Below are 111841 nucleotides of genomic sequence, written 5' to 3'. Positions count from 1 at the left end.
CAATTTCTACAACCAGGTCTACACCCTGCACGGCACGGTGATGATGTTCCTGTTCGCCGTGCCGATCTTCGAGGCGATGGCGATCATCCTCCTGCCGGAGATGCTGGGCGCGCGCGACCTGCCCTTCCCGCGCCTGTCGGCCTTCGGCTACTGGTGCTTCCTCATCGGCGGCGTCTTCGTCTGCGGCTCGATCTTCTTCTCCTCGGCGCCCGCGAGCGGCTGGTTCATGTATCCGCCGTTGACGACGCAGGAGCGCTTCACCCCCGGCTACGGCGCCGATATCTGGCTGCTCGGCCTCTCCTTCATCGAAGTCGCCTCGATCGCGGCCGCCGTCGAGCTCATCGTCGGCTCCCTGAAATGCCGCCCGCCGGGCATGCGGCTCAACATGATGCCGCTCTATACCTGGTACGTGCTCGTCGTCGCGGGCATGATCCTCTTCGCCTTCCCGCCGCTGATCGCCGGCGACATCCTGTTCGAGATGGAACGCCTGTTCAACTGGCCGTTCTTCGATCCCGAGCGCGGCGGCGATCCGATGCTCTGGCAGCACCTGTTCTGGATCTTCGGCCATCCGGAGGTCTACATCGTCTTCCTGCCGGCGATCGCGCTGCTCGCGATGATCGTTCCGACCTTCGCGCGCCGGCCGATCGTCGGCTATTCCTGGATCGTGCTCGCGGCGGTCGGAACCGGGTTCCTCTCCTTCGGCCTGTGGGTCCACCACATGTTCGCGACGGGCCTTCCCGCGATCTCGCTGGGCTTCTTCTCGGCCGCCTCCGAGGCGGTGGCGATCCCGACCGGCGTCCAGATCTTCGTCTTCCTCGCAACGCTTCTCGTCGGCCGGGTGATCTTCTCGGTGCCGATGCTCTTCGTGTCCGGCGCGCTCGCGATCTTCGTCATCGGCGGCCTCACCGGCGTCATGGTCGCCCTCGCCCCCTTCGACTGGCAGGCCCACGACACCTATTTCGTCGTCGGCCATCTCCATTACGTGCTGATCGGCGGCATGCTGTTCCCGATCGTCGCCGGCCTCTACTACTGGTGGCCGATCCTCGCCGGCCGCACATTGTCCGACAGGCTGGGGAAGATCGCCTTCTGGATGATGTTCGTGGGCTTCAATGTCGGCTTCTTCCCCATGCATTTCTCCGGCATGATGGGGATGCCCCGGCGGGTCTGGACCTATCCGGCCGGTCTCGGCCTCGACCTGCCGAACCTCGTCTCCACCATCGGTGCCTTCGTCTTCGCCGCCGGCTTCCTCGTCGTCGTCGCCGACATCCTGCGCCCGCGCGGCCATCTGCCCTTGGCCAAGCGCAATCACTGGAACGCGGGAACCCTCGAATGGCTGTCGGAGCCCGAGGACAAGGGCTGGGGCGTGCGCTCCATTCCCATCATCACTTCGCGCTACCCGATCTGGGACCAGCCGAACTTCATCGACGACGTGGACAATGGCCGCTTCTACCTGCCCGATGCGGAGGAACTGAAGCGCGAGACCATCGTCACCAGCGTGCTCGACGCCAAGCCGCTGCAGGTGCTGCGCGTTCCCGGCCCCACCTTCATGACCATGTGGGCCGCGGGCTTCCTCGGCGCGGTCTTCATCTTCGCGACCTTCCACTGGTGGTATCTCACCATCGCCGCCATGGTTCTGGCGACCGGCGCGATCCTCACCTGGGTCTGGCGCGGAACCGCCGTCATCCCGGAAAAGCACGAGAAGGATGTCGGGCGCGGCCTGTCCCTTCCCCTCTACGTTTCCGGTCCCCAGGCGGTGGGCTGGTGGGCGATGTTCATCACCATGGTGGGCGACGGCACGGCCTTCCTCTCCCTCGTCTTCGGCTATTTCTTCTACGTCACGATCCACGCCGAATTCCCGCCGCCGGGCATCGAGGGGCCCGGGCTGTTCTGGCCGCTCGCCGCCCTCGCCGTCTTCGCCCTCGCCTGGGGCCTCGCCTTCGCCGCGCGCTCCCTCAACAAGGCGGGAAGCGTCACGAGCGCGCGCCTTGCGATGGCCGCCGGCGGGCTCGCAGCGCTCCTTGCCGGCGCCTTCGTCCTCCTCGGGCCCCATACGACGGGCCTCGATCCGGTCACCCACGTCTATCCGGCGACCGTCTGGATCCTCGCCATCTGGGCCGCGGTCCATGCGGCGGTCGGCGCCCTGATGCTGTTCTACTGCCTCGCGCGCTCGCTCTTCGGCCATCTGACGCCGCTTTACGACGCCGACATCCAGAACGTGGCGCTCTACTGGCACTTCATGCTGGGGACCGCCTTCGTGACGGTGGCGACCATCGCATTCACCCCGCTGGCGACCTGAGGAGGCAGACGCGACCATGTTCGGCTCATCCCGCCAGACCGCGGACAATCTGTGGACGCTCATCGCGCCGCCGACGATCTGGGCGTTTCACTTCGTCATCTGCTATGTCGTGGCAGCGGTGCGGTGCGCGCCCAATACCGGGCCGTTCGAGGCTATTCTCGCGACCCGCTGGTTCATCCTCGCCTTCACCCTCGTCTGTCTTCTCGCCATTGCCCTCATCTTCCGGCGCTCGGTCGTCGAGTGGCGCGGCCACGGATCGGGCACGGTGAACGACGAGGACAATCCGACGGCCCGCGAGCGCTTCCTCGAATTCTCGACCATTCTCCTCGCCGGTCTCTCCTTCCTCGCGGTCGTCTTCACCGCGCTGCCCGCCGCCTTCATCACGGATTGCCGCTGATGAGCGAGGTGACGGCGCCCCGACGGACGCAGACCGCAGGACAAGCAGACGCCATGCGCCTCTGGCCGCTGGCGGCAAGCGGCCTCGTTCTCGCACTCGTCTGGCTCGGGCCGCTGGTGGAGCGGGCGGGCGGCTCCTTCGCCGCCCATATGGTCATGCATATGGGGGTCGTCGCGCTCGCAGCGCCCCTTCTCGCCATCGGCCTCTCCCGCGCGCTGCCGAGCCTTGCGGAGACCATCTCGCCGGCGGTGGCGATCGCCGCCTCCTTCGCCGAATTCGCCGTCGTCTGGGGCTGGCATGCGCCTGGCCCGCACGATGCCGCGCGCACCGATATGGGCATCTTCGCCCTCGAACAGCTCTCTTTCCTTCTCGCCGGCACCCTCGTCTGGCTCGCGGCCTTCGGCCCGTCCGGCGAGGGCCGGCTGAAGGCGCGGGCGGCCGGCGTCGTCGGCCTTCTCCTCACCTCCATGCACATGACGCTGCTCGGCGCCCTCCTGCTCCTCAGCCCGCGCACCCTCTATGCCTGCGCCGATCTCTGCAGCCCGGCTGCGACGATGACGCCCCTTGGCGACCAGCAGGCCGGCGGTGTCATCATGCTCATCGTGGGCGGTGCGGCCTATCTTGCCGGCGGGCTCGTCTGCCTCGCCTCGATCCTCAACGACCCGACCCCGAGGCGGACCCCATGAAGAAGCGGATCGCCATCGATTTCGTCCTGACCTGGACGAAGCTCGCGGGCCTCGCCCTCGCGGGCCTCGCCCTCGCCTTCGCCGTCTCCTTCTCCGGCATGGTCTCGATCGCCGCCTCCTCGGGCCATTTCGCGCCCGTCGGCTGGTTCCTGCACTGGACCATGCAGAACGCCGTCGATCGCCAGTCGCTCGGCACCGAGGTGCCGGAGGACGTGGATCTGTCCGATCCTTCGCTGGTCCAGCGGGCGGCGGGCCATTTCGCCACCGGCTGCGCGCCCTGCCACGGTGCGCCGGGCGTCGCCCAGTCGCCGGTCGTCCTCTCCATGATGCCCCCGCCGCCGCGCCTCGAGGAGAAGGTGGGCGAGTGGAAGGATCGCGAGCTCCACTGGATCGGGCTCCACGGCATCAAGTATTCCGGCATGCCCGCCTGGCCGACCCAGGACCGCCCGAACGAGATCTGGCCGGTCGTCGCCTTTCTGAGGGCGCTGCCGCAGATGGATGCCGCGACCTATGCCGAGCTCGCCCTCGGCGCGGGCGCTGAAGGCATGGAACGCGAGGCGGGCGGAGATCAGACAGCAGGTCTCGATGGGATCGCGGAGGTCGCCCTCACCGATTGCGCCCGCTGCCATGGACGCGATGGCCTCGGACGAGGCGAAGGCGACAGCGCCGGGGCGTTCCCCGTCATCGCCGGCCAGCCGGAGGCCTATCTGCGCGAGACCCTCCTTGCCTACAAGAGCGGCACGCGCGAGTCCGGCTACATGCAGCCCCCCGCCTCGCGCTATTCCGACGAGGTTCTCGCCGAGCTCGCCGCCTGGTATGCCGCACAGCCGCTGCCGGGCCGTCCGGCCGGATCCTCGGGCGGTCCGGCGACCGCGTCCGCTCCTGCTCCTGCAGCGAACGGGCCGATCGGCCTTGTCGGCGGGGATGGCGATGAAAGCGGCATCCCGGCCCAGATCTTTCCGGCGGACAACCGGTCCAAGGCCTATATCTCGGTCGCGGCGGCCGCTGGCGGAGAGCCGGCCGAAGGCACGGCTGACTTCCTCGCCCTCGGCCGCCTTCTGGCGCAGCAGGGCATCGCCGCACGCAAGCTGCCGGCCTGCGACAGCTGCCACGCCCAGGAAGGCCGGGCCAAGAACGCCCACTACCCCTATCTGGCCGGCCAGCCGGAATGGTATGTCGCAGACCATCTGAAACTGTGGCGCGACCATGACATCACCCGCGGCGGCACGCCCTATGCCCATCTGATGGAGCCGATCGCGGTGAATCTCACCGACGAGCAGATCGATGCGGTGGCCGCCTGGTATGCGAGCCGGCCGGTGGGGGAATGAGGACGAAAATGACCGAGGCAGACGAGACCTGGTTCGACAGGCAGCCCCCCTCCCTCGACGCCTTCGAGACGATGGCGGTGGAGGCCTATCGGGATCTGCCCGATGGCTTCCGAAAGCTCTGCGGCGAGATCCGCTTCCTCGTCGCCGATTTTCCGGACGACGACGTCGTGAAGGAGATGGAGCTGGAGAGCCCGTTCGATATTCTGGGCCTGTTCGAGGGGCGCGGGATCGGCGAATTGGACAGTCCGGCGACGGGCGAGATGCCGAACCGCATCCTGATCTATCGCCGCCCGATCCTCGACTACTGGGCCGAGCACGAGGAACGCCTGGGCGATATCGTGCGCCATGTGGTGATCCACGAGATCGGCCATCATTTCGGCCTGTCGGACGACGACATGGAGGCGATCGAGGCGCGAGCCTGATCTTCTCCTCGGCTCTTCGTCCAAAGGCTCGCCCCTGAGCGGTGCCTCTCCGATCGCGGCTCCTGTTTCCTGCTGACGCATCGGATCGCCCGAAAACCGGGTCCACGGTTCGGTCCGATGCTGGAGCCGGCCGGCCGGCGACCGTCGGACCCGGCCGGCATTCCAGCATCGCCCTGAAGGCCGGCAACGAAAAATGCGAGAGCCGTTTCGGCCCCCCGCATCGGTGATTCCGCAGCATTCACTCCCCAGCCTCATAGGCCCGGGAACACCGGCCCTCTCACGTCACAGGAACGCGAGTGCCGGCGATCGGATCGCGTCAGTCGCGATGATCGCTCACGATCGCGCCGCCGGCGGCCGAGGCCGCGCGGTAGAGAGCGGCGACGTCGTCCAGCTTGGTATAGGGACCCCGGCGCCAGATCTCCGTCTCGACCGGCGGCTGGATCGCCAGCGGCATCTTGACGGCGTCTTCGAAACCGGCGGTTTTACTGCGACTGCGAAGAAAAGATAAGGTCATCACCACACACCATGCCATCGAACTGGAAGACTGGGGAGAAACGCGATGATGAACGCCGCGTTCCTCCGTCGTGAAAAGTTTACGAGAGGTTGACCGACCCGGCAGGGATCGATCGGGATCCGGCCCGGACTCCCCGTTGCCGGCCGGCCCGGAGGGTCTGATCTCGAGCGCCTCAACCATCGAGATCGAGGCAGTTGGCGAAGAAAGTCGTCGTCGCCGGCCAGTCGGAGAAGACGCCCTTCACCTCGATTGTCGAGGCAAGGACATCGAGAAGCTTCAGCACGTCGCCATTGGACGACGTGATGTCGGCGATCGACTGGTAGTACCAGCCGCCACCATCCACGAGCGGGCCTGACCGCTCCAGCGACCATGCGATGATGTCGAGGCCGGCCTTCTTCGCCTCCAGCGCATAGTGCGAGGGAACGATCTCTGCGTTCTCGGCCGTCACCAGCATCCAGAGCGGCGGCGCGATGATCCTGACGCCGTCGTCTGCGAGTTCCTGCATGGAGGGCTCGAAGGTCGAGGGGTCCATCGGATCGAAACCCTCGAGGGTCTCGTCGCGGCCGTCCAGATAGACGGCCTGCTCGCCATATTCGGGGAACTCGGCGATCCAGAACTTCACGTCGTCGAGATTGAAGGACTGGGGAAAGACGTCGCTCGGGGGCACGCCCGCATCGATATAGTCCTGGATCAGGGCGCGGGCGTAATCGTCCTGGCTGTACTGCCCCTCATAGGGCATCTCGACCTCGGGGCTCTTCAGTTCAGGCGTGAACTTCCGGCCCAGCGACTTGATGAGGTCGATCGATTCGGCATGGCTCATCACCGTTCCGGGCGAATAGAGGGTCGTGCGCCAGGGGGCGAGCCCGCCCTTCGACGCCTCGGCCGTCTCGGCCTCCGCATCGAAGCTGTCCATCTTCGCGTTCAGCGTCTTGAACTCGGCGAGCGTGATGTCCGAGGTGCAGCACTTGGCCTCGGCCTCGCCGTCCTCGCCGGCCGGCTTGAAAGGCACCGTGCATTTGGCGGCGAGGTCCGGGCGGGTGAGGATGTCGGTCGTGGTGTGCAGGTCGCATTGGGCATGGCGGCAGACGAGTTCGCGATCGGCCGTGAAGGCGACGTCGCATTCGATCACGCCGGCGCCCTGCCGGGCCGCGGCTCTGTAGGACTGCGCGCTGTGCTCGGGAAACTGCAGGGGCGCGCCGCGATGGCCGATCGACCAGTCGCTCGCCGCCATGGGCCGGCCGAGACAGGCCGAAAGCTTCGTCTTGAGGGCGCCGTCATCGAGCTGGTCGACGAGATAGGCCGGACGGACGCCGATCTCCGCCGTCTCGGGCGCCTCGCGGGTATCGCTCCCAGCCTCGGTATCGGCGGCAGGAGGCGTCTCGCTCTGCTGGGCGAAGGCGGCCGGAGCGCCGGCGAGACAACAGATCGCCGCGACGGCGGCCAGATGCCGATCGAACCTCATGGAGAAACCTCCCGTTCCGTCGTCCTCGAAAGACGAGCACCGGCCGGCCGGCGCCCCTCCCTGCCTGTTCCCATAGTGGCGATTTGCGACATCCATGCAACAGACAGATTCCCGGGAGAGCGGATCGCGCGCGGTTTCGATGACGGGCCGGTCAGTTTTTTGCGAGAATCGCGCGAGGCGTGCCGTTTCCTGTAGGTTGTCGCGACGAATCGGACGGAGGCGAAACGGCATGGGCATTGGCGGACAGGCAGGCACGACGACAGAGGCGGACAGCGGGGAGCACGGCTCCCTGAAACCGATTCAGGCAGCGCTCGGCATTCTCGTCTTCATCGTGCTCCTCCTCCTTCCGCCTCCCGAGGGCCTGTCGATCGAAGGCTGGCGCGTGGTCGCGGTCGCCACATTGATGATCGTCTGGTGGATCACCGAAGCCGTCCCGGTGCCGGCGACGGCCCTCGTTCCCCTCGCCCTCTTTCCCCTCACCGGCGCAACGACCATGGGCGCCGCCGCCGCCCCTTACGCCGATCCGACGATCTTCCTGTTCATGGGCGGCTTCATGCTGGCCGGCGCCATGGAGCGCTGGAACCTGCATCGCCGCATCGCCCTCAACATCGTCTCGCGCACGGGATCGCGCCGCCATCACATCGTGGGCGGCTTCATGGTGGCGACGGCGTTCCTCTCCATGTGGGTCTCCAACACCGCGACCACGGTGATGATGCTGCCGATCGCCATCTCGATCGTCGGGCTCGTGGAGGACGAGGTCACGGACCAGAAGGCTAATCACGCCTTCGCGCTCGCCTTGCTTCTGGGCGTCGCCTATGCGGCCTCGATCGGCGGCGTGGCGACGCTCATCGGAACGCCGCCCAATGCGCTTCTCGCCGGCACGCTGAGCCAGGCCTACGGCTACGATCTGGGCTTCGGCCGCTGGATGCTGATCGGCATGCCGGTCTCCATCGTGATGCTGTTGATCTCCTGGCTCATCCTGACGCGGTTCGCGATCCGCCTCTCGACCGAGGAGATCGACGGCGTCCAGTCGGTCATCAAGGAAAGGCTCAGGGGTCTCGGCTCGATGTCGCGGGACGAGATGCTGGTCGGCATCGTCTTCGCCGCCGCCGCCATCCTGTGGGTCGGACGATCCTGGCTGCAGAATTTCGTGCCCGGCCTCAACGATGCCGGCATCGCCATCGGCATGGCACTGCTTCTCTTCCTCATCCCCTCGACCAAGGGGCGCGGCGAGGCGCTTCTCGACTGGCGCACCGCGTCGAACCTTCCCTGGGGCGTCCTGATCCTCTTCGGCGGCGGCCTCAGCCTTGCGGCGGCGGTCGTGGCGACCGGGCTCGACGAATGGATCGGCGATGCGATCGGCGGCTTTGCCGGGGCGCTCGCGCTCATCGTCCTCGTCCTCGTGGTCTCGGCGATCATTCTCCTCCTCACCGAGTTCACCTCGAACACGGCGACGGCGGCGACCTTCCTGCCGCTGCTCGCGGCCCTCTCCCTCAATCTCGGGGAAAACCCGCTGATGCTCGCGGTGCCGGCCGCGCTCGCCGCGTCCATGGCCTTCATGATGCCGGTCGCAACGCCGCCCAACGCTCTCGTGTTCTCGTCGGGGCGCATCAGCATCCCGGAGATGATCCGCTACGGGATCTGGCACAACATCGCCGCCCTCGTCGTCATTTCGAGCTTCGGCTACCTGATCCTGACGACGCTCTTCGGCGTCCAGATCGGCCAGCTTCCGGACTGGGCGATGCCCGCCCGCTGAGCCGAACGGGCACCGGCATGGCAGCGACGAGGATCGTCTATCCGACGATCCTCGAGCGCTCGCACAGGATGTCCTCCACCTGGACATCGACCTCGCCGAGCCCGATGCCGGCCGTCTTCAGGAGCTTGCCGAGCAGGAGATCGAGGGGCTGGACGAGGCTCGTCAGGCCGTTGCGCACGGCGCTGGTGACGAGCCCGGTGGACAGTCCGAGCCCGCCGAGCCTCACACGCAGGTCGGTCTGCCCGAACAGGCTCGAGATCGGGCTTGCGAGAAAGTTCGAGGTGCGGGCCGTCTTCACGGTTCCCTTGGCCACGTCGGTCCCCGTGAAGGTCACGCGCACCGGCTGCATGGATTCGATCGCGAGATTGGCCCGTGCCTCGACGGCGAGGAGGAGCAAGGACAGGATCGGCGCATGCCCGACCCTGTCGCCGACGCCGATCTGCGCGAGCGGCTTCGATGAGGCGCCGAGGGAGAGGCGCAGGAGCCCGGGAGTGACGGCGAGGGTCACGGATCGCTCGAGGGGGTCTGCGGCGCAGGAGATCTCCGCCACGTCGACCCGCCCGCCCGCGACCACGCTCTCCACGGGAAGATTGAGGCCTTCCCCGATGCCGAGACTGCCGAGGAGCGGCAGCGTGCGCACGTGAAGTCTCTGGCGCAGCTGGCCGAGTTCGATCCTCTCACCCATGCTGGCGACCGCGAGCGGCGACTTGAACGCTCCGGGCTCGCCGAGAAGAAGCCCGAGATCCACGCTTCCGACCAGGGGCACGTCGAGACCGATATCGGCTGTGAGCCCGTTGATGCTTCGCTTCAGGGCGACGTCGAGAATGTTGAGGACCGAAACCTCGGCGGACAAAAGCTGCGAGAGCGAGGTCCGGCTGGTCGCGAACCCTCCCGCATCGACGTCCAAGAGATCGTCGAGGCTGAGCTTCATGACGCTTGCAAGGGGGCTGTTCGCCGCCTTGCGCAGGGCGACCGCCCCGATCGTCGCGTTCTGCTTCTCGAGGCTGTCCGCCATGCGCGTGAGGAGGGTCCGCATGCCGGTCGGCTCGTGCAGCTGCGCCACGATCGAAGCGGTGTTCGTCGCATCGAGCGAGATGCCCCCGAGGAGGTCGCCGAGCCGGATATCGGCGTTGACGAGGCCGTGATAGTCGAGAAAGGTCAGGGAGAGCTCGGCGCCGAGGAGATCGCGGGCGATCTTGTTGACGATCGGCATGTCGAGATCGAGCAGGCGGCTGCCGGCATGGAAGACCACCGCCCGGCTGATCGCCGCGTCGGCCCTTGCGACCATATCCACGTCTTCGACCCCGAGCACCCTTGCAAGACCGAATTTGTGATTGCGCGTCGCGATGACCCTGAGCACCGAGGCCGAGCCTTCGTCGCTCGCCTCGAACCGTTGGTCCGGCGGCCGTTTCGGATCATAGGTGCCGAACACGATGTCGATACGCACATCGCCCTGGGCCGAGGCGTCGAAGACCTGAGCCGCGATGGCGCCGGCCTCGTCCGGGCTTCGAACCGCTGCGAGAGCGGCCGCATCGGTCGCCGCCTGCAGCGCCCGGTGGTCGAGATAGACCGAGCCGAAATCGGTCGCGAGCGCACCGAAACCGATGATGACGCTCATTCCGAGGCCGAAGAAGACGGCCACATTGCCGGAGCGCTCGCCCCGGAGCCGGCGAAGTTCACGAAGGATCATGGCAGCAGCACCGTGGCGGAGCGCTCGATCGAGCCGAGAGAACCGAGGGAGTTCGACAGGAGCGAGGGAAGCGGCGAATTGGACAGGTCGTAGCCGACGCTCACCGTCAGCCAGTCGCCGCTTTCCGTCACGGCGATCATCAGCTGTTCGGGCCGGATCAGCGGATCGTCGCGGGCGGCCATGCGCACCGCATCCCCCGCGAGCGCCTGCCGTTCGACGCTGTCGAGCCCGACGAGAGCATAACGGCTTCCATTGGCGCTCAATTGCTGGAGCGAATGGGCGGTGGCGAGATAGATGCCGAGATAGGCCGCGCCGAAGACGATCAGCACGATCACCGGCAGGATGAGGGCGAATTCGACCGCCGCGGCACCCGATCGCGCCTGGAACAGTCGCCGCGCGCTCTCGAAGGCCGCGATCACAGGGGGAAATTCGAACCGGCTTCGTGCGCCGGATAGAGCTTGACGATACGTCATCCAAGTGCCCTTATTGCGCTTACATTCGCAACGTCAGGATCAGTCCCAGCCCCTTAAAAAGTTCTTATTACTTACTATCAATCAGACATATGTTTTGCGCTGTTACCGTCTCGTCAGGTCCGCGGTCGGCAGCGGCGAAGCCCCTCGAAACCCTTGGTTTTCCGGCTTATTGGAACTGCAGCGTGCCGTAGGCGACGACCGCATAACGGGCAAATTTCCCTATCCCGACCACGAAAAGAAAGATCGGCATCGGCACTTTCAGAACGCCTGCCGCCAGCGTGAGTGCATCACCGCCGATCGGCCACCAGGCAAAGAAGAGTGTCCAGATGCCGTAGCGGCGGAAAAGGTTCTCCGCCCGATCGAGACCGGCCTTCGAGACGGGAAACCAGCGACGATCGCGATAGGTGGCGGCATAGCAGCCCATCACCCAGTTGACGAGCGAGCCCAGCGTATTGCCGGTTCCGGCAACGAGAACCGCGACGACCGGATCGACACCCGCTTCGGCAATCACCGCGATGAGGAGAAGCTCGGAGGCACCCGGCAGGATCGTCGCGGCAAGAAACGCGCTCCAGAAAAGCCCGGCGAGAAGAGACAGGAGGGTCAGCACGGGCGAGCGATCCGATCGGGAAGACTGCGGGAATGGAGCCGCCAAGGCCGGATCCCGGGCCCCGATGTCTCACGCAGAAACCGAGGGCGCAATCGGCGCTTCTCGCGCACCGGCATGCGCGCGGGTTTTCGGCGGACCGGAATTGAAGCGACGTCTCGCCGTCACCACATCGAGGAGCGGAACAGGGTCCATGTCACAACGCATCCCGCAATGTCCGACATCGCGGGTCTTGATCGAAAGGAACGGGAAATCGATGTCTTCACGCGCCCTCATTCGTCCAGCCTGGACGCCGGCCACCATCGCGCTCATGGTCGGCGGGTTCTTCGTCTTCTGGCCGTTGGGCCTCGCAGTCCTTGCCTACATCCTCTGGGGTGAGCGGCTGGACGCCTTCAAGCGCGACGTCAACACCGCGACCGACCGCGTCTTCGGCGGCTTTCGCCGCAGCGGTTTCACCGCCCCCGGCTTCGGCGCCCCGCGCACCGGCAATGTCGCCTTCGACGACTGGCGCGATGCCGAACTGCGCCGTCTCGACGAGGAGCGCCGCCGCCTGAACGAAGCCTCCGCCGAATTCGAGGCCTATGCGCGCGAACTGCGCCGCGCCAAGGACCAGGAGGAGTTCGATCGCTTCATGAAGGAGCGCCGCAAGTCCGGCTCCGAGCGCAATGACGGCCCGGTCGTCGACGGCCACCCGGCCTGAGAGGATCGAGCCGGTCGTTTCGGTGACGAGGCGAAGGCTTGACGACGAAAGGGCGGCGTCTTCGGATGCCGCCTTCTTCATGGGCGACGCTCAGTCTGCCGGCGCATGGAAGCGGCGCTGCGGCGGGACGCGTCAGCCTTCCCGGCCGCTGGTATGATAGGAACGGACACGAATCGAAACCGACCACCTGTGCATCGATGGCCCCGAACCTGCGAAGCCTCTTCTCCAAAGGCCGGAACCCGGCGAGTGTCGCCGAGCCCGCGCCGCCGCGCTTCATCGAAGCGGGCGGACGGCAGATCCTGCTCACCATCCGCGAGAATGCGCGGGCCAAACGCCTGATCCTGAGGATCGCGCCGGACGGAGGGGCTGTGGTCACGGTTCCGAGGCGCACCCCCAAGCGCACGCTCGAAGCCTTTCTCGGCAGACATCGCGGCTGGATCGAAGAGCGGGCGGGCGGCGAACGGGCGCCGGTCGTGGTCGCGGACGGCTCCTCGATCATGCTGCGCGGCGAGCCGGTCGTTTTAAGGCATATGGGCGGACGGCGCGTCTCGCGGCTCGAAAGCGGGACGGGCGCGCTCCTTGTCGGCGGCCTTCCCGATCATTTCGCCCGACGGGTCGGCGACTTCCTGAAAAAGGAGGCGCGGGCCGATCTCGCAATGGCGGTCGCGAAACATTCGGAGCAGGTCGGCCTGCAGCCGAGGACCATGGCGCTGAAGGATACGGTGAGCCGCTGGGGCTCCTGCACGGCGGACCGGCGCCTGTCCTTTTCCTGGCGCATCGTGATGGCGCCGCCCTTCGTCCTCGACTATCTGGCGGCGCACGAAGTCGCCCACTTCGTCGAGATGAACCACTCGCCCGCCTTCTGGGCCGTCTGCCGCTCGCTCTGCCCGCGGATGGAGGAGGGCCGGGCCTGGCTGAAGGCGAACGGCGCCGCCCTTCACCGGGTGCGCTTCGAGTAGAACGGCCCGCCTGTCCCCGAGCCCGCTAGCCCGCGAGCCCGCGAGCCTTACGGTTCAGGCCGCCGGATCGTCCCGCGCCCCGAAGATCGCCGAACCGACGCGGACGCTCGTCGCCCCGAAGGCGATTGCGGTCTCGTAGTCGCCGCTCATGCCCATGGAGAGGTGGTCGAGGCCGGCCTCCTTCGCGAGCTTTGCGAGGAGAGCGAAATAGGGGCCCGGATTCTCGTCCACCGGAGGAATGCACATCAGGCCCTCGATCGTGAGCCCATGCTCCGAGCGGCAGCGCTCCACGAAGGCCACCGCCTCTTTCGGCATGATCCCCGACTTCTGCTCCTCCTCGCCGATATTGACCTGCACGTAGAGGCGGGGCCTTCGATCCTGCTTCGCCATCTCCTTGGCGATCTCCCGGGCGATCTTTTCCCGGTCGACGCTCTCGATCACGTCGAAGAGCGCGACCGCATCGGCGGTCTTGTTGGATTGCAGCGGCCCTACGAGGCGCAGTTCGATATCGGCGAAGCGCTCCTTGAGGGGCGGCCATTTCGCCTGGGACTCCTGCACCTTGTTCTCGCCGAAGATGCGCTGACCGGCTTGAAGAACGGGCACGATCTCGTCCTCGCCCTTGGTCTTCGAAATCGCGACGAGAGCGACGCTGCCGGGCGCACGTCCGGCCTCCCGCGCCGCATTCTCGATGGCGGTGGTGACGGCATGATACTGGTCGGCGGATGACACTGAGTTCCTCGCAGAAGCCTCTCTGTTCGGCCTCCCTTATCGCAAATGGCGGTTGCGACCTCCAGCCCCGGACGGTGATCGTGAGGGCTCGTCGGCGAACATGACGATGATCGCGCTCGATCGTCGCTGTTCGCCAGGGCTATGGTCTGCCGACTCACGGCAGGCCGTGAAAATAGATCGACCCTTCCGAACCCGCCATTTGTTCATACATTGTCAGTACAGACCTTCCGCGATATCCTGTCGGGGTCGAATGCACATGAAGCCGAACAACCTCGGCGCCGAGTGCGGCCCATTGGGTTTGGAGGATAGGGGCATGTCTACCGCGAAGAAGGATGAGACTTTCACAGCCCGAATCGCGCCCGCCGATCTCGAACTGATCCGCCGGGCGGCGGCCGTCAGCGGAAAGAGCCTGTCCAATTTCGTCATGGAGTCGGCTCTGTACAGCGCTCAGAAGTCGCTGATGGATCAGCGCTTCCTCCACCTCGATGCGGCTTTGTTCGACGCCGTGTCCGAAACCCTCTCCCGGCCTGCGACGGCTCATCCGGCACTGGTCGATCTGTTCGCGGAAGAGAACGTGTGGGCGACTTCAAGCGACTAGGACTATCCGCACCCGAACCCCTGAGCGAGGCTCACGACCCCGCCGGCTTTTCGAGCGGGAAGCCGGCCATGGACTCATGGCTTCGTGAACTCGCCTTCCATAATCAAGCCTATGATTTTTCGCGAACCTTCGTCATCTGCGACCAAAACGGGAAGGTCCGTGCCTTCTATGCCCTGTGCGCGGGGATGATTCTGCGCAAGGACGCGACAAAGAAGATCGCGCCCCACGGCTCTCCGTCTGAAATTCCCGTCGCCCTTCTGGCCCGGCTCGCCGTCGCGGAGGACTTGCAGGGCAAAGGTGTCGGCAAGGCACTCCTGTCGAATGCTCTTCGCAATGCCGCATCGGCGTCTCAGGTCGTGGCGTTCCGGGCGGTCATGGTCGACGCGATCGACGACGAGGCGTCCGCTTTCTACAGGCGCTTCGGTTTTGCCTCCACCAGGATCAGCCCGATGAAGCTCATTCTGCCGATGCAGGATATCGTCGCATCTCTCAACGCGGCCGTGGCACGTTGAGCCTCAGCGCCGGCCACCCCTCGTCGGTATCAGGTTGAATTCGGCATCGCGAAAGGGATAAGTCAGCGCTGACTTATCCCCGAAGGCCATCCGACCTGGCCCAACGATCGCGACACTCCGCTTCATGACCACCGAACGATACAATCCGCGCGCCGTCGAACCCCGCTGGCAGAAACAATGGGACGAGGCCGGGCTCTACGAGACGAAGACCGACGCGCCGGGCGAGAAATACTACGTCCTCGAGATGTTCCCCTATCCGTCCGGGCGCATCCATATGGGCCATGTGCGCAATTACGCGATGGGCGACGTGGTCGCGCGCTACAAGCGGGCGAAGGGCTTCAACGTTCTCCACCCCATGGGCTGGGACGCTTTCGGCATGCCGGCCGAGAACGCGGCCATGCAGAACAAGGTCCATCCCGCCAAGTGGACCTACGAGAACATCGCCTCCATGCGCGCGCAGTTGAAGTCGATGGGCCTGTCGCTCGACTGGTCGCGCGAATTTGCGACCTGCGACGTCGACTACTATCACCGCCAGCAGATGCTGTTCCTCGACTTCCTTGATTCTGGCCTTGCCTATCGCAAGAAGTCGAAGGTCAATTGGGATCCGGTCGACATGACCGTGCTCGCCAACGAGCAGGTGGAGGACGGGCGAGGCTGGCGCTCGGGCGCGCTCGTCGAGCAGCGCGAATTGACCCAGTGGTTCCTGAAGATCACGGATTACGCCGACGACCTCCTCTCGGCCCTCGACGAATTGCCGAACTGGCCGGACAAGGTCCGGCTCATGCAGAAGAACTGGATCGGCAAGTCCGAAGGGCTGATGCTGCGCTGGGCACTCGCCCCGCAGACCCGCCCCGAGGGCCACGAGGATCTGGCCATCTTCACGACGCGCCCCGATACGCTTTACGGCGCAAGCTTCCTCGCCGTTGCGCCCGACCATCCGCTGGCGCAGACGATCGCCGGGACCGATCCCGCGCTCGCCGAGTTCATCGCCGAATGTCGGCGCGCGGGCACGAGTGCGGAAGCTCTGGAAACCGCCGAGAAGAAGGGTTACCGCACCGGCGTCGAGGCGGTCCATCCCCTCGACCCGGACTGGACGGTGCCGGTTTACGTCGCGAACTTCGTCCTCATGGACTACGGCACCGGCGCGGTCTTCGGCTGCCCGGCGCACGACCAGCGCGATCTCGATTTCGCGCTGAAATACGAACTGCCCGTGCGGCCGGTGGTGCTGCCCCCGAAGGAGGATCCGACCGCCTTCACGATCTATTCCGACGCCTATGACGGCGACGGCGTCCTGTTCAATTCGGACTTTCTCGACGGCCTGTCGCCGGAAGACGGCTTCGAGGCGGTCGCGGCGAAGCTCGAAGCCGCCACCCTCGGCGGCGAGGCGGTCGCGGAGCGCAAGGTGAACTTCCGCCTGCGCGACTGGGGCATCTCGCGCCAGCGTTACTGGGGCTGCCCGATCCCGGTCCTTCACTGCGAGACCTGCGGCGTCGTGCCGGAGGCGCGCGAGAACCTGCCGGTGACCCTGCCCGAGGACATCGATTTCGAAAAGCCGGGCAATCCGCTCGACCGCCATCCCACATGGCGCAAGACCTCCTGCCCGAAATGCGGGGGCGAGGCCCTGCGCGAGACGGACACGATGGACACCTTCGTCGATTCGTCCTGGTATTTCGCCCGCTTCACCGCGCCGCGCGCCGAAACGCCGACGGAACCGGCCATCGCCAATGCCTGGCTCGCCGTCGACCAATATATCGGCGGCATCGAGCACGCGATCCTGCATCTCCTCTATTCGCGCTTCTTCGTGCGCGCCATGAAGAAGACCGGCCATCTCGACCTCGACGAGCCGTTCAAGGGTCTCTTCACCCAGGGCATGGTGGTCCACGAGACCTACAAGGACGGGCGCGAATGGGTGCCGCCGGCCGACGTCGTCATCCGCGAGGAAAACGGCGAGCGCTCCGCCACGCGGCTTTCCACGGGCACGCCGATCACCATCGGCGGCATCGAGAAGATGTCGAAGTCCAAGAAGAACGTGGTCGATCCCGAGGACATCATCGGCTCCTACGGCGCCGATACGGCCCGCTGGTTCATGCTGTCCGATTCGCCCCCCGATCGCGACGTGATCTGGACCGAGGCGGGCGCGGAAGGCGCGTTCCGCTTCGTCCAGCGCGTCTGGCGTCTCGTGCAGGAGGCTGCGCCCCATCTGCCGGCCCCCTCGAAGGCTTCGCTGGCCGAGATCTCGGGCGAGACGGCGCTCGCCATCCGCAAGGCCGCCCACCGCACCGCGCACGGGGTGACCGGCGATATCGAGCGGCTGGGCTTCAACAAGGCGGTCGCCCGGGTCCACGAACTCGTGAACATCCTCGCCGGCTCGCTCGCCGGACTTTCGGCCAGTTCCGAGACCGAGACGAGGGCTGCGGCCCGCGAGGCCCTGGAAGTCCTGGTCAAGCTGATCGCCCCGATGATGCCGCATCTGGCGCAGGAATGCTGGACGGTGCTCGGGCGCGACGGCTTCGTTGCGAGCGAGGCGTGGCCTCAGGTGGAGGACGGCCTCCTCAGGGACGACAGCGTCACACTCCCCTTGCAAATTAACGGCAAGAAGCGTGGCGACTTGACCGTTCCGGCCGAGGCCAGCAAAGCTGAGATCGAAGAGGCAGCGCTGGCCACACAGGTGGTTCGCGATGCGCTGAATGGTGGCCAGCCCAAGCGGCTCGTCGTGGTGCCGGGGAGAATCGTCAATGTGGTCGTCTGATCTCTCGCGGCGGGGTCGCGTCGCGGCCGGTCTCGCCCTCGCTCTCGCCGCCCTCTCGGCCTGCACGGCGGGGCCCCTCTATGGCGGACGCTCCGTCGGCGGCGCCGAGGTCTCGGCCTCGACCCTCCAGCCGCTTCGCGGCCGCATCGCGATCGTCGAGGCCAATACGCGCACGGACCAGATCGTGCGCAACGAACTTCTGTCGCGGCTGAATGCCGGCGCGCGGGTGCGCGATCCGCTCTATTCGGTCCAGCTCGTGACGACCGGCATCGAGCGCGGCATCACCATCGAGCCGGGCGGCATCGCGAGTTCGGCGATCTACGATCTCTCGGTCGCCTATACCGTGACCCGCCTGTCCGACAATCAGGTGATCGATACCGGACGCCGTCAGGTCATCACCCCCTTCGATCGCACGGCCCAGCTGTTCCAGTCCCAGCGCGCGCTCCTCGACGCACGGCGCCAGTCCGGCCGCTCGATCGCCGCCGAACTCGAGATCGCCATCGCCACCGCCCTCGTCGAGGAGGGCCGTTGACGCCCTCCTTGCGCTCTCCCCTCGGAACCTGAGCGACAGATGGCCCAGAAGAAAGCCGGCGAGGTCGACGCCTTCCTGTCGCGGCCGGACTTCTCCTATCCGGTGATCCTCCTCTACGGGCCGGATCCCGGCCTCGTTTCCGAGCGCGCGGCCCGCATCGCCGACCAGTCCGGCGTCGATCCCGCCGATCCCTTTGCCAGCATCACCCTCGGCGCCGACGAGGTGGAGAAGGATGTGGGCCGCCTCTACGACGAGGCGCTCACCGTCTCGCTCTTCGGCGGCCGCCGTCTCATTCGTGTGCGCGGCGCGGGCGCCGGCAAGAACCTGTCGGAAGCGGTGACGGACCTGTCCGCGCGCAAGCTCGAAGGCGCGCTGCTCATCGTCGAGGCGGGCGATCTGAAGAAGAACGCGGCCTTGCGTCAGGGCGTGGAGCGGGCGAAGTTCGCCCTCGCCCTTCCCTGCTATCAGGACGAGGCGCGCGCGCTCGACCGGATGATCGACGAGGAACTCGCCAAGGCCGGCCTCGGCATCGACAAGGAGGCCCGCGAAGAGCTGAAGAGCCGGCTCGGGGCCAATCGCCTCGCCTCGCGCGGCGAGGTGGAGAAGCTCTGCGTCTATGCCTACGGCACCGAGCGGATCGGCGTGGACGCGGTCGCCGCGATCGTCGGCGACGTCTCGGCCGATGCGGTGGACGAGGCGATCGACGCGGCCATCACGGGCGCGGTCAAGAAGCTGCCCGCCCTCATCGACCGTCTGGTCGATGCCGGAACCCCGGTCTACCAGCTCCAGCAGTCGCTGCTGCGCATGGTCCAGCAGCTCGTCGCCATGCGCGAACGCGTCGAGCGGGCGGGCGAGCCGGTCTCCCGGGTCGTGGAGAGCCGCCGGCCGCATTTCCGCCGGAAGCCGGCGCTGGAGACCGCCCTCACCTCCCTGCCCCTCGAAGCGCTGGTGCGCACGGCCGGCCGCATCGAGGCCGATATCCTGAAGAGCCGGAAGGAAGGCCAGATGGCGCTCACCATCACCCGGCAGATGATGCTCTCGATCGCGGTCGAGGTCGCCCTCCACCGCAAGCGGTAGAAATGGGCTCACGAGTTTGGTTCGGACGGAGGCCGCGATCGACACGGCGCGTCGGCCGATGCGTCAGGATGGGGTGAACCGATCCGCCCCTCGCCCCGTTCTCTTCCCGGACAGGAGACGCCTCCGCCCCTCATGCGGGCCCGCACCGGAGGCGCAGGCGCATCGAACAGGGACAGGGACGTTTTCAAATGGGCTATACCAATTTCAGCGCGCTCGGCGTTCTCGTCGCCGCGCTCGCAGCGTTCGGCTTCGGCTTTCTCTGGCACCGGTTCCTCGAAAAGCCCTGGATGACGGCGACGGGTTATGCCGCCAAGCCGGCGCTGAAGGCCGGGCCGCTCGCCATCGTCTTCCTTGCCTATCTGGTCATCGCAGGCATGCTCGCCGGCCTCACCGCCCATATCGGCAATGTCGGCGTTTCCGACACATTCGTCACCGGCATCCTCGTCTGGGCGGGCTTCGTTCTGGCCGCGATGGTGGTCGACCATTCCTACGAGGCGCGGTCCCGCAAGCTGACCTACATGAATGCCGGCCACTGGCTGGGAGCCTTCGTCATCATGAGCCTGATCATCGGGTTCGTCGGAAGCTGACGCGCCGTCGCCGTCCGCCCAGAGGTGCAACGAGAGATCGACCGATGTCGCAGACGCCCCGCACGAAAAAGATATCGCGTGCCGAATGGGCCGAGGACGCGGATGCCTGGAAGGGGCACGTCCTCGGCGACAGGCTCGATTCCGATGTCTGCATCCTGTTCTATGCCACCGACGAGACGGGCAAGGGCCCGAGCCTTCACGTCCATCCCTATGACGAGATCTTCATCATCCGTCGGGGGCGGGCCCGGTTCACGGTCGGCGACAGGGTGATCGAGGCCGGAGAGGGCGACGTCGTCCTCGGACCGGCGAACATCCCGCACAAATACGAGAATATCGGCGACGGACCCCTGGAGTCGACGGACATCCATCTCAGCCGGACATGGATCCAGACGGATCTTGAAGACCCGGACGCTCAATAAGGCCCGGGGCGCGTGCCGGGAACCGGGTCCGGGGCTCGGGTTTCGTGCCGGTCCAACGGATGGTCCGAAAGCAGGGCACGGGCCGGTTCGGTGCTTCAAGCCCGAGGGCGACCGGTGCCGGCGCAGGGGGAACAACAACCAAAGTTCACCCCGCCGGTGCTGGCCGTAAGGGGGTGAGTAGCCTAGTATTTCGAAGCGAAAGGGTCGGAAGGATCCGAAGGACAGTTCGCAGACCGGGAGGAACGAGCCATATGACGATGATCGAGGTCAAGGACGCGTGGAAGTCGCGCTCGAAGATCGACGCAGCGACCTATGAGGAATGGTACAAGCGTTCGGTCGAGGATCCCGAAGGCTTCTGGAAGGAGCATGCCAAGCGCATCGACTGGATCGAGGAACCCACCAAGATCAAGTCGATCGACTTCACCTATCCGGACGTCTCGATCAAGTGGTTCGAGGACGGCACGCTCAACGCCTGCTACAACTGCGTCGACCGTCACCTGAAGGACCGGGGCGACCAGACGGCGATCCTCTGGGAAGCCGACGAGCCGGGCAATGCCCAGCATATCAGCTACAAGCAGTTGCACGAGCACGTCTCCAAATTCGCCAACGTCCTCAAGGAACTCGGCGTCGGAAAGGGCGACCGCGTCGTCATCTACCTGCCGATGATCCCCCAGGCGGTCTATGCCATGCTCGCCTGCGCACGCATCGGCGCGATCCATTCGGTGGTCTTTGCGGGCTTCTCGCCCCAGGCCCTGCGCGACCGGGTGAACGATTCGGACGCCAAGCTCGTCATCACCGCCGACCATGCGCCGCGCGGCGGCAAGGCGACGCCTCTCAAGAAGAACGCCGACAAGGCCTTCGAGGGGATCGAGGGCGACGTGAAGTGCCTCGTGGTCAAGCGCACCGGCGACGAGACGCCGATCACCGAGGGCCGCGACTTCTGGCTGCACGAGATGGAAGACAAGGTCTCCGACGAGTGCGAGTGCGAGCCGATGAACGCGGAGGATCCGCTGTTCATCCTCTACACCTCGGGCTCCACCGGCAAGCCGAAGGGCGTCGTCCACACGACCGGCGGCTATCTCGTCTACACCTCGATGACGCACGAATACGTCTTCGACTATCACAAGGGCGACATCTACTGGTGCACGGCCGATGTGGGCTGGATCACCGGCCACAGCTACATCGTCTACGGGCCGCTCGCCAACGGCGCGACCACCCTCGTCTTCGAATCGACCCCCACCTATCCCGATGCCTCGCGCTGCTGGAAGGTTTGCGAGGAACACAAGGTCAACCAGTTCTACACGGCGCCGACGGCGATCCGCGCGCTGATGGGCAAGGGCCGCGAACATGTGAGCGGGCACGACCTGTCGGCCCTGAAGCTTCTCGGCACGGTGGGCGAGCCGATCAATCCGGAAGCCTGGCAGTGGTATTTCAAGGAGGTCGGCCAGTCGGAGGTGCCGATCGTCGACACCTACTGGCAGACCGAGACCGGCGGCATCCTGATCACGCCGCTGCCCGGCGCCACGGCCCTGAAGCCCGGCTCGGCCTGCAAGCCCTTCTTCGGCATCCGGCCGGTCATCCTCGAGCCGCAATCGGGCGAGGTGCTGGAAGGCAACGGCGTGGAAGGCGTCATCGCCATCGCCGATTCCTGGCCGAGCCAGATGCGCACGGTCTACAAGAACCACGAGCGCTTCGCGAACACCTATTTTCAGCAATACAAGGGCTATTACTTCACCGAGGACGGCGCCAAGCGCGACGAGGACGGCTATATCTGGATCACGGGCCGCGTCGACGACGTGATCAACGTCTCCGGACACCGCATGGGCACCGCCGAGGTGGAGAGCGCCCTCGTCGCCCACGAGGCGGTGTCGGAGGCCGCGGTCGTCGGCTATCCGCACGAGGTGAAGGGCCAGGGCATCTACTGCTACGTGACCCTGATGGACGGCACCGAGCCCTCCGACAAGCTGCGCGACGAACTCGTCGCCCATGTGCGCTCGGAGATCGGGCCGATCGCCAAGCCGGACGCGATCCAGTTCGCGCCCGACATGCCGAAGACCCGCTCGGGCAAGATCATGCGCCGCGTCTTGCGCAAGATCGCCGAGGACAAGCTCGACGAGCTGGGCGACACCTCAACCCTCGCCGACCCGTCGGTGGTCGATCACCTGATCGAGAACCGCCAGAACAAGAACGGCAAGGCGGCCGGCTGACGAACCACCACCGGGCCGGGGCGCGTCATGCGGTCCCCGGCCCGGCGGCAAGACGGGCGTCAAGCTTCGGAATGGGCGACGGGCGACCGCCTGATCCGGCTCCCTCGTCCGAACCCGGCTCTCAGACGCCGCGCTGGTTGCCCCAGACGATGACGTGAAGCTGCGGCAGGATGCGCGGGCGCAGCCAGCCCTTGCCCACCGTCTGCGCGACGAGCCAGGACAGGCGCCCGGCCAGGGCGTCGAGATCGACGGGAATGGCGGGATCGGTTTCGCCGTTTCCGGGCTGCAGAAACAGCGGCAGGTCCGGATAGCGTTCGGCGGCAAGGCGCGCAAAGGCGAGATCGGCCTCGTCGAAGATCACGATCTTCATGGCGGCGGGGACCGCACCCTTCGCCGCGATACAGGCCTCGAACGCGCTCCAGTCCGTCTCCATGCCGCTCGACGGCGGTTTGGGGGAGAGAACCAGCATATCGAGATCGGCGAACCAGAGGGGCGCGATCGTCCCCTGCGTCTCGCAGGCGAACCGGTAGCCCTTCTGCCGCCCAAGGGCGATCAGCGGCCCGAAGTCCTGGATGGCCGGATTGCCGCCCGAGATCGAGACGAGCAGCGGACGTCCGCCGGACAGCGCCTCGATCCGCTCCATGATCGCGTCCGCCTCCATGGGCAGCCATTCGTGCCGATACCGGCTCTCGACCGCATGCAGGCTGTCGCACCAGAGGCAGCGATAGTCGCAGCCGCCCGCGCGCACGAAGACCGTGGGCTCACCGATCAGCGGCCCCTCGCCCTGGATGGTCGGGCCGAAGATCTCGGCGATGCGCAGGCTCACGGCCGGTACTCGGCCCAGGTCTTGGGCGTTTCCGAGACCCTCACGGCGCGTGTTTCGGGCCAGCGGGCCGCGCACCAGTCGTAGAGGTGCCTCGCCAGCCTCTCGGCCGTCGTCGGTCCCTCGATGACGTCGTTGAGGTGACGATGATCGAGGTGGTCGTCGATATAGGTCTTCAGGTCCTTCAGTTCGCGGTAGTCGCGAACGAAGCCGTGCGCGTCGAGGCTTTCGGCGGCAAGCTCGACCATGGCGACGTAATTGTGGCCGTGGAGGCGCGCACATGGATGGTCGCCGGGCAGCGTATCCAGCACGTGGGAGGCGGAGAAATGGAACTCCTTGGTGATGCGGAACATCAGATCCCTCCCCCGGGAAGCGGGCCCCGACAGGGCCGGAGGCGCGAACTGGACGGCAGGAAGCGAAGCCCGCGCGAGCGGGCGGATGGGAACGTCATCGATAAACCCTTGTTTTGATGACCGGGTAGGCTGCGACCGGTATCCCCGCACCTAATCGGTCCACTCGGTCTTTGCAACGAGGCGGCGGGCGGCACGAGACGTCTCGTGCGCGAACGGAGGATAGATGGCGGGAAAGCGATATCCCGAGACGCCGGACGGGCGGTATTTCGTCGCGAAGGATCGCCTGTGGCGAAAGTCCGATCCGAGCCTTTCCGAAGACGAGAGGCAGGAGGCGGTGAACGCGCTGATGACGGCGCGCCGCGCCGTCAGGGACGCAGGAGGCGAGGCCGAGGTGAAGGCTGCGCGCGAAAAGGTCGATGCGGCCAAGCGCCGGCTCGGCGAGCGCGGCCCCGTCTGGTGGCGGGACGGCGCGCCCGACGAGACCCGAAAGGCGCCCTGGAATTCCTCCTATGCCGCGTGGTGGGCGGGCCTTGGCGCAGGTGCGGGCGGGGATGACGAAGCGTCATGAGGTGCGGCATCGCGGCACCTGATACCGATCCGCAACGCCGATGAAAGGTTTGGGCGCTAGACAGCGCAGTTGTCACCGTTTTGCCGTTGTCTTCGGCTGTTAGGCGGAGGCCGTGGGAGTTGCGAGTCTCCCGACGAACCGGATGACCGGCTCGAAGGCGACGAACCGCCAAGACGACGAGCGCATGTCCCGTATTCGAGGGCGTGGCGGTCGAAGCCCGAGCCAAGAATTTCGACCGCGCCCATACCGGGCCAGCCGACAAGGACCTGTTGATGACCTCCTACAAGACCATGCTCAAGGGTTTCGGCGCGGCCGCGGCCTTCGCCCTGACCCTGGGCGCAACCTCCGCCCATGCCCAGTCCTGCGGCAACAGTGCAGCCGGCTTCGACCAGTGGAAGCAGCAGTTCGCGGGCGTCGCCCAGCAGAACGGCGTCGGCAGCCGGGGCATCCAGGCGCTGATGAACGCCCGCTACAACGACAAGACCATCCGCATCGACCGCGCCGCCCAGAAGGGTGGCTCGGCCTTCACGATGAGCCTCGACACCTTCCTCAACAAGCGTGGCGGCGCCTCGATCGTGCGCACCGGCAAGCAGAAGCTCGCCCAGAACAAGGCGATGTTCGACGACATCCAGAACCGCTACGGCGTGACGCCCGGCCCGATCCTCGCCATCTGGGGCATGGAGACCGGTTTCGGCGGCTTCATGGGTTCGGAAAACGTCGTCTCCTCGGCCGCGACCATCGCCTATGACTGCCGCCGCTCGGACTTCTTCAAGCCGCACCTCATCGCCGCGCTTCGCCTCGTCGATACGGGCGGCCTTTCGCCGAATTCGCGCGGCGCGGGCCATGGCGAATACGGCCACACCCAGTTCCTGGCCGGCAACATCCTGCGCTACGGCGTCGACGTGAACGGCGACGGCCATGTGGACCTGTCCAACATGCGCGAGGCGATGTACTCCACCGCCAACTTCCTGCGCCAGCACGGCATGACCGCCAACTACCAGCAGGGTCAGGCCGGTTATCGCGGCATCCAGGGCTGGAATGCGGCTCCCGTCTACCAGCAGGCGATCGCCCAGCTCGGCGCCCAGATCGAAGGCCGCTGAGGCCTTCACACGGGCGGGCTCTTCGCCCGCCGCCGAACCTTGCGACCCCGACCGCCTCGCGGCCGGGGTTTTTTCGTGCCCGCCTTTTGTCGGGGCGCCAAATGGAGGACGCCGGCTGGAGTGTCAGCGCCTCGCCTGGGCTTCGAGGATCGCCTCGGCGACGGTCTCGGCGTGGTGCGTCACCTCCGGAATGCCCATCAGTTCGCCCACGGTTCCGCGCGCGAGCGGCCCCGCGACCCAGACCCCCGGCACGGGGGACCCCGAGGCATCGAGCGCCTGCCCGTTCTGCGCCACCGAAAGGCCGAGCTTCAGGCGATCGTTCGCGACGAGACCGGCCCGCGCGGCCGAGGCGAGGAATGTGCTAGTCGCAAGGATCGAGCCATGGCCGGGTCCGGTGGTGAGGATCACGCGGTCGAAAAGGTCGCGCCGCATCTCATCGCCGCGCGGCGACCAGGAGACGGCGAGCCCGTCCGGCTCGGCCGTTACGCCGGCGATGCGCCCGGCCCGAACGCCGAGCCGCCCTTCGGCGACGAGGCGATCGAGAACCGCCTCGACCTGTGGCGCGACGCGGAACCGGTGCACGTCCCACCACGGCCGCAGATGGCGCAGGAAGCGCCGCCGTTCCGCCTCGGGGAGCGCCGCCCAGATCGCCGGCGCATCGGTGCGGACCCGGTCGAGCGCCGCCTGCCAGGGCAGGCCGTTCGCGCCATCCGCCCTCACGGCGGCCCGCACGCGCACGAGAAGGTCGAGGACCGTGCGGGACGGGTCCTCAGCGAAATCGGCGGTCGTCGCCTCGTAGCCAGAGGCATGGCCGCGCGAGCGTTGGCCGCGCCGCGAGATCGCTGTGAGCTGGCCGGCAAAGCCATGGCGGTCGAGGCTCGCGATCACGTCGGCCGAGGTCAGCCCGGTGCCCAGAACCAGGACGTTTCCCGCCGTTCGGGCCACCGCCTCGATCGCCCCTGCGTCGGACGGGTCGGCGACGAGCCGAGGATCGTCCGCAAGGTCCGCGAAGGCCGCGGGGAGTTCGGGCGGCGGATGGCTGGTCGCGACGACGAGGTGATCGGCCTCGATCATGTCGCCGTCGTCGAGGGTGAGCCGCAGGGTCCCGGCACGCGTCAGCGCCGTGGCGCGGGCCCGCCGGTGGACGATGCGGCCGCTTTCGAGATCGCCGGCGAGCGCGTCCGCGATATAGTCGGCGACGAGCCCGCGCTGGGGATAGAGGGCGCCGTCGCCCGCTTCGCTTTCGGCGTCGAGCGGCACGTCCTTCTCCTCGATCCAGCGCTGGAAACCGTCGCTCACATCGGTGCGCATGGTGATGCGGCTCGCCGGCACGTTGATGCGATGGCTCGGCTCGCCGGTGGAATAGGCAAGGCCCGCGCCGAGCGTCTCGCGCGGTTCGACGACGAGGATGCGCGGCCCCGCCGGCCCGCTCGATCGGGCGAGATGAAAGGCAAGGACCGCACCCGTATAGCCGCCGCCGACGATGACGACGCGCAGCCTCTCGCCCCCCGCCCGGCCCGTGTCGGCCGGAGCCTCGTCCCTGGTGTCTCCACGGCTCATGATCGCTCTCCTCCCCGTCCCGGCCCGCAGACCGGGCGACGAGGTGCCCGGGCGAGCCATGGACAGGTTTACAGCATCCAACGCGCCGACGTCAGACCGTAAGGTTCGAGAGCGATCGAAACGGAGCCCGGGATGCCGCGACACCGTTCCGATCAGAGGCTTCGCGCGGGAGGCGACGTGAGCGCCGTCATGTCGGGGGCGCGTTCCTCCATGTTTCGATCCACGCCTCCGCGAAGGAGGCGACCCGCGGATCAGCCCCTTATCCGGCCAGATCGCGTCGTTTCGATCCACGCCTCCGCGAAGGAGGCGACCCCAGCGGTCGCCCAGCGTCCCCGGCCCGGCGTTGTTTCGATCCACGCCTCCGCGAAGGAGGCGACACACCCTGCATAAGCCCTTGGTCCCAGTCGCGGAAGTGGACGCGCAGTGCGAACCCTCCAGCAAACGGCGTCACGCTTCGGGTTCGCGCGCGGGCCGATCTGAGCGCAGGGCGGGGCTCCGTCGCAACAGCGGTGCGGCCTCAAGGCGTTCCGGCGTCCCCGCGTCAGGCGGCGCTCGGCGGATCGAGCTCGTCATAATGCCGGAAGATGCCGTCGGTGAAGGGCAGCGCCCGGGGGCTTTCCCGGTAGGCGGCGATCGCGGGGTGGGCTGCGACCGCGCGGCAGAGCGCGCCCACCTGCGGCGCCTCGCCCATCGCCCGGTCGAAGGCGTTCGGGAAGGCGTGGGCGAGGCCGCGGCAGGTCTGGTAGAGGCCGAGATCCACATAGGTCATGCGCGGCCCGACGAGCCAGCCGGCCGCGTCCTCGTTGTTCTCGATCAGGTTTTCGTACCAGATAAGAAACTTCGGCAGGCGGTTGTCGCGGAAATCACTGGCGCGCCGGGCGGCCTCCGGCCTCTGGTTTTCATAGGTGAGCGAGACCGCGATCGGATGGTGGGTGTCGTGGATCTCGCGCACGAAATCCTCGCCCGTCAGGGCGATCGAGAGCGCGAATGTGCGATCGGCCTCCCTCTCCGGCAGAAGTCCGCCCTTCGCCGCCGCATGGGCGCAGCAGAGGGCTGTCTGGGAGACGACGAGATCGCCGTCCACGAGAAAGGGCGGTGCGAAGGGCACCGGCGCGCCCCTGCGCCCCTGAAGGAAAGCGAACATCGCCTCCAAGCCGCCGCCCTCGTCCTCGCCGAGGCGCGCGACATCCCGGTAGGCGAGCCCGCCCGCTTCCAGAACGAGCCGCACATATTCACCCCGCCCCGGGATCGACGGCCAGTAATAGAGATCGATCATCGCCGGCTCTCCTTCCCTGCGGACCTCACTCGAAGCGCATCGTCCGCGATCGCCGGACGGGCCCGCCGAAGCGTGGCGAGGCAGGCTCCGGCCGCCATCCTCAATCGCCGAGATAGGTCTTCAGAACGGCTTCCGCGCCCTCCTCGTGCAGCATTTTCAGCCAGCGGGCGAAGGGCTCGGCAAAGCGCGGCTCGTCCTTCAGCGGGCCGTAGATGTCGGCCATCGCGAGCCAGGCGGAGGGATCCTCCCTGGCCGCCTTCGCCCTCTCAGTCAGCCGGTCCCAGTTCGGATCGTTCGGCTCGATCTCGCGTCCCGAATCGCTGACGCCGAAGCAGTAGCGGCACCACAGCGCGCTTTCGAGGGCGAGCCCCTCCACGTCGCGTCCCTTGGCGATGTTGTCGCGGATCGAGGGGATGATGAACTTCGGCTGGCGGTTGGAACCGTCGAGGCAGAGCCGGCGGATCGTATCGGCGATCTTCGGATTGGCGAAGCGGGTCTTGATGAGGGCGAAATAGTCGTCGAGGCTGGTATCGGGAACCGGCGGGACGATCGGGATGATCTCTTCGCGTTCCACCTTTTCCAGGAAGCGCGCCACGAGATCGGTCTCCATCGCCTCATGGGCGAATTCGATATCCATCAGCCCCGACGGATAGGCGATGATCGCATGGCCGCCGTTGAGGATGCGGATCTTCATCGTCTCATAGGGGCTGACATCCGGAACGAACTGGACGCCGACCTCCTCGAGCGCCGGCCGCCCGGCGGTGAACTTGTCCTCCAGAACCCACTGGATGTAGTCCTCGCAGAACACCGGCCATTCGTCGGCGATGCCGAAATCCTCGGCGACGATCCGCCGTTCGCGGTCCCCCGTCGCCGGCGTGATGCGGTCGACCATGCCGTTCGGGAAGGCGACGGTCTCGCCGACCCATGTCGCAAGGTCCGGATCGGCCTGCCGCGCAAGCCCCATCACCGCGTCCCGCGCCACCTTTCCGTTGTGGGGAAGATTGTCGCAGCTCATCACCGTGAACGGCGTCTCGCCGCGCTCGCGCCGCCCCTTCAGCGCCTTCAGGATGACGCCGAAGACGGTCTGGGGATGGTCGGGATCGGCGGCATCGGCCTGGATCTTCGGGTTGGAGGGATCGAACTCACCCGTCGAGGGGTCGACGAAATAGCCGCCCTCGGTCACCGTCAGGGACACGATGCGGATCGCAGGATCGGCGAGGCGATCGACGATCTTCTGGGGATCGCCCGGCTCCACGAATTCGGTCATCGGGCCGGTGACGCGCGCGGTCGAGCTGCCGGCCTCCTGGGCGACGACGGTCGCCAGATAGTCCTGGGCCGCGAGCGCCGACTTCACCTTGGTGTCGAAGGGCATGAGCCCCGCGCCGACGAGAGCCCAGTCGTGGTCCCGGCCGGTCGAGAACAGGCGGTCGAGATAGACCTGCTGATGGGCGCGGTGGAAGTTTCCGACGCCGATATGGAGGATGCCCGGCTTGAGATCGGAGCGCTCGTAAGAGGGCCTGGCGACGGTCTCGGGAAGCTCTGCGAGGGTCTCCAGCGAAAGCCTGACGGTCATGATCGTTTCTCCTTCCAGCCGGTGGCGCCGCGCCCGGCTCTCCCTGTTCGCTCTGGCTTGCGAAGATAGGGCATGGATCGCCCCGGCAAGCCGTTTCGTTCGTTTCGCTTCGCATCTCCGCCGCCGGGCGCGCTCCCGCGCATCCGCCGGCACCGAACACGTCAGAGCCTGCGCGGCATGCCCACTTCGAGGGTGCGCGAGGGCGGCAGCAGGAACCGGTCCGTGGGCCTTAAGGCAAGGCGGGCCATGAAAGCGTAGACCGCCAGCACCGGGGCGAGCCAGTCGGACAGGATCGCCGGCGCGACCGGCCGCTCCAGCCCGACGATATAGGTCGCGGTTTCCGGCTTCACGCCGAGTTCGTTGAGGGTTTCGCCGAGAAGCGCCGGCAGGTTGATGCGCTGGAGATAGCCGACGCCGATCAACACCCGCACGAGATTGCGGTCGGCGATGCGCTCCACCTTGATGCGGTCCTCGCCCTTGAGGCGCGGCACCGAGAAGGTGCGCACCGACACGATGACGACGCGCTCGAAGCGAACGCCGACGAGGGCGGTCATCTCGGCGAGCGCCCTCGGCACCTCGATGCCCGGCCGGGCAAGGAAGATCGCCGTGCGCTCGCAGGTCACGGTGGGCGCGGGCCGGCCGCGCAGATAGTCGCGGATCGTCACCTGCTCGCCCATGCGCAGCCCGTCAAGGCGCGCCTGGCCGATGCGCCAGCACTGGATGAGGCCGAAGACGGCGAGCGCCAGAAGCAGCGGCAGCGCGCCGCCGCTCGGGATCTTGCCGGCATTGGCGAGAATGAAGACGAGGTCGATGAGAAGGAAGGCGAAGGGCACGGCCGCCCACGCCCTCGAGCGCGCGCCGCGCCGCGGACGGCTGCGTTCGTAGGCGATGAACAGCACGGTCGTCGTGATCATCGCGCCGGCGACCGCGATCCCGTAGGCATCGGCAAGGGCGGCGGAGGACCCGAAGCCCGCAACGACGGCGATGGTCAGCGCGCCGACGAGGAGGTTCACCACCGGGACATAGACATCGTGCGGATTGGCCGCCGACAGATAGGAGACGCTCATCGGGGGCAGGAAGCCGAGGCGGATCGCCTGGCTGGTCAGGCTTGCAAGACCGGTGATCACCGCCTGGGAGGCGATGACCGAGGCGATCGCCGCCAGAAGCACGACCGCCGGCAGGAGAAAGGCGGGAAACAGGGAATAGAACGTGCTTTCGGAGAAGCGATGATCGGCGATGACCATCGCCCCCTGGCCGAAATAGTTGAGAAGAAGGGCCGGCAGGACGATGACGAGCCAGGCCCGCGTGATCGCCGGGCGCCCGAACTGGCCGAGATCGGCATAGAGCGCCTCGCCGCCCGTGACCGCAAGAAACACCGCGCCCAGAAAGGCCGTCGCGTAATAGGGGTAATCGAGGAAGAGCGCGATCGCGTAATGCGGCGAGAGCGCCGCCAGAACCTCAGGATAGGCGAAGATCGCCGCGATGCCGCTGATGGCGAGGGTCGCGAACCAGACCAGCATCACCGGTCCGAAGACGATGCCGATGCGCGCCACCCCGAAGGCCTGGGCGACGAAGAGACCGGCGACGATCGCGATCGCGATCGGCACCGTCCAGTCGGCATAGGAGGGCGCGATATCCTTGAGGCCCTCGATCGCCGAGAGAACCGAAATCGCGGGCGTCAGGACCGCATCGCCGAAGAGCAGCGCGCCGCCGAAGATCGCGACGAGAAGCAGGATGCGCCGGTTGCGGGTCTCCTGCCGCCGATGCAGCTTCATCAGCGCGACGAGGGAGAGGATGCCGCCCTCCCCCTCGTTGTCGGCGCGCAGGATGAAGGCGACATATTTGATCGTGACGACAAGGATCAGCGACCAGGTGATGAGGGAAAGGATGCCGAGGACGGTTCCCGCATCGCTGGCATCGGCGATGCCGACCGCCACGCGGAAGGCGTAGAGCGGGCTCGTCCCGATATCGCCGAACACGACGCCGAGGGCGCCGACCATCAAGAGCGAGGCGGAGCGTCCATGGCTGCCTTCGACGGGACCGCCCCGCCCGGCGGAGAGTTTCGCATCAGTGCCGGATGCGGCGGACCGGGAGCCGTCCACGGACCTGTCCATCCTCGCCCCTCAGCCGGTATAGAAATAGTAGCCCGCGAGAAACAGGCCGAAGGCGATGACGAAGATCCTGACGGCGACCTGCGGCACCCGCTTGGCGATCCACACGCCGCTATAGCCGCCGAGCGCGACGCCGGGAGCCATGGCCAGCGCCCCCGCCCAGTTCACGACGCCCCCCGAAACGAAGACGACGATCGCGACCACCGCGATGATGTTGGACAGGACGTTCTTGATCGCGTTGAGGCGGTGATAGTCGCCGCTTTCGGTGAGGCCCAGGGTCGCCAGCATCATGATGCCCATGCCGGCCCCGAAGAAGCCGCCATAGATCGAGGTGAGGAACTGGACGATCGGGCTCGAATAGTTCCGCCCCTTCGCCGCCGTCGCCTCGTGCTCGCGGCGCGGCTTCAGCCAGGGTCCGGCGGCAAAGAGGGCCGTCGCCGCGATGAGCAGCCAGGGCACCATCGCGCGGAACCGGTCGTTGTCGAGCCACAGGAGAACGAGCGCGCCGATCACCGATCCGGCGATGGAGGCGATCGCCAGCAGAAGCAGCCCGCGCCACAGGGTGCGGATGTCCTTCAGATAAGGCAGCGTCGAGGTGAAGTAGCCCGGCAGCTGCGCGATGGAGGACGAGGCGTTGGCGCTGATCGGCGGCACGCCGATCAGCGAGAAGGCGCCGAAGGAGATGAAGGTGCCGCCGCCCGCAACGGCATTCACCGAACCCGACATGAAGCCGGCGACGAAGAGAAGGGTGATCGTGAGAAGGGTCATGGAGAGGCCTTGCGGTGTCGTCTGTTCCGCCCATGCACCCGCATCGTGCGCCTTTGCAAGTCACAATGGCGGATCAAACACCTGCGCACGAACCGGCAAGGAGCGCCAGGCCCGAAGACGAACCGGACATCCTTCCCCGCCCGGCCCGCTTTCGACGTCATGTGGAAGACACGGACGGTATCGAAGCCCGCGAGGCGAAAGACCGGGCGGCCTCAGGCGGCGCGCCGGCTCATCGGGGTCGCCCGCACCAGCTGGAAATGGGTGACGAAACTGGACAGGCGCTCGGCACAGTCGCCCATGGTCGCGATCGAGCCGTCGGTTTCCCGGACGATGGCGGAGTTTTCCTGGGTCAGCCGGTCGATGCCCGATACGTCGTCGTTCACGCCGTTCACCGCATCGCTCTGGGCTCGCACGATCTCGCTCACCGCATCGATCCGCTGATCGATGGTCATCACGTCCGTGCGCAACCGGGCCAGCGCATCGCCGGTCTCGTTGACGATGGCCGCGCCCCTCTTGATATCGCCGAGCGTATCCTCGATCAGATCCTTGACGTCGCTCGCGGCCGTCGAAGATCGCTTGGCGAGTTCGCGGACCTCCTTGGCGACGACGGCGAAGCCCTTGCCGGCATCCCCGACGCGGGCGGCCTCGACGCCGGCATTGAGGGCGAGCAGATTGGTCTGGAACGCGATCTGGTCGATGACGTCGACGATGTTGCCGATCCGGCCCGAGGCCTCCTCCATCCGGGTCATGGCCGCGATCGCGTCATCGACGATCTCGCCCGAGCGTTCGGTCGCCCGCCGGGCGTCGGCCACCATGGATCGGGTCTCCCGCGCTTCCATCGCGGCGGACGCCAGCGTCTCCGTGACCTGGCCGAGGGCCGTCACCGTCGCGTCGACCGAACGGGACTGGGATTTCGCGCGGGCGAGCATCTGGCGCGAGCCGCCCTTCAACTGATCGGCGACGACGGCGACGGCCTGGCTCGATTCCTGGATGGAGACGATGAGATCGGAAAGACGGTCGAGCGAGCCGTTCGTCGCCTCGCGAAGACGGCCGAAGGCGCCGCCGGCATCGCCGCCGACGCGCTCGAACAGCATCCCACGGTCGAGCCCGTCCATGACGCGCAGAACGTCGGACAGGTTGTCGTCGATCGTTGCGAGAAGATTGTCGGCGAGACCGGCAAGGGTCTTCAGATCGCGCGCCTCAAAGTCGCCGCCGATCCGCTTCGACAGATCGCCGGCGAGCGCCGCCTCGATGCTGGCGGTCATGCCGGCGACGAGCGCCTTCATTTCCATGGCGTAACGGCGGCGTTCGCTGTCGTTCGCCGCGTTGGTTTCGGCGATCAGCCGGTCGCGCTCGATGGCATTGGTGCGGAACACGTCGAGGGCCCCCACCATCGAGCGGATTTCGCGGGTGCGCCCGGTCTTGGGCAGGGAGATGTCCGTGTCGCCGTCCGCGAGCCGGCGCATGGCTTCGGTGACCTGTTTCAAGCGGCCCGTCAGGAGATGGGTGAGCCCGAGACCGAGGCAAAGCAGCACGCCGGCGACGACCGCCGTCAGGATGTTGGCGTCGCGAATGGCGGCGACGGTTTCCTGGTTGGTCGTCGCGATGCCGGTCGCGGCCGCGGCGTCGAGCGCATTGCTATAGGCCTCGAGCGAGGTTTCCGTCTCGGCCCGCTGGCGGCGGAGCAGCTCGGGTGAAGGGACCTCGAGCGACGGAGCAAGGCCGACGGCGATCCCGAGGCTGGCCCGCCAAGCGGTGTAGGCTTCGACGAAGGCCACGCGCTCCGCGTCGACCCTGCGCACGAGTTCGTTCTCATCCAGAGCGCGCAGCACCGTCTCCATGGCGGCGTCGAGTTCGCCGAAGCGCGCTTCGATCGTCCGGTGCGGAACGAAGGTCGTCATTGCGAGGACCTGGTCGGCAAATCCCCTCATCGCCGCAAGATGGCTCGCGGCCTCCTCGGCGAGACGGCTGCCGGCGAAGGCGTCGGTCGCGAAATGTTCGGCGCGCTCCTGCGCCTCTGTCGCCTGGTGGGCGATGAAGAAGGACATGAAGACACCGCCCAGGACGGCGACGATCAGCGGAATGATGATCTGCGAGCGCAGCGACATGTCAGTGGCCGTCAGTTGGGAAGGATAGGAAGGGAGGCTTCCTGCTTCTCGGCAGTCAGCGTGTGCATGAAGGCTATGAGATCGGCGCGCTCCTCGGCCGTCAAACGGAGCGGAACGAGCTTCGGAGATAGCGAGGGCCGGTCGCCGAAGCCGTTCTCGTAATGGATGATGACGGCCTCCAGATCGGCCAGCGACCCGTCATGCATGTAGGGCGCGCGGTAGCCGGTATTGCGCAGGCCTGGCGTCTTGAAGGCATAGAGCGCCTTCGGATTGTCGGGCTCGAGGGCGGCCCGGCCGATATCGCCGGAGTGAAGGCCGATATCGTGGAACTCGTTGTCGGTGAAGTTCCAGCCGGAATGGCATTGGGAGCAGCGAGCCTTGCCGGCGAACAGGTCGAAGCCGCGCTTGGCCGAGTCCGAGACCGCCGCCTCGTCGCCCTCCACCCAGCGATCGAAGGGCGACCAGCCGGAGACGATCGTGCGTTCGTAGGTCGCGATGGCGGTCAGGATGGTCTCGCGGGTGATCCCCTTGTCCGGGAAGACTTCCGAAAACCAGGACACGTAATCCGGAACGGCGTTGAGATCGGTCACGATCGTATCGAAATGTCCGTTCATCTCGACCGGCGCGGTGATCGGCCCGGCCGCCTGCTCCTCGAGCGTCGCGGCTCGCCCGTCCCAGAAATTCGGCGACACGAACGCCATGTTCAGAACGGTCGGCGCCTGACGGCCGAGCGGCGTATTGGCGGCTCCGATGGCGAGCGGCACGGGCGTCTCATACCCGAAGGACGGATTGTGGCACGTCGCGCAATTCATGTTCTTCGCGCCCGAAAGGCGTGGATCGAAGAACAGCATCTTCCCCAAGGTCGCGCTCTGGGGGGAATATTCGGCCACCCCCTCGAACGGGATCGTCATGGGGCGGCGGTAATCGTCGAGGTCGCGAGCGCCTGCCGGTGAGGCGAGGAACACGGCGGCAATCAAAGAAAAAATGGTACGGCTTTTGAAAGAAGAATCCATGATGATGGCGATCGATCAACCGGATGGAGAAACGGGAAGAACCTTCTTGCGAGAATAGACAAACAACGATGAAGAAACGCTGAACTGCTTGCAGATGTTGTAAATTTCCGAATTCCGATCCGTCGAACCGGGTGCCGGCTTCGCAAGGCCCGTACGATCGGCCTCTCGACCCTGACCACCGGGCATGCGGAGCCGATATCGGGCACGTCATGCGATCGCCGGTAATCGTAATCTTTACATAATATATTCTTTGAATACCGTCGTCTTTACATAGCTCTCATGCGGCTCGTCTGCACGATGGCCCGACGCTCGATTGATGCTCCGGCGACTTGGCCGCGCGCCGGCAAGGACCGGCAAATGTGCGGTCCCTGCCGGGCGTGCATGACGTGCGGCCTCGTTTCTCGCGGGCGCGCCAGAAGGCGCGGCCCCGATTGTCTTGTCCGGGTCGTCAGGTCTTCGCGTCTTCGAGTGGCCGGGAAAGCGCCGTTTCGCGGGTCGTCCCGGCGATGGGAGGGGAACACAGCGTTCTCGCTCCCCGGCTCGATCGGCCGGATAGGGTTTCAGACCCTTTCGAGCGCGCCCTCGATATCCTCCAGGAGGTCCTCCACGTCCTCGATGCCTACCGACAGGCGCATCAGGCCGTCGGAAATGCCGAGCTGGTCGCGCGCCTCCTGGCTGAGATTCTTGTGCGTGGTCGTCGCCGGATGGGTGGTGAGGGTGCGCGTATCGCCGAGATTGTTGGTCAGAAGCACGAGTTCGAGACCGTTGGCGAAGGCGAAGGCCTCATTCTTGCCGCCCTTCAGCTCGAAGGCGATGAGCGTCGATCCGCCGCTCATCTGCTTTCTCGCCACCGCCGCGTCCGGATGGTCGTCGCGCCCCGGATAGAGGACGCGGGCGATCTTCGGATGATCGGCGAGCCGGTCGGCGATCTGCCCGGCCGAACGCGTCGCCTGGGTCACGCGAAGGGGCATGGTCTCGAGGCCTTTCAGGAGCGCCCAGGCGTTGAAGGGCGAGAGCGCCGGCCCCGTATGGCGGTAATAGTCGTGCATGAACTCCTCGATCCAGTCCTTGGAGGACAGGACGATTCCGCCCAGGCACCGACCCTGGCCGTCGATATGCTTGGTCGCCGAATAGACGACGACATCGGCGCCGAGTTCGAGGGGATGCTGGAAAAGCGGCGTCGCGAAGACGTTGTCGATCACGAGGCGCGCGCCTGCCGCATGGGCGATCTCGGCCACCGCCGCGATATCGACGATCTCCAAAGTCGGATTGGTCGGCGTCTCCATGAAGAAGACGCGGGTGTTGGGCCGCACCGCCGCCTGCCACTCGTCGGGATTTCGCCCGTCGACGAAGGTCGCCTCGACGCCCATGCGCGAGAGCACCGTCTCCACCACATAGCGGCAGGAGCCGAAGAGCGCGCGGGCCGAGACGATATGGTCGCCGGCGCGAAGCTGGCACTGGAGCGCGGTCGAGACGGCGGCCATCCCCGAGGCGGTGGAGCGGGCGTCCTCGGCCCCTTCCAGCGCCATCATGCGCTCCTCGAACATGCGCGTCGTCGGGTTGGAATAGCGCGAATAGATGAAGCCCGGATCCTCGCCCTTGAAGCGGGCCTCGGCCTGCTCGGCGCTGTCGTAGACATAGCCCTGGGTGAGGAAGATCGCTTCCGAAACCTCGCCGAAATTGGAGCGGAGCGTGCCCGCATGCACGAGGGTCGTCGCGGGCCCGAGGCCCCGTTTGGTCTCTTTGCGCTTCAGCATGGTCGTTCGAACTCCCGACACGAAAAAACCGGCCCGGCGGAAAGCGCCGAAAAGCCGGTTCCAGACGGGCCACACGGTTTGGCCCACAATCGGATCGGCCCTTTAGCGACTTGTTTAACGTGGCTGCAAGCCGGCCGGCCAAATCACCACTTCGCTTTGCGGATACGCCGAATTCGTCTAAGCGTCAATTCACAAGGGGAGCGGCCGCGCGCTTGTGCGAGAGAGCCCGAAACACGAAGCAGCGAACGGGATCAGCGGTGGCGGACGAGCAGGCACAACCTCAGGGCGGCGGCATTCTGCCCGATCGCGACATCGCCTCCCTGTTCGAGAGTGGCGCGATCACCTCCGGCCATGCCCGCGACGAAGACCAGATCCAGCCCGCCTCCCTCGACCTTAGGCTCGGGGAGCGGGCCTACCGGGTGCGCGCGAGTTTCCTGCCCGGCCTCGAGCGCACGGTCGAGGAGAAACTGGAGCGCTTCGCCCTTCATGAATTCTCGCTTGCCGAAGGCGCGGTGCTGGAAACGGGCTGCGTCTATATCGTGCCCCTCCAGGAACGGCTGGCCCTGCCCCTGGACGTGCGCGCGACGGCCAATCCCAAATCATCCACCGGCCGCCTCGACATCTTCACCCGCGTCCTCACCGATCGCGGCCGGGAGTTCGACAAGGTGGCGCCGGGCTATGACGGACCGCTCTATCTGGAGATCTCGCCGCGCACCTTCCCCGTTCTCGTGCGGCGCGGCTCGCGCCTCAGCCAGATCCGGTTCCGGCGGGGCGAAGCCGAACTGTCGGGCCGCGAAATGGAAGACCTGCACGGCGCCCACCGCCTGACCTCAGACGAGGGAGCGAACATCACCGGCTCGGGCATCGCGCTCTCGATCGACCTTGCGGGCGACGAGACGGGCCTCGTCGGCTATCGGGGCAAGCGCCATACGGGCGTCGTCGACGTCGACCGGCGCGGGGCCAATGCGGTCGCCGATTTCTGGGAACCGATTCATCGCTCCGGAGCGGGCGAGCTCGTCCTCGATCCCGACGAGTTCTACATCCTCGTCTCCAAGGAGAGCGTCCACGTTCCCCCGGCCTATGCCGCCGAGATGACCCCGTTCGACCCGCTCGTCGGCGAATTCCGCGTCCATTATGCCGGTTTCTTCGATCCCGGCTTCGGCCACGAAGCGGCCGGCGGCACGGGAGCGCGGGCGGTGCTGGAAGTGCGCAGCCACGAGGTGCCGTTCATCCTGGAAGACGGACAGATCGTCGGCCGCCTCGTCTACGAGCGCATGGCCTCGCTCCCCGACCGCCTCTACGGCGCCGATCTCAAGAGCAATTATCAGGCGCAGGGCCTGAAGCTCTCCAAGCATTTCGCCTGAGCGGGCGCCTTAAGACGGGTTCCGCACCGAGACGGGGACGTTCTTGCTGAAACCGCGCGACTCATTTCGGACCGGGCTCTTGGACTTGCCCTCAAAGCGGATAGCGCGCTTGAGAGCTTGATATGAAGATGATCGAAGCAAACTCCACCAAGCGACCGCGAATTCGCAATGCGCGAGGGCTTTACGCACGTTGTCGCGAGTGGAAGGCGCACGGGCGGCCTTTCAGGGATCTGATCGGCCTTACGGCGCTGGTGTGCGTGACCGGCATGCTCTTCTATCGAGCAACCGAGGGCGTCGATCTTTCCGACGAATCCTACTACGCCCTGTTTCTCCATGATTGGATCTTCGGAGGCATCGCAGAAAGCCAGTTACGATCGCTGCATCAGACAGCCGCCTTCGTGATCTATCCTGTCGTCATCGTGTACGAGGAAATTGTCGGCAGCTTCGACGGTTTATTCCTCTTCCTGCGGTTTTTGTATGTAACGGGCGCTGTCTTATCGGCCATCTCGATCACGGCAGCCCTGATCTACAATCGCTTCGGCGCAAGGAGCTGGCTGGCGGGACTGATCATTCTCGCTTTCATTCCGTATGGACTTCCTGCCCCGTCATACAACACGCTTGGATTGCAGGGTTTCGCAATCGGAATCAGTGGCTACGCCATTTGGGCGACGTCCCGACGACACCGCTGGACTCTCATGTCCGCAGTCGGATGGGCGATTGCGATCGTTTCCTATCCGCCCCTTGCGGCAGCACTGGTGAGCTTCCTGGGAATGATCGTCATTGCCGAGCGTCATAGTCCTCGATCCTCGATCATTCATATCCTCACGATCTGCAGTGTCGTTTTCAGCGCCGCCGCTTTGTGCGCTTACGTTCTGACACCTGGAAGACTCATCGAGAGCTACGCCTACCTTTCGCTCATCAACGACTCCACAGGCATCAGCGCGCGTCTCCAGTCTATCCAGTCCATAATTTCAAACAGCACGCATTTTTATATTTTCGCTCTAATTTCATTCGCTATTGGAGCTATCAGGCGGATCGTTCCGCCGATCGTGTTCTTCGGTTACGTTGCTGCGACAGTGGCAGCGACGTTCTTCTACGGCCCGGCGCTCTTCGTCGGGTCTCACGACCTCATCCTGTTCACCTGCATCGCCGGAATGGCGATCGTCGCAGACCTCTGGTCGGATGATCGCTGCAGACGGAGCGTCGCCATGGCGTACGTCACCTCCATCGTTGCCGGCTGTTTGACGTCCGCGTTTGCGACACACACGCTTTACAGCTTCCCGATCGGAGGAGCGGTAGCCGCCGCAATCTCCGCAACATGGTCTCCCCGACGTTATGAGGACCAGATCAGCGCACTGGCTCCCGGCGCCGCTTTGATGGTGGCACTCGTCGTGACGTCTCTCTCGTTTCGCTATGGAGAAACGCCGATCACCAAGGCGGAAGCCCGCGAACCGATCGAGACGGGAATATTCGCAGGACTTTCCGTTGCGCAAAGCGATGCAGAAATCATTCGAGCGACAGAGGAATCGCTGAAGGAGATCATGGCACCCGGGGAAACGATTGCCGCCATCGGTCGATTGCCGGGCCTCATGCTGCTGAGCGAGGCGCCGATCTCTATGCTGACGCCGTTCCCCCTCATGCCGAATGTGAGCTCGGAAGGCCTACGATTCACGAAATCGCATTATCGACAGGAAGACAACCTGCCGACTGTCCTGCTGATTTTCAACGATGTGTATTTCGCGCCAGTCAACTTTCTCGACGACCAGATGCATCGATACGAGATCTTACGCGATCTCTCCTTCTCATCTGAGAGGAAACTGCGGATCTATCGCCTTCGCCAACCTGGAATGGATGGGACGCAGGAAGGCTGACATCCGCCCATCTCAGCCGTGAACCGCGCTCCTGCCGGAGCGAGGCCGAAGGGCTAGGCCGTAAGAACGACGGTCGCGGAGGCGCCGCCCGAAACGGGTGTCGTCAGAGATAGACCTGGCCTGCGCTTCGGCGCCCGCCGCGCTCCAGTGCCGGAGCCGACGCGCTTGGCCGGTTGTCATCGCCAAAGGCCCCGCCGGCGGGCATGCCCCGCCGGTCGCCACCGGTGCGCCCCTGGCCCTGGCCCTGGCCCTCGCCGGTGCCCGTCTGGCCCTGGCTCTGGCCTTGGCCCGTGGCGCCCTGATCGGACCGGCCGGAGGCCGGATCGCCCATGGCGGTCGACCCCGGCCGCGCCTGCGGGCCACCCTCGCGCAGGGTGATCGTCACATTGGCGTCGTCGAGATCGAACCCGGCCGAGGCCATCGCCGCCTTCAGGCCTTCCCGGTCGTCCTGAAGGCGCAGCATCGTCTCGGCCTCGCTGACCGAGAGTTCGAGAACCATCTGGCCGCCGACCACCTTCATCAACACGTCGAGCTGGCCGAAATGGGCGGGCTTCAGCTGGATCTGCAGCGTCTTCATGGCCGCGCCACCCGCCTGATAGCGCACGCGCTCTGAGGCCGGCGCATAATGGGGCTCGGAAGCAGACGCGCCCTGCGGCGCGGGGGAGAGAGCGGTCCGCGCGCCGGACTGGGCGAGGCCATCGGCGATGGCCGCTCCCACATCGCGGCTGAAGCCCGAGCCGGTGTCGACCGATTTTTCGAGAAGGCGCGTCTCGCCGCGCTCGGTCCTCGCATCGGTCCTCGCATACGATGAACGCTCCGCTTCGATCCTCGCGCCCTGCGGCTCGGGAGGTCCCGGGCTGCCGGCGTCCGGGGCCTTATCACCGCCGGCCTTGAGGTCCGGTGCGCCATTCGCGGGCCCGGCCATCTGCTCGGCCCTTCCGGCCGCCGCACGCTCCGATGCGGGTCTTTGCATGGCCGGCTCCGCCGAACGAAGCGTGGCGGGATCCTGCGTCCTGCCATCCGCCTCGCCGGTCCCCGGCAAGGCCGATTTCGTGGTCCCGTCGCCGGCCTCGATCGCGGTCCCAGCCTTGAGGGCGCCTTCCAGGCGCCGGGCGGCGAGCGGCCCTGCAGCATGGGCCGATTTCGCACCGCTCTCGGCCATGCCGACCGGCTGGAAGTCGGTCCGCATGGAGACGAGATCGGCACGCCCGAACTGGCCGGGCCGGTTCGCCTCCGTCGATACGCCCGCAGCCATCCGGTTCGAAAGCTGCAGGACGGAATCGCTCGAAACGGGCAGGTCACGCCCGCCGGCATCGATCCGCGCGCCCGCCCTAAGGCGGCCTTCGCCCGGCTCGGATCGGTCTTGCGCCGAGGTCGTCTGGTTCGCGACAAAAGCCGGATTGCTCCCTTGAAGCGCGCCCGACTGATGTTGTGTCTGAGACTCCGCCCCGGCCTTGGCGCCGTCGATCTCGCCGTCCTCGCCCGTCGGGCGTTCATCGCTCGACGCAGTCTCGCGCGAGCGCGAGTCGAGAAGGGCGCGCTCGAAGCCGAGCCTGCCGCCGCTCCGGCGCGGCCCCTCGGCCCGCGTCTCGGCGGTCTCGCTCTCGCCCGTGCGCCCCGCGTCCTCTTCGCCGCCGCGCGCCCGCGATCCCTCCTCCCGGCTTCGGCCGAGAAGGAGATCGAAGCCGGCGCCATCGGCTTCCTGACTGCCCTTGCCGCCGGCCCCGCGCGGCGAATAGTTCGTGCCTTCGGAAAGAAGGGAGATGATGGGGGCAGTCATTGGTTGAGGCTCCTGAGATCCTCGTCGACGGCGTCGAGAAGGGAGGCCGCGCGAGCGAAGGTCGGGTTTTCGGAGGCATCGCCTTCGATGCCTGCGGAGGATGCGAGGGTCGCCGGCTCGCCGATCGCCTTCACCACGTCGAGGGCCGCGGCCTTCAGCGCCTGGTCGGCCGGATGCAGCTTGGCGTCGTCGATCGCCGACAGGGTCACCATCACCTCGTCCTCGTCGCGCGAGGACAGGGTGGAGGCCACCTGGTAGAGAAGCGCGCGCTGGCGGTCCTCGGGCGAGGCATCGGTTATCTCGAGGGCCTTGCCCGCCGCATCGGCGGCAAGGGCGAGATTGCCGCCGACGAGCGCTCGCCGCGAGACGGACAGATACATTGCGAGCTTCTGGTCTTCGGGAAGAAGCCGCAGGGTGTCGGCCAGGATCTCCAGCGTCTCGGGCTCGCTGCCCTTCGGGCGCCCCGAATAGACGGCCGAGAAGCGGGCCCGGAAGTTTCCGGCATAGACCGAGGCCGCGTAGCGGTCGAAATATTGCCGCGCATAGCGGTCGGCCTTGTCCGTTTCGCCGATGTTTTCGGCAAGGAGCACGCCAAGGCGCAGCGCCGCCTCGTCGAGAAGGGTGCCGGGTGCCGCCAGCATGACCTCTTCGAGAAGACGCAGGGATTCGACCGGATCGCTCGCCTCGCGCAACTGGGCGAGCGTCAGCCGAATCTGGGCCGCGAACGTCGTCTCCTCGAAAGCGAGATCGATGCCGGAGAGCTTCGCACTCGCCTCCTTGAGCCGGTTGCGCGCATAGGCGACCACGCCCTCGATGACGGGGACATCCTCGCGCGCGAAGACCTGCTTGGCCAGAAGCGCTTCCACAGGCTCGACCGGACCGCCGGACAGGACGTAGAGCGCGACGGCGCGCACATTGCGCCGGTCCGCCCAGACGTCCGCCGGCCGGTTGGCGAGCGACGGACCGAACCAGGCGAGCAGCCGGCGCTGGACGTTGAGGGCCGACTTGTTGCCCCTCGCCGCCTGATCCTGGAGATATTGCAGCGAGCGCACCACCTCGAAGGGCATCGGGGCCCGTTCGGTCCGCCAGGCCTCACCGCCGTGCTCTTCGCCGCCATGCTCGTCGGTGCCGTGTTCTTCGGTGCCGTGCTCTTCGGTGCCCTCCGCATGGGCCGCATCGGCCTCTGCATGGTCCGCGCTGCCGCCCTCGGCCTCGCCCTCGGCCGATGCGCCATGCTCCTCGCCGACGTGAGCGTCCTCGCTCTGCGCGGGGGCCGCATGGTCCGGCTCGGCCTTGGGCGCGGCGCCTTCATGGGCGGGCGCGGGCGCGTGGCTGTCCGCCTCCTGCCCTCCGGCCGCATGGGCGAGAGGAACACCGGCGAACGCCATGCAGGCGCCGGCCAGAAGCGTCCTCGCGATCTGCATGCCGCCCATTTCAGGCATCCTCGACGAGAAGGATCTCGATCCGGCGATTGACGTCCGAATCGGGGTTCTGCGGATCCTTCGGCTGGCGATCGGCAAAGCCCTCGATCGCCTGCACCCGGTCGCCGGCAAGGCCGCCACGCGTCAGCATGTAATAGGCCATGTGCGCGCGGGCGGTGGACAGGCGCCAGTTGTCGTAGGTCTCGCTGGTGAACGGGCGCGCATCGGTGTGGCCGCGGATCACGATCTTGCCCTTGCGCGTCTTCAGGACGTTGGCGATCTTCTCCATCATCGCGACGCTCTCGGCGTTCGGCCGGGCCGATCCGACGGCGAACATGCCGGAATCGAAGTTGTCGGAGAGGGAGATCATCACGCCGCCATCGCCCTGGCTCACCTCGACCTTGGAGGGCGAGTTCTTGCCGAGGTCACCGAGTTCGGCATCGATGTCCTGCTTGAGCTCGGCGACTTCCTTGCTCTCGGCGGTCTCGCTGGGGGCAGCTTCGTCCTTCGGCTTCTCGGTATTGGAGGCGATCGCGCCGCCGGCGGCCTCCGCAGCGTTCTTGTCGGCCGCGTCCTCGCTCTTGGCGCCCTCGGGCGGAAGGACGGCCGTCTTGAATTCGGCGGGCGGCAGATTGTCGATCTCGCCACCGGCCTCACGCATATTGGGTGAGAGCTGCCAGGAATCGGGATCGAAGGGATCGCGGTAAGCTTCGCCGCCGTTGAGACCCGGCAGTCCCGACCCGTCCGGCTTGCCTTCCTGGTCCCCGGCCCCGCTCGAGACGCTCGTCGCGGCGATCTCGGCCAGAACGGCATAGGGATCGCGGAACAGGGCCTGTTCCTCGCCGCCGCTCTCATTGCCGGCGATCGGCTTGCCGCCGGGCTTTCCGACGAGGTCCTCTTCGGTGGGAACCTGCTCGACCTTCTCGACCGGGGCATTCTCGATCTCGTCGGACGCCCCACGCAGCGCGGGCGACTGCTGGGTGAGCTCGATCGGATTGAAATACTGGGCCACCTGCTTGCGCGTGGCATCGTCCGACGAGTTCGTGAGCCACATCACGAGGAAGAACGCCATCATCGCCGTCATGAAGTCGGCGAAGGCGATCTTCCAGACACCACCATGGTGTTCGTCGTGGCCGCCGCCGCGGCGCTTGACGACGATGATCTCCTCGTGATGCTCCCGGTGGCCGGCATCGCTCATGACAGGGCGGTCTCCAGCGCGGCGCGCCATTCGCCGAGGCGCGACTGGAGAACGGTCTGGCCGATCTCGATGCGCGCGTCGGCCTCGCCCTCGACGGGCTCGAAGGTCACATGGGAGGCCTGCGCGCCGAGGGCGAGCTCGAGGCCTTCGAGAAGATCGGCCGAACCGGTCGCCCTGACCGACATGGCCTGCCCGTCGAAGGCGGCGACGGCGATCGCGGTGACGAGATCGTCGATGCTCTGGCGCTGGCGGGCATTGATGGCGATGGGGCGCAGGACGCTCGAATAGGTCATGCGCATGGCTCCGGCCAGCCGCTCGGTCTGCTCGGTGAGACGCTTGCCGATCTCCTGGCCCTCGGAAAGGGCCCATTCGGCACGGGCAGCCTCGATCGCCTCGGCCTGACGGGCGGCAGCAGCCTCACGCTCCTCCTCGCGCGCGGCCTCGACGGCGGCTTCGAGGACGGCCTCGGCCTCGGCGGCAGCTTCCGCCCGGCCCTGGTCGTAGGCCTCGCGGCGCGCCTTTTCGAGGGCCTCGGCGGGATTGGCCCGCTCGGTCTTCTCGCGCAATTCGCTCTGGAGCGCGCGGGCATCCCTCGTCGGGGCGGACGGCGCCGCCCGCTGGATCAGCTCGTTCTCCATCTCGGCAAAAAGCGCGTCCGTATCGACCTCGAAGGCGCCGTCCTGGGTTTCGGGCGCCTTGAAGGAGGGGCTGCGATCCTGCTTCTTCTTCAGCGTCTCGAACTCCTCGGCCGGGGCGCGGGAGGCCGGGCGTTCGCCGATCGAGCGGAATTCGGGCTTGTCGCCACCGCGCCGCTGGGGCCGCGCGGAAGCCGGGGCGAAGCTCTGGAAGGAGGCGTCGCCGTCGCGATCGTTCAGATACTGCGCGAGAGGGATCATGACTTAGGCGGCCTCTTTCTCTTTGAGCCACTGCTTCAGAACGTTCGCGGCCTGGTTCTCGTCGGCCTCGACGAGAGCTTCGAGCCTTGCCTGGGGCGATGAGGGCGCCTCGGCGATCTCCCCGAACATCATCGGATCGGGGCCGCTATAGCCGAGCATAGTCTCCGAACCTGTCTCGGCGCCTTCGCCGCCGCGCAGCAGTGCCTCGATCGAGTTGTCGTTGTCGGCCTCTTCCTCCTCGCGGCCCTCCGGCGCGGCAAGCGCCCGGATGGCGGGCTTCAGGCCGAACCAGATCACGAGAACCGCGACGACGAGGATGGTGAGCGCGTTGATGAGCGTGCCGGACTGGCGCATGAACATCTCGCCGAGACCCGGGCCCGGAACCGGCTCCAGGCTTCCGGCCGCGTCCACGAAGTCCACCGCCGTCACTTTCAGCTGGTCGCCGCGCTGCTCGGAATAGCCCGAGGCCGAGGCGACGAGGGCTTCGATCTCGGCGACGCGGGCATCGATATCGGCATCCGTCGCGTTCTCGCCGATGCTGGCGGCGAGCCTCTGGCGGTTGAGGACGACGGCGATGGAGAGCTTCTCGACCTCGTAGCCTTCCGATGTCGTCTGGACGGTCTTCTCGTTGATCTCGTAATTGGTGAGTTCCTCGCGCCGCTCGCGGGCATCGGAGGAGGTCTCGCCGCCATTGGCGCCCGCAACCTCGTCGGCGGCCTGGATGTCCTGCTGGATGCCGACGGGCTGGTTCTGGGTGGCGTTCTGGCTCTGGTCGCTCTCCTTGATGGCGCGCACGGAGCGCTCGATCCGGCTTTCGGGATCGAAGATGCGCTCGGAGGTCTGGCGGCGATCGGTGTTGAGGCGGGCGGCGACCGAGGTCTGGAAGTTGCCGACGCCGAGATAGGGCGCGAGCGTGCGGCGGATCGCCTCCTCGACGCTGCCCGACATGATCTTCTCGATGCCGAACAGCTTGCTCGGGGCATTCGACATCGAGTCGTCGCCGGAGGCAAGCAGCGTGCCGTCGGAGTTGAGGATCGTCACCTCCTGGGGCGACATGCCGGGAATGGCGGCCGCAACGAGCGAGCGGATGGCGTTGGCGGAGGTGAAGTCCTCGGAGGCGTCCGTGCGAATCACAACGCTCGCCGATGGCTTGCGCCGCTCGCGCCGGAACGAGCCCTCGTCGGGCAGCACGATGTGGACGCGGGCCGCGCGCACATGGGCAAGGCTCTGGATGGTGCGGGCGATCTCGCCTTCGAGCGCCCTCACCCGCGTCACCTCCTGCATGAAGGAGGTGAGGCCGATCGAACCGATATTGTCGAACAGCTCGTAGCCGGCGTTCTCCGAACGCGGCAGGCCCTTTTCGGCAAGCAGCATGCGGGCGGGGCCGGTCTGGGAGAAGGGCGTCTTCACCGCGTCGCCCTCGGCCGAGACGTCGAAGGGAATGCCGGCCTCGGTCAGCGCCGCGCCGATGCGCGTCACGTCCTGCCGGTCGAGGCCGGAATAGAGCGTCTCCATGTCGGGCCGCGACAGGTAATAGCTGCCGAGCCCCACGATGGCGAGGACGAGAGCCCCGACGAGCCCGAGGGCCGCGAGCTTTCGCGGTCCGAGCTGGCCGAGATTGGAGACGATCTGTTGTGCCTGTCCGCCCAGAAGACCGGCCATGACGCACCCCGCTATTGAAGCTTAAGAATTGGTTACCCGGCGGGGACCATGCGGGTGAAAGCTTGCGCGAAACCCCGGTTAACAAAGGGTTAACGCGTCGAAAGGGGGAGCGGATCGGGGGACCTGGCATGGGGCCTGCTTCACGTGAAACAGCGGCAGAGCGGCCCGGCGGACGGGAAACGGCGCGATCGGCGCCCTCTCCTTTGCCTAGCCCCCCTCGCCTCGCCTCGCGCCCGGCACCGGCGCCACCGGATGCTCCTGCGCCCGCGTACCGGATGCCCCAACGCGAAAAGGCCCGGCGGTGAGCCGGGCCTTTCCGATGCTGTCCGAGACAGTCGCGTTCCGATTAACGGAAGAGCGAGAGCAGCGACTGCGAGGAGTTGTTCGCCATGGAGAGCGACTGCACACCGAGCTGCTGCTGGGTCTGGAGCGCCTTGAGGCGGGTGGACTCTTCGGTCATGTCGGCGTCGACGAGCGTGCCGATGCCCTTCTCGATCGTGTTGTTCAGCTTGGACAGGAAGTCCTGCTGCATGTCGATACGCGAGGACACCGAACCGAGGGTCGAGGCAGCGCTGGTCACGTTCTCGATCGCCGCATCGACGATGTTGACGTAGGCGGTCAGCACTTCCTTGATGTCGGCCGAAGTCTCGACGCCGCGCGCCTTGAGGCCGGCCTTGGAGATGTCGATCTCGGCGACCGAGATCATCGCTTCGGTACCAGCCTGCGGCTCGGCGGAGTCGGCAGTCGCCTTGATGTCCTTGATGGCGATCTTCTCGGTACCGTTCGTCGCGGTATCGAAAGTGAACGACACGGCGCCGCTGCCCAGGGATCCGACCGTGATGCCGGTGATCGGCTCTCCGGCCGTACCGGCGCCTGCTGCAACCGTTGCACCAGCCGCGTTCACGAAGGTGGCCGCGTCGCCGTTGCCGTCCGGATCCTTCAGCGCCTGGATCATGACCTGCTGGAATTCGGACGCGGAGTTGATCTTGCCGTCGGTCGTTCCAAGAGCGGCGCTGATCGTCGCTTTGGTGATCTTGACGTCCTTGGTAGCCGTCGTTTCGGCACCGGACGCACCCGTCGTCAGATCGATCTTGAACGCGATGTTGGCATCGCCGGTCAGCTGCATCGGACCGGTGAAGGCATCCATCTGGGCGGTTGCCTTCTCGAAGGTCCGCGTTGCAGTTGCGGCGGCTCCGATGACGGCGGCGTTAGCCGCTGTGAATGAAGCGTTGTCCGTAGCGGCTGCATCTTCGTTCGGACCAGACGTAGCCGTAACGCCCGTGACGGTAACTCGCGACTTCGCACCTTCCGTCGTCGACTCGTAGGTCAGGACCGACTTGCCTGCAGTCGTGCCACCGGCTGCGGTACCGACCTTCACATTGGTGATGCCCGCATCGGTCATCGCCTGCTGGACGACCTTCGCCATCTCTTCGGCGTTCTGGATCGTGATGCTGTCGGAGGTGTTGTTCAGAGCGGTCTGGACCGTTCCGAGCGCGATCGTCACCTTGGTCGTCTTGGCCGTCACTCCATCGGCCTGAAGGGCACCATCCACCCGCACGTCGAAGGTGATCTTATCGCCCTGGTTGTTGAAAGTGATCTTCGAGGCACCGTCGACGTCGTATTCCGCACCCGACTTGACGGTGGCAACACCCACCGAGTCGGAACCGACCTTCAGACCGCCGGCCGCGAGCTGAGCGCGCGAGTCCTTGCCGCCGAGGGTCAGGGACGTGCCGTCGGCGCTCTTCAGGACGGCCTGTGCGTCGACGATACCGCCCTTCTCGCCCGATGCGGCCTTGTCGAACAGCTTCAGGTCATCGAGGTTGATCTTGACCGAACCGAGCGAGATCGCATTGCCGCTCTTGGAGTAGGACGAAACGACCGAGGTCTCGCCGGAATAGGTCTTCGAGCTGGAGTCGACCGAAAGCCAGTTGGCGCCGGAGAAGGAGGCGGCTTCCGAGATGCTCTTCAGCTGCTTCTGGAGCTCGCCGATTTCCGACTGCACCTTGTCGAGGTCGACACCGTCCTGGGTGGCGGCGGTGAGCTTGTTCTTGATCTCGTTGAGAACGTCCTTGGAGGCCGTCAGACCCGTATAGGCCGTGTCGACGGTGGCGGCGCCGAGGCCGAGCGCGTCCTGAACGGCCGAGATCGAGGCGCTGTCGGAACGCATCGTGGTCGCGATCGACCAGTAGGCGGCGTTGTCCTTGGCTTCTGCGACGCGGAAACCGGTCGAGATGCGGTTCTGCGTCTCGTCCATCGCGCTGTTGGTCGCCTGCAGGGTCTGCAGAGCGGTCATGGCGGCGACGTTGGTATTGATGGAGGTCATAGTCGAACTGTCCTGTAACTCTGTACGAAGAAGGACATGCCAGTATCGTGGCCCAACGGAGCGGCATCATGCCTTCGATTGACTTCAGTCTTACATCGATCCGTTGAGGAGAGTTCTAGGTCATCCGCCTTTTCAGAATGTAAACAGCCGGTGATCCGGGCGCTTTTCACCGTCGTTCGCGTATTTATGGTTAACCAAGTCTTGCATGCCCTTCGGGACCCTGTCGGGGATCGCGGTTCCCTTGCGGACCGGCGGATCAACGCAAAACAGGCCCGACGTTTCCGCCGGGCCTCTGGTCGTTCGTGGGGAATGGGCGGCTCTTTACTGGAAGAGCTGCATCAGCGCCTGGGACGACTGGTTGGCGATCGACAGGGACTGAACGCCCAGCTGCTGCTGGGTCTGGAGCGCCTTGAGGCGGGTCGATTCCTCGGTCATGTCGGCATCGACCAGGGTGCCGATGCCCTTGTCGATCGTATCGGTGAGCTTCGACAGGAAGTTCTGCTGCATCTCGATGCGGTTCGTCACCGAACCCAGCGTCGAGGCGGCCGTCGTGACCTTCTCGATGGCGGTGTCCACGACGTTGATATAGGCGCTCAGCACTTCCTGAATATCCGCCTTGGAGGTCGCGCCGCGCTTGTTGAGGGCATCGGTCGAGACGTCGATATCGGCGATCGAGATCTGCGCGGCCGTCGTCGCCTTGCTGTCCGTCGTATCCTTCTTCGTGATCACCTCGGAGATCACGATCTTGGAGCCGGTCGAGGTATCCTGGCTTGTGAAGGTAACGGCGCCGTTCGCGAGTGAGCCGACCGTGACGTTGGTGATGGCGTCCGCAGCGCTTCCATCATTGTTCGGGTCACCGAGTGCCGTGAGAACGACACGCTGGAATTCGTAGGCGCTGTTGATCTTCCCGTCGGTCGTGCCGAGTGCGTTTCCGATCGTCGTCTTGTCGATCTTGACCGTCGTCGGCGTCGTGGCGCCGTCGACAGTGATCTGGAAGGAGATCTCGGCCGTTCCGGTCAGCTGCATCGGACCTGCAAACTGATCCATCTTCGCAACGGCCGGCTGGTAGGTGGCCGTACCGGTCGTCAGGGCGACGTTAGCGGGAATGAAGGCTGCGTCAGCCGCGCCGCCATTGTTTGCAGTCGGAGTGGCGACCTGGACGCTTCCCTTGTCGGAAGTGAAGGTCAGGGCCTGCTTGCCGGCGGCCGTTCCGACCTTCGTGCCGACGGTGACACCCGTCACGCCGGCATCGCTCAGGGCCTGGCGAACGACCTTCGCATATTCTTCCGCGTTCTGGATGGTGATCGAGTTCGCGGAGTTGTCGAGCGCGGTCTGGACCGTGCCGCGCGCGATCGCGACGGTCTTCGTCGTCGGGGGCGTGGTATCGCCGTAGGTGATGTCGAAGGTGATCTTGTCGCCGATATCGTCGAAGGTCAGCTTGGCCGTACCGCTCGCATCATAGTCGGTGGTCGAAGCCGCGATCGCCTTGCCCGCACCGGCGTCCTGCGCCTTCAGGCCACCCGTACCGACTTCCGCCGTCGAGGACGAACCGCCGAATTCGAGCGCCACGCCCTTTCCGTCGACCAGGGTCATCGCCTTGTCGAGAACGCCGGCCTTGGCCGGGTCGTTCTTCGAGTTGGCATCGAAGAGCTTCAGATTGTCGAGATTGACCTTCACCGAGCCGAGGGCGATCGCACCCGCACCCACCCGCGAGAAGGAGGAGACGATGGAGGTTTCCGAGGAATAGCTCGCTTCGGCCGAATTGACCGAGAGCCAGTTGGCGCCCGAGAAGCTCGCCGAATCGGCGATGCTCTTCATCTGCTTCTGAAGCTCGCCGATCTCCGACTGGACCTTGGAGCGATCGACGCCGTCCTGGGTCGCGGCGGTCAGCTTGGCCTTGATCTCGACCAGCACGTCCTTGATCGAGGTCATACCCGTATAGGCGGTGTCGACGGTCGCAGCACCGAGGCCGAGGGCGTCGGTCACCGCGCTCAGGGACTGGTTGTCGGAGCGCATGGTGGTCGCGATCGACCAGTAGGCGGCGTTGTCTTTGGCTTCCGAGACGCGGTAGCCCGTCGAGATACGGTTCTGCGTCGCTTCCATCATCGAATTCGTGCTCTGCAGGGTCTGCAGGGCGGTCATCGCCGCGACGTTGGTGTTGATGCTGGTCATAAGAGTCTTGCCCTGATTTTCGAGCGCCCCTCATGGGCCTGTAAGGAATGGGAACCGTCGCTTCATGCAACGTCTCGTTCGGGAGCCAGTGATAGGCCGTTAAGGTTAACGATCGGTTGCCGGAGGCGTTAAGGAATGGCGGCCGAGGATATTTCGCGGGCAAATTCCGTTCCCGCCTCCTGCCCAGATGCCTTACCGCCACGCACCGCCGGCGATTGACACCGCCGCCCCGGGGCCTATCAAACGGCGGAACCACAAATGCCGGCCGAAGGCCGCGCTCAACGAGGCAGAGAGGACGCCATGGACATTTCGAAGATTTCACGGGGCAAGAACCCGCCGGACGAGCTCAACGTCATCATCGAGGTGCCGATGGGCGGCGAACCGGTGAAATACGAGATGGACAAGGAATCGGGCGCCCTCTTCGTCGACCGCATCTTGTTCACGCCCATGCGTTATCCGGGCAATTACGGCTTCGTGCCGCACACGCTCTCCGACGACGGCGACCCGATCGACGTCCTCGTTCTCAACGACCGTCCCTTCGTGCCGGGCTCGGTGCTTCCCTGCCGGCCGATCGGCGTTCTCGTGATGGAGGACGATGGCGGCCAGGACGAGAAGGTCATCGCGGTGCCCACCTCCAAGATGACCCGCCAGTACGAGAACGTGAAGACCGCCACGGACATGCCGGAGATTCTTCTCAAGCAGGTCGGGCACTTCTTCGAGCACTACAAGGATCTGGAGCCCGGCAAATGGGTGAAGATCCACGAATGGGGCGATGTGGAAAAGGCCCGCGCCATGATCAGCAAGGCGGTGGAACGCTACGAGGCGAAGGGCGCGTAAGTTCTCATCGCGGCGGCATTCCCGCCATGTTCCGGGGCCCGGACGGATTGAACTCCGGGCCTTCTGGCCGGCGACGCGATGTCGCGCCGCCGGCCTCGATCGGCGTTTTCGCGGAACGTTCGATGCGCGTTCCGATTCCCTCCTTCGACGAACCGCCATCTGCGACAGACGAAGGAGCAGGACATGTCCGAGAACACCCAGACGAACGAGCGCATCACCATCGAGAAGGCCGGCCATCCGGTCAGTATCACCTTCGAGGGCGCGGTGCTCGCCAGCACGAAGGATGCGCTCGTCCTGAAGGAAAAGGGCTACGACCCGGTCTATTACATTCCGAAGGACCACGTCGCCATGCCGTTCCTGAAGGAGAGCGAGACGAAGACCACCTGCCCGCACAAGGGCGAGGCGCGCTACTGGAACATCTCCGCCGAAGGCAAGGCGGCCCCGGACGCGGTCTGGGCCTATGACGAGCCCTATGGCGCCGTCCGGGACATCGCCGGCCATGTGGCCTTCGACCGGTCCAAGGTGACGATCGACGACGGCAAGTAGGCCTCCACAGCATCGGACCGAAACGTGGACCCGGTTTTCGGGCCATCCGATGCGTCAGCAAGAAACAGGAGCCCGGCCCGGCTCAAGGGCCGGGACTTGGGCCGTAAGTCCGCGAAACTCTTCCCTTCCCTCCCCTCCTCTGCGGCAATCGTCCCGCCTCCATGCAAGATCGCCCCGGCCGAGTCCTCTTGGAGACCCGGCCGGGGCGATGTCATCGAAGTTTTGCAACTGGCTGCCGATAGGACTTACTGGGTCGCGGTGCCGGTCTTGTTCTGGTGGCCGCTATTGGACGCCGTGTCCTGCGAGGCCGCACCGGTCGTGGACTGGTCCTGAGACTTGGCGTTCGCCGTCTTCGAACCGCTGTCGGGCACGCCGACCGCATCCATCTCGGCCACCACCACGTTGTCGGAGACCTTCTTCAGTTCCAGATTGGCCTCGTAGTACTTGTCGGCCTTCAGGTCGTTCTGGGCCTGCTGCACGTCCTGGATGGTCTGGTCGAGCGGCACCATGGCGACGGCGAAGTCGACATCGACGCCGGCAAGCTTCAGCTGTTCCTTGGCACCCTGCGCATCACCGGCCTTCATGGCGGCGTTCGCCTTGGTCACGGCCGCGTTGTTGGTGTCGGAGACCTGGTAGTCGGCGCCGAGGATCACCTGACCGTCGATCGGCAGCCAGACCTGCGTATCGCCTGACGCGGACGTCTTCGACGCATCCGCGCTCTGGGTCGCGGTCTTCGCGGTGTCGGATGTCTTCGCGGTATCGGCGGGATGCGCCTTGGCGTCCATCGTCACCAGTTCGGAATGGGCCTTCTCGAAGGCGCTGCCGTCGGTCTTGGCGGACTGGAGCTGCTGGACCGCCTGATCGACCAGCTTCGTGGCCATGTCGGTCTTGCCGTCGAAGATCGCGACGCGGGCCATCTGGACGTTGCGGAAGGCCTGGACGCCATCTTCGGAGAGTTTCTGGAAGTCCTTGGAGACCGTCATATCCTGCTGATCGGTCATCGAGGACTGCTGCTGCGACTGGGCCTGGGCATTGGCCTCGCTGGCGGCGAAGGCGACGGGCGACAGGGCGGTCGCGCCGACGAGGACCAGGGCGAAAGCGGATTTCATGAACATGGGAGTTCTCCAGATCTTGCGACGGATCGGCTGCGGGGTCCGTTCCAAAGGGCCGCGCTCAAGTCATCCGACAGCAGGAGAACCGCGCGCGCCGCCTGACGTTGCGTTACAAAACGGTCATGACCGATTTGTAATTCGCATCGGACCCTCGCGCCGCCGCAAGACCCGCTCGCCCCGCCTAACGGTCGCTGTGGCCGAGATCGCGGGCCGGATCGAGCCGATCGCGCACGCGCTGTTTCAGCACCTTCGCCTCCGGAAAGCCGCCATCGGCCTTGCGCTCCCAGATCGTCTCGGTGCCGTAGACGATTTCGAAATGCCCGCCGGTCGCCGGAACCAGGGCGACCTCGCCAAGATCGGCGCCGAAGGTGGAGAGGAGTTCCTGCGCCATCCAGGCGGCCCGAAGCAGCCACTGGCACTGGGTGCAGTAGTGAATCGCGATGCGGGGTTTGAGCTGATCGTCTTCGGGTGTCATGTCTCTATGTCCAGTCATGATGATCGTCGGCTGTCTTGGCGCAGGCGTAATCGGGCGCTTCGTCCACCCTACGCCCTTCGCCGCAAGATTCGACCAGTAGCAGAAGGACGTGCATGTCGACGAAGAAACCCAGCCAGGACGACAGCGTCGAGAACGATTCCCTGAAGGCTTGCGAGACGGACGAGGCGGCGGAGAAGGACGCCGACGGCGAGGAGGCGGAAGAAGAGGAAGAGGAGGACGGCCACGAACCGGTCAAGGAGACGCGCAAGACCGCGATCGGCCGCCTTCGCCTGAAGCTCAGGGCCCTCTATCACGGGCATAGCGATGCGGCGACACGCTTCCAGGCGGTCATCCTCATCGTCGATCTCGCGATCATCGCGCTCTTCGTGGTGACGCCGGTGCTTCGCGGCACGGAATACTATCTGCCCATCGACTACACGGTCGCGGCGATCCTCGCCTGCGATCTCATCGCCCGGGCGACGGCGACCCGGAACCTCAGGCGCTGGTTCCGCCAGCCCTTCGTCGTCCTCGATTTCGTCATCCTCGCCACCCTCGTGTTTCCCGAAACCTTCATCAATTTCGGTTTCCTGCGGATCGTGCGGCTCTGGTCCCTGTCTCGCAGCGGCGCCTTGTGGCGGCCGTTGCGCCGCTCCCACTACGCCGAATACGAATTGCCGATGAAGGCGCTGGTCAACCTCGTCACCTTCCTGTTCCTGGCGACCGGCTTCATCTACACCTTCTTCTTTCGCCAGACCTCCGGGCTCGAGGGCTATCTCGACGCGCTCTATTTCACCGTCGCATCGGTGACGACCACCGGCTATGGCGACATCACCCTCGATGGTCCGGGCGGGAAGCTGACCGCGATCGTCATCATGATCATCGGCATCTCGCTGTTCTTCAACCTCGCCCAGGCGGTCTTCAAGCCGCCCAAGGTCAGCTATCAATGTCCGTCCTGCGGACTGCAGCGCCACGATCCCGATGCCGTGCACTGCAAGGCGTGCGGCGAGAAGCTGAACATTCCCAATCCCGACGGCTGATCGCGCGGACCCGTGCGGGTTTTTCCGTGCGTGGCGGAGAGGGACGAGGACGGATCGGTCCCGCTGCGGCGGGCCGGAAGCTGCCCGCATAGCCTCCGCGACCGGGAGCGCCTTGCGGAATGTGGGACGGACGTCCCGCAAGGGGGACACGCGTTGGGTCCATCCGAACGAAGGTGGAAGGTGCGTTTCGTCCCTGCCGAGCTCTGCCGGAGCCATAGGGTTCGCTTCCCCTTTCGCGGCGGGGGCGAGACCAGACGCAAAAAAGCCGAACCTCACGGCCCGGCTGTCCTGCCTCAATTCCAAGAAACTGTCCCGCTCCTCTCCTGTCGAAGGCGGGACGGATGGCCGGGAGAGAGCCGGGCGACCCTTTCGGACCGATCCCCGATTCCTCGGGGCTCGCTCATCCCCGGCGGAAGCGTCACTCATACATAGGCGGAGCGGTCGCTATTGGTCTCGAGCAGGGCCGAGCGCAGCTTTTCGAGGGCGCGGGTCTCGATCTGGCGGACGCGCTCCTTGGAGATGCCGAGCTTGGTGCCGAGGGCTTCCAGCGTCGCCCCGTCGTCCTGGAGCCGGCGCTCGCGGATGATCTTCAGTTCGCGCTCCGACAGGACGTCGAGGGCATTGGTGAGCCAGGTCACCCGGCGCTCGTCGTCGATGGAGACCGACACCGTCTCGTCCGGCAGCGGATCGTCGGCGACGAGGAAGTCCTGACGGTCGGCGCTGCCGGACTCGTCATCGAGAAGCGGGGCGTTGAGGGAGGAATCGGGACCCGACAGGCGCGAATCCATCAGCGCGACATCGCTTTCCGAAACCTTCAGCGCGCCGGCGATCTCACGATACATGGCGCTGCCGCTGATCGGCTCGGCGCCTTGGCTGAGCCGGGCGCGCAGCCGGCGCAGATTGAAGAAGAGGGCCTTCTGGGCCGACGAGGTTCCGCCGCGCACGATGGACCAGTTGCGCAGGATGTAGTCCTGGATCGAAGCGCGGATCCACCAGGTCGCATAGGTGGAGAACCGCACCTCGCGCTCGGGCTCGAAGCGGGCGGCCGCCTCCAAGAGGCCGACATGCCCCTCTTGGATGAGGTCGTTCATCGCGAGACCGAAGTGCCGGAACTTGGAGGCCATCGAGATCACGAGACGCATATGGGCGGAGGTGATCTTGTGGAGCGCTTCCTGGTCCCGGTTCTCCTTCCAGCGCACGGCGAGTTCGTATTCCTCCTCGCGCTCCAGATAGGGCGCAGCCATTGCGGCTCGGATCATCGTGCGGCGTGCGGACTGAGACTTCATGATATCCCTCCGGTGAAGCGTTCCTGGCGAGCTGCCAATAAACGTTACGCCACGTGCGCAACGTTCCGGTGATGGCGTAATGCGCCATGGCGGAGGAACGTTCCCGGAGCTGGAAACTTTTTTACGAGATGTAGAGGAGATCGTGTCTGGGGCAAGACAATCGGCGGATTCTGAAGACGTTTCGGGCGCACAGGGCCACGGATGCGAGGGCTGAGCCTCTCGGCAGTCAAGTCGCGGAACCGATCTGATCCGGGAAGGCCGCTGGACTTGTCGTGCCGCCGCCTTAGGGACGAGGGGGACAATGCCGGAAAGCCGCGTCGCAATCAACCCCGCATGAATCGAGGGCCCTCTCGAAGCCCAAGCCGGCGCATCCGCCGGTCCGCCGGTCCGCCGAGCCTCCGCCGACCCAGGCACCGAAAACGCCTCGCACGAAAAAAGCCGGCTCCTTTCGGAGACCGGCTTTTTTCAAGAAGGACAGCGGAACGCTGCCCGGATCGTCGGCTCAGGCAGCCTCGTCCTTGGCGGCCGCATCGTTGTCGGCGGAGGCATCGGTCTCGACGTCGTCGGCCTCGTCCTCTTCGTCGACCTTGGCGCCGCGCTTGGGACCCTTGTTGAGGTTCTCCTCGATGAGGCGGACCGCCTCGGTCTCGGAGACCTCGTTCACGGCGGCGAGCTCGCGCGCCATGCGGCCGAGCGCCGCCTCATAGAGCTGGCGTTCCGAATAGGACTGCTCGGGCTGGGTGTCGGCACGGTAGAGATCGCGGACCACTTCGGCGATCTGGATCAGGTCGCCCGAATTGATCTTCGCATCGTATTCCTGCGCCCGGCGGCTCCACATGGTCTTCTTGACCCGCGCGCGACCCTGCACGACCTTGAGAGCGCGATCGACGAAATCCGTCTCCGAGAGCTTGCGCATGCCCACGGCCTGGGCTTTCGCCACCGGCACCTTGAGGCGCATCTTGTCCTTCTCGAAGTCCACGACGAAGAGTTCGAGCTTCATCCCGGCGACTTCCTGCTCCTCGATCGCGACGATCTTGCCGACCCCGTGGGCCGGATAGACGATGCTTTCGCCGGTTTTGAAGCCTTTGCCTGCGGACGCCTTCTTTGGGCTACTCATACGCTTTCAAACTCCTTCTTGTGCCGGGCCATGACAGCCGCTAGACACGAACGGCGGGTCATCCGCCGGTTTGATTCAAATCCATCGGATGACGGATCGACGTTCGGTTGCACTCGCCCCGAAGGCATGCCGCAAGAGGACGAAGGCTCGACTGACGAGCCGGAATTCGTCCCTTTTTCGGATGTGTCTGACGGCGCGCCCCTCTTGCGCACGATGCGGTGCAAAAATCCGACTGCCCGACCGTTGACAAAGCATACCGCAAAACGCCGCAAATCTCAACTTGAATGTGTCTTGCGCCGCCTTATGGTGTCAGGTCTTCTTGACACGCCGTCCCGTACGTCTCCGCGACAAGTGCAGTGCAATATCCTCGCGGGCATCCTTCCCCGCCATGGCGGGGCGATCGCCCCCTCCAATCGAGGCACGGACGCTGCCGCGGCCGAACCGGGTGGTTTCAAATTGACCCGATCCCCAACACTCGCTACTTCCGCCCCATGACGATCAAGCCACTCATCATCCTGCCCGATCCGGTCCTGCGCCAGGTGTCCGAGCCGATCGTGCGCGTCGACGACGCCCTCAAGCGATTTGCGGACGACATGCTGGAGACGATGTACGACGCCCCCGGCATCGGGCTCGCCGCCATCCAGGTGGGCGAGCCCCTGCGGATGCTGACCATCGACATATCGAAGGAGGAGGAGGCGCGCGAGCCGCGCGTCTATCTCAATCCCGAGATCGTCTCGTCGAGCGCCGATCTCAGCACCTACGAAGAGGGCTGCCTCTCGATCCCCGACTATTTCGCGGAGGTCGAACGCCCGGCCAGCGTGACCGTGCGCTATCTCGGCCTCGACGGCGAGATGCACGAGGAGGAGGCAGACGGCATCCTCGCGACCTGCCTGCAGCACGAGGTGGACCATCTCAACGGCGTCCTCTTCATCGACTATCTGTCGAAGCTGAAGCGCGACATGGTGATCAAGAAGTTCACCAAGGCCGCCAAGCTGGCGAAACCGGCGGTTCCCTCCAAGCCCAAGCGCGTCACGGCCTGAGACGCGGCACTCAATCGGCGCCGCAGATCCCGCGCGCGTCCGCTGCGTCGAAATCGAGATAGGCGACCCGTCGCGGCTCGAAGTCGATGGTCCGATCGTTCAGGACACCCGTTCCGGCGAAGAGATCCAGATCGCATTCGATCGGCGCCTCGTCCTGGAGCCGGTCGAAGGACCGGTAGGCGAACCGGCTCACGAGGAACCGGCCGTCCTCGGCGGTGAGCGTCACCTCCTCCTCCCAGGCATTGCGGCCGATCCCGGTATTCTGCGTGCCCACCCGAAGCGAGCCGTCCTCAAGGGCCGTCAGCGTCGGAACCTGGCCAGCGAGCGGCGAGGACCATGCGGCGATACGGCCGGGCGCTTGGAGCACCACGCCGAGCCAGCCGGGCGGCAGGTCGTCCGACTTGCCCTCCATGAGAATGTAGAGATCGGCGCCCTCGGCGCTTTCATCTGCCGGCAGCACGATCATCGCCGCATCGCGCGAACCGTCGCGATCGAAATCGCCGGTCGCGACGGCCGCGATGTCCGAGGCGGAGAACGAGGCCTGCGATCCCGTCTCGCCCTCTGCGGCGGCGCCCGACGCGGAGATTGCGAGAAGAGCGGCCAGACAGGCCGGACGGGCGGCGCGGACGAAACAGGGCAGCGCGATGGGCATCGGATCCTCCGATCGGGATGCGGCAGGGACCGGCTTGCCGCTCGGCCGGGCCGGACGTAGAAGAAGGACGGGCAAGGCATCCGCGAGGCGGCAAGGCAGGCTGCCCGTTCGGCATCATTCCTACACGAAGACCGCCGGTCCGCGCGAGATCCGTTCCGCGAGGCTTACCGAGCGGACCGAGGGCCGCAGAGCATGACCTCATCCCGATCCCCGGCACCCCGACGCGAACCCGGCGCGGAGTCGCGCTACGCGACGACCATCGCCATCACGGCCGGCTGCCTCATCGCCCTCCTCACCTTCGGGCCGCGCTCGGCCGTCGGTTTCTTCCAGCTTCCGATGATCACAGACCGCGGCTGGACGCGCGAGGACTTTGCGCTCGCCATCGCCGTCCAGAACCTCTTCTGGGGCGCCGGCCAGCCGATCTTCGGCGCGATCGCCGACAAGTTCGGCACCGCCAAGGTGCTGATCCTGTCCGGTCTGCTCTATTCCAGCGGCCTTGCGGTCACCGCGATCGGCGAGGCCCCGGTCTGGCTCCTCATCGGCCAGGGGCTTCTCGTCGGCCTCGGCATCGCGGCCGGCTCCTTCGGCATCGTGCTCGCCGCCTTCGCCCGCCGCGTGACGCCCGAGCAGCGCTCCTTCGTCTTCGGTCTCGGCACGGCGGCAGGCTCGGCCGGCATGTTCGTCTTCGCGCCCTTCACCCGCGGCCTCATCGACGCCTTCGGCTGGGTCGACGCGCTGTTCGTGATGGCCGGCACCATGCTGATCATCCCGCTCCTCGCCATCGCCCTGCGCGGTGCGCCGAAGATCGGGTCCGCGCTCTCGACCACGCAGATCGAGCAGAGCATGGGCGAGGCGCTGCGCGAGGCCTTCGCGACGCGGGGCTATCTTCTCCTCACCAGCGGCTTCTTCGTCTGCGGTTTCCAGGTGGCCTTCATTACCGCCCATTTCCCGGCCTTCCTCGCCGATCGGGGCATCGCGCCGCAATGGGCCGTGGTGGGCATGGCGCTGATCGGCTTCTTCAACATCATCGGCAGCCTGACCTCGGGCGTCCTCGGCCAGAAGCACGCCAAACCGATCCTCCTCGCCCTCATCTATATCGGCCGGTCCATCGCCGTGACGGCCTTTCTCCTGATGCCGATCACGCCGGCGAGCGTCGTCGTCTTCTCCATGGTGATGGGCCTGTTGTGGCTGTCCACCGTGCCGCCCACCAATGCGCTCGTCGCGATCATGTTCGGCACGAAGTATCTCGGCCTTCTCGGCGGCGCGGTCTTCTTCTCCCATCAGGTCGGCTCGTTCCTGGGGGTCTGGCTCGGCGGCTATCTGCGCGAGACGACCGGCAGCTACGACGCGGTCTGGTGGATGGGCGTCGCGCTCGGCCTCTTTGCGGCCCTCGTCCACTGGCCGATCCGGGAGGAGCCCGCACCGCGCCTCGCCGCCGCCGAATGAGGCGGGGCCCGCGATGATGCTCTTCAGGCGGTGAGGCTCTTCACTCGGAACCGCTCGCGGCCGAGATGAAGGAGAGGCGGGCGAGCGGCTCGTCCAGGCCGCGCGGCTCGTAGATGTGGCGCGCGAGGAAGTACCGGGTCATCGCGAATCCTTCGCGAAGGGCCGCCCCGTCGGCGGCCCGGCCGCTCGCGGTGAGAAAGCCCGGCAGAGCCAGCAGCTTGTCGCGATAGGGCTCGCCCGGCTCGCGGCCGACCGCCCGCCCGCTCTTGGGCGAGACATAGACGAGATCCACCGTCGCGCCACTTGCCGCGCACCGGGCAAGATCGAGGCCGAAGCCCAGCTCCTCCAGCACTGCGAGTTCGAAGCGCAGCATCAGTTCGCCCGCCGTCAGCCGTTCGCCGCCCAGATTGTCGAGAAGAACGAGAAATCCGTCATAGAGACGCGCATGGGGCTCGCGCTCGGCCAGAAGCCGAAGATGGCTCGCGGCAAGCTGCACGCCGTTCAGCCCGATGGCGGTCTCCATCAACTGGCCGGCGCGCGAGTGGGCCGGCTCCAGCGAAAACGCGCCCATATGCTCGTCAAGCCGGGCGCGCCAGTGGACCGCGACCGAATTGCCCGGCTGGAGAACGGCCCGCATGGCGCGCGAGCGCCCGCCGCGCACGAGACCCAGATGCCGGCCGCGCGAGCGCGTCATGAGTTCGGCGATCACGCTGGTCTCGCCATGGCGCTTGACGCCGAGGACGACCCCCTCCTCCCGCCATTCCATGATCCGGTCCTTCCGCTTGCAATTCTCGGCCGGTCCAAGGGCGCACGCGCATCGCCTTGGAAGGACGAGCGTGCAACTCGCCGACGCCTCGTCTCGGTCGCGATCGCCGCAGGAGAGGCGAGGCCATGGTGCCGTTCACCCATATAGACGGTGAGAACAATGCCCGCATCCGGCAAGCGTTGCGCTTCACGGCTTTGGCATCGGCGACCTCCCCAGAAACCGACGGTCAGGCTGATTGATGCCGGGGAAGCCTGTGGTCAGGGGCGCGAGGACTGGAGCCGACCTGTTCACCGCGGTCGCGGGCCGAACCGTTCTATTCCGAAGTGGGCAGAAGGCACTGCGATAGAACACGTTGATTCTGTTTCAGAAACAAGATTCGAATGGTGGAATGGGTGGTTAGTTCACGGTCTGCTTTCCGGCGGCAATGTGGAATAGCTGCCGTTTTGATCACGCCTTAGGCCGAACCCCATACGCGTCGTACGCGCCCTGCATGCGCTCACCCTCGCTACGATCCGGAAACAGTTTGTAGCTGGGAGCTCAAATGCGGGCGACCTGTTCCACCTCAACGCAGATGATGTTTCGGATCGGGAAGTCCGCCCCGGCCATTCGCAGAAGTTCCGCGCCTAATTCGAGGAAGCTCGGGTCCTGCTGCTGAACGATCTTAGCTCGACCCGTGAGCTTGAACCCGCGTTGACGAAACACGTCCACGAAGCTCACGCAGACCTTTGGCTGGGCCTGCACATTGCGGACGCTGCCGGACGAGGCGATATCCGCGATTACGACGCGATCATCGCCATAGCTCGTGAAAATTTCCTTCGGGGTCACGTTTGGAGTGCCTTGGTCGTCGACCGTTGCCAGCCAGCAAAGCACTGAGTTCCGTATGTCCAGCCTGACTACCTCGTTGATCTTCATCGATCGAGAGTGGCTCAAAGCTTCTCGGAGATCAGACGCAAGCCGAAAGCGGCCAGCACCGTGCCGATCGCCCTCTCGATCCAAAGACCGAAGCGCTCATAGGCGGCTCGGGCAGGACGGGACGTTAGGAGACCGATGACGAACCCATACCAAAGGATCTCCAGTGCGAATCCACCTGCGAGGATCGCAAGCTTTGCCCAAAGAGCGGTATCGGGCGGCACGGCGACAGCATAGAGACCGATAAAGAAGGCGATGCCTTTTGGGTTCGAAAGGTTGACGATAAGGCCCATTCGCAACCCTCGCAACGTACCGATGGGCGCACCGCGCTCCCGAAGGGTAGCGGAGTGTTGGCTACCCAGCCAAGCCGTGATGCCGAGATAGATGAGGTAACATCCGCCTGCGATTTGAATCAGGCTCGCCAGCCAGCCGATGCGGGTCAAAACCAAGGCCAGTCCCGCCATCGTTAGGCCCGCGTAGAGGGTGGCGGCTATCGCCAGTCCAAACGTCGCCCCGATCGCAGCGGGATGGGCACCGGAAATGGACAGCCGGGAAATGAGCGCAAAGTTCGGACCAGGGCTCACCACCACCGCTGCATAAGGCCCAAGCGCGGTCGCAACGGTCAACAGATCGGGACTCATATGCACTCCGCTCGTTCAGCTATCCAGAGCCGAATGTGAACGAGGCAGGAGATGGTGGCAATGTCCGCTTCTTGGCATCGCTGAAGGGCAAGCGAATGGCTTAGAAGGGTCGAAACTCGCCGATCGCCTATTCGGCCGAAGCTGAAACAGAATTATCAACTCCGCTTCGAAAGCAGAGTGGAACTGCAGACGAGCATCTCGAGTGGCTTTTCACCGCTTTAAAGCGAAGAATCTTCAATCCGGCTCATAGCCAAATTCCACCAAACGACATAGATATAGCTAAGTTAGCTAACAGGATGCCGTGATGCAGGTGACCGTCCACGCCGCCAAGACCCATCTCTCCAAACTGATCGAGGCAGCTCACGCTGGTGAGGAAGTCGTCATCGCCAAAGGCAAGCTCCCAGTGGCGAAGATCGTGCCCATCCCGCAGGGCCGCTTCGCGATCGGTCTTCTGAAGGGCAAACTCACTGGACCGGGACCGGACTTCTTCGAGCCGATGGACGAAAGCGATCTGGCGCTGTGGGAAGGCGCACCGTGACATCCGTTCTTCTCGATACCCATGCCTGGACGTGGTCCCTGACGGGCGACGCCCGCTTTTCGTCAGGGGCGACGGCGGCCGTGATGGAAGCCGAGGCCGTGTTCGTCAGCGCCATCAGCCTGTTCGAGATCGGCCAGAAGGTCCGCCTCAGAAAATGGCCCGAAATGGAGCCGTTCTTGCATCGGCTGATCGATCTGGCAGCTGAGCAGGGCGCTCATCTCATTCCCATATCATCGGAAGCGAGCCTCCTAGCCGCCACGCTGGAATGGGCGCATCGCGATCCGTTCGACCGGATCATCGCCGCGACGACGATGGTTCGTGGTTTGACCTTGATATCGGCCGACACCGCCTTCGACGCCCTTCCAGTCGAACCGAAGTGGCCCGGACGGATCTGGTAAGCTGAAACTGCCCCCGACGGCCAGATTTCACGTCGAGCCATTTCTGGTCATCACAAGCTCAGCGACCTAGAACCACCCCATGGACTGGACCTCCCCGATCGACGCCTATTGCGAGCGCACCGACCCGTCGTTCTGGGCCGAGCCGGTCAATGCCGTCACCAATGCCGCCTTTCTGATCGCGCCGTTTCTCGCATACGCTCTCGCCTCGCGCCGGGCGGGATCGGTGGTCGGGTGGGCCGAACTCGCCCTTTCAGCGATCGTCTTCGTCATCGGCATCGGCTCCTTCCTGTTCCACACCGTCGCCACGCGCTGGGCGGCGCTTGCCGATGTCCTGCCCATCGCCGTCTTCATCTTTTCCTATTTTGCCTATGCCCTGTCGCGCTTCGTCGGCCTCGGCTGGATCGGAACGCTGCTCGCAACGATCCTCTTCCTCGCCGCCTCGCAGCTTGCCGAGCCGGCCTTCGCCTGGGCGGTCGGCTCGTCCGCCGGCTATATGCCGGGCCTTCTTGCAATGCTCGGCATCGGCGGTTTCCTCGTCTCGCGCGCCCATCCGGCCGGCCGGGCGGTCCTCGGCGCGGGGGCGGTCTTCACGCTCTCCCTCGCATTCCGCATCGCCGACGGGCCGGTCTGCGACCATTGGGCGCTCGGCACCCATTTCCTGTGGCACATCCTCAATGCCACGACCCTCGGCCTTCTCCTCTACGCAGCCATGCGCCACGGTCATGGGCATGGGCATGGGCATGGCGGAAACCGCGCCGATTCCCGTTTCGGAACGTAGCGTCACCCGTCCGCTCCCTTCTCTTTCGCGGCAAGGCACCCAAGTTGCGAAACAGGATCCGCCACGGCGCCGAGGAGCGGGCCGCGGCATGTCGGGGCTGCGCAAGCCCTCCACTCGACGAAAGCCGATCATGTCGCAGACGCGCCAGAGCGAAACCTCCGCCGAACCCATTCTCGCCGTTCGAGACGTCTCCAAGACCTATGAGGGCGGCTTCAGGGCCCTCAAGCATGTCGATCTCACCATCCGCAAGGGCGAGATCTTCGCCCTTCTCGGTCCGAACGGGGCCGGCAAGACCACGCTGATCTCCCTCGTCTGCGGTCTCGCCAAGCTTTCCGAAGGCACGATCCACGTGGACGGGCACGACGTGACCCGCGATTTCCGCAAGGCCCGCGCCAAGATCGGCCTCGTTCCCCAGGAGCTGACGACGGACGCCTTCGAAACCGTCTGGAACACCGTGTCCTTCTCGCGCGGCCTGTTCGGCCGCCCCAAGGACCCCGCCGTCATCGAGCGCGTCCTCAAATCCCTGACGCTCTGGGACAAGAAGGACAACAAGCTGCGCACGCTTTCCGGCGGCATGAAGCGGCGCGTCCTCATCGCCAAGGCGCTTGCCCACGAGCCCGAAGTGCTGTTCCTCGACGAGCCGACGGCCGGCGTCGACGTGGCGCTGCGCCGCGAGATGTGGTCGGTCGTCGGCGATCTGCGCGAGACCGGCGTCACCGTCATCCTCACCACCCATTACATCGAGGAGGCGGAGATGATGGCCGACCGGATCGGCGTCATCTCCAAGGGCGAACTCATCCTCGTCGAGAAGAAGGACGAGCTGATGCGCAAGCTCGGCCACAAGGAGCTGACCATCAAGCTCGACAAGCCGCTCGACGCGATCCCCGCCAATCTCGCGGACTACAGGCTCGACCTCTCGGAAGACCGTCTCAGCCTTACCTATTCCTACGACACGACGGCCGAGCGCACCGGCATCGCCTCGCTGATGCGGCTTCTGGCCGAGGACGGCGTGCGCTTCCGCGACATCGTCACCAAGCAATCGAGCCTCGAAGAGATCTTCGTCGGTCTTGTGGAGGACAAGAAATGAACTGGCATGCGGTCAAGGCGATCTACATGTTCGAGATCAACCGGGCGATCCGCACGATCGGCCAGTCGATCATTTCTCCGGTCCTGTCCACCTCGCTCTATTTCATCGTCTTCGGGGCCGCGATCGGCTCGCGGATCAACGAGATCGACGGCGTCTCCTACGGCGCCTTCATCGTGCCGGGGCTGATCATGCTCCAGCTCCTCACCCAATCGATCTCGAACGCGGCCTTCGGCATCTACTTCCCGCGCTTTGCCGGCACGATCTACGAGGTGCTCTCGGCGCCGGTCTCGGCGGTGGAGATCGTTCTCGGCTTCGTCGGTGCGGCAGCGACGAAATCCATCGTCATCGGCCTCATCATCCTTGCGACCGCGACCCTCTTCGTCGATTTCCAGATCGCTCATCCGCTCTGGATGCTGCTCTTCCTGGTGCTGACCGGCTTCACCTTCTCGCTGCTCGGCTTCATCATCGGCATCTGGGCGGACGGGTTCGAACAGCTCCAGCTCGTTCCACTCCTCGTCGTCACGCCCCTCACCTTTCTCGGCGGCACGTTCTATTCGATCGACATGCTGCCGGAGTTCTGGCGCGATGTCAGCCTCTTCAACCCGGTGCTCTATCTCGTCTCGGGCTTCCGCTGGGCGTTCTACGAATCCTCCGACGTGTCGATCCTCGTCAGCCTCTCGATGACCCTCGGCTTCATGGCGGCCGCGATGGCCGTCATCTGGTGGATCTTCAAGACCGGCTGGCGCGTGAAGCCCTGACGCCCGAGCGCCCCGACCCTTTCGTCCAATTCATTCACAAGGAGCCGCCCATGGCCAAGCTCAGCGCCGAGATCGTCCCCGTCACCCCGTTTCAGCAGAACTGCACGATCCTCTTCGACGAGGAGACGAAGACCGGCGTCGTCGTCGATCCGGGCGGCGATGCGCCCGCCATCGCTTCGGCGATCGAGAAGAAGGGCCTCTCCATCGAGGCGATCTGGATCACCCACGGCCATATCGATCATGCGGGCGGGGCGATGGAGCTGAAGGACCTCACCGGCGCTAAGATCGTCGGCCCGCACGAGGCCGACAGGATGCTTCTCGACAATCTCGCCGAACAGGCCAAGATGTTCGGTCTCGGCGGACAGGTGCGCAATTGCGAGCCCGATCGCTGGCTCGAGGAGGGCGACAGGCTCTGCGTCGCCGGCCACGAATTCGACGTCCTGCACACGCCCGGCCACGCGCCGGGGCACGTGGTCTTCGTCAATCATGCAGCGAAATTCGTCGTCATGGGCGACGTCCTGTTCTCCGGATCGATCGGCCGCACCGATCTGCCCGGCGGCGACCACCAGACCCTGCTCGCCTCGATCCGGGACAAGATCCTGCCCCTCGGCGACGATTACAGCTTCCTGTGCGGCCACGGACCGGGCAGCCGCATCGGCGACGAGCGCCGGTCGAACCCGTTCCTGAGAGGCCTTTGAGGCGGAGCAGCCTTTACGACGATGACGGCATCGGGCCGGAACGCAGACCCGGCGTTCGGACCATCCGAAGCATCGGCAATCGATCGGAGGCTCGAAGCCCCTGCCGGCTTCGAGGCTCGTCTTGCATAGCGCTTTCTTCGAAGAGGTCCGGCCCGGTCAGTAGTCCGGCGAAATGCGGATGATCTTCGAGCCGCCGCCGGTGACGATCACGTCGAGACCCGATGGCGGATAGGGACGCCGGTCGAGGCGCTCGCTCTCCACATCGATCACCTTCGGGCCGGGATTGGCGTAGCGCCCCGCCCGCGCGTCGCGAAGGGCGGTGTCGGTTTCGAGGGTGTCCGTGGTGCCGCGAAGGGATACGGCGACGATGGAGCCGTTCGTCGTCAGAACCGCGCGATTACGGGTCGACGCCACGCGCCAGCCGCCCGAGCGCGATGGCGCAAGACCGCGGTCGCCGTCGAAGAACCGGCCGGGCACCACGCCCGCGCGGTTCGGGCTCGTTGTGATGCCGCCCCCGTCTTCCAGAAACTCCTCCCTCTCGGAGGTGAAGATTTCGGTGTCGTTGGTGATACCGCCGCCATCGCCGAGGAATTCTCCGTCGGCGCGGCCGCCGTCGCGCCCGATATCGGGGCCGCCGAGGAGGACGTCGTCCTCGCGGTCGAGGCCGATATCGTAGCCGGACGTGATACCGCCGCCATCCTCCAGGAAGTCATCCTGCGAATGGGCGGAGGTGGCTGCGAGGAGACCGATAGCGGTCAGGGGAACGAGAATGGGCCGCATGGGACAAACTCCTTAACGAAACGTTAACTGGCGTTTGTCCACGAAGGAGCAAGTCGTGTGCCAAGTCGCCGCGCGGACCCGGTCCACGGAGGGCTTCGCGTCCTTGGGCTTGGGCCGCGGCAAAGGGCGGGAGCCCGGAGGCAAGGGCTCGTTAACCATGATGAGACGAGCGGTCGAATCACCCTTTCTGGGTGCAGGATGCTCGTGAGGGTACGGATACCCCAAGCCCGGTGTTGTGCCGATCGGGCACGTCCGTCCCGTTTCGGGACATCGGCGACCGACCTGCGGGCGTTAGTGCTCGTAGATCATCTTGCGGGTCATCCCGCCGTCGAGCGTCAGCACTTGGCCGGTCATGAAGCCTGCATCGGCGAGATAGATCACCGCATCCGCGATATCGCCGGGGCGACCGACGCGGCCGACGGGATGCTGGGAATGATCGATCTCGCGAAGGTCCGAGCCGTCCGAGATCCAGCCCGGCGCGATGCAGTTGACGCGGATCTTCGGTCCGAGGCTGATCGCGAGCGACTGGGTGAAGCCGAACAGCCCGCCCTTGGAGGCCGCATAGGCCTCCGTGCGCTCCTCCGACATGAAGGCCCGGGTAGAGATCATGTTGACGATCGAAGCGCCCTCGCCCATCAGCGGCACGGCCGCGCGGGTCATCAGGAATGCGCCGGTGAGATGGCTGTCGGTCACCGCGCGCCAGGCCTCGAGCGTCACGTCCTCGATCGGCCCCGTCACCGGATCGGCCCTGCCGGCATTGTTGACGAGAAGGTCGAGCGTCTCCCAGCCGAGCGAACCGAAGCCGGAGGCGACCGAGGCCTCGCTCGAGACATCGCAGGTCACATGCCGGACATCGGCCTCGCCCTCTTCGAGATCGAAGGAGGCGACATCCCATCCAGACGCGGCAAGAGCCTTGCAAATGCCGGTTCCAATCAGGCCCGACCCACCCGTCACGATCGCTTTTCTCATGAGGGCCGAGCTAGAGTCGCCAGTTGCCGCGTCCAGATGAAAACGGTTACGGCGAATGACCCGTCACTTCCCGAATTCGAGGCCCATTTCGCGGTAGCGTTCGGGGTCGTCGCTCCAGTTCTCGCGCACCTTGACGAAGAGGAAGAGGTGGACCTTGCAATCGGCCGCTTCCGTGATGTCGCGGCGCGCGGCCTGGCCGATCGCCTTGATGGTCTCGCCCTTGTGGCCGAGGACGATCGCCTTCTGGCTGTCGCGCTCGACATAGATCGTCTGCTCGATGCGCACCGAGCCGTCGCGCCGGTTCTCCCAGAGCTCCGTCTCGACGGTGGAGGAATAGGGCAGTTCCTGATGCAGGCGCAGGAACACCTTCTCGCGGGTGATCTCGGCGGCGAGCTGGCGCAGCGGCAGGTCGGAGACCTGGTCTTCCGGGTAGTACCAGGGACCTTCCGGCAGCGCGCCGGCGAGCCAGGCCATCAGGTCGTCGCAGCCCGACCCGTTGAGGGCCGAGATCATGAACACCTCGTCGAACTCGGTCTTTGCGACGATCTCCTGCGTCAGTCCGAGCAGGGTGTCGCGCTTGATGCGATCGACCTTGTTGAGGAGGAGGATCTTCTTCTGGCGCACATCCTTGAGGCGTTCGAGGATGGTCTCGACCTCCTCGTTGACACCGCGCTCCGCATCGATGAGGGCGCAGACGATATCGGCGTCCCGCGCCCCGGACCAGGCGGTCTTGACCATTGCCCGGTCGAGCCGGCGGCGCGGCTGGAAGACGCCCGGCGTGTCGACGAAGACGATCTGGGTCCGGTCGCGGATCGCAATGCCGCGCACGAGGGCGCGGGTCGTCTGCACCTTGTGGGTGACGATCGAGACCTTGGTGCCCACCAGCTGGTTGACGAGGGTGGACTTGCCCGCATTGGGGGCGCCGATCAGGGCGACGAAGCCCGAACGGGTATCCATCCGCTCCTCGCCGCCGCCGCCGCCGTCCTCGTTGCCCGTTGCCGGGGTCCCGGCCGCGTCGCCCATCGCCGCGCTCTCGTCCCGGGTCTCGTTGTCGCTGTCGCTCACGCTTCGTCCTTCCAGACCTTTTCCCGGATCAGCATCGCCACGGCCGCTTCCTGCTCGGCCAGGCGCTTGGATGCCCCGGTTCCCTCGCAAGGTGCCACGCCGGCGATGGAGACGCGGATCGTGAATCTCGGATTGTGGTCTGGACCGGACCGGTCGACCACTTCGTATGTCGGTGTCTGGGGGCCGCGCTGATGGGCCCATTCCTGGAGAGCGGTCTTCGGATCGCGCCGGGCCGCGACCGTCGTGTCGAGGCGCTCGCCCCAATGGGTCTCGATGAAGACGCGGGCGCCGTCGAGACCGGAATTCAGGTAGATCGCGGCAATCAGCGATTCCATGAGATCGGCGCGGATCGAGCGCGTGCGGCCTGCAGCGAGCTTCTTCAGATCGCCGCCCTGGCGCACATATTCGAACAGACCGATCTCGTCGGCGACGGCCGCGCAGGTCTCGGCATTGACGAGCGCGTTGAGGCGCAGGCTGAGTTCGCCCTCGTCGGCATTGGGAAACTTGGCGAAGAGACGCTGGGCGATGACGAGCCCGAGAACCCGGTCGCCCAGGAATTCCAGCCTCTCGTAGGACCGGCCGTCGCCCTTGGCCGCGCGAAAGCTCGAATGGGTAAGCGCGCGCTCGAGCCGGTCGTGATCGGCGAAGGTGACGCCGATCCTCTTCTCAAGTTCCGACAGGGGCTTGGGACGGCTCGCCATCGAGCCGTCAGCCCAGCCAGTTGAAGATGCGCGAGGGGCGCAGATCGGCCGGCCAGTCCCACAGGAAGAGAGGCGAGGCCCCGCCGCCGATGGAGAAGAAGATCATCTGCGCCTTGCCGACGAAGTTCTCGAAGGGCACGTAGCCGAGGTCGAAACGGCTGTCGAGCGAGTTGTCCCGGTTGTCGCCCATCATGAAGTAATGGCCTTCGGGCACCTGGAATTCGCGCGTATCGTCGCCCGGGAGGTCGTCGCCGAGATTGAGCGTCATGTAGGAGCGACCGTTCGGCAGGGTCTCGCGGATCTGCTCGATCTCCTCGCCGTTCTCGCCCACGAAGACGCCGGCCGGCTCCTGGGGAACGGCCGCGCCGTTGATGTAGAGCACGCCGCCGCGCACCTGGATGGTATCGCCGGGAAGCCCCACGAGGCGCTTGATGTAATCGACATCCTCCTCGCCGGGCTTGCGGAACACGACGACGTCGCCGCGCTCGGGATCGCTTGCAAGGATGCGACCATCGAAGAGCGGCGGCGAGAGCGGGAAGGAATAGCGCGAATAGCCGTAGCTCCATTTGGAGACGAACAGATAATCGCCGATGAGCAGCGTCGGCATCATCGAGCCCGAGGGGATCGAGAAGGGCTGGAACAGGAGGGTGCGGATCACGAGGGCAAGGAGAAGGGCCTGGACGACGACCTTCACCGTCTCGCCGAAACCGCCCTTGTCTTTGTCCTTGCCGGCCTTCGCCGGTTTCGCGCCCCTGGCGGCCGTCGTCGTATCGGTCGCCGCGCGGGCGTTCTCGGCCTCCCGGTTCGCAACCGCGCCGCGCTCGCCCATGGTTTCGCCGAGACCCTCGTCACTCGGCTTTCGGGTCGGATCGACCATCCTGATAAAGACCTTTCGGATCGACCGTGAATTCTGCCGGCCGTGGAAGTTAAGCGCTTTTATCGACCCTCTCGCCATGGGGCAATGCGCGAATGCCCGCGCGCGCCGCCCCGAGCACCGGACCGGAAAGCGGGCCCTTTCTGCGGTCCGTGCGATGCGCCTTCGTAAAACCGGAGCCTCGGAGGCGGCGGGCGCACGGGCGTCACGGTCTCACTGGGGAATCACCATGTCGCGAGCGCGCTGAAGACCGCGCTTGGCGATCCGCGCGGCGCGGCGGGACTGGAACCGCTTCACGCCGGCATGAACGATCACGTAGCAGACGGCGCCGGCGGCGATGCCGATCGGAATTCCCCCCACCAGCATCGGCTCCAGCAGCGGCTTCCAGATCGCGGAGAAATCCATCTCGCGCAGGGCATGCCCCACCTGGCGGGGCGATCCCAGTTCGCCGCGCCCGTAGAGGATCTTCGAGCCGCATTCGTAGCTCATCGTCCAGATCAGCGGAAAGGTGAAGGGATTTCCGACGCCGGTTCCGATCGCGGCCGCCGCCATATTGCCCCGGATCACGTAGGCGATGGCGAAGGCGAGAAGAAAATGGAAGCCGAGAAACGGGGTGAAGGAGGCGAACACCCCGGCGGCGAACCCCGCGGCGACCGCATGGGGCGTCGCATGGAGCCTCAGGACGCGCTTCTTGAAGTAGAGGAAGGAGCGCCGGAACGAGGTGCGCGGCCAGAGCCAGAGCCGGACCTTTTCCTTAAAGGTTTCCGGCGTGCGTCGTCTGAACAGCATGGATGTTGCGATCCCTCCCTCGTTCGGCCCCGTCGCCGCGCGGCCCGAAGGCCGCAACTTCCTACAGAGAGCGGCTGCCCGGCTTGACCGGCTCGATCGCGGCAAGTTCGGGCGGGATCCGGTCGGCCGGATAGGCCGGAACCTCGTATTGCGCGAGGGCCAGAAGCGGCACCTCCACATCCGCCTTGCCGGCCGAGCGGTCGATGATGCAGGCGGCGGCGAGGACCTCGGCGCCGAGATCGCGCAGGCAGGCGACCGTCTCGCGGATCGACAGGCCGGTGGTCACGATATCCTCGACGACCACCACCCGCGCGCCCTTCGGCAATTCGAAGCGGCGCAGGCGGAAGACGCCGTTCTCGCGCTCCACCCAGACCGCCGGAACCTTCAGATGGCGCGAGGTTTCGTAGGCCGGAATGATGCCGCCGACGGCCGGCCCCACGATGTAGTCGATCGGGCCCGGAACATGGGCGCGGATCTCGTCCGCCATGCCCGCGCAGAGCCGTTCGGTGAGGTCCGCATGCATGAAGACACGGGCCTTCTGCAGGAAGACCGGGCTGCGCAGGCCGGAGGTCAGGATGAAATGCCCTTCCAGATAGGCCCCCGCCTCGCGGAAGATCGCCAGAACCTCGTCCGTCGTCATCGCGCTCGTCCCTTCATTCGACAATTCACAGCCCGCGCCGGGCCCTTCGCCGTCCCGGCATCGGTAAGCGGTTTAGAACAGGTTGGGTGCGGAGGGAAACGTATGCCGCGGCCAAACGGCCGAAAAACGGCGGAAGGCTCTCGGGGTATCGCCCGTGGCGCCCGACCCCCGCGACGAGGTCTATCCGTTCACCCGCGTCACCGAGGAGACGCAGTCCTTGGCGCGGATCTGGTTCAGCGTCCGGTTGAGATGGTTGACGTCCCAGACCTCCAGATCGAACACCATCAGCGTGAAGTCCGGGGCGGTGGATGCCATTTCCAGCTTGTGGACATTGGCGTCGTTGGCCGCGATCGTCGCCGCGATCTCGGCGAGCGAGCCCGGTTCGTTGATCGCCGAGACCGAGATGCGGGCCGGGAACCTGCGGTCGAGATGCTCGTCGATGTCCCAGCGCACGTCGACCCACCGCTCCGGATGGTCCTCGAAGGCCATCAGGGCGGGCGACTGGATCGGATAGATGGTGATGCCCTTGCCCTGTTCCAGGATGCCGATGATGCGGTCGCCCGGCACGGCACCGTCCTCGGAGAACATCACCGGCAGATCGCCGCCGACGCCGCGGATCGGGATCGCCTGGGAGACGGCATTGGCGGCCGCGTCCGGAGCCGGCCTCGGGCGCGGTTTCGGCTTGCCGGGCAGGCGGAAGATCATGCCGGCGGCGCTTCTGAGGTTGAACCAGCCCTCTTCCGGGTCGGTCTCGCCGCGCTTCGTGGCGCGGGTGTCCTGATAATCCGGGTGGACGGCCCGCAGGAGATCGGTCGAGGGCAGTTCACCGCGACCGACGGCGGCGAACACGTCGTCGACGTTCTGATGGCCGAGCTTGCCGAGGACCGATTTCAGCATCTCGATGGAGAAGGCCCGGTTGGAGCGGGCGAAGGCGCGCTCGGCGATCTGCCGGCCGAGACCGGAATACTGCTTGCGGGTGTTGGCCCGCGAGGCCCGGCGGATCGCGGCGCGCGCCTTGCCCGTCGTCGCGATCTGCTCCCAGGCCGCCGACGGCACCTCGCTGGTACCGCGGATGATCTCAACCTCGTCGCCATTGGCAAGCTCGGTGACCACCGGCATGATGCGGCCGTTGATCTTGCAGCCGACGCAGGAATTGCCGATCTTGGTGTGGACGGCATAGGCGAAGTCCACCGAGGTCGCACCGCGCGGCAGCGCGATCAGCCGGCCCTTCGGGGTGAAGCAGAACACCTGGTCCTGGAAGAGTTCGAGCTTGGTGTGCTCGAGGAACTCGTCCGAGCTGTCGCCGCTCGCCAGAAGCTCGATGGTGCGCCGCAGCCAGGCATAGGCGTTGGAATCCTTCGACAGTTCCAGCGTGCGGGTCTTGTCCCCATCCCCCTCGCTGCGCGTCTTGTAGATCGCATGGGCGGCGATGCCGTATTCGGCGATGCGGTGCATCTCGTGGGTGCGGATCTGCAGTTCGACGCGCTGGCCCGTCATGCCGATGATGGTGGTGTGGAGCGAGCGGTAGTCGTTCTGCTTGGGGGTCGAGATGTAGTCCTTGAAGCGGCCCGGCACCATCGGCCAGTTGCGATGGACGATGCCGAGGGCCTCGTAGCATTCCTCCTCGCTGTCCACGAGGATGCGGAAGGCGAAGATGTCCGACAGCTGCTCGAAGGACATGGCCTTGCGCTGCATCTTGGAGAACACCGAATAGGGTCGCTTCTGGCGCCCGGTGACCTTGGCGTCGATGCCCTTGTCCTTGAGGCGCTGGGTAAGATCGCCCTCGATGCGGGTGATGATCCCCGAATAGCGTTCCTGAAGTTCGGCAAGCTTGGCCGTCAGCGTCTCGTAGGCTTCCAGACTGACATTGCGGAAGGCGAGATCCTCGAGCTCCTCGCGCATGTCCTGCATGCCCATGCGCCCGGCGAGCGGGGCATAGATGTCGAGCGTCTCCTGGGCGATGCGCACGCGCTTGTCCTCGCGCATCGCGCCGAGGGTGCGCATGTTGTGCAGCCGGTCGGCGAGCTTGACGAGAAGGACGCGGATGTCGTCGGCGATGGCGAGGAGGAGCTTGCGCAGGTTCTCGGCCTGCTGGGTGCGCTTGGAGACGAGATCGAGGCGCTTCAGCTTGGTCAGCCCCTCGACGAGCTGGCCGATGCGCGGCCCGAAGATCTGGTCGATCTCCTTGCGCGTCGCATCCGTATCCTCGATCGTGTCGTGGAGGAGCGCGGTCGCGATCGTCGCCTCGTCGAGCCTGAGATCGGTGAGGATCGCGGCGACTTCGAGGGGATGGGAGAAATAGGGATCGCCCGAGGCGCGCTTCTGCGCCCCATGCTTCTGCATCGCATAGACATAGGCGCGGTTGAGGAGGGCCTCGTCGAGTTCGGGCTTGTAGGCGGCGACCCGCTCCAGAAGTTCGTATTGACGCATCATGGCAGAGGCAGCGCCCTCGTCGACCGGCGGATGCGCAAATCGAAGGAAACGGGCGCGTCCACCGCGCCGCCGTCAGACCCCGATCTTCGCATCCCGCCCATTGTCTCCCATCCCATTCCCGTTCGCACCGAGCCCCGACCTCCGGCCCGGCGAGACCGTTACGAAAAAAGGAGCGCTCCACCCAAGGAACGCTCCTCTCCAAGATAGGCGCCTGCGCGCCGGCGCGGAAGCCTCAAGAGGCGCCCCGGGCGATCAAAAATCCTCGGTCTTCTCGGGCGCGACGAGGCCTTCGATACCGGAAAGGAGTTCCTCCTCCGACATGCGGTCGAACTGGGCCGGCTCGTCGGACTTGTCCTGCAGGGCCGGCTGGGTGCCGGATGCCGCGGCGCGCTCGGGCGCGCGGGCCTCTTCCGGCTCGTCGACTTCCACATGCTTCTGGAGCGTGTGGATCAGGTCTTCCTTCAGGTCTTCAGGCGACAGCGTCTCGTCGGCGATCTCGCGAAGCGCGACGACGGGGTTCTTGTCGTTGTCGCGGTCGATCGTGATCGGGTTGCCCTGACTGATCTGACGGGCGCGATGGCTGGCGAGGAGCACCAGCTCGAAACGGTTATCGACCTTATCGACGCAATCTTCTACGGTGACGCGGGCCATGCCTGTCTCCTCATGCTGGACGTCCAATGGGCGGGATCGCATGTGCCTTATCGAAAATCCACATCGACCACAAGACCGGCAAACGTGAAATCCGTTGCATAAGCGGGAATTCGGGCGCCGTCGCCTTGATCTCAACACAAGTCGCGCGGTACCGACTGCGAGTGAAGACCGCCTCGAAACTCAGTCTTGCGAAGGAATCACCGTCCTTGCGAACCGAGTAGAGCAACGAAAGCGACCCCGATGTTCGACCAGCGCGAGAAAATTGCCCTCTTCATCGATGGTGCCAATCTCTATGCCGCGTCCCGAAACCTTGGTTTCGATATCGATTACAAGAAGATGCTGACGTTCTTCGAGAAGAAGTCCTATCTGCTCCGGGCCTACTACTATACCGCGCTGATCGAGGACCAGGAGTATTCCTCCATCCGTCCGCTCATCGACTGGCTCGACTACAACGGCTATCGGGTCGTCACCAAGCCGGCCAAGGAGTTCACCGACGCGTCCGGCCGTCGCAAGGTGAAGGGCAATATGGACATCGAGCTGGCGATCGACGCCATGGAGCTCAGCGACGCGGTGGACCATTTCGTCCTGTTCTCCGGCGACGGCGACTTCCGCTCCCTCGTCGACGCGCTCCAGCGCAAGGGGCGCAAGGTCTCGGTCGTCTCGACCCTCGCGACCCAGCCGCCGATGATCTCCGACGATCTGAGGCGCCAGGCCGATCACTTCATCGATCTGGCGAGCCTCAGATCGGAGATCGGCCGCAGCCAGGCCGAGCGCGATGCACGCCTTGCCCGGCGTGCCGCCCATGACGAGGACGGGGACGGCGAGGATTACTGAGCCCTTGCCGACGATGCCCGCCCTCGACACACGCACCATCGCCGACGGCGCCGCCGAACCGCCGCGCGACTGCCCGCTCTGCCCGCGCCTCGTCGCGATGCGCGAGGAATGGCGGGAGAAGGAGCCGGACTGGCACAACGCGCCGGTGCCGACCCTCTATCCGACCGGTGGCCCGCAGACCGTCCGCCTTCTCGTGGTCGGCCTTGCGCCGGGGGTCCGGGGCGCGAACAGGACCGGTCGCCCCTTCACCGGCGATTATGCCGGCGACCTTCTCTACCGCACGCTCAATCGTCACGGGCTCGCCAACGACCGGTTCGCGGCGCGGCCCGACGACGGGCTCGAGCTCTACGGCACCGCGATCACGAATTCGGTCCGCTGCGTGCCGCCCCAGAACAAGCCGGTCGGGGCCGAGATCAACACCTGCCGCAGATTCCTGGCCGCGAGCCTCGACGGCCTGCCGAACCTCGTCGCCATCGTCACCCTCGGCCGAATCGCCCATGACTCGACCGTGCGCACGCTGGGGCTGAGGCTGAAGGACCACGCCTTCACCCATGGCGGACGGATCGAGGCCGGGGCCTATACCCTGTTTCCGACCTATCACTGCTCGCGATACAACACGAATACCGGGCGCCTGACGGAAGAGATGTTCGACGCGGTCTTCGACGCCGCCGCTGGCTTTCTGCGCGGCGCTTCCAAATCCTGACGCCATTCGCGCCCGCGTCCTCGCTTCCCGAAGACACGCCATGAAAAAGGCCGGCCCGCCCCGAAGGACGAACCGGCCCGAATGCCTGACGGCCGCCCCTGCCCCGGCTGGGGTCATGGGGCGAACCGTGCGCCTGCGTGACGATCAATCGTTGTAGGACGAGCCCGGAACGAGATTGCCGGCATTGGTGCTGACGCGCGGTGCATCGACCGATCCGGCCGTACCCTGCTGGACGCTGGCGCGCTCCGCCTCGTTGGCGGCGGTGCGGCCGTAGGACGAGCCCGGAACGGTCTGGGTGTAGCCGTAGGTCTGGCTCGTCTGGACCGTCGTGACGCCGGCGGTCGGCTGGGTCACCTCGACGCGTGCGGTCTCGTCGGAGCGATCGTCGTAATAGCGCGAGCCCGGGACGAGGCCCTGTGCGCTTGCGGCGAGGGTCATGGCCGAAGTTGCGGCGATCGTGGCGGCGAGAAGCGTGGTCTTGAACATGATCTGTCCCTTTTCCTGATCTGCCCGCCGATGGTCTCGGTTTCGATCCGATCTCCGGTTCGGCGGGCAACAACGTGGCGGCGCGTTATGGCGTCGTCTTGTGACCCCTATCTGGCGGTTTTGCTGCACCCGCGAAAGCCCTGAATGTTGAACAATCCGTCGCGGTTCTTGCCCCCAACCTCCCTATTTCGTGATGCAACCGCGAAAACGATGAACAATCGCGTTTACAACGAAGGATAACATGCCTTTACGGAAGTATAACGCAGCGGCGTCATCCCTCTGTGAAATGAGGTGTCATTCCGGCGTTTCGCAGAGGGCAGGCAGCGTCCCGAAGGGGATGCCGGACGGGATCACGAAACGGCATCCGGCGATCGGCCATAGGCGGGATCGAGGCCCTGGAACGCTGCGCTCCGATTGCGCGGCGTGAGCGCGAGGAGGAAGCCGCCCCGAGCCCCCAGGAAGACGAGGAGGGCGATCCAGAGCCCGTGATTGCCGAAGGCGGGGGTCAGGCCATAGGCGAAGAGGACGAAGACGAGGAGCGAGGCGATCATCATGTCGCGCATGGTCCGCGACCAGGTGGCGCCGATGAAAATGCCGTCCATGACGAAGGCGAGCGCGCCGGCGAGCGGGGTCAGGGCCGCGAAGGCGAGAAAGGCGGCCGCCTCGTCCCGCACCCGCTCCTCGGTGGTCAGAAACGCGACCAGCATCTCGCCGCCCGCAAGGAAGATCGCCGACAGAAACGCGGCAAGGACGAAGCCCCAGAGGATCGTCAGTTTCAGCGCCCGATCGAAGGCCGGCCGGTAGCGCGCGCCGATGGCGCGACCGGCGAGCTGCTCCGACGCCGTCGCCATGCCGTCGAGAAAATAGCCCCCGATCGCGAAGAAGTTCATCAGAATGCCGTTCGCGGCCAGCGTCACCGCGCCGAAGCCCGCCCCGAACCGGGTGAAGAGGACGAAGGCCGACAGGAGGCAGAAGGATCGGATCATGATGTCGCGATTGACCGCGATCATCCGGCCGAAGCCGGCCTTATCGAAAATGCGCGAGAGGGACGGTTTATGAGCCGGATCGAAGCCTCGGATGACGACGAGGACGCCGACGAGCGCGCCCACCGCCTCCCCGCAGACCGTGCCGAGCGCGACGCCGGAAATGCCCCAGTCGAGGACGAGGCCGAAGAGGATCGAGAGAGCGATGTTCACGCCGTTGACGACGATCTGGAGGACGAGGCCGAGACTGCCGCGTCCGAGCCCCAGCACATAGCCGAGGATCGCATAGTTGAGGAGCGCGAAGGGCGCCGAGAACATGCGCACGAAGACGTAGGTCTCGACGGTTTCGGCGACCCCCTCGCCCGGCGCGATGGCGAGAAGGCCCGCTGCCGTGACGAGCGGTTCGGCGAGGATCAGGAGAAGGCCGATCCCGAGGGCGAGGATCGCGGCGCGCCAGAACACCGCCTGGCCCTCCCGGGCCTCGTCCGCGCCGAAGGCCTGCGCGGTCAGCCCGGTGGTGCCGGACCGGATGAAGTTGAAGAGGGCGAAGGCGAAATCGAAGACGAGGACGCCGACCGTCAGCCCCGCCAGCGCCTCGGCGCTTCCCACCCGGCCGACCACCGCCATGTCGGTGAGCCCGAGAAGCGGCGTCGTGAGGAAAGCGAGCGTCATCGGAAGGGTGATCGCCCAGACCATGCGGTGGGTGACGGCGAAGGGCCGCGGGGCAGCGCTTCGAGGCTCCATGGCATCGGCTTTGCCCGTCGTCATCCTGATGCTCCTTCACCGCTTACGCCCTTCTCTTAATCAGGTTGAAGCAGAATGGGCACCGGTTTTCCGCTCGCATCCCGCGCAACGGAAACCGAGGAGCGATGTGTTCAATTCCATCGGATGCCATCGCGCTTTTGCGGCCCGTCGACCGGCGTCCGGCACACGCGGCCAGTCGCCGCGATCTCCGGCCATTCGCTTCGATCGACGCTGTCGTCGGGGCCATCCTCCCCATATGGGCCGGGATGAGCCTGCCGATCGTCCACCACCCCGCCTTCGACGCCCGTTTCGACGAGGCCCACCGGTTTCCCATGTCGAAGTTCACCCGGCTTGCGGACATCCTCGTCGAGGACGGGATCGTCGGGCCGGCCGGCTTCTTCATGCCCGCACCCGCTCCGGCAGGCTGGCTGCGGCTTGCCCACGATCCGCGCTATGTGGACCAGGTGCTGCACGGCCAGGTGCCGCCGGAGATCGAAAAGGCCATCGGCTTCAAGGTGGACGCCTCCGTCGCCATGCGCTCGCGCACGGCGACCGGCGGCACGGTGCTGACGGCGCGCCTCGCGCTCGCCGAGGGCCTTGCCTGCAACACGGCCGGCGGCAGCCACCATGCGAGCGCCGCAGGCGGGGCCGGCTTCTCGGTCTTCAACGATGTCGCGGTCGCCGCTCATGTCCTTCTTGCCGATGGCGACGTCTCGAAGGTTCTGGTGGTCGACTGCGACGTCCATCAGGGCGACGGCACGGCGAGGATCTTCGCAGGCGATCCTCGCGTCTTCACCCTCTCCCTCCACGGCGAGAAGAACTATCCGCCCGAGAAGGCCGTCTCCGATCTCGACGTGCCGCTTCCCGACCGGATGGAGGATGCCGCCTATCTCGATGTGCTGGGCCCCGCCCTTCATACAGCCTTCGATCGCGCCCGGCCCGATCTCGTCTTCTACAATGCGGGCGTCGACCCCCATGTGGACGACCGCCTCGGCCGGCTCTCGCTCACATCGCGGGGCCTTGCCGAACGCGATCGCCGCGTCCTTTCCTTCTTCCGCGAACGCGGCCTTCCGGTCGCTTCGGTCATCGGTGGCGGCTATTCGCGCGATATCGACGCCCTCGCCCATCGCCATTCGATCATTCACCGGGTGGCATCGGAATTTGTCTGATCGGGGTAGACGGAGGCGCGCGCCGGTCACGGCCAGATACGTCTTTCCCCTTCCAAAATCGGCAAAAGCCCCCTATTGCGGCGTTTAGCATCGAAAATGACGCGAAGGGCCGAGCGAGCCGTCCGCGCGTCGGCGCCGGCTGGCGCGGCGTCCGGGAGAAGCGAGAGGTCCCCGTCGATCCGACAGAGAATGGATGGAGCGAACATGCCTGCCACAGAAAAGACCGTCGCCTGGAGCGGAGACGTCCAGACGGAGGGACTGGAAATCCTGACGAAGGGCGGCGGCATGATCGTCTCGCCGACCAAGGTCGGCTACATCATCATGGTTTCGGACAAGGCCGGGCTCGAGCGCAAGTTCGACGCCAAGGTGAGGAAGCGCAACAAGCCGGGCGTCGTCCTGTGCGGCTCCATGGAGGAGCTGAAGGCGCTCGCCGAACTCACCCCCGAGATCGAGGCCTTCTATCAGGCCCATTGGGACGCGAACATTCTCCTCGGCTGCATCCTGCCCTGGAAGAAGGAGGCGATCGCCAAGATCCCGGACGACGGATCGCGCGACTTCGTCATGGACGGCCGCCAGACGAGCTGCTTCGTCATCCGCTTCGGCACCCCGTCCGAACAGCTCGCGGAAGCCCTCTGGCGCGAGCACGGCAAGCTCGCCTTCGCCTCCTCCGCCAATCCGTCGGGCAAGGGCAATCGCGGCCTCGTCGAAGGCATCGGTGAGCGCATCGAGGCCGAAGCCGACCTCATCATCTCGGCCAACGACTACGTCGCCTCGATCCAGCCGGACAAGGACGAGGGCTCGCGCTACGAGCAGGGCGTCATGGTCGCCATGGTCGACGAGAACGGCACGCTCGTTCCCGAGCAGAAGGGCGAGCGTTCGGTCTCTCCCGCCCCGATCCTCATCCGCAAGGGTCTCGACGTCGACCGGATCATGAGCCTGCTCGCCCAGCATTTCCCGAGCTGGGACTATCGCCACGGCCAGTATTACTGAGGACCGGGCGCCTCGGCCGGGTGGCTTTGTCTTCCCGGCCCGCAGCCTCTATCTTATGGGACATCGAGGGGCCGTCACGGCCCTTTTTCGTCTTCGTCTTCGTCGCGCGAGCCCGCAACTCCGCGCACGCTGAACGGCAGGAGCTCATGGCCAAGACCCTCTACGACAAGATCTGGGACAGTCACGTCGTCTCCTCGCAGGCCAACGGACTGACGATCCTCTATATCGACCAGCACCTCGTGATCGAGGTCACCAGCCCGCAGGCCTTCGAGGGCCTTCGCGATGCCGGGCGGCCGGTTCGCCGCACCGAGGCGACGCTTGCCGTCGCCGACCACAACGTGCCGACCTTTTCCGGCCGCCGCGACGATCTCGCAGAGCCCGATTCGCGCGAGCAGCTGCGTCTCCTGAAGTTGAACACGACGGATTTCGGCGTCACCTATTTCGACCAGACCGACCGGCGCCAGGGCATCGTCCATGTGATCGGGCCCGAGCAGGGCCTCACCCAGCCCGGCATGACGATCGTCTGCGGCGACAGCCATACGGCGACCCACGGCGCCTTCGGCGCGCTCGCCTTCGGCATCGGCACCTCCGAGGTCGAGCACGTGCTCGCCACCCAGACGCTTCTGACCAAGCGCTCGAAGAACATGCGCATCACGGTCGACGGAACGCTGCCCTTCGGCGTCACGGCCAAGGATCTGATGCTGACCACCATCGGCAGGATCGGCACGGCCGGCGGCACGGGCCATGTGGTCGAATATGCCGGCTCTGCCATGCGCGCGCTCTCCATGGAGGGGCGCATGACGGTCTCCAACATGTCGATCGAGGCCGGGGCGCGCGCCGGCATCTTCGCCCCGGACGAGACAACCTATGCCTATATCGAGGGCCGGCCCGGCGCGCCGAAGGGCGAGAACTGGGACAAGGCGCTCGCCTACTGGTCGAGCCTTCGCAGCGATGCAGGCGCGACCTACGACCGCGAAGTGGAGTTCGCCGCCGAGGACGTGCAGCCCATGGTCACCTGGGGCACTAGTCCCGAGGACGTGATCCCGGTCTCCGGCACGGTTCCGAACCCGGACGAGGCGGGCAGCGAGCGCCGCAGACAGGCCGTTCAGGCCGCGCTCGACTATATGGGCCTGAAACCCGGCCAGGCGATCGGCGAGGTTCCGCTCGACCGCATCTTCATCGGCTCGTGCACCAACAGCCGGATCGAGGACCTGCGTGCGGCGGCCGCCATCGTTTCCGGCCACAGGATCGCGCCCAACATCGTCAACGCCATGGTGGTGCCCGGCTCCGGCCTCGTGAAGGCCCAGGCCGAACAGGAAGGCCTCGACAAGGTGTTCGTCGAAGCCGGGTTCGAATGGCGCGAGCCGGGCTGCTCCATGTGCCTCGGCATGAACGCCGACAAGCTCTCGCCGGGCGAGCGCTGCGCCTCGACCTCCAATCGCAATTTCATCGGCCGCCAGGGTCCGGGCGGGCGCACCCATCTCGCAAGCCCCGCAATGGCCGCCGCCGCCGCCATCGCGGGCCGGTTCGTCGATGTGCGCGACTGGGGCAGACGGAGCTGAAGTCATGGAAAAGTTCGTGAGCGTCACGGGCATCGCCGCCCCCATACCGATCAACAATGTCGACACCGACATGATCACGCCCAAGCAGGTGCTGAAGGCGGTGACCAAGAAGGGCCTTGCCTGGTCACTCTTCCAGGAGCACCGGTTCCGGCCGGACGGTTCGGAAAATCCGGACTTCGTCCTCAACCAGGAGCCCTGGCGCAACGCCTCGATCATCGTGAGCCTGGAGAACTGGGGCTGCGGCTCCTCGCGCGAGCATTCGCCCTGGGCCATGTACGATTTCGGCATCCGCGCGGTGATCGCGATCTCCTATGCCGACATCCACTACAACAACTGCTTCAAGAACGGCATTCTGCCGGTGGTTCTCGCCCCGGACGAGGTCGACGTGGTGATGCAGGCCGCAAGGCGCGGCGAGGAGGTCACCGTCGATCTCATGGCGCAGGAGGTCCGGCTGGCGGACGGAACGGTGTTCTCCTTCGAGATCGAGGACTACCGGCGCGACGCGCTCCTGCGCGGGCTCGACGAGATCGGCCAGACCCTCGACGAGGCGGAGGCGATCGCCGCCTTCGAGGAGAAGCAGCGCCGCATCACGCCCTGGCTCTACGACCGCGCGCCGATCGTCTAACCGCCGGCATCTCGGATTTTTGAACGCCGGAGCCGGCCGGCCTCACGTCGCCTTCAGACGGCCGGGTGCCGGACCCGCAACCTGTGCGTCCATGGCGGGGCATGCCTATCCGGTCGTCTCGGCCGGGAGTTGACATCGCCGGGCGAAACCATCAGGACACGCAGCCTGAAACCTTGCGCCGGGCAAGTCCGATCCTTGCCGGCAGACGAATGAACCATTGCCCGACCGATCCGCTCGGACCACGGCCCCTGGAAGGCCGGGGCGCGCGGCGTCGACGGTTTGCGGCGCGATCCACGCGCCGCCCACCCTTTGCGCGGGCGAGAAGACGAAAGACCCTATGGCACCCCGATCCAAACCCAATGCCGGCCCCAGCCAGCGGCAGCTTTCCGTCGGCGAAAAGGTCCGCCACGCCCTCACCGAGGTCATGCAGCGCGGCGACATCCGCGACCCCGTGCTCGAGCGCGCCGTCGTCTCGGTCACCGAGGTGCGCATGTCGCCGGACCTCAAGATCGCGACCGCCTACGTGACCGTGCTCGGCCAGGAGGATATCGAGCCCTTCATCAAGGCGCTCAACCAGAACGCCCGCTTCATCCGAGGCCGGGTCACGCCTTCCCTCAGACAGATGAAGTACATGCCTGAAATCCGCTTCCGCGAAGACACCTCCTTCGACAACTTCGCCCGCATCGACGCGCTCCTGAAGTCGCCGGAGGTGCAGCAAGACCTCGTCGACGAGGACGAGGACGAGGGCGGCGCGAGCGGCCGGGAGACGAACTGATGGCGCGGCGGGGCAAGAAGCCGAAGGGCCGGCCGATCAATGGCTGGGTCATTCTCGACAAGCCGAAGGGCATGGGCTCGACCGATTGCGTCGGCAAGCTGAAATGGCTCTACTTCGCGCAGAAATGCGGCCATGCGGGCACGCTCGACCCGCTCGCCTCGGGCATGCTGCCGATCGCCTTCGGCGATGCCACCAAGACCGTTCCCTATGTGATGGACGGCCGCAAGACCTACCGGTTCACCGTGCGCTGGGGCATCCAGACCTCGACCGACGACACCGAGGGCGAGGCGATCGAGACATCCGACGCCCGGCCGAGCCGGGACGCGATCCGCGATCTCCTTGCCGACTATACCGGCGAGATCGAACAGGTGCCGCCCGCCTTTTCGGCGATCAAGATCGGCGGCGAGCGCGCCTATGATCTCGCCCGCAGCGGCGAGACCGTGGAGATCGAAAGCCGCGTGGTCACCGTCCACCGGCTCGATCTCGTGGAGGCGCCCGATGCCGATACCGCCGTCTTCGAGGCCGAATGCGGCAAGGGCACCTATGTGCGCGCCATCGCCCGCGATCTCGGACGCGATCTCGGATGCTTCGGCCATGTGACCGATCTGCGGCGCACGGCCGTGGGCGCGTTCGAGGAAGCGGACATGATCCCCCTCGACGAACTTCTGGACGTTGCCGACGAGAACCGGGAGGAGCTGACCGAGGAGGCGATCGAGTCCGGCGCGAAGGCGAGAATCATGGATTTCGGCCCCCTCGACGAATATCTGATCGAGCCGGAAGCGGCCCTCTCGGATCTCTACGAGGTCATGCTCAGCGACGATCAGGCCGCCCGCGTCCTCTCCGGCAATTCGGTGCTCCTGAAGGGCCGCGATGCGCCGGCCTTCTGCGAGGAGGCCTTCGCCACCGGCCATGGCCGGCTGATCGCGCTCGGAGCGGTCGAGCAGGGCTCGTTCCACCCCAAGCGCGTCTTCGGCGGACGGGGCTGACGCGCCCCGCCCAGTGACGTCTCTCAGATCTGCTCGGTCTGGGCGCCGGAATTGGGCCGGGCCTTGCCGAGATCGGGCTCCTGGCCTTCTGGCGCCGGCTGATCCACGACGTGGAACTCGGCGCGCCCGTCCAGCGAGGGGCCTGACGACCAGCGCCCTTCCGGGGCCTTCTTGTCGAGAAGCGTGTTGAGATAATAGTAGGAGTGCTTCATCGCCTCGTGATCCTGAGGGGTCGAATTGGGGATCGGCAAGGCTGCAGCCATGCCGCCCAGTTCCTCGATCACCGCGAGCCACTGTTGCTGGTGATAGGTGTCGCGGGCAATCAGGAAGGAGAGCATGTCCTTCATCCCGGCATCCGACGTCCAGTTGTAGAGACGCGAGGCAAGCACGCGGCCGCCGGCCTCGGCGGTAGCGTTCGCCAGCATGTCCGCGCCGATATTGCCGGTCGCGTAGATATGGCTCATGTCGAAGGGCACGCCGTTGGCGTTCACCGGCATCGCCGACAGGCCCGAGGACAGGAGATGGCGCGGATTGGCGCCGCCGAGAATGGCGTTGACCACCGGGTCCTTGGCCGCTTCCTCCTGATCGGTGACCGGTGCGCCTTCGAGATTGAGCGCGACCGCATGGCCGAGGAACTCGATATGGGAGAGTTCTTCCGTCGCCGTCGAGATCAGCATGTCGCGGATGCGGCTGTCGCCGCGCGCGCCCATGGCCTGGAAAAAGTACTGCATCGCCACGCGGATCTCGCCTTCGATGCCGCCGATCGCCTGCTGGAGCAGCTTGGCGAACTGGGGATCGGGGGTGTCGACACGGACGGTGTATTGAAGCTTCGAGGAATGATGAAACATCGGTCGATCTTTCGGTTGGGACTTCGAGGGAATGGCACGATCGATTCCTTCGGCGAGAGCAAGGCCCTTGCCGTCAGGTCTCGTTTCGTGTGGTTGGTCCGGTGGTGAGACGGGGCGCGCCGGTCGGGCGTGGCCCCTCGTCTCAGAGCGCGTCCGCGGTTCGGGTCATCCAGTCGCGATGACGCTTTTCGTCGGCGAGCGCCTTGGCGAAGAACTCGCGCGATCGCTGGTCGGCATCGCGATGCTCGTTCGCTCGCTCATAGGCCTTCACGGTATCGTCTTCGTTGGTCTTCATCGCCTTGAGAATGGCCCCATCGCCGACGAGGCCGGCGAGAGCGATCTTGCCGGTGGTCAGCCATTCCTTCGCATCCCCCTCCTGCGGCGGGTCGATGGACAGATCACGGGCCATGAAGTCGAGCATATCCAGATGCTGCTTGTGGTCTTCGCGAAATTCGGAAACCTGCGTCTTCAACGCGGCATCCGACAGTTTCCCGATCGTCGAATCGTAAGCCGCCAGCGCGTCGCGCTCCAGACGAATGAGATCCGTCACGAGGCCTTCGAGATCGCCTTCGCGTCCGACAAGGGTCGCCATGGCAAAAGTCCTTCCTGATGGTCGTGAAGTCTGCGAGAACAAAGGTAAGCGGACCGAAGCGTTCCGGCGTGAAAGAAACCGTTTCGCTTCCGCCCTAACCATGTCTTCGAAACGACGTCGCGTCAGAAAATTCCGCAAAGGCCTGGATCGGCGGCGATCCGGGGGGCGACGGGCCGGGCCTTGCCTGCGCCGGGGGCACGATCCGGCAGCCGATCGAAAACGTTCGCCGCCCAATGAAAGCGGTCTCGCAGGGCGCGAGACGGCCGCGAAATTATCGCATTTGATTTTTCGCGCTTCCCGCCCGCGGTAAGCATGGGTTCGAACCGTTCCGGTTCGGCACCCCACGCTCTGGCAGGAACCGAAGAATGGACAAACCCCTGGAACTGAACGCCGCCGAGGCTGTGCTTCTCGACCGCCTCTTTCGCGAGGGACCCGTGCGCACCGAGACGCCCGCATCCGCGCGCGACCTCGTCGAAAAGGACCTCGCCCGCTGGGCCGATCATCAGGGTCTTCTCGAAATCACCGAACTCGGCCGTCGCTCGGCCTGCGTTTACAAGCTCGTCTAAGGGCCGGCGGGACCGGAACCGCCTTGGGCCACCCGATCGTCGTCACGAACAATGAGTCTCGGTTCTTCCGCGCCGAGCAGGTCGCCCGGATGGATGTCGAGGCCGGTATCGTGCCCGAACCGGTTCGCCGTGACAACGCCGTCGCCATCGCTGCGCCAGTCGCCCGCGATCGCGGCGAGGACGACACCGTGCGCCTCGAACGAGGAAAGGGCGCCCGCGAAAACCCGGCGCCCTCTCCCCTTCGATCATAAAGCCTTCGATCCCGGGCCGTTCTTTCTTCAGAACAGGACGTCGTCGAGATCGTCGGCCGATCCCTCGCCGGACGACGCCGTCGCGCCTGTCTCCTGCGGTCCTTTCGCGGCGGAGCCGGCATCGGGGAAGATGTCGGCCACGACCCCGTCGTGGATCCGGCGCTCGTCGTCCATCGTGTAGGTCCGGCGCAGGACGTCCAGCGTCTGGAGCGCCTCGACCGGCGTGTCGGACGCTTCGAAGGAGGCCATTCCGGTGTCGAGGTCTTCGGCGATTTCGCTCAAGGTCAGAACGAGGCCGCGCTGGCGGTCGAGCGCCCGGTCGGCCTCGCGTGCGAGGCTCCCGATCCGCTTGCCCACGTCCTTCAGCGCCGTTCCCGCCTCGCTCAACTGGCCCTCCACGCCCTGGAGGACGCCGAGGCTCGATCGGGCCTCGCCGACAAGGCCCGAGACCGTGCGTCCGGCTTCGGTCTCGCGGGATTCCGAAAGGCCGGACGCCGTCTCGCCGACCCGGCCCAAGGCATTCTTGACCTCTTCGAGCTGGCCGACCATCTCGCTCACCAGATCGCGGATCTGGAGCGAGACGACGGCGAGGGCCCGCCCGTCCTCGCCGAGCTTGGAACAGGTGAGCGCGGTGTTGAGGCTGACGAGCCGCATCTCGAATTCGAGAACGTGCAGTTCGCTGGAACAGGCGTCGAGGCTCTCGACCTTTTCGAGGATCGCGCCGGCCAGCCGCTCGACGCCCTCATGCGCGGCCTCGGAGCGATCGAGCCCGTCCGAGGCTTCGCCGATATCCCTGGCCAGTTCGCCGACCGCCGAAACCCCTGCCCGTCCGTCGCGCGATCCGAGGCGCCCGCTGAGTTCGGAGAAGGACATCTCGACATCGGCGGCCAGACAACCGAGCGCATCGCGGATCGCCTCGGTCTCCTCGACCAGGCGCTCGTGAGTGTCCGCCAGTTGCCGGGTCTCCAGCGTGGTGAGGAGGCCGCGCATGGCCGGTTCGCGATCGATCAGGGCGAGCGCTGCCGCGATATGCTCGAGGCGCTGGCGGGTGTTGTCGCCGATCTGGAGCCGGCCGACGATCCCGGAAATCTCGCGCGAGCGCGCATCGGAGGCAGAACCGGCCTCCTTGTCGATGGCCGCGCATTCGGCCCGTTCCATGCTCGCCCGTTCGAGGCTGCGCTCGACGCGGGCGCGCAGGTCGCTGGTGACGGCGACGAAACCCGCCTCGAAACCGCGCCCCGACACGAGGGCGTCGTTGAGGAGGACCGACAAGGCGTCGCGGCCCTCGCGAAGCTGTTCGACGAGCTTGCCCGCCCGCCGGGCGAGTTCCACCACGTCGTCGGTGAAGACGCTGAGCTCGCTCTCGTTGCCGCTCTTGATGCCGGCGGCGATGACGCGCGCGTTCATGGCGATGGCGCCGATCATCGAGACCGTGCGGCGCAGATCGGCGAGCGGCATCGAGGCGGCCTTCGCCTCGCTGCTCAGGACCTCGATGAGGCCGCGCTCGTGCCGCGTGCCCTCGATCAGCTTGTCGGCCTCGTCGACGAGGGCCCGGATCGCCGTCTCGGCCTTCGCCAGCTCAGGTCCCTCATGCGCCCGGCTGACCGAGGCGAAGGCACCGCGCATGTCCGAGAGAAGACCGACGGCATCGATCAGCCGCTGGCCGACGCCGAGAAAGATGGTCTCGATCTCGGCCGTCGTCGATTCCAGACGTTCGCGCAAGCGGGCGAGCGACCGCTCCTGCGCCGCCTCACTTGGGGCGGCTTCGGCCGCAGGTTCGTCGGTCTCGTCGAGCCGGTAATCGACGAGGGCGCTCACGATGCGATCCGTTCGCTGGGCGAGACGCGGGCCGGGAGGCCATGGTGGACCGGCCGGCCGATCTCGGACGCGATGCGGTCGAGGGGCAGCACCATTTCGGCCCCGCCCCGCTCGATCGCCTCGCGCGGCATGCCGAAGACGATGCACGAGGCCTCGTCCTGGGCGATGGTGCGCGAGCCCATGTCGCGCATCTCGCGCAGTCCGCTCGCCCCGTCGTCGCCCATGCCGGTGAGAAGGATGCCAATGGCGTTCGCGCCCGCCCTCTGGGCGGCCGAGCGGAAGAGCACGTCCACCGAGGGGCGGTGGCGCGAGACGAAGGCGCCCTCATCGATGCTCACGGTGTAGCGCGAGCCGGCGCGGTTGAGGAGCATGTGATAATTGCCCGGCGCGACCAGCACCCGGCCCGGCAGGACCACGTCGCCATCGGCCGCCTCGCGCACCTCGACGGCGCACATGGAGTTGAGCCGGCGCGCGAAGGCGGTGGTGAACTTCTCGGGCATGTGCTGGACGACGAGGATCGCCGGGCTGTCGGCCGGAAGCGCGGAGAGCACCCGTGCCAGCGCTTCGGTTCCCCCGGTCGAGGCACCGATGCAGACGAGGGGTTCGGTCTTCGGCATCCCATCGCGCAGGCTCGCCTGGCGGGTCGGCGACAGGGGCGGAATGATCACGTCGGCCAGATGCTTGGCCTCGACCTGCATCCTTGCGTCCCGGCGGGCACCGCGCCTCACCCGGGCATGGGCCGCAGCCTTGGCCACGTCGCAGATCAGCATGCGCGAATCGTTGAGGAACTGGGCGGTGTGGACCTTCGGCTTGCCGATCACGTCGACGGCGCCGGCCGCGAGCGCCTCCATCATCACGTCCGATCCCTGTTCGGCAAGGCTCGAGCAGATGACCACCGGGATCGGCTTCTGGGCCATGATCTTCTTCAGGAAGGTCAGCCCGTCCATTCTCGGCATCTCGATATCGAGGAAGAGGACGTCGGGGATCTCGTCGCGGATCTTGGCTGCGGCATGATAGGGATCGGAGGCGACCGCGATCACCTCGATCTCGGGATCGGCGGACAGGATCGCGCTCAGTGTCGTGCGCACGGAGGCGCTGTCGTCGACGATCATCGCCCTGATCTTCTGCCGGTGGCCCTCTGCGGTCGCCTGTGCCATCTGCGCTACTCCTCGAACCCCTCGGCCTTGAGGAGGCGGACACTCGCCGCCGCCTCGCCCGGCCTCCCGTCGCAGTGGCCCGCACGTCGCGCGGGCCGGTCGTTTCCGTATCCTACGGGTCCTCAGGCAGCCGCCTGGGCCCCCGAGAGGTCGGCGGTATGGAAGAGGAGGTCCAGGTCGAAGACCATGACGAAGCCGCCATTGCGACGCCCGACGCCCTCGATGCAGTCCGAACGCCAGCCCCTGCCGACTTCCGCCGGCGGCTCGAGCACCGCCTCGTCGAGCTCGGCGACCTCGAACACCCGGTCAGCCCTGAGCGCGATCTTGCGCATGCCGGTCTTCGTCGCGACGTCAAGAACGAGGATGCGCGTGTCCTTGGTATCTTCGGCACCCGGCATTTCGAGGCGAAGGCGCAGATCGACGACCGGGATGTTCTGCCCGCGCACGTCGATCATTCCGAGAAAGTCGGAGGGCGCGCGCGGCATGCGGGTCGTCGGCTGCGGCTCCAGGATCTCCTGGACCCGCGCGACGGGGATGGCGAAGACCGCATCCGCGACGCCGAGGGTCACATATTGCTTGTGCTCGTTCATGAAGAGCTGCTCCAGCATCTCGAAGAGGTGAAATCGACCGCGCGCTCGCGGGCCGCGATCGAGGCTTCAGGCGGCCGCCTGCTCGGTGCCGGCGGCGAAGATGCGCTCGAGATCGGGAATGATGATGAAATCCTCGCCGCGCCGGCCGATGCCGCGCACGAACTCGGCCGGCCACCGCATGCCGACCTTCGGCGCGTCCTCGATCGAACCGGCCTCGATATCGGCGACGTCGCGAACCTTCTCGGCGAGAACGCCCACCATCACCGGCTCGTCGTCGATGTCGATCTCCATCACGACGATGCGGGTATCGCCGTTCATCGCCGCGCGCTCCATGCCGAACATGACGCGCAGATCGGCGAGCGGCACCACATTGCCGCGCACATTGATGAGGCCGCCCACGAATTCGCCCGCATGGGGAACCGCCGTGATCGGAACCGGATCGAGGATCTCGCGGACCCGAACCGCCTCGAGCGCGATGAGCTCGTCCTGAAGACCGATGGTCAGAGCCTGCATGTCCTTCTCCTTCGCGATCTCGCTCATGCCGCCCGTCCCAGACGCTCCATGCGTCCACGCTCCTCGCGCTTCTGACCCGTGCTGACGAGGTTCAGGACGTCGAGAATGAGGGCCACCGTTCCGTCGCCCAGAATGGTGGCGCCGGAGAAGGTCTTGATGCCCGAATGAAGGCGGGAGAGCTGCTTGATGACGGTCTGGTTGTTGCCGATGATCTGGTCGACCACCAGGCCGACGCGCATGGATCCGGCCGAGACGACGACGATCTTCTGATGCGGGCCGGTCTCGCCGGTCACGTCGAAGAGGTCGCGCAGGCTGAGATAGGGGACGAGATCGCCGCGCAGGTTGAGGAAGCTGCGCCCGCGCGCATCGGCTTCCGTGCGCGCATCGAGCTCGACGCATTCCTCGACGGCGCCAAGCGGGATCGTGTAGCGGCTGTCGCCCACCTGGACGAGAAGCCCGTCGATGATGGCGAGGGTGAGCGGCAGGCGCAGGGTGACCGTGGTCCCCTTGCCGGCTTGAGTCTCCACGTCGATCGAACCGCGCAGGCCGTCGATCGTGCGCTTGACGACGTCCATGCCGACGCCGCGCCCCGAAAGGGCCGTCACCTCGGAGGCGGTCGAGAAGCCGGGCTCGAAGATCATCCGGTTCAATTCGTCGGACGAGAGCTGCTGGCCCGGCGCGATGAGGCCGGCCTCCTCGGCACGGGCGCGGATGCGCGCGGCATCCAGCCCCCTGCCGTCGTCGGAGACGGTGATCGCGACTTCCGCGCCGCGATGCTGGGCCGACAGGCGCATGGTGCCCGTCTCGGGCTTGCCGGCGCTCGCCCGGCCCTCGGGCCGCTCCAGCCCGTGGTCGATGGCGTTGCGGATGAGATGGACGAGGGGATCGGCGAGCTGCTCGATCACCGTCTTGTCGAGTTCGGTATCCTCCCCCTCCGGCACGAAGGCGATCGGCTTGCCGAGTTCCTCCGAAAGGTCGTGGACGAGGCGGCGGAACCTGCCGAAGAGCGTCCCGATCGGCACCATGCGCGTGCCCATGGTGGTGTCGCGCAGGCTGGAGGTGAGCCGCTCGATCTCCTCGGCGACGTTGACGAGGGCCGAATCCTTGAGGGTTTCGGCAAGCTGGCTGAGGCGCGCCTGGGCGATGACGAGTTCGCCGACCCGGTCCATCAGTTCGTCGAGCCGTTCGGCCGGCACGCGCAGGGTGGCGTTGCGCTCGGTGCGCGGCGCGGCCTTCGCAGGCGCCTCGACGAGCTTGACGACCGGCGAGGCGGCGGGCGCGGCGGGCGCCGGCACAGTCTGCGCCGTCGCTTCGGGCGCGGCCGGCGCGGCAGAGGCCGGGGCCTTGTCCGGCCCGGCGGACGCAGCCGCGGGAGCCTCGGCCTCGGCCTTGTGAGCGGAGATCGCCTCGCCGGCCGTCAGCGGCTCGATGGAGAGAACCATGTCGTCGCGCACGAAGAGGAACACGTCGTCGATCACGTCGCGCTCGACGGCGGCCATCAGCTGCACATCCCAGGTGATGTGGCATTCCTCGGGCTCGAGGCGGTCGAGGGCGGGAACGGCCTCGGTGATCGCCGTCACCTCGCATGGTCCGAGATCGCGCATCTCGTCGAGGAGAAGCAGCGGATTGGTGCCGAGCGTCAGGGCGTCGGCCGGGAGCTTGAAGCGGATGTGCCAGGCGCTCGTGGCGGCAGGCTCGGCCAGCGGCTCGCCCATTTCGAGTGGCGTTTCGGCGACGGGCGCTTCGCCCGCGATCTCCCCGCCCTCGACCGCCGCCTTCAGGGCCGCGAGGATCGCATGCCCGCGTTCGGGATCGGCATCGGGATCCTCGATCAGCGCCGAGACGTGATCGCGGGCATCAAGCGCGGCGGCGATCAGGCTGCGATCGGCCGTCGCCTCCCCCTTGCGCACACGGTCGAAGGCGGTCTCGAATTCGTGGATGAAGTCCGAGACGGCCGTGAAGCCGAACATCGCGCCCGACCCCTTGAGGGTGTGGAGGGCGCGGAAGGCGAGACCGACGATCTCGCGGTCGTCCGGACGCTGCTGGAGATCGAGCAACGCCTGTTCGAGCGTCTCGATGAGATCGGCGGCTTCCTGGCGGAAGACCTCTGCGGGATCGATCATGCTCATGCGCCTGCAACCTTACGCACGACCGAGAGGAGCTGGTCGGTCTTGAAGGGCTTGACCATCCAGCCGGTGGCGCCCGCTTCCTTGGCCTGCGCCTTGATGCCGGCATCGGACTCGGTCGTCAGGAACACGATCGGCACGCCGTTGCTCGACGGGGTCGCGCGATATTCGCGAATGAAGGTGAGACCGTCCATGACCGGCATGTTGAGATCGGTGATCACCGCATCGACCGGGCTCGACGTCGCCTTGTCCAGCGCCTCTCGCCCGTCGCTCGCCTCGACGACGGAATACCCCGCCTGCTTGAGGGTCATCCCGACCATCTGCCGGACCGAGGCCGAGTCGTCGACCACCAGGATTGTCTTGCTCATGGGGACTCCTGAAATTCGAATATCATTCGTCTGCCCTGTGCCGATCCGGGCAGAAAGGCATGATACGGGCTCTGCAGAGGCGGTTCCGACCGGCGGTGTCCGCGCTTCGACGGGGCGATGGCAGCGGCCGCCATCTGTCAGACCGGAAGGGGATCGGCGTCGAGGACGGGCGCGAGCGCTTCACCGAGGCCGGCGCGCGCGATGGAGCCGCGCAGGGCGCCGCCCTCGGGTGCGTGGATGACGAAGCTTCGTCCGCGGCCGCTCGCAAACTTGCCCGATGCGACGAGAACCTGAAGCGCGGCGGCGTCCATGCCGCCCGAGCGGGCCGCGTCGAGGCGCACATCGCCGGCTTCGAGGGCGTCGAGCAGTTCGGCCGCCATCTCGTTGGCGTGGCGGATGCTGCGCTCACCGGAGACGTCGATGACCCGGCCGGCGTGATCTTGCGAGGAAGATGACATGTCTTTGTCTTGTCCGCTGGCGAGGAACCCGGAAGTGGATGAAGACAAGATGATCGTGATTGATTGCGGAAGCCTTAAACGAGGACCCGTTCCGCGCGCGTCTTCCACCATGAGGTGGCCGAGATGACGAAAGGGAAGAGGCCGGCTCCCGCCCTTACGGTCCCCGGCCTCTCTTTCCGTCGCTCATCGTTCACCGGCGCGAAGGCGTTCAGCGCGCCTTCCGCTCGCCTTGGGGCTCGCCTTCAGGCGAGAAGATACATGCTCACCGGCATCCAGAGGCCCATCGCGATCATCACGAGGTTCTCCGTCAGGGAGACGAAGCCGAGCGGCACGTTCGAGCCGCCGCCGACACAGGCGCATTTCAGCTCCCGCTTCTGCACATAGACCGCGTAGAAGACCGAGACCGCCCCGACCGTTCCGATGAAGAGCGCGATGGGCGCGGAGATGAAGGTCAAGGTTCCGGCGATCATCAGGAGCCCCGACAGGGTCTCGGCGAAGGGGTAGATGCGGCCATAGGGCACCCAGCGCTTGGCCAGCAGGTCGTAGTTGAGGAACATGGTCGAGAAGCTCTCCACGTCCTGCAGCTTCTGAAGCCCGAGCAGGACCATGGAGATCGCGAAGAACCACTCGATCACTCGGATGCTGAGAAGCGTGCCGAGGGCGAACCAGGAAAAGGCGAGCGCAGTCAACGCCGCCACCGCGAAGATCGCAAGGACCGGCCGATAGGTGGTCTCGTCCTTCGGTTTCACGGGATTGCCGAAATAGGCTCTCAGATCGCTGTGGCCGCCGATCCGCTCGCCGCCGATGAAGATCTGCGGCGTGGTCTCGACGCCGTGTTCCGCCTTGAACGCATCGGTCTCGGCGCGGGTCGTCAGGTGATGGTCCTCCACCTCGTAGCCCCGGCGCTCCAGAAGATCCTTCGACTTCAGACCGTAGGGACAGACATGCTTGTCCATCACCATGCGATAGATGACGGCCGTCTTGTCGCTCGTCTTGCTTTGAACCTGGCTCATGGTCGAATGCTCTGTCCTGTGATGTCGGGCCGGCGTCCGAAGGGGTTCGGCGGGCGGCCGGACGAATCGTCTCCATCCCCATGTGGAGGTTCCAGCGGCTGGAAGGTCAAGGCGCCGATCGCGACGCCCGAACGGGAAAGCGGCGCCCGAGTCCGTCGCTCGATCTGCGATCCGCGATAAATTTCTTCGCACTCTCGCAAGGGCGCGAAGGGCAAGGGCTGTGGGGCTTGCGGCCGGAAACATCGCCCCTTGGCAGATTGACTGAATGTCAGTCGCAGAAATTTTCAGGTTGCAGGACCGGCGTCCGCTCATAGGTTCGAAGACCTAGCGCACCGGACCTGAATCCAGAACCGGGTCCGATGTTCCAATCTCCTGCGACGCATCGGATGGCCCGAATGCCGGGTCCACGTTTCGGCCCGATGCCCCGATCAACGCAACGACGAGGAAGCTCTTGAACTCTCTGGCAACGCGTCTCGGTCTGAAGGTCGATACGGACATCTTCTTCGTATCGGCAGGTCTGACATTCGGCTTCGTGATCCTTCTCGTCGCGATCCCCGATCAGATCGGCAGCATCTTCTCCGTGAGCCGCGCTTGGATCGTCACCAATCTGGGCTGGTTCTTCATTCTCGGCGTCAATGTCTGGCTCGGCTTCCTGATCTTCGCGGCCGCCTCCCGGCACGGGCATATCCGCCTCGGCCCGCGCGATTCGCGGCCGGAATATTCCAACATCTCCTGGTTCACGATGCTCTTTGCCGGCGGTATCGGTACGATCCTGATGTTCTGGGGCGTCGCCGAGCCGATCAGCCACTACAAGGACCCGCCCCTGCCCGGCGTCGAGCCCTTCACCATCGAGGCGGCACAGGACGCGATCTCGATCTCGCTCTATCATCTGGCGATCCACACCTGGACGATCTTCGCGCTTCCCGGCCTCGCCTTCGCCTATTTCATCAACCGTTACGACCTGCCGGTGCGGGTGAGTTCGGTCTTCTATCCGCTCCTGCGCGAGGGCATCTACGGGCCGGTCGGCAAGGCCATCGACATCGCCTCGATCATCGGAACCCTGTTCGGCGTCGCGGTCTCGCTCGGCCTCGGCTCCTCGCAGATCTCGGCCGGCCTGTCGGAACTGTTCGGATGGGGCGACGATACGCTGCTTCGCGTCGCGATTCTCGCGAGCCTCACCGCCATCGCCGTACTCTCGATCGCCGCCGGCCTCGATCGCGGGGTGAAGATCCTCTCCAACATCAACATCGCCATGGCCGTCGGCCTTCTGATCTTCGTTCTCCTTTCCGGGACCACGCTCTTCCTGCTGCGCGGTATCGTCGAGACCTTCGGCCTCTATCTCTCCAATCTGCCCCGCCTCGCCTTCTGGAACGACATGATCCACGGCGAGAACCTCGGCACCGGGGACTGGGGATGGCAGGCGAACTGGACGGTGTTCTACTGGACATGGACCGTCACCTGGTCGCCCTTCATCGGCATCTTCGTCGCGCGCATCTCGCGCGGGCGCACGGTGCGCGAATTCGTGTTCGGCGTTCTGCTCGCCCCCTCGCTCTTCACCGTGATCTGGTTCGCGATCTTCGGCTGGCAGGCCATGGAGATCGACGGCCTCGGCCAGGCCGCCCGCGCGGCCATGGGCGAGGATGCCGGCGCCATCAGCCGGGCCGTGTCCGAATCGGTGCCGCTCGCAATGTTCGCCTTCTTCGCCGAACTTCCGCTGACGACCCTCGTCCAGGGCATCGCCATCGCCGTCGTCGCGATCTTCTTCGCAACCTCGGCCGATTCCTCCTCCCTCGTCGTCGACATGCTGTGCACCGGTCGCCAGAAGGCCGGCCCGACCCGGCAGCGGGTCTTCTGGGGCATGGTGCAGGGGCTCATCGCCGCCATGCTGATCCTGCTTGCCGGCGAGGCCGGGCTGACGGCCCTTCAGGAGGTCATCACCGTGGTCGGCCTGCCGATCTTCGTCCTCGTCTGCATGATGATCCCCTCGATCATGAAGGGGTTCGCGGCCGAGGACATCGATCACGTCACCATCGGCAGGCGGCCGGAGCTCGAAGCCTTCGAGGTGGACGCGAAACCCGACTGACGGCGTCCGCCCACCGGGCGCTCACGGGTGTGGAGGCTTGCCGGGCCGGGCTCAGGCCGGCCCGGATTCGCCGTCGTGATCGTGATCGTGATCATGTCCACGATCGTGCCGGGGGCCCTGCGGCACGATCTTCAGCTCGCCATAGGAGACGGCACGCTGGGAGATGATGGTGTCGGCGAAGTCCTGCACCTCGTCGCTCCTGCCCTTCAGGACGCTGATCTCGAGGCACTGGTCGGCGTCGAGATGGATGTGGAGGGCGGCGACGGAGATGTCGCGGTGGTGATGATGGGTGGTCGTCAGGCGGCTGGAGAGATTGCGCGCCTCGTGATCGTAAACATAGCTGAGCACGCCGACGCAGTCGCGCACTTCTCCGGTCCGCGCGGCCGCCTCGCGCAGTCCGAGCCGGGCGAGATCGCGGATCGCCTCGGACCGGTTTGGATAACCGCCGGTCTCGATCATCCGGTCCAGATCGGCCATCAGGTCGTCGTCGACGGTGATCGTGATCCGCTGCATGGTCTCTCCTCTTTATCCCGCACCGCAGCGAAGGCTGGACGAATCGGTGGTATGATGTATTGAGACAAAGCTCATACTCACCGTTCCGGAGACGACCATGCGCCTCGCTTTGTCCCTTGCCCTCGCGATCGGCCTTCTTTCCGGCTCGGCGACCGTGACATCGGCCCTCGAACGCCTGAACTTCTCCTGGCCCGTCAATGTGGGCCCGCTCAACCCGCATCTCTACACGCCGAACCAGATGTTCGCACAATCCATGGTGTACGAGCCGCTGGTCAGATACGGCAAGGACGGCACGCTCGAGCCCTGGCTCGCCGAAAGCTGGGAGGTGTCCGGGGACGGCCGCGCCTATACCTTCCACCTTCGCCAGGGCGTGACCTTCTCCAATGGCGAGACCTTCGATGCCGAGGCGGTCGTCGCCAATTTCGAGGCGATCCTCGCCAATCGCGAACGCCATGCCTGGCTCGAGCTCGCCAACCAGATCGAGAAAGCGGAGGCCCTGGACGACCATAGGGTGCGCCTCACCCTGAAGGACTCCTATTATCCCGTCCTTGAGGAACTCGCGCTGCCGCGCCCCTTCCGCTTCGTCGCCCCCTCCCAGTTCGTCGACGGCGGCACGATGGACGGCATCGCGGCGCCGATCGGAACCGGGCCCTTCGTCCTTGCCGAAACACGTCTCGGCGAACACGATCTCTTCAGGCGCAACGAGACCTATTGGGGCAAGGCGCCGGCGCTCGACGAGGTCGACGTCAAGGTGATCCCCGATCCCAATTCCCGGGCGATCGCTCTTCAGACCGGCGAGATCGACCTCATCTACGGCGCGGACGGCCCGATCTCGCCCGACAGCTTCAAGCGCTTCGAGGCCATGGACGGCTACGTCACCGCCCTTTCCCCGCCCTATGAGACACGCACCTTCGCCCTCAACACCAATCGCGGCCCGACCCGCGACATCGCCGTGCGCAAGGCCATCAATCATGCGGTCGACAAGGACACGATGATCTCGGCGGTCCTGTCCGGCACCCATGAGCGTGCCGATACCCTGTTCGAGCCGGGCGTTCCCTATGCCGATATCGGCCTGAAACCCTATGCCTTCGACCCCGTTCTTGCCGAACGGCTGCTGGACGAGGCCGGCTGGACGCGGCAGGACGGGGGCACCCGCTCGCGCGACGGCGAGCCCCTGAGAATCGAACTCTGCTTCACCGGCAACGATGCCGTCCTGAAGTCCATGGCCGAGATCGTCCAGGCCGATCTCGCCCGCATCGGCATCGCCGTCGAGCTCGTCGGCGAGGAGGAAAGCAGCGTCTATGCGCGCCAGCGCGACGGGCGCTTCGGCATGATCTTCAACACCACCTGGGGCAAGCTCTACGATCCGCACGCCTTCCTCTCGGCCATGCGCGTTCCAGCCCATGCCGATTATCAGGCCCAGCTGGGGCTCGACGACAAGGCCGAGATCGACGGCAAGATCGGCAAGGTTCTCGTCACCCGCAACGAGGAGGAGCGCAGGGCTCTCTACAGGGAGATCATCACGCGCCTCCACGACGCGGCGGTCTATCTGCCGCTCGTCTACACCAATGCGATGCTCGTCGCCCGGCCCGGCCTCGGCAAGGTGCCCTTCGGCGCACTCTCCAGCGAGGTCCCCTTCGAGGCGATCGAGCCCGGGGATCTCTGAGCCGTGGCCCTCTTCATCCTCAGGCGGCTGGCGCTGATGGTGCCGATGCTGCTCGGCGCTTCCCTCGTGATCTTCCTGGTGCTGCGGCTCGGCCCCAGCGATCCCGCGCTCGACTATCTGCGCCTGTCGCGCCTGCCGCCGACACCGCAAGCGGTCGAGGCCGCGCGCGAACTTCTCGGCCTCGACCGGCCGATCCTCGTGCAATATCTCGACTGGCTGTGGAGCGCCCTCCATCTCGATTTCGGCGTCTCCTACGCGCTCCAGCGGCCGGTTCTGCCCGATCTTCTCCACTATCTGCCGGCAACGCTCCAGCTCGCCGGCTTCGCGCTTCTCCTCACCCTCGCGATCTCGGTGCCCCTCGGCATCTGGGCGGCCCGCCACCGCGACGGCCTGCCCGACAACGCGGTGCGCGTCGTCGCCTTTCTCGGCGTCTCCATGCCGAATTTCTGGCTCGGCTTCCTCCTCATCTTCCTGTTCTCCGTCGAGCTCGGCTGGCTGCCTGCCATGGGCAAAGGCGGCCTCTCGCACATCGTCATGCCGGCCATCGCGATCTCGCTGATGTCGCTCGCCATCAATGCGCGGCTCTTGCGCGCCTCCATGCTGGAGGTCGCCGGCCAGCGCCACGTCACCTATGCGCGCCTTAGGGGCCTGTCCGATCGCAAGGTCGAGCGCTCGCACATCCTGCGCAATGCGCTCCTTCCCATCGTCACCGCCACCGGCATGCATGTGGGCGAACTCATCGGCGGCACGCTCATCATCGAAAGCATCTTCGGCTGGCCGGGGGTCGGGCGCTACGCCGTCTCGGCGGTCTTCAACCGGGACTATCCGGTCGTCCAGTGCTTCACGCTCCTGATGGTCGCGATCTTCGTCCTCTGCAATCTCGTGGTCGACATCGCCTATGCCTATGCCGATCCGCGCATCCGGCTCTCCGGGGAGGGAACGCGGTGAGCGATCTCGCAATCCATACGGGCGATGCCCCCGCGAGCGCGCGAGGGTCGCGTTTCGGCCTGACCGGGCGCATCGCACTCGGCCTCGTCCTCGCCATCGTGCTGGTCGCCATCTTCGGGCCCTTCCTCGTTCCCTACGAGCCGAACGCCGTCGACCTTTCGGCGCGCCTTCAGAGCCCGAGCGCCGCCCATCTCCTCGGCACGGACCATCTCGGCCGCGACGTCCTCGCCCGGCTGGTGGCCGGGGCCGGCGTCTCGCTCGGCTCAGTCGCGATCGCACTTTCGCTGATCCTCGTCCTCGGCATCACGATCGGCGGCATCGCAGGCGTTGCCGGGGGCCGCACGGACCAGGTGCTGATGCGCTTCACCGACGTCTTCCTCACCTTCCCGACCCTCGTCCTCTCCCTCTTCCTCGTCGCCATGCTCGGCACCGGGCTCGTCAACGTCGTCATCGCCATCGCCCTGTCCCACTGGGCCTGGTATGCGCGCATCGTGCGCGGCATCGTCCTGTCCCTGAAGCATCGCGACTTCATCCTCGCCTCGAGGCTCGCCGGCGTCGGGCGCCTGCGGATCTTCGCCGTCCATCTCCTGCCCGCGACCCTTTCCCAACTGGTGGTTCTCGCCAGTCTCGATATCGGCCACATCATGCTGCACGTCTCCGGCCTCTCCTTCCTCGGCCTCGGCGTCGTGCCGCCGACGGCCGAATGGGGCGTGATGCTCAACGATGCGCGCCAGTTCATCTGGACCGAACCCTTTCTGATGATCTGGCCGGGGCTCGCCCTCTTCGTCACGGTGATGGCCTTCAACCTTCTCGGCGACGCCGTCCGCGACCGCCTCGACCCGCATCTGCGCATGGAGCATGCCCATTGACCGCCCGAAGGCTCGACATCGCGAACCTGACGGTGCGCGCGAGAGGCGGCGCGCGCGCACCTCTCGTCGCCGGGATCGACCTTTCGCTTTCGTCCGGCGAGGTTCTGGCGCTCGTCGGCGCCAGCGGCTCGGGCAAGTCGATGACCTGCGCCGGCGCGCTCGACGTCCTGCCGCCCGGAACATGGCGCGAGACCGGAACGCTCCTCGTCGATGGCGAGCCCTGCCAGCCGAAGACCGTGCGCGGCCGCAAGGTCGCGACCATCCTCCAGGCGCCGCGCAGCGCCTTCAATCCCGTGCTCACCATGCGCCGCCACGCCGAGGAGACCCTGAAGGCTCTCGGCTTCCCGAAGCCGCGATGGGACGCGATCATCGCAAGCGCCATGGCGGATGCGGGTCTCGGCGAACCCGACCGGATCCTCGCCCTCCATCCCTTCGAGATGAGCGGCGGCATGCTCCAGCGCATGATGATCGCCCTCGCCCTGATGAGCGAGGCGCCCTTTCTCTTCGCCGACGAGCCGACGACCGATCTCGATCTCATCGTCCAGAGCGAGATCCTCGACTGCCTCGACAGGCTGAGAAAGGAGCGCGGGCTCGGCATCCTCCTCGTCACCCACGACATGGGCGTCGTCGCAAGGCTGGCCGACCGGGTGGCGGTGATGGAGGCGGGACGTATCGTCGAGACCGGGGGGATCGACCGGATGTTCCACGAGCCCGCCCATCCGGTGACGCGCAGACTGGTCGATGCCCATCTCTCCCTCTACGCGCCGGACGTCGCCCCATGAGCCTTCTCGCCGCCGACGCGGTCTCGCGCGCCTACGAGACCGGCATGGGCTGGGGCGAGCGGCAGAAGACCCGCGTCCTTGACGCGGTCTCGGTGTCGATCGAGGCCGGCGAAACCGTCGGGCTTCTCGGCCGCAGCGGCTGCGGCAAGAGCACCCTCGCCCGCCTTCTCGTGGGTCTGGAGCGCCCCGATGCCGGATGCGTCCGCTTCGAGGGCCGTCCGCTCGATGAATTGTCGAAGGCCGAACGCCTCGCCTTCCGGCGATCGGTGCAGATGGTCTTCCAGGATTCCCTCGGCGCCGTCGATCCGCGCTCCACGGTTCGCGCGATCCTCGCCGAGCCCCTGCGCCACCTCCTCAAGCTTTCGAAGAGCGAGCGCGAGCCGGCGATCGCCGATCTTCTGCGGCGGGTCGGGCTCGAGCCGCGCGATGCGGACAAGCTTCCCGGCCAGATGAGCGGCGGCCAGCTCCAGCGCGTCTGCATCGCCCGCGCGCTCGCGCCTCAGCCGAAGCTGATCGTCCTCGACGAAGCGGTCTCCAATCTCGACCTGCATCTCCAGATCCAGATGCTCGATCTCTTCGAGCATCTGCGCCGGGAGACGGGCCTCGCCTATCTGTTCGTTACCCACGATCTGCGCCTCGTCGAACGCTTCGCATCGCGCGTTCTCGTCATGGACGAGGGCCGCGTCTGCGAGGAGGCCGCGGTGTCCCGCCCCCTCGCCCTCGCAAGTCCCGCCGGACGGGCCCTTGGCGCGGCGGTGCTCCCCGCCATGCCCGGCGCCACCCGCCGCCCTGCACGCGCGGCTGGCTAATTTTCGGTCAGCCTGACGGAAGAAGTCGCATCCCCCTCTTCGGCGGAGCGGGGCAAGGCGAGCGGATGGGCGGCCGGACGGCGGCCTCCTCGTCATGGCACGATCCTTGCGTCACTCGGCTCGATCCGGGCAAGACGCCCAGACCGTCGTCGCCAGTCGCGGCGGGGCGGATGCGAGGAAATGCCGGACCCGATGACGAGACTTGCCGAACGGATGGATGCAGCGGCCCCGGAGGGAACGGTCGGCCGTTCGTCGCCGCGCATGCAGCGCAGCAGCGGCACCGGGCTCGTCAGCGCGCGGCGCGGCGCCGGCGGAGAAAGCCGGCTCTTCGACCTCTATCAGGAGGGATCGGCGCGCATCCGCCTCCCGAACAGCCATTCGGCCGGACGCCTCGAAGCCGTCCTCCTCAACACCTCGGGCGGAATGACGGGCGGCGACCGGCTCGCCTGGCGCTGCGAGGCCGGCGACGGAACCCATCTGACGCTGGCGACCCAGACCGCCGAACGGCTCTACCGGGCCGTGGACGGGCGGGCCGAGACGAAGGTTCACCTGACGGTCGGTCGAGGCGCCCGCCTCGACTGGCTCGCCCAGGAGACGATCCTCTTCGACGGCGCCCGATTCTCGCGCTCCATCACCTGCGATCTCGCCGAGGATGCCAGCCTTCTCCTGTGCGAGCCCCTGGTCTTCGGTCGCAGCGGCATGGGCGAGATCGTGCAGACCGGCGCTCTCGCCGATCGCTGGACGATCCGCCGGGCTGGACGACCGGTGCATATCGAGGCGCTGCGCATCGAGGGCGCGATCGACGACATGCTTCAGGGTGCCGCCGTGGCCGGCGGCCGGCGCGCCCATGCCACCGTCCTTCTTCTTTCGCCCGAGGCCGAGGCGTGCCTCGAGCCGGCGCGCGCCATCCTCGGCGAGAGCGGCGGCGCGAGCTTCTTCGACGGCAAGCTCCTCGTGCGGCTGATGGCAACCGGCGCGCTCGCGCTTCGCCGAAGGCTCCTGCCACTTCTCCTCCTCCTGCGCGGCGGCTATGCTCTGCCCCGTTGCTGGTCGATCTGAACCCCGCTCACCCATCCATCCGGAGGCAACGGACCCTTGAACCTCAGTCCACGCGAAAAGGACAAGCTGCTGATCTCCATGGCGGCCGTCGTCGCCCGCCGCCGGCTGGAGCGCGGCGTGAAGCTGAACCATCCCGAAGCGGTGGCCCTGATCACCGATTTCGTGGTGGAAGGCGCCCGCGACGGCCGTCCCGTCGCCGAACTGATGCAGGCGGGCGCGAAGGTTCTCGACCGCAGCCAGGTGATGGAAGGCGTCGCGGAGATGATCCACGACGTGCAGGTGGAAGCCACCTTCCCCGACGGCACGAAGCTCGTCACCGTCCACCAACCCATCCGCTAGAGGAGACCGCGCCATGGTTCCCGGAGAGTTCTTCGTGCGCGAAGGCGAGATCGTGCTCAACGAGGGCCGGGAGGCCCTGACGCTGGTGGTCGTCAATACCGGCGACCGTCCCGTGCAGGTGGGCAGCCATTACCATTTCGCCGAGGCCAATCCCGGGCTCTCCTTCGACCGGGAGGCCGCGAGAGGCAGGCGCCTCGACATCGCGGCGGGCTCGGCCGTCCGCTTCGAGCCCGGACAGGAGCGCGAGGTGAGCCTGATCCCGTTCGCCGGCAATGGCCGCATCACCGGATTTCGCGGCGAGTTCGGCGCGGCTTCGTAGGGAGGCTATCGCGCGTACGCTTCGCATACCGGCCGTGCTGCCTTCTTGAAGGATCAGGCCCGAACCGCCGTCAGGACGGACTGCAAGAGGATCGACCCATGCCCGCCACCATTTCCCGCGCCGCCTATGCGGACATGTTCGGCCCCACCACCGGCGATAAGGTTCGCCTCGCCGATACCGAACTCGTCATCGAGGTGGAGAAGGATTTCACCACCTATGGCGAGGAGGTGAAGTTCGGCGGCGGCAAGGTGATCCGCGACGGCATGGGCCAGTCCCAGGTCTCGCGCGCGGACGGCGCCGTCGACACGGTGATCACCAATGCGCTCGTCGTCGACTGGACCGGCATCTACAAGGCCGATATCGGCCTGAAGGACGGACGGATCGCCGGCATCGGCAAAGCCGGCAATCCCGATACCCAGCCCAACGTCACCATCATCGTCGGGCCCGGCACCGAGGCGATCGCCGGCGAAGGCCGCATTCTCACCGCCGGCGCCATCGACAGCCATATCCACTTCATCTGCCCCCAGCAGATCGAGGAGGCGCTGATGTCGGGCGTGACGACCATGCTCGGCGGCGGCACGGGCCCGGCGCACGGAACGCTCGCGACCACCTGCACCCCGGGGCCCTGGCATCTGGCCCGCATGATCGAATCCTTCGACGCCTTTCCGATGAACCTCGCCCTTTCGGGCAAGGGCAACGCCTCGAACGCCCGGCCGCTCGAGGAGATGATCCTCGGCGGCGCCTGCGCCCTCAAGCTGCATGAGGACTGGGGCACGACGCCCGAGGCGATCCGCACCTGCCTTACCGTCGCCGACGACTACGACGTTCAGGTGATGATCCATACCGATACGCTGAACGAGAGCGGTTTCGTGGAATCCACCATCGACGCGATCGCGGGCCGCACCATCCATGCCTTCCACACAGAGGGTGCGGGCGGCGGCCATGCGCCCGACATCATCAAGGTGGCGGGCCTTCCCAACATCATCCCATCCTCGACCAATCCGACCCGGCCCTACACGCTGAACACCATCGCCGAGCATCTCGACATGCTGATGGTCTGTCACCACCTCGACGGCAACATCCCCGAGGACGTCGCCTTCGCCGAAAGCCGCATCCGCAAGGAGACCATCGCGGCCGAGGACATCCTCCACGATCTCGGCGCCTTCTCGGTCATCGCCTCGGACAGCCAGGCCATGGGCCGCGTCGGCGAGGTGATCATCCGAACCTTCCAGACCGCCGACAAGATGAAGCGTCAGCGCGGACGCCTCGCAGGAGAAACCGGCGAGAACGACAATCTGCGCGTGAAGCGCTACATGGCGAAGATCACGATCAATCCGGCGATCACCCACGGCTTCGACAGGCATCTCGGCTCGGTGGAGGTGGGCAAGCGCGCCGATCTCTGCCTCTGGTCGCCCGCCTTCTTCGGCGTCAAACCCGACATGGTGCTCATCGGCGGCACCATCGCGGCCGCCCCCATGGGCGATCCGAACGCCTCGATCCCGACGCCCCAGCCCGTGCACATGCGCCCGATGTTCGGCGCCTATGGCAGGTCTCGCACCAATTCCTCCGTTACCTTCGTCTCGAAGGCGGCCTATGAGGACGGGCTGCGCGAAAGGCTCGGCACGGCGAAGGCGATGCTTCCCGTCGAGAACACGCGCGGCGGCATCGGCAAGGCCGCCATGAAGCTCAACGACGCCATGCCCCATATCGAGGTGGACCCCGAAACCTACGAGGTTCGCGCCGAGGGCGAGCTTCTCACCTGCGAGCCCGCCGAGGTTCTGCCGATGGCGCAGCGCTATTTCCTGTTTTGAGGCGAATTGAATGTAACGACGAATGTAGTTACATATGGATTTCGAATGGGACGACCGGAAAGCTGAACTCAATGTCCGGAAGCATGCCGTGCGCTTCGAGACGGCGGCAGCTGTCTTTTCCGATCCGTTCAGACTGATCTTCGAAGACGACCGCTTCGTGTATGACGAGGTCAGGGAAATCGCGATCGGAATGGTCGGAACACGTCTTTACGTCGTCGTTTTCACGGAGGTTCCCGACGCCATCCGTATCGTATCGGCCCGAAAGGCAAGTGATCGCGAAAGGAAGATCTATGGCAACCGTACATTTCCGGCTTGATGGTTCGAACCCTCCTGAGCCCACGAAGGAGGAACGGGAACGCTTCGATGCTTTGCGCGACGAGGACATCGATTTCTCCGACATTCCCGAGCTGACCGACGCCCAGCTCGCCGAGATGCGGCTCGTTGCGCCGGGCGAGGTCGTCCCGACCAAGAAGCAGCTCACCATCCGCCTCGACGCCGAGATCGTCGACTGGTTCAGGGCGCAGGGGCGTGGCTACCAGACCCGCATGAACGACGTGCTCGGCGCCTATGTGCGGGCCGTCAAGCGAGAGACGCGATGATCCGCGTCCGCGAGGTCCGTGCCCGGGCCGAAGCCCCTGCCGACACGATCACTCTCGACGAGACCGCGCGCCATCGCAGGCGGATGGTCATGACCTCCGACGGCGGGATCGACATTCTCCTGGACCTTCCCCGCGCCCGGCTCCTGCGTCATGGCGAAGGCCTTGTCCTGGAGGACGGGCGGGTGATCGAGGTGCGCGCGGTCCCCGAAGACCTCGTGGCCGTGTCGGGTCGCGACCGGCGCCATCTCAACGCTCTCGCCTGGCAGATCGGCAACCGGCACCTCGCCGCGCAGATCGAGGACGACCGCATTCTGATCCGCCGCGATCATGTGATCGAAGCCATGCTGACGGGGCTCGGCGCGGGTCTGGATTTCGTCGACGAGCCCTTCGACCCCGAAGGCGGGGCCTATGACGAGATGGCCGGCACTTCCTCCCGACATCATGTTCATCACGGGCACGGGCACGAACACGAGCACCCCCATGAGCATCGCCACGGCCACGGACATGCTCACGCACACGAGCATGATCCGGTGGCGGGCGGAGGGCATTCCCACGACGTCGCAATGCCGCGAACGGGCGCCGAACGGTCGACGGACTGAGATGGCGCCGCCCCTCGCACTTCTGTCCTGGCTCTCGCCTGTCTTCCCCATCGGTGGCTACGCCTATTCGGCCGGTCTCGAAACGGCGATCGCAGAGGACCGGCTCGCAGGTGCCTGCGACCTGACCGCCCGCATCGCCCGCCTTCTCGCCTCGGGCTTCCTTTGGAACGATGCGGTCTTTCTCGCCACGGCCCATCGCAGCGCCGCCGACGAGACGGCTCTCCTCGATCTCGCGGCAATGGTGCGAGCCTTTGCCGGCTCTGCCGAGCGCCTCGCGGAAACCTTCGATCAGGGGCGGTCCTTCATGGCGGCCGTCTCGCCTTGGGCCAAGAGCGTAAGGGGCGGAACGAAGGGTGCACCCATCGCCCTCGCCGACGACGCCCTGCCCCTGCCCGTCGCCATCGGACGGATGGCGGCTCTCCATGATTTCGAGCGTCTCGATACGCTCGCCGTCTTCCTCCACGGCGCGGTTCTCGCACAGCTCCAGGCCGCGATCCGCCTGTCCCTCATCGGGCAGACGGGAGCGGCGGACGCGATGAGCCGGCTCGAGCCCGCCATCCTCGAGACGGCCGAACGGGCAGCGACCGCGACGCCCGACGATCTCGGAACCGCGTGCTTTGCCGCCGAAATCGACGCCCTGCGCCACGAAACCCTTGCCGGAAGGCTCTTCCTGTCATGAATCCAGCCCCGACTGCCCCCGCAAGTCAATTTTCCCGCTCACCCAACGGTCCCCTGCGGGTCGGCATCGGCGGGCCTGTGGGTGTCGGAAAGACGACTCTGACGGCGCGGCTTTGCGAACTGTTTCGGGACCGGCTGTCGATCGCCGTCGTCACCAACGACATCTACACACGCGAGGATGCGGATGCTCTGGTTCGGATGCAGGCCTTGTCGTCGGATCGGATCGAGGGCGTGGAGACGGGCGGCTGCCCTCACACGGCGATCCGGGAGGATGCGTCGATCAATCTCCGTGCGATCGACCGCCTGACCTCGCGCATTCCGGATCTGGACATCGTGTTCATCGAAAGCGGCGGGGACAATCTGGCGGCGACGTTTTCGCCCGATCTGGCGGATCTGACGCTTTACGTGATCAGCTGCTGCCAGGGGGAGGACATTCCGCGCAAGGGGGGCCCTGCGATCAGCCGCTCGGACCTTCTGATCGTGAACAAGACCGATCTTGCGGTCCATGTGGATGTGGACCTCGAGCGCCTCCGCATTGATTCTGGTCTTGCTCGAGGTTTTCGTCCGACTGTTTTCACGGATTTGAAGCGTGGTTTTGGTTTGGCTTCGGTTGGAGATTTCATTCTTAGCCGCGGGGGCTTTTTGGCGGGCGGGGATGGCGGCGTTGAGCGCGGCGGGGCCGTTGTTCGTCACGAGGCTGGCTCTGTTGGGACTGACGGGCCCGGTGCGTCGCCTAAGGCGGCGTCTGGTGCGTCGTTTGGGGCGCGTGAGGCCTGAGTGTGGTGTTGGTTTTCCTGAGGGGACGCGAGGGAGGCTGACGGTAGGGGCGTCCTCGTCATGACGGGGCTTGTCTGACGATTACCTGTTTCGCGCTGCCTTGTCGGCCTCGCGCTGCCTTATCGGCCTTGCTTCCGGGACCTTGCTCCCCGATCGCGATCGCGATCGCCTTTACTGACCTCGCCTGCCCTTCCCTATCCCCCCTAAGCCCTCACCATTCAGCTAGGCCTGTCGTGGGGTCGTTTCTGTGCCTGCCCGGTTGACGTTTCGGCACGGTGGCCCTTGCGCCGGTACGAATCCGTATCCTGTCTTGTCCGGCGCGTTGCGAGGGGTGGCTCGTCGTTTGAGGCCTATGGGGGATGAGGGTACTCGGGCTGGGTTTTTTCCGGAGGTGTTTTTGCGCCCGCCGTCTTTTC

Annotated in this window: 108 protein-coding genes, 1 pseudogene and 1 riboswitch (1 of these 110 cut by a window edge); of the genes and pseudogenes, 56 read left to right on the top strand and 53 right to left on the bottom strand. The window is 66.0% G+C overall.

Annotated elements, in window-relative coordinates:
- The 5 genes in view from ctaD to DYI37_RS15105 are tightly spaced (at most 16 nt apart) and all read left to right on the top strand, a layout consistent with a single transcriptional unit that may run on beyond the window.
- Nucleotides 1-2296, top strand: partial view of a cytochrome c oxidase subunit I gene (gene ctaD, locus DYI37_RS15125; RefSeq protein WP_245413943.1) — the 3' portion only. 329 nt of this gene lie to the left of the window's left edge; the window shows 2296 of its 2625 coding nt (coding positions 330-2625); its start codon lies off the left edge, out of view; it ends in the stop codon at nucleotides 2294-2296.
- A 16-nt stretch (nucleotides 2297-2312) separates the two neighbouring features.
- Nucleotides 2313-2693 (top strand): hypothetical protein, encoded by a 381-nt coding sequence (locus DYI37_RS15120; RefSeq protein WP_116684103.1) that lies wholly within the window; start codon nucleotides 2313-2315, stop codon nucleotides 2691-2693.
- The gene (locus tag DYI37_RS15115; protein ID WP_245413942.1) at nucleotides 2693-3379 is read left to right on the top strand and encodes a cytochrome c oxidase assembly protein; all 687 of its coding nucleotides are present in this window, start codon (nucleotides 2693-2695) and stop codon (nucleotides 3377-3379) included. Before DYI37_RS15120 ends, DYI37_RS15115 begins: the two co-directional genes overlap by 1 nt.
- Entirely contained in the window at nucleotides 3376-4707 is a 1332-nt protein-coding gene (locus tag DYI37_RS15110) for a c-type cytochrome (protein WP_116684101.1), read from the top strand. Before DYI37_RS15115 ends, DYI37_RS15110 begins: the two co-directional genes overlap by 4 nt.
- A gap of 8 nt (nucleotides 4708-4715) precedes the next feature.
- Nucleotides 4716-5129 (top strand): metallopeptidase family protein, encoded by a 414-nt coding sequence (locus tag DYI37_RS15105; protein ID WP_116684100.1) that lies wholly within the window; start codon nucleotides 4716-4718, stop codon nucleotides 5127-5129.
- A gap of 316 nt (nucleotides 5130-5445) precedes the next feature.
- Here DYI37_RS15105 and DYI37_RS20040 read toward each other — a convergent pair whose 3' ends face one another.
- Nucleotides 5446-5583 (bottom strand): hypothetical protein, encoded by a 138-nt coding sequence (locus DYI37_RS20040; protein WP_210209336.1) that lies wholly within the window; start codon nucleotides 5581-5583, stop codon nucleotides 5446-5448.
- Between the two features lie 232 nt (nucleotides 5584-5815).
- Nucleotides 5816-7105, bottom strand: a complete 1290-nt coding sequence (locus DYI37_RS15100) for a glycerophosphodiester phosphodiesterase family protein (RefSeq protein ID WP_116684099.1) — start codon at nucleotides 7103-7105, stop codon at nucleotides 5816-5818.
- 229 nt (nucleotides 7106-7334) lie between these two features.
- Here DYI37_RS15100 and DYI37_RS15095 point away from each other — a divergent pair, with 229 nt between their 5' ends.
- On the top strand, nucleotides 7335-8861 hold the full coding sequence (locus DYI37_RS15095) for an SLC13 family permease (protein WP_116684098.1): 1527 nt from the start codon (nucleotides 7335-7337) through the stop codon (nucleotides 8859-8861).
- 37 nt (nucleotides 8862-8898) lie between these two features.
- Here DYI37_RS15095 and DYI37_RS15090 read toward each other — a convergent pair whose 3' ends face one another.
- The 3 genes from DYI37_RS15090 to DYI37_RS15080 form a co-directional block, all read right to left on the bottom strand.
- On the bottom strand, nucleotides 8899-10551 hold the full coding sequence (locus DYI37_RS15090; protein ID WP_116684097.1) for a pilus assembly protein TadG-related protein: 1653 nt from the start codon (nucleotides 10549-10551) through the stop codon (nucleotides 8899-8901).
- A complete protein-coding gene (locus DYI37_RS15085) occupies nucleotides 10548-11024 on the bottom strand; it encodes a TadE/TadG family type IV pilus assembly protein (RefSeq protein WP_116684096.1) in 477 nt (158 codons plus the stop codon). The genes DYI37_RS15090 and DYI37_RS15085 overlap by 4 nt, the downstream gene beginning before the upstream one ends.
- Nucleotides 11025-11190: 166 nt before the next feature.
- Entirely contained in the window at nucleotides 11191-11631 is a 441-nt protein-coding gene (locus tag DYI37_RS15080) for a YqaA family protein (RefSeq protein WP_342634945.1), read from the bottom strand.
- A gap of 253 nt (nucleotides 11632-11884) precedes the next feature.
- On the opposite strand from DYI37_RS15080, the gene DYI37_RS15075 reads away from it, so the two are divergent.
- Together DYI37_RS15075 and DYI37_RS15070 are read left to right on the top strand one after the other, a co-directional pair.
- Nucleotides 11885-12328: a DUF2852 domain-containing protein gene (locus DYI37_RS15075; protein WP_116684095.1), complete on the top strand. Its 444-nt coding sequence runs from the start codon at nucleotides 11885-11887 to the stop codon at nucleotides 12326-12328.
- Nucleotides 12329-12525: 197 nt separating this feature from the next.
- Complete coding sequence (locus DYI37_RS15070) at nucleotides 12526-13287, top strand: M48 family metallopeptidase (RefSeq protein ID WP_116684094.1); 762 nt, start codon at nucleotides 12526-12528, stop codon at nucleotides 13285-13287.
- Between the two features lie 54 nt (nucleotides 13288-13341).
- On the opposite strand, the gene DYI37_RS15065 is transcribed toward DYI37_RS15070, so the two are convergent.
- A complete protein-coding gene (locus DYI37_RS15065; RefSeq protein WP_116684093.1) occupies nucleotides 13342-14016 on the bottom strand; it encodes a YggS family pyridoxal phosphate-dependent enzyme in 675 nt (224 codons plus the stop codon).
- Nucleotides 14017-14329: 313 nt separating this feature from the next.
- Between DYI37_RS15065 and DYI37_RS20035 the strand changes: the two genes are divergently transcribed.
- The 8 genes from DYI37_RS20035 to acs all read left to right on the top strand — a co-directional run bounded on the left by DYI37_RS20035 (nucleotide 14330) and on the right by acs (nucleotide 22697).
- Complete coding sequence (locus DYI37_RS20035; RefSeq protein ID WP_158555188.1) at nucleotides 14330-14614, top strand: type II toxin-antitoxin system TacA family antitoxin; 285 nt, start codon at nucleotides 14330-14332, stop codon at nucleotides 14612-14614.
- A 68-nt stretch (nucleotides 14615-14682) separates the two neighbouring features.
- Nucleotides 14683-15126 (top strand): GNAT family N-acetyltransferase, encoded by a 444-nt coding sequence (locus DYI37_RS15055; protein ID WP_245413941.1) that lies wholly within the window; start codon nucleotides 14683-14685, stop codon nucleotides 15124-15126.
- Between the two features lie 124 nt (nucleotides 15127-15250).
- Nucleotides 15251-17875, top strand: a complete 2625-nt coding sequence (gene leuS / locus DYI37_RS15050; RefSeq protein WP_116684090.1) for a leucine--tRNA ligase — start codon at nucleotides 15251-15253, stop codon at nucleotides 17873-17875.
- Complete coding sequence (locus tag DYI37_RS15045) at nucleotides 17862-18407, top strand: hypothetical protein (protein WP_116684089.1); 546 nt, start codon at nucleotides 17862-17864, stop codon at nucleotides 18405-18407. The genes leuS and DYI37_RS15045 overlap by 14 nt, the downstream gene beginning before the upstream one ends.
- 39 nt (nucleotides 18408-18446) lie before the next feature.
- Nucleotides 18447-19484, top strand: coding sequence for a DNA polymerase III subunit delta (gene holA / locus DYI37_RS15040; protein ID WP_116684088.1), 1038 nt, complete (start codon nucleotides 18447-18449; stop codon nucleotides 19482-19484).
- A 188-nt stretch (nucleotides 19485-19672) separates the two neighbouring features.
- A complete protein-coding gene (locus DYI37_RS15035; protein WP_116684087.1) occupies nucleotides 19673-20071 on the top strand; it encodes a DUF1761 domain-containing protein in 399 nt (132 codons plus the stop codon).
- Nucleotides 20072-20115: 44 nt separating this feature from the next.
- The gene (locus tag DYI37_RS15030) at nucleotides 20116-20490 is read left to right on the top strand and encodes a cupin domain-containing protein (RefSeq protein WP_116684086.1); all 375 of its coding nucleotides are present in this window, start codon (nucleotides 20116-20118) and stop codon (nucleotides 20488-20490) included.
- Nucleotides 20491-20741: 251 nt separating this feature from the next.
- On the top strand, nucleotides 20742-22697 hold the full coding sequence (gene acs / locus DYI37_RS15025) for an acetate--CoA ligase (protein ID WP_116684085.1): 1956 nt from the start codon (nucleotides 20742-20744) through the stop codon (nucleotides 22695-22697).
- Nucleotides 22698-22818: 121 nt separating this feature from the next.
- Here the strand turns inward: acs and queE are convergent, their stop codons facing one another.
- Nucleotides 22819-23541 carry a 7-carboxy-7-deazaguanine synthase QueE gene (queE, locus tag DYI37_RS15020; protein ID WP_425365054.1) on the bottom strand — a complete coding sequence of 241 codons (723 nt, stop codon included), beginning with the start codon at nucleotides 23539-23541 and terminating at the stop codon, nucleotides 22819-22821.
- Nucleotides 23520-23873, bottom strand: coding sequence for a 6-carboxytetrahydropterin synthase QueD (gene queD / locus DYI37_RS20330; RefSeq protein ID WP_116684083.1), 354 nt, complete (start codon nucleotides 23871-23873; stop codon nucleotides 23520-23522). Before queD ends, queE begins: the two co-directional genes overlap by 22 nt.
- A gap of 223 nt (nucleotides 23874-24096) precedes the next feature.
- On the opposite strand from queD, the gene DYI37_RS15010 reads away from it, so the two are divergent.
- Nucleotides 24097-24441: a hypothetical protein gene (locus DYI37_RS15010; protein ID WP_116684082.1), complete on the top strand. Its 345-nt coding sequence runs from the start codon at nucleotides 24097-24099 to the stop codon at nucleotides 24439-24441.
- Between the two features lie 272 nt (nucleotides 24442-24713).
- Nucleotides 24714-25541: a lytic murein transglycosylase gene (locus tag DYI37_RS15005; protein WP_116684216.1), complete on the top strand. Its 828-nt coding sequence runs from the start codon at nucleotides 24714-24716 to the stop codon at nucleotides 25539-25541.
- Between the two features lie 123 nt (nucleotides 25542-25664).
- Here the strand turns inward: DYI37_RS15005 and DYI37_RS15000 are convergent, their stop codons facing one another.
- The 8 genes from DYI37_RS15000 to DYI37_RS14965 form a co-directional block, all read right to left on the bottom strand.
- Complete coding sequence (locus DYI37_RS15000) at nucleotides 25665-27101, bottom strand: FAD/NAD(P)-binding protein (RefSeq protein ID WP_116684081.1); 1437 nt, start codon at nucleotides 27099-27101, stop codon at nucleotides 25665-25667.
- Nucleotides 27102-27642: 541 nt separating this feature from the next.
- Nucleotides 27643-28377, bottom strand: coding sequence for a glutathione S-transferase (locus tag DYI37_RS14995; protein WP_116684080.1), 735 nt, complete (start codon nucleotides 28375-28377; stop codon nucleotides 27643-27645).
- Nucleotides 28378-28477: 100 nt separating this feature from the next.
- Nucleotides 28478-29950: a mannitol dehydrogenase family protein gene (locus DYI37_RS14990; protein ID WP_116684079.1), complete on the bottom strand. Its 1473-nt coding sequence runs from the start codon at nucleotides 29948-29950 to the stop codon at nucleotides 28478-28480.
- A gap of 161 nt (nucleotides 29951-30111) precedes the next feature.
- A complete protein-coding gene (locus DYI37_RS14985; protein ID WP_245413940.1) occupies nucleotides 30112-32052 on the bottom strand; it encodes a KUP/HAK/KT family potassium transporter in 1941 nt (646 codons plus the stop codon).
- 21 nt (nucleotides 32053-32073) lie between these two features.
- A complete protein-coding gene (locus DYI37_RS14980) occupies nucleotides 32074-32829 on the bottom strand; it encodes a sulfite exporter TauE/SafE family protein (protein ID WP_116684077.1) in 756 nt (251 codons plus the stop codon).
- 212 nt (nucleotides 32830-33041) lie between these two features.
- Nucleotides 33042-34937 carry a methyl-accepting chemotaxis protein gene (locus DYI37_RS14975; RefSeq protein WP_116684076.1) on the bottom strand — a complete coding sequence of 632 codons (1896 nt, stop codon included), beginning with the start codon at nucleotides 34935-34937 and terminating at the stop codon, nucleotides 33042-33044.
- An 11-nt stretch (nucleotides 34938-34948) separates the two neighbouring features.
- Nucleotides 34949-35950: a cytochrome-c peroxidase gene (locus DYI37_RS14970; protein WP_116684075.1), complete on the bottom strand. Its 1002-nt coding sequence runs from the start codon at nucleotides 35948-35950 to the stop codon at nucleotides 34949-34951.
- A gap of 560 nt (nucleotides 35951-36510) precedes the next feature.
- Nucleotides 36511-37707, bottom strand: a complete 1197-nt coding sequence (locus tag DYI37_RS14965) for an O-succinylhomoserine sulfhydrylase (RefSeq protein WP_116684074.1) — start codon at nucleotides 37705-37707, stop codon at nucleotides 36511-36513.
- An 82-nt stretch (nucleotides 37708-37789) separates the two neighbouring features.
- A riboswitch (SAM riboswitch) is annotated at nucleotides 37790-37867 on the bottom strand.
- A gap of 97 nt (nucleotides 37868-37964) precedes the next feature.
- Here DYI37_RS14965 and DYI37_RS14960 point away from each other — a divergent pair.
- Both DYI37_RS14960 and DYI37_RS14955 read left to right on the top strand, forming a co-directional pair.
- Nucleotides 37965-39071, top strand: a complete 1107-nt coding sequence (locus tag DYI37_RS14960; RefSeq protein ID WP_116684073.1) for a 2'-deoxycytidine 5'-triphosphate deaminase — start codon at nucleotides 37965-37967, stop codon at nucleotides 39069-39071.
- Between the two features lie 122 nt (nucleotides 39072-39193).
- On the top strand, nucleotides 39194-40942 hold the full coding sequence (locus DYI37_RS14955) for a hypothetical protein (protein WP_116684072.1): 1749 nt from the start codon (nucleotides 39194-39196) through the stop codon (nucleotides 40940-40942).
- A gap of 103 nt (nucleotides 40943-41045) precedes the next feature.
- Here DYI37_RS14955 and DYI37_RS14950 read toward each other — a convergent pair whose 3' ends face one another.
- The 7 genes from DYI37_RS14950 to DYI37_RS14915 all read right to left on the bottom strand — a co-directional run bounded on the left by DYI37_RS14950 (nucleotide 41046) and on the right by DYI37_RS14915 (nucleotide 52394).
- The gene (locus DYI37_RS14950; protein WP_116684071.1) at nucleotides 41046-42722 is read right to left on the bottom strand and encodes a flagellar hook-length control protein FliK; all 1677 of its coding nucleotides are present in this window, start codon (nucleotides 42720-42722) and stop codon (nucleotides 41046-41048) included.
- Nucleotides 42719-44155 (bottom strand): hypothetical protein, encoded by a 1437-nt coding sequence (locus DYI37_RS14945; protein WP_116684070.1) that lies wholly within the window; start codon nucleotides 44153-44155, stop codon nucleotides 42719-42721. Before DYI37_RS14945 ends, DYI37_RS14950 begins: the two co-directional genes overlap by 4 nt.
- A gap of 1 nt (nucleotide 44156) precedes the next feature.
- Nucleotides 44157-45341, bottom strand: a complete 1185-nt coding sequence (locus tag DYI37_RS14940) for a MotB family protein (RefSeq protein WP_116684069.1) — start codon at nucleotides 45339-45341, stop codon at nucleotides 44157-44159.
- Entirely contained in the window at nucleotides 45338-46237 is a 900-nt protein-coding gene (locus tag DYI37_RS14935) for a hypothetical protein (protein WP_116684068.1), read from the bottom strand. The genes DYI37_RS14940 and DYI37_RS14935 overlap by 4 nt, the downstream gene beginning before the upstream one ends.
- Nucleotides 46238-46240: 3 nt before the next feature.
- Nucleotides 46241-47899: a flagellar basal-body MS-ring/collar protein FliF gene (gene fliF / locus DYI37_RS14930; protein WP_116684067.1), complete on the bottom strand. Its 1659-nt coding sequence runs from the start codon at nucleotides 47897-47899 to the stop codon at nucleotides 46241-46243.
- Nucleotides 47900-48245: 346 nt separating this feature from the next.
- Nucleotides 48246-50222 carry a flagellin N-terminal helical domain-containing protein gene (locus DYI37_RS20325; protein ID WP_245413939.1) on the bottom strand — a complete coding sequence of 659 codons (1977 nt, stop codon included), beginning with the start codon at nucleotides 50220-50222 and terminating at the stop codon, nucleotides 48246-48248.
- Between the two features lie 321 nt (nucleotides 50223-50543).
- A complete protein-coding gene (locus DYI37_RS14915; RefSeq protein ID WP_116684066.1) occupies nucleotides 50544-52394 on the bottom strand; it encodes a flagellin N-terminal helical domain-containing protein in 1851 nt (616 codons plus the stop codon).
- Between the two features lie 300 nt (nucleotides 52395-52694).
- Between DYI37_RS14915 and ppa the strand changes: the two genes are divergently transcribed.
- Nucleotides 52695-53231 (top strand): inorganic diphosphatase, encoded by a 537-nt coding sequence (ppa, locus tag DYI37_RS14910; RefSeq protein WP_116684065.1) that lies wholly within the window; start codon nucleotides 52695-52697, stop codon nucleotides 53229-53231.
- Nucleotides 53232-53414: 183 nt separating this feature from the next.
- Nucleotides 53415-53777, top strand: a complete 363-nt coding sequence (locus DYI37_RS14905; RefSeq protein WP_116684064.1) for a DUF427 domain-containing protein — start codon at nucleotides 53415-53417, stop codon at nucleotides 53775-53777.
- Between the two features lie 245 nt (nucleotides 53778-54022).
- Here the strand turns inward: DYI37_RS14905 and DYI37_RS14900 are convergent, their stop codons facing one another.
- Nucleotides 54023-54892, bottom strand: coding sequence for a YfdX family protein (locus DYI37_RS14900; RefSeq protein WP_116684063.1), 870 nt, complete (start codon nucleotides 54890-54892; stop codon nucleotides 54023-54025).
- Between the two features lie 178 nt (nucleotides 54893-55070).
- Entirely contained in the window at nucleotides 55071-55364 is a 294-nt protein-coding gene (locus DYI37_RS14895) for an Rdx family protein (protein ID WP_116684062.1), read from the bottom strand.
- Nucleotides 55365-55477: 113 nt separating this feature from the next.
- Here DYI37_RS14895 and DYI37_RS14890 point away from each other — a divergent pair, with 113 nt between their 5' ends.
- Nucleotides 55478-56401 (top strand): potassium channel family protein, encoded by a 924-nt coding sequence (locus tag DYI37_RS14890; RefSeq protein ID WP_116684061.1) that lies wholly within the window; start codon nucleotides 55478-55480, stop codon nucleotides 56399-56401.
- A 422-nt stretch (nucleotides 56402-56823) separates the two neighbouring features.
- Here the strand turns inward: DYI37_RS14890 and DYI37_RS14885 are convergent, their stop codons facing one another.
- Nucleotides 56824-57687: an RNA polymerase factor sigma-32 gene (locus DYI37_RS14885; protein WP_116684060.1), complete on the bottom strand. Its 864-nt coding sequence runs from the start codon at nucleotides 57685-57687 to the stop codon at nucleotides 56824-56826.
- A 502-nt stretch (nucleotides 57688-58189) separates the two neighbouring features.
- Nucleotides 58190-58804 (bottom strand): CarD family transcriptional regulator, encoded by a 615-nt coding sequence (locus DYI37_RS14880; RefSeq protein ID WP_116684059.1) that lies wholly within the window; start codon nucleotides 58802-58804, stop codon nucleotides 58190-58192.
- A gap of 491 nt (nucleotides 58805-59295) precedes the next feature.
- Here DYI37_RS14880 and def point away from each other — a divergent pair, with 491 nt between their 5' ends.
- Complete coding sequence (gene def / locus DYI37_RS14875; protein WP_116684058.1) at nucleotides 59296-59844, top strand: peptide deformylase; 549 nt, start codon at nucleotides 59296-59298, stop codon at nucleotides 59842-59844.
- A 10-nt stretch (nucleotides 59845-59854) separates the two neighbouring features.
- Here the strand turns inward: def and DYI37_RS14870 are convergent, their stop codons facing one another.
- Nucleotides 59855-60496 (bottom strand): hypothetical protein, encoded by a 642-nt coding sequence (locus tag DYI37_RS14870; protein ID WP_116684057.1) that lies wholly within the window; start codon nucleotides 60494-60496, stop codon nucleotides 59855-59857.
- Between the two features lie 192 nt (nucleotides 60497-60688).
- On the opposite strand from DYI37_RS14870, the gene DYI37_RS14865 reads away from it, so the two are divergent.
- Nucleotides 60689-61942, top strand: a complete 1254-nt coding sequence (locus DYI37_RS14865) for an MFS transporter (RefSeq protein WP_116684056.1) — start codon at nucleotides 60689-60691, stop codon at nucleotides 61940-61942.
- 40 nt (nucleotides 61943-61982) lie between these two features.
- On the opposite strand, the gene recO is transcribed toward DYI37_RS14865, so the two are convergent.
- From recO to DYI37_RS14850, 3 genes are all read right to left on the bottom strand, one after another.
- A complete protein-coding gene (gene recO, locus DYI37_RS14860) occupies nucleotides 61983-62708 on the bottom strand; it encodes a DNA repair protein RecO (protein WP_116684055.1) in 726 nt (241 codons plus the stop codon).
- 537 nt (nucleotides 62709-63245) lie between these two features.
- Nucleotides 63246-63620, bottom strand: coding sequence for a pyridoxamine 5'-phosphate oxidase family protein (locus DYI37_RS14855; protein ID WP_199520171.1), 375 nt, complete (start codon nucleotides 63618-63620; stop codon nucleotides 63246-63248).
- Between the two features lie 14 nt (nucleotides 63621-63634).
- Nucleotides 63635-64258: a LysE family translocator gene (locus DYI37_RS14850; RefSeq protein WP_116684054.1), complete on the bottom strand. Its 624-nt coding sequence runs from the start codon at nucleotides 64256-64258 to the stop codon at nucleotides 63635-63637.
- Between the two features lie 304 nt (nucleotides 64259-64562).
- Here DYI37_RS14850 and DYI37_RS14845 point away from each other — a divergent pair, with 304 nt between their 5' ends.
- From DYI37_RS14845 to DYI37_RS14820, 6 genes are all read left to right on the top strand, one after another.
- Nucleotides 64563-64796, top strand: coding sequence for a type II toxin-antitoxin system Phd/YefM family antitoxin (locus DYI37_RS14845; RefSeq protein ID WP_116684053.1), 234 nt, complete (start codon nucleotides 64563-64565; stop codon nucleotides 64794-64796).
- Complete coding sequence (locus DYI37_RS14840) at nucleotides 64778-65194, top strand: type II toxin-antitoxin system VapC family toxin (RefSeq protein WP_342634944.1); 417 nt, start codon at nucleotides 64778-64780, stop codon at nucleotides 65192-65194. Before DYI37_RS14845 ends, DYI37_RS14840 begins: the two co-directional genes overlap by 19 nt.
- Before the next feature lie 79 nt (nucleotides 65195-65273).
- Entirely contained in the window at nucleotides 65274-65972 is a 699-nt protein-coding gene (locus DYI37_RS14835; protein ID WP_116684052.1) for a ceramidase domain-containing protein, read from the top strand.
- Nucleotides 65973-66102: 130 nt separating this feature from the next.
- Nucleotides 66103-67059 (top strand): ABC transporter ATP-binding protein, encoded by a 957-nt coding sequence (locus DYI37_RS14830; RefSeq protein ID WP_116684051.1) that lies wholly within the window; start codon nucleotides 66103-66105, stop codon nucleotides 67057-67059.
- A complete protein-coding gene (locus DYI37_RS14825) occupies nucleotides 67056-67817 on the top strand; it encodes an ABC transporter permease (RefSeq protein ID WP_116684050.1) in 762 nt (253 codons plus the stop codon). The genes DYI37_RS14830 and DYI37_RS14825 overlap by 4 nt, the downstream gene beginning before the upstream one ends.
- A 50-nt stretch (nucleotides 67818-67867) precedes the next feature.
- Nucleotides 67868-68515: an MBL fold metallo-hydrolase gene (locus DYI37_RS14820; RefSeq protein ID WP_116684049.1), complete on the top strand. Its 648-nt coding sequence runs from the start codon at nucleotides 67868-67870 to the stop codon at nucleotides 68513-68515.
- Between the two features lie 156 nt (nucleotides 68516-68671).
- Here the strand turns inward: DYI37_RS14820 and DYI37_RS14815 are convergent, their stop codons facing one another.
- The 9 genes from DYI37_RS14815 to rpoZ all read right to left on the bottom strand — a co-directional run bounded on the left by DYI37_RS14815 (nucleotide 68672) and on the right by rpoZ (nucleotide 77417).
- Nucleotides 68672-69295: a hypothetical protein gene (locus DYI37_RS14815; protein ID WP_116684048.1), complete on the bottom strand. Its 624-nt coding sequence runs from the start codon at nucleotides 69293-69295 to the stop codon at nucleotides 68672-68674.
- Between the two features lie 291 nt (nucleotides 69296-69586).
- On the bottom strand, nucleotides 69587-70264 hold the full coding sequence (locus tag DYI37_RS14810; protein ID WP_116684047.1) for an SDR family NAD(P)-dependent oxidoreductase: 678 nt from the start codon (nucleotides 70262-70264) through the stop codon (nucleotides 69587-69589).
- Nucleotides 70265-70327: 63 nt separating this feature from the next.
- The gene (era, locus tag DYI37_RS14805) at nucleotides 70328-71287 is read right to left on the bottom strand and encodes a GTPase Era (protein WP_425365053.1); all 960 of its coding nucleotides are present in this window, start codon (nucleotides 71285-71287) and stop codon (nucleotides 70328-70330) included.
- A gap of 38 nt (nucleotides 71288-71325) precedes the next feature.
- Nucleotides 71326-72030 carry a ribonuclease III gene (rnc, locus tag DYI37_RS14800; RefSeq protein ID WP_116684046.1) on the bottom strand — a complete coding sequence of 235 codons (705 nt, stop codon included), beginning with the start codon at nucleotides 72028-72030 and terminating at the stop codon, nucleotides 71326-71328.
- A gap of 7 nt (nucleotides 72031-72037) precedes the next feature.
- Nucleotides 72038-72907 (bottom strand): signal peptidase I, encoded by an 870-nt coding sequence (lepB, locus tag DYI37_RS14795; protein ID WP_116684045.1) that lies wholly within the window; start codon nucleotides 72905-72907, stop codon nucleotides 72038-72040.
- 210 nt (nucleotides 72908-73117) lie between these two features.
- Entirely contained in the window at nucleotides 73118-73693 is a 576-nt protein-coding gene (locus DYI37_RS14790) for a DUF2062 domain-containing protein (RefSeq protein ID WP_116684044.1), read from the bottom strand.
- 61 nt (nucleotides 73694-73754) lie between these two features.
- Nucleotides 73755-74333 (bottom strand): orotate phosphoribosyltransferase, encoded by a 579-nt coding sequence (pyrE, locus tag DYI37_RS14785; RefSeq protein ID WP_116684043.1) that lies wholly within the window; start codon nucleotides 74331-74333, stop codon nucleotides 73755-73757.
- Between the two features lie 180 nt (nucleotides 74334-74513).
- Nucleotides 74514-76766, bottom strand: coding sequence for a RelA/SpoT family protein (locus DYI37_RS14780; protein WP_116684042.1), 2253 nt, complete (start codon nucleotides 76764-76766; stop codon nucleotides 74514-74516).
- A gap of 252 nt (nucleotides 76767-77018) precedes the next feature.
- Nucleotides 77019-77417 carry a DNA-directed RNA polymerase subunit omega gene (gene rpoZ / locus DYI37_RS14775; RefSeq protein ID WP_116684041.1) on the bottom strand — a complete coding sequence of 133 codons (399 nt, stop codon included), beginning with the start codon at nucleotides 77415-77417 and terminating at the stop codon, nucleotides 77019-77021.
- Between the two features lie 240 nt (nucleotides 77418-77657).
- Between rpoZ and DYI37_RS14770 the strand changes: the two genes are divergently transcribed.
- Together DYI37_RS14770 and DYI37_RS14765 are read left to right on the top strand one after the other, a co-directional pair.
- Nucleotides 77658-78251, top strand: coding sequence for a LabA-like NYN domain-containing protein (locus DYI37_RS14770; protein WP_116684040.1), 594 nt, complete (start codon nucleotides 77658-77660; stop codon nucleotides 78249-78251).
- Nucleotides 78252-78264: 13 nt separating this feature from the next.
- Entirely contained in the window at nucleotides 78265-78954 is a 690-nt protein-coding gene (locus tag DYI37_RS14765) for a uracil-DNA glycosylase (protein WP_116684212.1), read from the top strand.
- Nucleotides 78955-79098: 144 nt separating this feature from the next.
- Here the strand turns inward: DYI37_RS14765 and DYI37_RS14760 are convergent, their stop codons facing one another.
- Complete coding sequence (locus tag DYI37_RS14760) at nucleotides 79099-79440, bottom strand: hypothetical protein (protein WP_116684039.1); 342 nt, start codon at nucleotides 79438-79440, stop codon at nucleotides 79099-79101.
- A gap of 350 nt (nucleotides 79441-79790) precedes the next feature.
- Complete coding sequence (locus DYI37_RS14755; protein ID WP_245413938.1) at nucleotides 79791-81191, bottom strand: MATE family efflux transporter; 1401 nt, start codon at nucleotides 81189-81191, stop codon at nucleotides 79791-79793.
- Between the two features lie 242 nt (nucleotides 81192-81433).
- Here DYI37_RS14755 and DYI37_RS14750 point away from each other — a divergent pair, with 242 nt between their 5' ends.
- The 6 genes from DYI37_RS14750 to truB all read left to right on the top strand — a co-directional run bounded on the left by DYI37_RS14750 (nucleotide 81434) and on the right by truB (nucleotide 87274).
- Complete coding sequence (locus DYI37_RS14750; protein ID WP_116684210.1) at nucleotides 81434-82336, top strand: histone deacetylase family protein; 903 nt, start codon at nucleotides 81434-81436, stop codon at nucleotides 82334-82336.
- A gap of 204 nt (nucleotides 82337-82540) precedes the next feature.
- Nucleotides 82541-83326: an L-threonylcarbamoyladenylate synthase gene (locus DYI37_RS14745; protein ID WP_116684209.1), complete on the top strand. Its 786-nt coding sequence runs from the start codon at nucleotides 82541-82543 to the stop codon at nucleotides 83324-83326.
- Between the two features lie 146 nt (nucleotides 83327-83472).
- Nucleotides 83473-84888, top strand: a complete 1416-nt coding sequence (gene leuC / locus DYI37_RS14740) for a 3-isopropylmalate dehydratase large subunit (protein WP_116684038.1) — start codon at nucleotides 83473-83475, stop codon at nucleotides 84886-84888.
- Nucleotides 84889-84892: 4 nt separating this feature from the next.
- Nucleotides 84893-85513, top strand: a complete 621-nt coding sequence (gene leuD / locus DYI37_RS14735) for a 3-isopropylmalate dehydratase small subunit (RefSeq protein ID WP_116684037.1) — start codon at nucleotides 84893-84895, stop codon at nucleotides 85511-85513.
- A gap of 337 nt (nucleotides 85514-85850) precedes the next feature.
- Nucleotides 85851-86288, top strand: a complete 438-nt coding sequence (rbfA, locus tag DYI37_RS14730) for a 30S ribosome-binding factor RbfA (RefSeq protein WP_116684036.1) — start codon at nucleotides 85851-85853, stop codon at nucleotides 86286-86288.
- Nucleotides 86288-87274, top strand: a complete 987-nt coding sequence (truB, locus tag DYI37_RS14725) for a tRNA pseudouridine(55) synthase TruB (RefSeq protein ID WP_116684035.1) — start codon at nucleotides 86288-86290, stop codon at nucleotides 87272-87274. The genes rbfA and truB overlap by 1 nt, the downstream gene beginning before the upstream one ends.
- Before the next feature lie 23 nt (nucleotides 87275-87297).
- Here the strand turns inward: truB and DYI37_RS14720 are convergent, their stop codons facing one another.
- Both DYI37_RS14720 and DYI37_RS14715 read right to left on the bottom strand, forming a co-directional pair.
- Nucleotides 87298-88122, bottom strand: coding sequence for a manganese catalase family protein (locus DYI37_RS14720; protein WP_116684034.1), 825 nt, complete (start codon nucleotides 88120-88122; stop codon nucleotides 87298-87300).
- Nucleotides 88123-88264: 142 nt separating this feature from the next.
- Nucleotides 88265-88714 carry a DUF2383 domain-containing protein gene (locus DYI37_RS14715; protein WP_116684033.1) on the bottom strand — a complete coding sequence of 150 codons (450 nt, stop codon included), beginning with the start codon at nucleotides 88712-88714 and terminating at the stop codon, nucleotides 88265-88267.
- Nucleotides 88715-89079: 365 nt separating this feature from the next.
- Between DYI37_RS14715 and DYI37_RS14710 the strand changes: the two genes are divergently transcribed.
- Together DYI37_RS14710 and DYI37_RS14705 are read left to right on the top strand one after the other, a co-directional pair.
- Entirely contained in the window at nucleotides 89080-89280 is a 201-nt protein-coding gene (locus DYI37_RS14710) for a hypothetical protein (RefSeq protein WP_116684032.1), read from the top strand.
- Nucleotides 89281-89303: 23 nt separating this feature from the next.
- On the top strand, nucleotides 89304-89531 hold the full coding sequence (locus DYI37_RS14705; RefSeq protein ID WP_116684031.1) for a glycosyltransferase family protein: 228 nt from the start codon (nucleotides 89304-89306) through the stop codon (nucleotides 89529-89531).
- A gap of 27 nt (nucleotides 89532-89558) precedes the next feature.
- Here the strand turns inward: DYI37_RS14705 and DYI37_RS14700 are convergent, their stop codons facing one another.
- The 8 genes from DYI37_RS14700 to DYI37_RS14665 form a co-directional block, all read right to left on the bottom strand.
- Complete coding sequence (locus DYI37_RS14700) at nucleotides 89559-91349, bottom strand: hypothetical protein (RefSeq protein ID WP_116684030.1); 1791 nt, start codon at nucleotides 91347-91349, stop codon at nucleotides 89559-89561.
- Nucleotides 91346-92506: a protein-glutamate methylesterase/protein-glutamine glutaminase gene (locus DYI37_RS14695; RefSeq protein WP_116684029.1), complete on the bottom strand. Its 1161-nt coding sequence runs from the start codon at nucleotides 92504-92506 to the stop codon at nucleotides 91346-91348. Before DYI37_RS14695 ends, DYI37_RS14700 begins: the two co-directional genes overlap by 4 nt.
- A gap of 122 nt (nucleotides 92507-92628) precedes the next feature.
- Nucleotides 92629-93096: a chemotaxis protein CheW gene (locus DYI37_RS14690; protein ID WP_116684208.1), complete on the bottom strand. Its 468-nt coding sequence runs from the start codon at nucleotides 93094-93096 to the stop codon at nucleotides 92629-92631.
- 66 nt (nucleotides 93097-93162) lie between these two features.
- Nucleotides 93163-93636 carry a chemotaxis protein CheW gene (locus tag DYI37_RS14685; RefSeq protein ID WP_245413937.1) on the bottom strand — a complete coding sequence of 158 codons (474 nt, stop codon included), beginning with the start codon at nucleotides 93634-93636 and terminating at the stop codon, nucleotides 93163-93165.
- Nucleotides 93633-95738 carry a chemotaxis protein CheA gene (locus DYI37_RS14680; protein WP_116684028.1) on the bottom strand — a complete coding sequence of 702 codons (2106 nt, stop codon included), beginning with the start codon at nucleotides 95736-95738 and terminating at the stop codon, nucleotides 93633-93635. The genes DYI37_RS14685 and DYI37_RS14680 overlap by 4 nt, the downstream gene beginning before the upstream one ends.
- On the bottom strand, nucleotides 95735-96103 hold the full coding sequence (locus DYI37_RS14675) for a response regulator (protein WP_116684027.1): 369 nt from the start codon (nucleotides 96101-96103) through the stop codon (nucleotides 95735-95737). Before DYI37_RS14675 ends, DYI37_RS14680 begins: the two co-directional genes overlap by 4 nt.
- 137 nt (nucleotides 96104-96240) lie before the next feature.
- Entirely contained in the window at nucleotides 96241-96561 is a 321-nt protein-coding gene (locus DYI37_RS14670) for an STAS domain-containing protein (protein WP_158555187.1), read from the bottom strand.
- Nucleotides 96562-96803: 242 nt separating this feature from the next.
- The gene (locus tag DYI37_RS14665) at nucleotides 96804-97574 is read right to left on the bottom strand and encodes a MauE/DoxX family redox-associated membrane protein (RefSeq protein ID WP_116684025.1); all 771 of its coding nucleotides are present in this window, start codon (nucleotides 97572-97574) and stop codon (nucleotides 96804-96806) included.
- Between the two features lie 451 nt (nucleotides 97575-98025).
- Between DYI37_RS14665 and DYI37_RS14660 the strand changes: the two genes are divergently transcribed.
- Complete coding sequence (locus DYI37_RS14660; protein WP_116684024.1) at nucleotides 98026-99657, top strand: BCCT family transporter; 1632 nt, start codon at nucleotides 98026-98028, stop codon at nucleotides 99655-99657.
- Nucleotides 99658-99708: 51 nt separating this feature from the next.
- Here DYI37_RS14660 and nikR read toward each other — a convergent pair whose 3' ends face one another.
- Entirely contained in the window at nucleotides 99709-100170 is a 462-nt protein-coding gene (nikR, locus tag DYI37_RS14655) for a nickel-responsive transcriptional regulator NikR (protein WP_116684023.1), read from the bottom strand.
- Nucleotides 100171-100267: 97 nt separating this feature from the next.
- On the opposite strand from nikR, the gene nikA reads away from it, so the two are divergent.
- The 14 genes and pseudogenes from nikA to ureG form a co-directional block, all read left to right on the top strand.
- Nucleotides 100268-101836, top strand: a complete 1569-nt coding sequence (gene nikA / locus DYI37_RS14650) for a nickel ABC transporter substrate-binding protein (protein ID WP_116684022.1) — start codon at nucleotides 100268-100270, stop codon at nucleotides 101834-101836.
- A gap of 3 nt (nucleotides 101837-101839) precedes the next feature.
- Nucleotides 101840-102784, top strand: coding sequence for a nickel ABC transporter permease subunit NikB (gene nikB, locus DYI37_RS14645; RefSeq protein ID WP_116684021.1), 945 nt, complete (start codon nucleotides 101840-101842; stop codon nucleotides 102782-102784).
- Nucleotides 102785-102843: 59 nt separating this feature from the next.
- Nucleotides 102844-103653, top strand: a complete 810-nt coding sequence (gene nikC, locus DYI37_RS14640; protein ID WP_425365052.1) for a nickel ABC transporter permease subunit NikC — start codon at nucleotides 102844-102846, stop codon at nucleotides 103651-103653.
- Complete coding sequence (locus tag DYI37_RS14635; protein WP_116684019.1) at nucleotides 103650-104435, top strand: ATP-binding cassette domain-containing protein; 786 nt, start codon at nucleotides 103650-103652, stop codon at nucleotides 104433-104435. The genes nikC and DYI37_RS14635 overlap by 4 nt, the downstream gene beginning before the upstream one ends.
- Entirely contained in the window at nucleotides 104432-105244 is an 813-nt protein-coding gene (nikE, locus tag DYI37_RS14630; protein ID WP_116684018.1) for a nickel import ATP-binding protein NikE, read from the top strand. The genes DYI37_RS14635 and nikE overlap by 4 nt, the downstream gene beginning before the upstream one ends.
- 192 nt (nucleotides 105245-105436) lie before the next feature.
- Nucleotides 105437-106303 (top strand): urease accessory protein UreD, encoded by an 867-nt coding sequence (locus tag DYI37_RS14625; RefSeq protein WP_245413936.1) that lies wholly within the window; start codon nucleotides 105437-105439, stop codon nucleotides 106301-106303.
- A gap of 36 nt (nucleotides 106304-106339) precedes the next feature.
- The gene (locus DYI37_RS14620) at nucleotides 106340-106642 is read left to right on the top strand and encodes an urease subunit gamma (RefSeq protein WP_116684017.1); all 303 of its coding nucleotides are present in this window, start codon (nucleotides 106340-106342) and stop codon (nucleotides 106640-106642) included.
- Nucleotides 106643-106655: 13 nt separating this feature from the next.
- Entirely contained in the window at nucleotides 106656-106961 is a 306-nt protein-coding gene (locus DYI37_RS14615; protein WP_116684016.1) for an urease subunit beta, read from the top strand.
- A gap of 98 nt (nucleotides 106962-107059) precedes the next feature.
- Nucleotides 107060-108772: an urease subunit alpha gene (gene ureC, locus DYI37_RS14610; RefSeq protein ID WP_116684015.1), complete on the top strand. Its 1713-nt coding sequence runs from the start codon at nucleotides 107060-107062 to the stop codon at nucleotides 108770-108772.
- A 34-nt stretch (nucleotides 108773-108806) separates the two neighbouring features.
- Nucleotides 108807-109088: a BrnT family toxin gene (locus DYI37_RS14605; RefSeq protein WP_116684014.1), complete on the top strand. Its 282-nt coding sequence runs from the start codon at nucleotides 108807-108809 to the stop codon at nucleotides 109086-109088.
- The gene (locus tag DYI37_RS14600; protein WP_116684013.1) at nucleotides 109063-109371 is read left to right on the top strand and encodes a BrnA antitoxin family protein; all 309 of its coding nucleotides are present in this window, start codon (nucleotides 109063-109065) and stop codon (nucleotides 109369-109371) included. The genes DYI37_RS14605 and DYI37_RS14600 overlap by 26 nt, the downstream gene beginning before the upstream one ends.
- Nucleotides 109368-109970 (top strand): urease accessory protein UreE, encoded by a 603-nt coding sequence (locus DYI37_RS14595; RefSeq protein WP_116684012.1) that lies wholly within the window; start codon nucleotides 109368-109370, stop codon nucleotides 109968-109970. Before DYI37_RS14600 ends, DYI37_RS14595 begins: the two co-directional genes overlap by 4 nt.
- Nucleotide 109971: 1 nt before the next feature.
- Nucleotides 109972-110649: an urease accessory protein UreF gene (locus tag DYI37_RS14590; protein WP_158555186.1), complete on the top strand. Its 678-nt coding sequence runs from the start codon at nucleotides 109972-109974 to the stop codon at nucleotides 110647-110649.
- Nucleotides 110646-111299: pseudogene (gene ureG, locus DYI37_RS14585) on the top strand (urease accessory protein UreG); the annotation flags it as partial. The gene DYI37_RS14590 and the pseudogene ureG, both read left to right, overlap by 4 nt.
- Between the last annotated feature and the right edge of the window lie 542 nt (nucleotides 111300-111841).

Origin of the sequence: Fulvimarina endophytica, from assembly GCF_003403015.1 — a bacterium.
GTDB lineage: Bacteria > Pseudomonadota > Alphaproteobacteria > Rhizobiales > Rhizobiaceae > Fulvimarina > Fulvimarina endophytica.
Note: the sequence above shows the minus strand (reverse complement) of the source record. Positions and strands in the feature narration are given on the sequence as shown.

Bases quoted from the DNA above. Each gene is read 5' to 3' on its own strand.
- DYI37_RS15120 (WP_116684103.1), top strand. From the start codon at position 2,313: ATGTTCGGCTCATCCCGCCAGACCGCGGACAATCTGTGGACGCTCATC.
- DYI37_RS15115 (WP_245413942.1), top strand. From the start codon at position 2,693: ATGAGCGAGGTGACGGCGCCCCGACGGACGCAGACCGCAGGACAAGCA.
- DYI37_RS15110 (WP_116684101.1), top strand. From the start codon at position 3,376: ATGAAGAAGCGGATCGCCATCGATTTCGTCCTGACCTGGACGAAGCTC.
- DYI37_RS15105 (WP_116684100.1), top strand. From the start codon at position 4,716: ATGACCGAGGCAGACGAGACCTGGTTCGACAGGCAGCCCCCCTCCCTC.
- DYI37_RS20040 (WP_210209336.1), bottom strand. From the start codon at position 5,583: ATGCCGCTGGCGATCCAGCCGCCGGTCGAGACGGAGATCTGGCGCCGG.
- DYI37_RS15100 (WP_116684099.1), bottom strand. From the start codon at position 7,105: ATGAGGTTCGATCGGCATCTGGCCGCCGTCGCGGCGATCTGTTGTCTC.
- DYI37_RS15095 (WP_116684098.1), top strand. From the start codon at position 7,335: ATGGGCATTGGCGGACAGGCAGGCACGACGACAGAGGCGGACAGCGGG.
- DYI37_RS15090 (WP_116684097.1), bottom strand. From the start codon at position 10,551: ATGATCCTTCGTGAACTTCGCCGGCTCCGGGGCGAGCGCTCCGGCAAT.
- DYI37_RS15085 (WP_116684096.1), bottom strand. From the start codon at position 11,024: ATGACGTATCGTCAAGCTCTATCCGGCGCACGAAGCCGGTTCGAATTT.
- DYI37_RS15075 (WP_116684095.1), top strand. From the start codon at position 11,885: ATGTCTTCACGCGCCCTCATTCGTCCAGCCTGGACGCCGGCCACCATC.
- DYI37_RS15070 (WP_116684094.1), top strand. From the start codon at position 12,526: ATGGCCCCGAACCTGCGAAGCCTCTTCTCCAAAGGCCGGAACCCGGCG.
- DYI37_RS20035 (WP_158555188.1), top strand. From the start codon at position 14,330: ATGTCTACCGCGAAGAAGGATGAGACTTTCACAGCCCGAATCGCGCCC.
- DYI37_RS15055 (WP_245413941.1), top strand. From the start codon at position 14,683: ATGGACTCATGGCTTCGTGAACTCGCCTTCCATAATCAAGCCTATGAT.
- leuS (WP_116684090.1), top strand. From the start codon at position 15,251: ATGACCACCGAACGATACAATCCGCGCGCCGTCGAACCCCGCTGGCAG.
- DYI37_RS15045 (WP_116684089.1), top strand. From the start codon at position 17,862: ATGTGGTCGTCTGATCTCTCGCGGCGGGGTCGCGTCGCGGCCGGTCTC.
- holA (WP_116684088.1), top strand. From the start codon at position 18,447: ATGGCCCAGAAGAAAGCCGGCGAGGTCGACGCCTTCCTGTCGCGGCCG.
- DYI37_RS15035 (WP_116684087.1), top strand. From the start codon at position 19,673: ATGGGCTATACCAATTTCAGCGCGCTCGGCGTTCTCGTCGCCGCGCTC.
- DYI37_RS15030 (WP_116684086.1), top strand. From the start codon at position 20,116: ATGTCGCAGACGCCCCGCACGAAAAAGATATCGCGTGCCGAATGGGCC.
- acs (WP_116684085.1), top strand. From the start codon at position 20,742: ATGACGATGATCGAGGTCAAGGACGCGTGGAAGTCGCGCTCGAAGATC.
- queD (WP_116684083.1), bottom strand. From the start codon at position 23,873: ATGTTCCGCATCACCAAGGAGTTCCATTTCTCCGCCTCCCACGTGCTG.
- DYI37_RS15010 (WP_116684082.1), top strand. From the start codon at position 24,097: ATGGCGGGAAAGCGATATCCCGAGACGCCGGACGGGCGGTATTTCGTC.
- DYI37_RS15005 (WP_116684216.1), top strand. From the start codon at position 24,714: ATGACCTCCTACAAGACCATGCTCAAGGGTTTCGGCGCGGCCGCGGCC.
- DYI37_RS15000 (WP_116684081.1), bottom strand. From the start codon at position 27,101: ATGAGCCGTGGAGACACCAGGGACGAGGCTCCGGCCGACACGGGCCGG.
- DYI37_RS14995 (WP_116684080.1), bottom strand. From the start codon at position 28,377: ATGATCGATCTCTATTACTGGCCGTCGATCCCGGGGCGGGGTGAATAT.
- DYI37_RS14990 (WP_116684079.1), bottom strand. From the start codon at position 29,950: ATGACCGTCAGGCTTTCGCTGGAGACCCTCGCAGAGCTTCCCGAGACC.
- DYI37_RS14980 (WP_116684077.1), bottom strand. From the start codon at position 32,829: ATGACCCTTCTCACGATCACCCTTCTCTTCGTCGCCGGCTTCATGTCG.
- DYI37_RS14975 (WP_116684076.1), bottom strand. From the start codon at position 34,937: ATGTCGCTGCGCTCGCAGATCATCATTCCGCTGATCGTCGCCGTCCTG.
- DYI37_RS14970 (WP_116684075.1), bottom strand. From the start codon at position 35,950: ATGGATTCTTCTTTCAAAAGCCGTACCATTTTTTCTTTGATTGCCGCC.
- DYI37_RS14965 (WP_116684074.1), bottom strand. From the start codon at position 37,707: ATGCTGAAGCGCAAAGAGACCAAACGGGGCCTCGGGCCCGCGACGACC.
- DYI37_RS14955 (WP_116684072.1), top strand. From the start codon at position 39,194: ATGAAGATGATCGAAGCAAACTCCACCAAGCGACCGCGAATTCGCAAT.
- DYI37_RS14950 (WP_116684071.1), bottom strand. From the start codon at position 42,722: ATGACTGCCCCCATCATCTCCCTTCTTTCCGAAGGCACGAACTATTCG.
- DYI37_RS14945 (WP_116684070.1), bottom strand. From the start codon at position 44,155: ATGGGCGGCATGCAGATCGCGAGGACGCTTCTGGCCGGCGCCTGCATG.
- DYI37_RS14940 (WP_116684069.1), bottom strand. From the start codon at position 45,341: ATGAGCGATGCCGGCCACCGGGAGCATCACGAGGAGATCATCGTCGTC.
- DYI37_RS14935 (WP_116684068.1), bottom strand. From the start codon at position 46,237: ATGATCCCTCTCGCGCAGTATCTGAACGATCGCGACGGCGACGCCTCC.
- fliF (WP_116684067.1), bottom strand. From the start codon at position 47,899: ATGGCCGGTCTTCTGGGCGGACAGGCACAACAGATCGTCTCCAATCTC.
- DYI37_RS20325 (WP_245413939.1), bottom strand. From the start codon at position 50,222: ATGACCTCCATCAATACCAACGTCGCCGCCATGACCGCTCTGCAGACC.
- DYI37_RS14915 (WP_116684066.1), bottom strand. From the start codon at position 52,394: ATGACCAGCATCAACACCAACGTCGCGGCGATGACCGCCCTGCAGACC.
- ppa (WP_116684065.1), top strand. From the start codon at position 52,695: ATGGACATTTCGAAGATTTCACGGGGCAAGAACCCGCCGGACGAGCTC.
- DYI37_RS14905 (WP_116684064.1), top strand. From the start codon at position 53,415: ATGTCCGAGAACACCCAGACGAACGAGCGCATCACCATCGAGAAGGCC.
- DYI37_RS14900 (WP_116684063.1), bottom strand. From the start codon at position 54,892: ATGTTCATGAAATCCGCTTTCGCCCTGGTCCTCGTCGGCGCGACCGCC.
- DYI37_RS14895 (WP_116684062.1), bottom strand. From the start codon at position 55,364: ATGACACCCGAAGACGATCAGCTCAAACCCCGCATCGCGATTCACTAC.
- DYI37_RS14890 (WP_116684061.1), top strand. From the start codon at position 55,478: ATGTCGACGAAGAAACCCAGCCAGGACGACAGCGTCGAGAACGATTCC.
- DYI37_RS14885 (WP_116684060.1), bottom strand. From the start codon at position 57,687: ATGAAGTCTCAGTCCGCACGCCGCACGATGATCCGAGCCGCAATGGCT.
- DYI37_RS14880 (WP_116684059.1), bottom strand. From the start codon at position 58,804: ATGAGTAGCCCAAAGAAGGCGTCCGCAGGCAAAGGCTTCAAAACCGGC.
- def (WP_116684058.1), top strand. From the start codon at position 59,296: ATGACGATCAAGCCACTCATCATCCTGCCCGATCCGGTCCTGCGCCAG.
- DYI37_RS14870 (WP_116684057.1), bottom strand. From the start codon at position 60,496: ATGCCCATCGCGCTGCCCTGTTTCGTCCGCGCCGCCCGTCCGGCCTGT.
- DYI37_RS14865 (WP_116684056.1), top strand. From the start codon at position 60,689: ATGACCTCATCCCGATCCCCGGCACCCCGACGCGAACCCGGCGCGGAG.
- recO (WP_116684055.1), bottom strand. From the start codon at position 62,708: ATGGAATGGCGGGAGGAGGGGGTCGTCCTCGGCGTCAAGCGCCATGGC.
- DYI37_RS14855 (WP_199520171.1), bottom strand. From the start codon at position 63,620: ATGAAGATCAACGAGGTAGTCAGGCTGGACATACGGAACTCAGTGCTT.
- DYI37_RS14850 (WP_116684054.1), bottom strand. From the start codon at position 64,258: ATGAGTCCCGATCTGTTGACCGTTGCGACCGCGCTTGGGCCTTATGCA.
- DYI37_RS14845 (WP_116684053.1), top strand. From the start codon at position 64,563: ATGCAGGTGACCGTCCACGCCGCCAAGACCCATCTCTCCAAACTGATC.
- DYI37_RS14835 (WP_116684052.1), top strand. From the start codon at position 65,274: ATGGACTGGACCTCCCCGATCGACGCCTATTGCGAGCGCACCGACCCG.
- DYI37_RS14830 (WP_116684051.1), top strand. From the start codon at position 66,103: ATGTCGCAGACGCGCCAGAGCGAAACCTCCGCCGAACCCATTCTCGCC.
- DYI37_RS14825 (WP_116684050.1), top strand. From the start codon at position 67,056: ATGAACTGGCATGCGGTCAAGGCGATCTACATGTTCGAGATCAACCGG.
- DYI37_RS14820 (WP_116684049.1), top strand. From the start codon at position 67,868: ATGGCCAAGCTCAGCGCCGAGATCGTCCCCGTCACCCCGTTTCAGCAG.
- DYI37_RS14815 (WP_116684048.1), bottom strand. From the start codon at position 69,295: ATGCGGCCCATTCTCGTTCCCCTGACCGCTATCGGTCTCCTCGCAGCC.
- DYI37_RS14810 (WP_116684047.1), bottom strand. From the start codon at position 70,264: ATGAGAAAAGCGATCGTGACGGGTGGGTCGGGCCTGATTGGAACCGGC.
- era (WP_425365053.1), bottom strand. From the start codon at position 71,287: ATGGGCGACGCGGCCGGGACCCCGGCAACGGGCAACGAGGACGGCGGC.
- rnc (WP_116684046.1), bottom strand. From the start codon at position 72,030: ATGGCGAGCCGTCCCAAGCCCCTGTCGGAACTTGAGAAGAGGATCGGC.
- lepB (WP_116684045.1), bottom strand. From the start codon at position 72,907: ATGGTCGATCCGACCCGAAAGCCGAGTGACGAGGGTCTCGGCGAAACC.
- DYI37_RS14790 (WP_116684044.1), bottom strand. From the start codon at position 73,693: ATGCTGTTCAGACGACGCACGCCGGAAACCTTTAAGGAAAAGGTCCGG.
- pyrE (WP_116684043.1), bottom strand. From the start codon at position 74,333: ATGACGACGGACGAGGTTCTGGCGATCTTCCGCGAGGCGGGGGCCTAT.
- DYI37_RS14780 (WP_116684042.1), bottom strand. From the start codon at position 76,766: ATGATGCGTCAATACGAACTTCTGGAGCGGGTCGCCGCCTACAAGCCC.
- rpoZ (WP_116684041.1), bottom strand. From the start codon at position 77,417: ATGGCCCGCGTCACCGTAGAAGATTGCGTCGATAAGGTCGATAACCGT.
- DYI37_RS14770 (WP_116684040.1), top strand. From the start codon at position 77,658: ATGTTCGACCAGCGCGAGAAAATTGCCCTCTTCATCGATGGTGCCAAT.
- DYI37_RS14765 (WP_116684212.1), top strand. From the start codon at position 78,265: ATGCCCGCCCTCGACACACGCACCATCGCCGACGGCGCCGCCGAACCG.
- DYI37_RS14760 (WP_116684039.1), bottom strand. From the start codon at position 79,440: ATGTTCAAGACCACGCTTCTCGCCGCCACGATCGCCGCAACTTCGGCC.
- DYI37_RS14755 (WP_245413938.1), bottom strand. From the start codon at position 81,191: ATGACGACGGGCAAAGCCGATGCCATGGAGCCTCGAAGCGCTGCCCCG.
- DYI37_RS14750 (WP_116684210.1), top strand. From the start codon at position 81,434: ATGAGCCTGCCGATCGTCCACCACCCCGCCTTCGACGCCCGTTTCGAC.
- DYI37_RS14745 (WP_116684209.1), top strand. From the start codon at position 82,541: ATGCCTGCCACAGAAAAGACCGTCGCCTGGAGCGGAGACGTCCAGACG.
- leuC (WP_116684038.1), top strand. From the start codon at position 83,473: ATGGCCAAGACCCTCTACGACAAGATCTGGGACAGTCACGTCGTCTCC.
- leuD (WP_116684037.1), top strand. From the start codon at position 84,893: ATGGAAAAGTTCGTGAGCGTCACGGGCATCGCCGCCCCCATACCGATC.
- rbfA (WP_116684036.1), top strand. From the start codon at position 85,851: ATGGCACCCCGATCCAAACCCAATGCCGGCCCCAGCCAGCGGCAGCTT.
- truB (WP_116684035.1), top strand. From the start codon at position 86,288: ATGGCGCGGCGGGGCAAGAAGCCGAAGGGCCGGCCGATCAATGGCTGG.
- DYI37_RS14720 (WP_116684034.1), bottom strand. From the start codon at position 88,122: ATGTTTCATCATTCCTCGAAGCTTCAATACACCGTCCGTGTCGACACC.
- DYI37_RS14715 (WP_116684033.1), bottom strand. From the start codon at position 88,714: ATGGCGACCCTTGTCGGACGCGAAGGCGATCTCGAAGGCCTCGTGACG.
- DYI37_RS14710 (WP_116684032.1), top strand. From the start codon at position 89,080: ATGGACAAACCCCTGGAACTGAACGCCGCCGAGGCTGTGCTTCTCGAC.
- DYI37_RS14695 (WP_116684029.1), bottom strand. From the start codon at position 92,506: ATGGCACAGGCGACCGCAGAGGGCCACCGGCAGAAGATCAGGGCGATG.
- DYI37_RS14690 (WP_116684208.1), bottom strand. From the start codon at position 93,096: ATGAACGAGCACAAGCAATATGTGACCCTCGGCGTCGCGGATGCGGTC.
- DYI37_RS14685 (WP_245413937.1), bottom strand. From the start codon at position 93,636: ATGAGCGAGATCGCGAAGGAGAAGGACATGCAGGCTCTGACCATCGGT.
- DYI37_RS14680 (WP_116684028.1), bottom strand. From the start codon at position 95,738: ATGAGCATGATCGATCCCGCAGAGGTCTTCCGCCAGGAAGCCGCCGAT.
- DYI37_RS14675 (WP_116684027.1), bottom strand. From the start codon at position 96,103: ATGAGCAAGACAATCCTGGTGGTCGACGACTCGGCCTCGGTCCGGCAG.
- DYI37_RS14670 (WP_158555187.1), bottom strand. From the start codon at position 96,561: ATGTCATCTTCCTCGCAAGATCACGCCGGCCGGGTCATCGACGTCTCC.
- DYI37_RS14665 (WP_116684025.1), bottom strand. From the start codon at position 97,574: ATGAGCCAGGTTCAAAGCAAGACGAGCGACAAGACGGCCGTCATCTAT.
- nikR (WP_116684023.1), bottom strand. From the start codon at position 100,170: ATGCAGCGGATCACGATCACCGTCGACGACGACCTGATGGCCGATCTG.
- nikA (WP_116684022.1), top strand. From the start codon at position 100,268: ATGCGCCTCGCTTTGTCCCTTGCCCTCGCGATCGGCCTTCTTTCCGGC.
- nikE (WP_116684018.1), top strand. From the start codon at position 104,432: ATGAGCCTTCTCGCCGCCGACGCGGTCTCGCGCGCCTACGAGACCGGC.
- DYI37_RS14625 (WP_245413936.1), top strand. From the start codon at position 105,437: ATGACGAGACTTGCCGAACGGATGGATGCAGCGGCCCCGGAGGGAACG.
- DYI37_RS14615 (WP_116684016.1), top strand. From the start codon at position 106,656: ATGGTTCCCGGAGAGTTCTTCGTGCGCGAAGGCGAGATCGTGCTCAAC.
- ureC (WP_116684015.1), top strand. From the start codon at position 107,060: ATGCCCGCCACCATTTCCCGCGCCGCCTATGCGGACATGTTCGGCCCC.
- DYI37_RS14605 (WP_116684014.1), top strand. From the start codon at position 108,807: ATGGATTTCGAATGGGACGACCGGAAAGCTGAACTCAATGTCCGGAAG.
- DYI37_RS14600 (WP_116684013.1), top strand. From the start codon at position 109,063: ATGGCAACCGTACATTTCCGGCTTGATGGTTCGAACCCTCCTGAGCCC.
- DYI37_RS14595 (WP_116684012.1), top strand. From the start codon at position 109,368: ATGATCCGCGTCCGCGAGGTCCGTGCCCGGGCCGAAGCCCCTGCCGAC.
- DYI37_RS14590 (WP_158555186.1), top strand. From the start codon at position 109,972: ATGGCGCCGCCCCTCGCACTTCTGTCCTGGCTCTCGCCTGTCTTCCCC.